At 72.0% G+C, this 113228-nt stretch carries 112 protein-coding genes and 5 tRNA genes (2 of these 117 running past the window's edge); 50 read left to right on the top strand and 67 right to left on the bottom strand.

Features of this window, described 5'->3' with window-relative positions; all coding sequences use genetic code 11:
- The 9 genes from FS641_RS00765 to FS641_RS00805 all read left to right on the top strand — a co-directional run.
- Positions 1-272, top strand: partial view of an ABC transporter ATP-binding protein gene (locus FS641_RS00765; RefSeq protein ID WP_222122025.1) — the end only. Its footprint begins 742 nt before the window's first position; the window shows 272 of its 1014 coding nt (coding positions 743-1014); its start codon lies beyond the left edge, outside the window; the stop codon is at positions 270-272.
- A complete protein-coding gene (locus tag FS641_RS00770; RefSeq protein WP_222122026.1) occupies positions 269-1516 on the top strand; it encodes an oligopeptide/dipeptide ABC transporter ATP-binding protein in 1248 nt (415 codons plus the stop codon). Before FS641_RS00765 ends, FS641_RS00770 begins: the two co-directional genes overlap by 4 nt.
- Complete coding sequence (locus FS641_RS00775; protein WP_144758477.1) at positions 1513-2346, top strand: M55 family metallopeptidase; 834 nt, start codon at positions 1513-1515, stop codon at positions 2344-2346. The genes FS641_RS00770 and FS641_RS00775 overlap by 4 nt, the downstream gene beginning before the upstream one ends.
- The gene (locus FS641_RS00780; protein ID WP_144758480.1) at positions 2346-3296 is read left to right on the top strand and encodes an isoaspartyl peptidase/L-asparaginase family protein; all 951 of its coding nucleotides are present in this window, start codon (positions 2346-2348) and stop codon (positions 3294-3296) included. Before FS641_RS00775 ends, FS641_RS00780 begins: the two co-directional genes overlap by 1 nt.
- A 92-nt stretch (positions 3297-3388) precedes the next feature.
- Positions 3389-4333 (top strand): MurR/RpiR family transcriptional regulator, encoded by a 945-nt coding sequence (locus tag FS641_RS00785; RefSeq protein WP_144758483.1) that lies wholly within the window; start codon positions 3389-3391, stop codon positions 4331-4333.
- Positions 4330-5064, top strand: a complete 735-nt coding sequence (locus FS641_RS00790) for an SDR family NAD(P)-dependent oxidoreductase (protein ID WP_144758486.1) — start codon at positions 4330-4332, stop codon at positions 5062-5064. Before FS641_RS00785 ends, FS641_RS00790 begins: the two co-directional genes overlap by 4 nt.
- A 63-nt stretch (positions 5065-5127) precedes the next feature.
- Positions 5128-6831 (top strand): DUF885 family protein, encoded by a 1704-nt coding sequence (locus FS641_RS00795; RefSeq protein ID WP_186317514.1) that lies wholly within the window; start codon positions 5128-5130, stop codon positions 6829-6831.
- A gap of 39 nt (positions 6832-6870) precedes the next feature.
- Entirely contained in the window at positions 6871-7845 is a 975-nt protein-coding gene (locus tag FS641_RS00800; protein ID WP_144758492.1) for a ketopantoate reductase family protein, read from the top strand.
- Between the two features lie 14 nt (positions 7846-7859).
- Entirely contained in the window at positions 7860-8906 is a 1047-nt protein-coding gene (locus FS641_RS00805) for a zinc-binding dehydrogenase (RefSeq protein WP_144758495.1), read from the top strand.
- 135 nt (positions 8907-9041) lie between these two features.
- Here the strand turns inward: FS641_RS00805 and FS641_RS00810 are convergent, their stop codons facing one another.
- Together FS641_RS00810 and FS641_RS00815 are read right to left on the bottom strand one after the other, a co-directional pair.
- Positions 9042-9659, bottom strand: coding sequence for a hypothetical protein (locus FS641_RS00810; protein WP_144758498.1), 618 nt, complete (start codon positions 9657-9659; stop codon positions 9042-9044).
- Between the two features lie 222 nt (positions 9660-9881).
- Complete coding sequence (locus tag FS641_RS00815; protein ID WP_144758501.1) at positions 9882-10913, bottom strand: alcohol dehydrogenase catalytic domain-containing protein; 1032 nt, start codon at positions 10911-10913, stop codon at positions 9882-9884.
- Between the two features lie 71 nt (positions 10914-10984).
- On the opposite strand from FS641_RS00815, the gene FS641_RS00820 reads away from it, so the two are divergent.
- A complete protein-coding gene (locus FS641_RS00820; protein WP_144758504.1) occupies positions 10985-11605 on the top strand; it encodes a copper resistance protein CopC in 621 nt (206 codons plus the stop codon).
- A gap of 105 nt (positions 11606-11710) precedes the next feature.
- Here FS641_RS00820 and FS641_RS00825 read toward each other — a convergent pair whose 3' ends face one another.
- A complete protein-coding gene (locus FS641_RS00825; protein ID WP_144758507.1) occupies positions 11711-12391 on the bottom strand; it encodes an SDR family NAD(P)-dependent oxidoreductase in 681 nt (226 codons plus the stop codon).
- Between the two features lie 101 nt (positions 12392-12492).
- Here FS641_RS00825 and FS641_RS00830 point away from each other — a divergent pair, with 101 nt between their 5' ends.
- Positions 12493-13326 (top strand): helix-turn-helix domain-containing protein, encoded by an 834-nt coding sequence (locus tag FS641_RS00830; protein ID WP_144758510.1) that lies wholly within the window; start codon positions 12493-12495, stop codon positions 13324-13326.
- Here the strand turns inward: FS641_RS00830 and FS641_RS00835 are convergent.
- Positions 13313-14557, bottom strand: coding sequence for a beta-ketoacyl synthase (locus FS641_RS00835; protein ID WP_222122027.1), 1245 nt, complete (start codon positions 14555-14557; stop codon positions 13313-13315). The two genes, FS641_RS00830 and FS641_RS00835, sit on opposite strands and share 14 nt — an antisense overlap.
- Before the next feature lie 30 nt (positions 14558-14587).
- On the opposite strand from FS641_RS00835, the gene FS641_RS00840 reads away from it, so the two are divergent.
- On the top strand, positions 14588-15178 hold the full coding sequence (locus tag FS641_RS00840) for a TetR/AcrR family transcriptional regulator C-terminal domain-containing protein (protein WP_260855567.1): 591 nt from the start codon (positions 14588-14590) through the stop codon (positions 15176-15178).
- A gap of 43 nt (positions 15179-15221) precedes the next feature.
- On the opposite strand, the gene dhaM is transcribed toward FS641_RS00840, so the two are convergent.
- The 3 genes from dhaM to dhaK are packed head-to-tail and all read right to left on the bottom strand — an operon-like array spanning position 15222 to position 17596.
- Positions 15222-15941, bottom strand: a complete 720-nt coding sequence (dhaM, locus tag FS641_RS00845) for a dihydroxyacetone kinase phosphoryl donor subunit DhaM (protein WP_144758517.1) — start codon at positions 15939-15941, stop codon at positions 15222-15224.
- The gene (gene dhaL / locus FS641_RS00850; RefSeq protein WP_144758520.1) at positions 15938-16564 is read right to left on the bottom strand and encodes a dihydroxyacetone kinase subunit DhaL; all 627 of its coding nucleotides are present in this window, start codon (positions 16562-16564) and stop codon (positions 15938-15940) included. The genes dhaM and dhaL overlap by 4 nt, the downstream gene beginning before the upstream one ends.
- A 30-nt stretch (positions 16565-16594) precedes the next feature.
- The gene (dhaK, locus tag FS641_RS00855; protein ID WP_144758523.1) at positions 16595-17596 is read right to left on the bottom strand and encodes a dihydroxyacetone kinase subunit DhaK; all 1002 of its coding nucleotides are present in this window, start codon (positions 17594-17596) and stop codon (positions 16595-16597) included.
- A 307-nt stretch (positions 17597-17903) separates the two neighbouring features.
- Here dhaK and FS641_RS00860 point away from each other — a divergent pair, with 307 nt between their 5' ends.
- A complete protein-coding gene (locus FS641_RS00860; RefSeq protein WP_144758526.1) occupies positions 17904-18626 on the top strand; it encodes an MIP/aquaporin family protein in 723 nt (240 codons plus the stop codon).
- A gap of 94 nt (positions 18627-18720) precedes the next feature.
- Positions 18721-20232 carry a glycerol kinase GlpK gene (gene glpK, locus FS641_RS00865; RefSeq protein ID WP_144758529.1) on the top strand — a complete coding sequence of 504 codons (1512 nt, stop codon included), beginning with the start codon at positions 18721-18723 and terminating at the stop codon, positions 20230-20232.
- A gap of 113 nt (positions 20233-20345) precedes the next feature.
- Here the strand turns inward: glpK and trpD are convergent, their stop codons facing one another.
- The gene (gene trpD / locus FS641_RS00870) at positions 20346-21392 is read right to left on the bottom strand and encodes an anthranilate phosphoribosyltransferase (RefSeq protein ID WP_144758532.1); all 1047 of its coding nucleotides are present in this window, start codon (positions 21390-21392) and stop codon (positions 20346-20348) included.
- A 71-nt stretch (positions 21393-21463) separates the two neighbouring features.
- Here trpD and FS641_RS00875 point away from each other — a divergent pair, with 71 nt between their 5' ends.
- The 5 genes from FS641_RS00875 to FS641_RS00895 all read left to right on the top strand — a co-directional run bounded on the left by FS641_RS00875 (position 21464) and on the right by FS641_RS00895 (position 26880).
- Complete coding sequence (locus FS641_RS00875) at positions 21464-22102, top strand: heme-copper oxidase subunit III (protein WP_144758535.1); 639 nt, start codon at positions 21464-21466, stop codon at positions 22100-22102.
- Between the two features lie 21 nt (positions 22103-22123).
- Positions 22124-22933 (top strand): cytochrome c, encoded by an 810-nt coding sequence (locus FS641_RS00880; RefSeq protein ID WP_144758538.1) that lies wholly within the window; start codon positions 22124-22126, stop codon positions 22931-22933.
- Between the two features lie 33 nt (positions 22934-22966).
- Entirely contained in the window at positions 22967-24034 is a 1068-nt protein-coding gene (locus FS641_RS00885) for a ubiquinol-cytochrome c reductase iron-sulfur subunit (protein ID WP_144758541.1), read from the top strand.
- Complete coding sequence (locus FS641_RS00890; RefSeq protein ID WP_144758544.1) at positions 24034-25719, top strand: ubiquinol-cytochrome c reductase cytochrome b subunit; 1686 nt, start codon at positions 24034-24036, stop codon at positions 25717-25719. The genes FS641_RS00885 and FS641_RS00890 overlap by 1 nt, the downstream gene beginning before the upstream one ends.
- A 201-nt stretch (positions 25720-25920) precedes the next feature.
- A complete protein-coding gene (locus FS641_RS00895) occupies positions 25921-26880 on the top strand; it encodes a phosphodiesterase (RefSeq protein WP_144758547.1) in 960 nt (319 codons plus the stop codon).
- A 351-nt stretch (positions 26881-27231) separates the two neighbouring features.
- Here FS641_RS00895 and FS641_RS00900 read toward each other — a convergent pair whose 3' ends face one another.
- The 4 genes from FS641_RS00900 to FS641_RS00915 are packed head-to-tail and all read right to left on the bottom strand — an operon-like array spanning position 27232 to position 31413.
- A complete protein-coding gene (locus FS641_RS00900; RefSeq protein WP_144758550.1) occupies positions 27232-28785 on the bottom strand; it encodes a stealth conserved region 3 domain-containing protein in 1554 nt (517 codons plus the stop codon).
- Positions 28786-28835: 50 nt separating this feature from the next.
- Entirely contained in the window at positions 28836-29270 is a 435-nt protein-coding gene (locus FS641_RS00905) for a DUF6804 family protein (RefSeq protein ID WP_260855568.1), read from the bottom strand.
- 26 nt (positions 29271-29296) lie between these two features.
- Positions 29297-29884 carry a GDSL-type esterase/lipase family protein gene (locus FS641_RS00910; protein ID WP_144758553.1) on the bottom strand — a complete coding sequence of 196 codons (588 nt, stop codon included), beginning with the start codon at positions 29882-29884 and terminating at the stop codon, positions 29297-29299.
- A complete protein-coding gene (locus tag FS641_RS00915; RefSeq protein WP_144758555.1) occupies positions 29881-31413 on the bottom strand; it encodes an SDR family oxidoreductase in 1533 nt (510 codons plus the stop codon). The genes FS641_RS00910 and FS641_RS00915 overlap by 4 nt, the downstream gene beginning before the upstream one ends.
- Positions 31414-31456: 43 nt before the next feature.
- Between FS641_RS00915 and deoC the strand changes: the two genes are divergently transcribed.
- From deoC to FS641_RS00930, 3 genes are all read left to right on the top strand, one after another.
- The gene (gene deoC, locus FS641_RS00920) at positions 31457-32188 is read left to right on the top strand and encodes a deoxyribose-phosphate aldolase (protein WP_144758558.1); all 732 of its coding nucleotides are present in this window, start codon (positions 31457-31459) and stop codon (positions 32186-32188) included.
- A gap of 119 nt (positions 32189-32307) precedes the next feature.
- Positions 32308-33270 carry an ROK family protein gene (locus FS641_RS00925; RefSeq protein ID WP_144758561.1) on the top strand — a complete coding sequence of 321 codons (963 nt, stop codon included), beginning with the start codon at positions 32308-32310 and terminating at the stop codon, positions 33268-33270.
- Positions 33271-33339: 69 nt separating this feature from the next.
- Positions 33340-33927, top strand: coding sequence for a hypothetical protein (locus FS641_RS00930; RefSeq protein ID WP_144758564.1), 588 nt, complete (start codon positions 33340-33342; stop codon positions 33925-33927).
- Here the strand turns inward: FS641_RS00930 and FS641_RS00935 are convergent.
- The 18 genes from FS641_RS00935 to FS641_RS01020 form a co-directional block, all read right to left on the bottom strand.
- Positions 33914-36250 (bottom strand): bifunctional (p)ppGpp synthetase/guanosine-3',5'-bis(diphosphate) 3'-pyrophosphohydrolase, encoded by a 2337-nt coding sequence (locus FS641_RS00935; RefSeq protein ID WP_260855569.1) that lies wholly within the window; start codon positions 36248-36250, stop codon positions 33914-33916. The genes FS641_RS00930 and FS641_RS00935 overlap by 14 nt on opposite strands.
- Before the next feature lie 148 nt (positions 36251-36398).
- Entirely contained in the window at positions 36399-36740 is a 342-nt protein-coding gene (locus FS641_RS00940) for a rhodanese-like domain-containing protein (protein ID WP_144758566.1), read from the bottom strand.
- Positions 36737-37735 (bottom strand): protein translocase subunit SecF, encoded by a 999-nt coding sequence (gene secF / locus FS641_RS00945; protein WP_144758569.1) that lies wholly within the window; start codon positions 37733-37735, stop codon positions 36737-36739. Before secF ends, FS641_RS00940 begins: the two co-directional genes overlap by 4 nt.
- The gene (secD, locus tag FS641_RS00950) at positions 37735-39480 is read right to left on the bottom strand and encodes a protein translocase subunit SecD (RefSeq protein ID WP_144758572.1); all 1746 of its coding nucleotides are present in this window, start codon (positions 39478-39480) and stop codon (positions 37735-37737) included. The genes secF and secD overlap by 1 nt, the downstream gene beginning before the upstream one ends.
- A gap of 96 nt (positions 39481-39576) precedes the next feature.
- On the bottom strand, positions 39577-40014 hold the full coding sequence (gene yajC / locus FS641_RS00955; RefSeq protein WP_144758575.1) for a preprotein translocase subunit YajC: 438 nt from the start codon (positions 40012-40014) through the stop codon (positions 39577-39579).
- An 86-nt stretch (positions 40015-40100) separates the two neighbouring features.
- Positions 40101-41147 carry a Holliday junction branch migration DNA helicase RuvB gene (ruvB, locus tag FS641_RS00960; protein WP_144758578.1) on the bottom strand — a complete coding sequence of 349 codons (1047 nt, stop codon included), beginning with the start codon at positions 41145-41147 and terminating at the stop codon, positions 40101-40103.
- The gene (ruvA, locus tag FS641_RS00965; RefSeq protein ID WP_144758581.1) at positions 41144-41767 is read right to left on the bottom strand and encodes a Holliday junction branch migration protein RuvA; all 624 of its coding nucleotides are present in this window, start codon (positions 41765-41767) and stop codon (positions 41144-41146) included. Before ruvA ends, ruvB begins: the two co-directional genes overlap by 4 nt.
- Positions 41764-42447, bottom strand: coding sequence for a crossover junction endodeoxyribonuclease RuvC (ruvC, locus tag FS641_RS00970; protein WP_144758584.1), 684 nt, complete (start codon positions 42445-42447; stop codon positions 41764-41766). The genes ruvA and ruvC overlap by 4 nt, the downstream gene beginning before the upstream one ends.
- A 5-nt stretch (positions 42448-42452) precedes the next feature.
- The gene (locus tag FS641_RS00975) at positions 42453-43217 is read right to left on the bottom strand and encodes a YebC/PmpR family DNA-binding transcriptional regulator (protein WP_144758587.1); all 765 of its coding nucleotides are present in this window, start codon (positions 43215-43217) and stop codon (positions 42453-42455) included.
- A gap of 214 nt (positions 43218-43431) precedes the next feature.
- A complete protein-coding gene (gene pdxT, locus FS641_RS00980; RefSeq protein WP_144758590.1) occupies positions 43432-44043 on the bottom strand; it encodes a pyridoxal 5'-phosphate synthase glutaminase subunit PdxT in 612 nt (203 codons plus the stop codon).
- On the bottom strand, positions 44033-44959 hold the full coding sequence (pdxS, locus tag FS641_RS00985) for a pyridoxal 5'-phosphate synthase lyase subunit PdxS (protein ID WP_186317516.1): 927 nt from the start codon (positions 44957-44959) through the stop codon (positions 44033-44035). The genes pdxT and pdxS overlap by 11 nt, the downstream gene beginning before the upstream one ends.
- Before the next feature lie 13 nt (positions 44960-44972).
- Entirely contained in the window at positions 44973-45626 is a 654-nt protein-coding gene (locus FS641_RS00990) for an HIT domain-containing protein (RefSeq protein ID WP_144758593.1), read from the bottom strand.
- Positions 45626-47593 carry a threonine--tRNA ligase gene (gene thrS, locus FS641_RS00995; protein ID WP_144759803.1) on the bottom strand — a complete coding sequence of 656 codons (1968 nt, stop codon included), beginning with the start codon at positions 47591-47593 and terminating at the stop codon, positions 45626-45628. Before thrS ends, FS641_RS00990 begins: the two co-directional genes overlap by 1 nt.
- 156 nt (positions 47594-47749) lie before the next feature.
- A complete protein-coding gene (locus FS641_RS01000; RefSeq protein WP_144758596.1) occupies positions 47750-48292 on the bottom strand; it encodes an adenine phosphoribosyltransferase in 543 nt (180 codons plus the stop codon).
- A 442-nt stretch (positions 48293-48734) separates the two neighbouring features.
- The gene (locus FS641_RS01005) at positions 48735-48962 is read right to left on the bottom strand and encodes a hypothetical protein (RefSeq protein ID WP_144758599.1); all 228 of its coding nucleotides are present in this window, start codon (positions 48960-48962) and stop codon (positions 48735-48737) included.
- A gap of 557 nt (positions 48963-49519) precedes the next feature.
- Positions 49520-52168: an ATP-dependent Clp protease ATP-binding subunit gene (locus tag FS641_RS01010; protein ID WP_144758602.1), complete on the bottom strand. Its 2649-nt coding sequence runs from the start codon at positions 52166-52168 to the stop codon at positions 49520-49522.
- A 138-nt stretch (positions 52169-52306) separates the two neighbouring features.
- On the bottom strand, positions 52307-52792 hold the full coding sequence (gene ybaK / locus FS641_RS01015) for a Cys-tRNA(Pro) deacylase (RefSeq protein ID WP_144758605.1): 486 nt from the start codon (positions 52790-52792) through the stop codon (positions 52307-52309).
- A 91-nt stretch (positions 52793-52883) separates the two neighbouring features.
- Positions 52884-53078, bottom strand: a complete 195-nt coding sequence (locus FS641_RS01020) for a hypothetical protein (protein ID WP_144758608.1) — start codon at positions 53076-53078, stop codon at positions 52884-52886.
- Between the two features lie 110 nt (positions 53079-53188).
- Between FS641_RS01020 and FS641_RS01025 the strand changes: the two genes are divergently transcribed.
- Complete coding sequence (locus FS641_RS01025) at positions 53189-54085, top strand: hypothetical protein (RefSeq protein WP_144758611.1); 897 nt, start codon at positions 53189-53191, stop codon at positions 54083-54085.
- Between the two features lie 231 nt (positions 54086-54316).
- Positions 54317-55687 (top strand): MFS transporter, encoded by a 1371-nt coding sequence (locus FS641_RS01030; protein WP_144758613.1) that lies wholly within the window; start codon positions 54317-54319, stop codon positions 55685-55687.
- Between the two features lie 83 nt (positions 55688-55770).
- Here the strand turns inward: FS641_RS01030 and FS641_RS01035 are convergent, their stop codons facing one another.
- Complete coding sequence (locus FS641_RS01035) at positions 55771-58056, bottom strand: carboxypeptidase-like regulatory domain-containing protein (protein WP_144758616.1); 2286 nt, start codon at positions 58054-58056, stop codon at positions 55771-55773.
- A 104-nt stretch (positions 58057-58160) separates the two neighbouring features.
- Positions 58161-58634 (bottom strand): NUDIX domain-containing protein, encoded by a 474-nt coding sequence (locus tag FS641_RS01040; RefSeq protein WP_260855576.1) that lies wholly within the window; start codon positions 58632-58634, stop codon positions 58161-58163.
- Between the two features lie 138 nt (positions 58635-58772).
- Between FS641_RS01040 and FS641_RS01045 the strand changes: the two genes are divergently transcribed.
- The gene (locus tag FS641_RS01045) at positions 58773-59660 is read left to right on the top strand and encodes a universal stress protein (protein ID WP_144758619.1); all 888 of its coding nucleotides are present in this window, start codon (positions 58773-58775) and stop codon (positions 59658-59660) included.
- 30 nt (positions 59661-59690) lie between these two features.
- Here FS641_RS01045 and FS641_RS01050 read toward each other — a convergent pair whose 3' ends face one another.
- From FS641_RS01050 to FS641_RS01060, 3 genes are read right to left on the bottom strand one after another with little or no spacing between them, the layout of a single operon-like run.
- On the bottom strand, positions 59691-60764 hold the full coding sequence (locus FS641_RS01050; RefSeq protein WP_144758621.1) for an SGNH/GDSL hydrolase family protein: 1074 nt from the start codon (positions 60762-60764) through the stop codon (positions 59691-59693).
- A gap of 35 nt (positions 60765-60799) precedes the next feature.
- The gene (locus tag FS641_RS01055) at positions 60800-61156 is read right to left on the bottom strand and encodes a PRC-barrel domain-containing protein (protein WP_144758624.1); all 357 of its coding nucleotides are present in this window, start codon (positions 61154-61156) and stop codon (positions 60800-60802) included.
- A gap of 46 nt (positions 61157-61202) precedes the next feature.
- A complete protein-coding gene (locus FS641_RS01060; protein WP_260855577.1) occupies positions 61203-62195 on the bottom strand; it encodes a glycosyltransferase family 9 protein in 993 nt (330 codons plus the stop codon).
- A gap of 97 nt (positions 62196-62292) precedes the next feature.
- Here FS641_RS01060 and FS641_RS01065 point away from each other — a divergent pair, with 97 nt between their 5' ends.
- The 7 genes from FS641_RS01065 (at position 62293) to FS641_RS01095 (ending at position 69143) form a co-directional block, all read left to right on the top strand.
- Positions 62293-62844: an HAD-IIIA family hydrolase gene (locus tag FS641_RS01065; protein WP_144758630.1), complete on the top strand. Its 552-nt coding sequence runs from the start codon at positions 62293-62295 to the stop codon at positions 62842-62844.
- Complete coding sequence (locus FS641_RS01070) at positions 62841-63947, top strand: glycosyltransferase family 9 protein (protein WP_144758634.1); 1107 nt, start codon at positions 62841-62843, stop codon at positions 63945-63947. Before FS641_RS01065 ends, FS641_RS01070 begins: the two co-directional genes overlap by 4 nt.
- A 119-nt stretch (positions 63948-64066) precedes the next feature.
- The gene (locus FS641_RS01075; protein ID WP_313957781.1) at positions 64067-65029 is read left to right on the top strand and encodes a glycosyltransferase; all 963 of its coding nucleotides are present in this window, start codon (positions 64067-64069) and stop codon (positions 65027-65029) included.
- Positions 65026-66354 (top strand): glycosyltransferase, encoded by a 1329-nt coding sequence (locus tag FS641_RS01080; RefSeq protein WP_144758639.1) that lies wholly within the window; start codon positions 65026-65028, stop codon positions 66352-66354. Before FS641_RS01075 ends, FS641_RS01080 begins: the two co-directional genes overlap by 4 nt.
- A complete protein-coding gene (locus FS641_RS01085) occupies positions 66351-66974 on the top strand; it encodes an SIS domain-containing protein (protein WP_144758641.1) in 624 nt (207 codons plus the stop codon). Before FS641_RS01080 ends, FS641_RS01085 begins: the two co-directional genes overlap by 4 nt.
- Positions 66971-68380 carry a PfkB family carbohydrate kinase gene (locus FS641_RS01090; RefSeq protein WP_144758644.1) on the top strand — a complete coding sequence of 470 codons (1410 nt, stop codon included), beginning with the start codon at positions 66971-66973 and terminating at the stop codon, positions 68378-68380. The genes FS641_RS01085 and FS641_RS01090 overlap by 4 nt, the downstream gene beginning before the upstream one ends.
- A 58-nt stretch (positions 68381-68438) precedes the next feature.
- Positions 68439-69143, top strand: coding sequence for an SDR family oxidoreductase (locus FS641_RS01095; protein WP_144758647.1), 705 nt, complete (start codon positions 68439-68441; stop codon positions 69141-69143).
- Positions 69144-69528: 385 nt separating this feature from the next.
- Here FS641_RS01095 and FS641_RS01100 read toward each other — a convergent pair whose 3' ends face one another.
- Positions 69529-70629: a glycosyltransferase family 9 protein gene (locus FS641_RS01100; protein ID WP_144758650.1), complete on the bottom strand. Its 1101-nt coding sequence runs from the start codon at positions 70627-70629 to the stop codon at positions 69529-69531.
- A 209-nt stretch (positions 70630-70838) separates the two neighbouring features.
- Here FS641_RS01100 and FS641_RS01105 point away from each other — a divergent pair, with 209 nt between their 5' ends.
- From FS641_RS01105 to FS641_RS01115, 3 genes are read left to right on the top strand one after another with little or no spacing between them, the layout of a single operon-like run.
- Entirely contained in the window at positions 70839-72359 is a 1521-nt protein-coding gene (locus tag FS641_RS01105; RefSeq protein WP_144758653.1) for an aldehyde dehydrogenase, read from the top strand.
- Positions 72356-73837, top strand: a complete 1482-nt coding sequence (gene rfaE2 / locus FS641_RS01110) for a D-glycero-beta-D-manno-heptose 1-phosphate adenylyltransferase (protein ID WP_144758656.1) — start codon at positions 72356-72358, stop codon at positions 73835-73837. The genes FS641_RS01105 and rfaE2 overlap by 4 nt, the downstream gene beginning before the upstream one ends.
- A gap of 17 nt (positions 73838-73854) precedes the next feature.
- Positions 73855-74721, top strand: a complete 867-nt coding sequence (locus FS641_RS01115; protein ID WP_222122028.1) for a glycosyltransferase family 2 protein — start codon at positions 73855-73857, stop codon at positions 74719-74721.
- 19 nt (positions 74722-74740) lie between these two features.
- Here the strand turns inward: FS641_RS01115 and FS641_RS01120 are convergent, their stop codons facing one another.
- Positions 74741-75163: an SIP domain-containing protein gene (locus FS641_RS01120; RefSeq protein WP_186317517.1), complete on the bottom strand. Its 423-nt coding sequence runs from the start codon at positions 75161-75163 to the stop codon at positions 74741-74743.
- A 128-nt stretch (positions 75164-75291) separates the two neighbouring features.
- Between FS641_RS01120 and FS641_RS01125 the strand changes: the two genes are divergently transcribed.
- A complete protein-coding gene (locus FS641_RS01125) occupies positions 75292-75885 on the top strand; it encodes a molybdopterin-dependent oxidoreductase (protein ID WP_144758662.1) in 594 nt (197 codons plus the stop codon).
- Positions 75882-76688 (top strand): FAD-binding oxidoreductase, encoded by an 807-nt coding sequence (locus FS641_RS01130; RefSeq protein WP_260855578.1) that lies wholly within the window; start codon positions 75882-75884, stop codon positions 76686-76688. Before FS641_RS01125 ends, FS641_RS01130 begins: the two co-directional genes overlap by 4 nt.
- Positions 76689-76789: 101 nt before the next feature.
- On the opposite strand, the gene FS641_RS01135 is transcribed toward FS641_RS01130, so the two are convergent.
- Both FS641_RS01135 and FS641_RS01140 read right to left on the bottom strand, forming a co-directional pair.
- Positions 76790-76861: transfer RNA gene (locus tag FS641_RS01135), tRNA-Gly, on the bottom strand.
- Between the two features lie 96 nt (positions 76862-76957).
- The gene (locus tag FS641_RS01140) at positions 76958-77644 is read right to left on the bottom strand and encodes a hypothetical protein (RefSeq protein ID WP_144758665.1); all 687 of its coding nucleotides are present in this window, start codon (positions 77642-77644) and stop codon (positions 76958-76960) included.
- 103 nt (positions 77645-77747) lie between these two features.
- Between FS641_RS01140 and FS641_RS01145 the strand changes: the two genes are divergently transcribed.
- Positions 77748-77966, top strand: a complete 219-nt coding sequence (locus tag FS641_RS01145) for a hypothetical protein (RefSeq protein ID WP_144758668.1) — start codon at positions 77748-77750, stop codon at positions 77964-77966.
- Between the two features lie 95 nt (positions 77967-78061).
- Here FS641_RS01145 and FS641_RS01150 read toward each other — a convergent pair whose 3' ends face one another.
- From FS641_RS01150 to FS641_RS01160, 3 genes are all read right to left on the bottom strand, one after another.
- Positions 78062-78313, bottom strand: coding sequence for a DUF6458 family protein (locus FS641_RS01150; protein ID WP_144758671.1), 252 nt, complete (start codon positions 78311-78313; stop codon positions 78062-78064).
- Between the two features lie 69 nt (positions 78314-78382).
- Positions 78383-79093 (bottom strand): 5'-methylthioadenosine/S-adenosylhomocysteine nucleosidase, encoded by a 711-nt coding sequence (gene mtnN / locus FS641_RS01155; RefSeq protein WP_260855579.1) that lies wholly within the window; start codon positions 79091-79093, stop codon positions 78383-78385.
- Between the two features lie 50 nt (positions 79094-79143).
- Positions 79144-79521: a hypothetical protein gene (locus FS641_RS01160; protein WP_144758673.1), complete on the bottom strand. Its 378-nt coding sequence runs from the start codon at positions 79519-79521 to the stop codon at positions 79144-79146.
- Between the two features lie 121 nt (positions 79522-79642).
- Here FS641_RS01160 and FS641_RS01165 point away from each other — a divergent pair, with 121 nt between their 5' ends.
- Genes FS641_RS01165 through FS641_RS01175 form a run of 3 tightly spaced genes read left to right on the top strand, consistent with a single transcriptional unit; the run spans position 79643 to position 81207 of the window.
- Positions 79643-80200: an RNA polymerase sigma factor gene (locus FS641_RS01165; protein WP_144758677.1), complete on the top strand. Its 558-nt coding sequence runs from the start codon at positions 79643-79645 to the stop codon at positions 80198-80200.
- Entirely contained in the window at positions 80197-80778 is a 582-nt protein-coding gene (locus tag FS641_RS01170; RefSeq protein WP_144758680.1) for an Asp23/Gls24 family envelope stress response protein, read from the top strand. The genes FS641_RS01165 and FS641_RS01170 overlap by 4 nt, the downstream gene beginning before the upstream one ends.
- 9 nt (positions 80779-80787) lie before the next feature.
- Complete coding sequence (locus tag FS641_RS01175; protein ID WP_144758683.1) at positions 80788-81207, top strand: hypothetical protein; 420 nt, start codon at positions 80788-80790, stop codon at positions 81205-81207.
- Positions 81208-81310: 103 nt separating this feature from the next.
- On the opposite strand, the gene FS641_RS01180 is transcribed toward FS641_RS01175, so the two are convergent.
- Together FS641_RS01180 and FS641_RS01185 are read right to left on the bottom strand one after the other, a co-directional pair.
- Positions 81311-81634, bottom strand: a complete 324-nt coding sequence (locus tag FS641_RS01180; RefSeq protein WP_144758686.1) for a hypothetical protein — start codon at positions 81632-81634, stop codon at positions 81311-81313.
- A gap of 69 nt (positions 81635-81703) precedes the next feature.
- Positions 81704-82288: a hypothetical protein gene (locus FS641_RS01185; protein WP_144758689.1), complete on the bottom strand. Its 585-nt coding sequence runs from the start codon at positions 82286-82288 to the stop codon at positions 81704-81706.
- 160 nt (positions 82289-82448) lie between these two features.
- Between FS641_RS01185 and FS641_RS01190 the strand changes: the two genes are divergently transcribed.
- On the top strand, positions 82449-83348 hold the full coding sequence (locus FS641_RS01190; protein WP_144758692.1) for a hypothetical protein: 900 nt from the start codon (positions 82449-82451) through the stop codon (positions 83346-83348).
- A 446-nt stretch (positions 83349-83794) separates the two neighbouring features.
- Here FS641_RS01190 and FS641_RS01195 read toward each other — a convergent pair whose 3' ends face one another.
- Both FS641_RS01195 and FS641_RS01200 read right to left on the bottom strand, forming a co-directional pair.
- Positions 83795-84202 carry an ester cyclase gene (locus FS641_RS01195; protein ID WP_144758695.1) on the bottom strand — a complete coding sequence of 136 codons (408 nt, stop codon included), beginning with the start codon at positions 84200-84202 and terminating at the stop codon, positions 83795-83797.
- Positions 84203-84456: 254 nt separating this feature from the next.
- On the bottom strand, positions 84457-85197 hold the full coding sequence (locus FS641_RS01200; protein ID WP_144758698.1) for an SDR family oxidoreductase: 741 nt from the start codon (positions 85195-85197) through the stop codon (positions 84457-84459).
- Here FS641_RS01200 and FS641_RS01205 point away from each other — a divergent pair.
- Positions 85190-86167 carry a helix-turn-helix domain-containing protein gene (locus tag FS641_RS01205; RefSeq protein WP_260855648.1) on the top strand — a complete coding sequence of 326 codons (978 nt, stop codon included), beginning with the start codon at positions 85190-85192 and terminating at the stop codon, positions 86165-86167. The two genes, FS641_RS01200 and FS641_RS01205, sit on opposite strands and share 8 nt — an antisense overlap.
- 235 nt (positions 86168-86402) lie before the next feature.
- Here FS641_RS01205 and FS641_RS01210 read toward each other — a convergent pair.
- The 3 genes from FS641_RS01210 to FS641_RS01220 all read right to left on the bottom strand — a co-directional run bounded on the left by FS641_RS01210 (position 86403) and on the right by FS641_RS01220 (position 86729).
- Positions 86403-86477, bottom strand: a tRNA-Val gene (locus FS641_RS01210).
- A 24-nt stretch (positions 86478-86501) separates the two neighbouring features.
- A tRNA-Cys gene (locus FS641_RS01215) sits at positions 86502-86575 on the bottom strand.
- 82 nt (positions 86576-86657) lie between these two features.
- Positions 86658-86729 (bottom strand) — tRNA-Gly (locus FS641_RS01220).
- A gap of 640 nt (positions 86730-87369) precedes the next feature.
- Here FS641_RS01220 and FS641_RS01225 point away from each other — a divergent pair.
- The 5 genes from FS641_RS01225 (at position 87370) to FS641_RS01245 (ending at position 93689) form a co-directional block, all read left to right on the top strand.
- A tRNA-Val gene (locus tag FS641_RS01225) sits at positions 87370-87442 on the top strand.
- A gap of 109 nt (positions 87443-87551) precedes the next feature.
- The gene (locus FS641_RS01230; protein WP_186317518.1) at positions 87552-89054 is read left to right on the top strand and encodes a DUF3375 family protein; all 1503 of its coding nucleotides are present in this window, start codon (positions 87552-87554) and stop codon (positions 89052-89054) included.
- On the top strand, positions 89051-89812 hold the full coding sequence (locus tag FS641_RS01235; protein ID WP_144758706.1) for a DUF4194 domain-containing protein: 762 nt from the start codon (positions 89051-89053) through the stop codon (positions 89810-89812). Before FS641_RS01230 ends, FS641_RS01235 begins: the two co-directional genes overlap by 4 nt.
- On the top strand, positions 89809-93240 hold the full coding sequence (locus tag FS641_RS01240; protein WP_144758708.1) for an ATP-binding protein: 3432 nt from the start codon (positions 89809-89811) through the stop codon (positions 93238-93240). The genes FS641_RS01235 and FS641_RS01240 overlap by 4 nt, the downstream gene beginning before the upstream one ends.
- Positions 93241-93383: 143 nt before the next feature.
- On the top strand, positions 93384-93689 hold the full coding sequence (locus tag FS641_RS01245) for a hypothetical protein (RefSeq protein ID WP_144758711.1): 306 nt from the start codon (positions 93384-93386) through the stop codon (positions 93687-93689).
- 171 nt (positions 93690-93860) lie between these two features.
- Here FS641_RS01245 and FS641_RS01250 read toward each other — a convergent pair whose 3' ends face one another.
- Positions 93861-95330, bottom strand: coding sequence for a peptide MFS transporter (locus FS641_RS01250; RefSeq protein ID WP_144758714.1), 1470 nt, complete (start codon positions 95328-95330; stop codon positions 93861-93863).
- 299 nt (positions 95331-95629) lie between these two features.
- On the opposite strand from FS641_RS01250, the gene FS641_RS01255 reads away from it, so the two are divergent.
- On the top strand, positions 95630-97747 hold the full coding sequence (locus FS641_RS01255) for an acyl-CoA dehydrogenase (protein WP_144758717.1): 2118 nt from the start codon (positions 95630-95632) through the stop codon (positions 97745-97747).
- A 12-nt stretch (positions 97748-97759) separates the two neighbouring features.
- Here the strand turns inward: FS641_RS01255 and csrA are convergent, their stop codons facing one another.
- The 17 genes from csrA to FS641_RS01340 form a co-directional block, all read right to left on the bottom strand.
- Complete coding sequence (gene csrA / locus FS641_RS01260) at positions 97760-98017, bottom strand: carbon storage regulator CsrA (RefSeq protein ID WP_144758720.1); 258 nt, start codon at positions 98015-98017, stop codon at positions 97760-97762.
- 36 nt (positions 98018-98053) lie between these two features.
- Entirely contained in the window at positions 98054-99001 is a 948-nt protein-coding gene (locus tag FS641_RS01265) for a hypothetical protein (protein ID WP_144758723.1), read from the bottom strand.
- A complete protein-coding gene (locus tag FS641_RS01270; protein ID WP_144758725.1) occupies positions 98976-101030 on the bottom strand; it encodes a flagellar biosynthesis protein FlhA in 2055 nt (684 codons plus the stop codon). The genes FS641_RS01265 and FS641_RS01270 overlap by 26 nt, the downstream gene beginning before the upstream one ends.
- Complete coding sequence (locus FS641_RS01275) at positions 101027-102220, bottom strand: flagellar biosynthesis protein FlhB (protein WP_144759819.1); 1194 nt, start codon at positions 102218-102220, stop codon at positions 101027-101029. The genes FS641_RS01270 and FS641_RS01275 overlap by 4 nt, the downstream gene beginning before the upstream one ends.
- 2 nt (positions 102221-102222) lie before the next feature.
- Positions 102223-102984, bottom strand: a complete 762-nt coding sequence (locus FS641_RS01280; RefSeq protein ID WP_144758728.1) for a flagellar biosynthetic protein FliR — start codon at positions 102982-102984, stop codon at positions 102223-102225.
- Positions 102984-103259, bottom strand: a complete 276-nt coding sequence (gene fliQ / locus FS641_RS01285; protein WP_144758731.1) for a flagellar biosynthesis protein FliQ — start codon at positions 103257-103259, stop codon at positions 102984-102986. Before fliQ ends, FS641_RS01280 begins: the two co-directional genes overlap by 1 nt.
- A gap of 1 nt (position 103260) precedes the next feature.
- Positions 103261-104037: a flagellar type III secretion system pore protein FliP gene (gene fliP, locus FS641_RS01290; protein ID WP_260855650.1), complete on the bottom strand. Its 777-nt coding sequence runs from the start codon at positions 104035-104037 to the stop codon at positions 103261-103263.
- 50 nt (positions 104038-104087) lie between these two features.
- On the bottom strand, positions 104088-104621 hold the full coding sequence (locus FS641_RS01295; protein WP_186317556.1) for a flagellar biosynthetic protein FliO: 534 nt from the start codon (positions 104619-104621) through the stop codon (positions 104088-104090).
- A 14-nt stretch (positions 104622-104635) separates the two neighbouring features.
- Positions 104636-105343 (bottom strand): flagellar motor switch protein FliN, encoded by a 708-nt coding sequence (gene fliN, locus FS641_RS01300; RefSeq protein WP_144758740.1) that lies wholly within the window; start codon positions 105341-105343, stop codon positions 104636-104638.
- Positions 105340-106218, bottom strand: a complete 879-nt coding sequence (locus tag FS641_RS01305; RefSeq protein ID WP_144758742.1) for a flagellar motor switch protein FliM — start codon at positions 106216-106218, stop codon at positions 105340-105342. The genes fliN and FS641_RS01305 overlap by 4 nt, the downstream gene beginning before the upstream one ends.
- Before the next feature lie 68 nt (positions 106219-106286).
- Positions 106287-107234: a flagellar motor protein MotB gene (locus FS641_RS01310; RefSeq protein ID WP_144758745.1), complete on the bottom strand. Its 948-nt coding sequence runs from the start codon at positions 107232-107234 to the stop codon at positions 106287-106289.
- 2 nt (positions 107235-107236) lie between these two features.
- On the bottom strand, positions 107237-108067 hold the full coding sequence (locus FS641_RS01315) for a motility protein A (RefSeq protein ID WP_144758748.1): 831 nt from the start codon (positions 108065-108067) through the stop codon (positions 107237-107239).
- Between the two features lies 1 nt (position 108068).
- Positions 108069-108332, bottom strand: a complete 264-nt coding sequence (locus FS641_RS01320; protein ID WP_144758751.1) for a flagellar FlbD family protein — start codon at positions 108330-108332, stop codon at positions 108069-108071.
- 420 nt (positions 108333-108752) lie between these two features.
- Complete coding sequence (locus FS641_RS01325) at positions 108753-110342, bottom strand: Na+/H+ antiporter (protein WP_144758753.1); 1590 nt, start codon at positions 110340-110342, stop codon at positions 108753-108755.
- Positions 110343-110423: 81 nt separating this feature from the next.
- A complete protein-coding gene (locus FS641_RS01330; protein ID WP_144758756.1) occupies positions 110424-111173 on the bottom strand; it encodes an ABC transporter permease in 750 nt (249 codons plus the stop codon).
- 45 nt (positions 111174-111218) lie between these two features.
- Entirely contained in the window at positions 111219-111881 is a 663-nt protein-coding gene (locus FS641_RS01335; protein WP_144758759.1) for a dihydrofolate reductase family protein, read from the bottom strand.
- A gap of 147 nt (positions 111882-112028) precedes the next feature.
- Positions 112029-112622: a tetratricopeptide repeat protein gene (locus FS641_RS01340; protein WP_260855580.1), complete on the bottom strand. Its 594-nt coding sequence runs from the start codon at positions 112620-112622 to the stop codon at positions 112029-112031.
- Positions 112623-112691: 69 nt separating this feature from the next.
- On the opposite strand from FS641_RS01340, the gene FS641_RS01345 reads away from it, so the two are divergent.
- Positions 112692-113228, top strand: partial view of a DUF664 domain-containing protein gene (locus FS641_RS01345; protein WP_144758762.1) — the 5' portion only. The gene runs 45 nt beyond the window's last position; only the first 537 of its 582 coding nucleotides appear in the window; the start codon lies at positions 112692-112694; its stop codon lies off the right edge, out of view.

The following is a 113228-nucleotide window of genomic DNA, read 5'->3' on the forward strand; positions in this document are numbered from 1 at the left end:
CGCGGCACCCGTACACGCGCGGTCTGCTCGAGTCCGCGCCGGACTTCGACGACCCCGACCGTGCCCTGATCCCGATCCCCGGGTTCCCGCCGAACGTCGCCGCTCGCCCCGACGGCTGCCCGTTCGCCCCGCGCTGCCGGTTCGCGATCGAAGCCTGCACGAAGGGCATGCCCGCGCAGGAGGACGTCGGCCCCGGCCGCACCGCCGCCTGCATCCGCACCCACGAGATCGGCTCCGCCGCCCCCGGCGAACCCATGGAGGTCCCGGCATGAGCACCAGCACCAGCACCAGCATCAGCACCAGCACGGCCCCCGTCCTCCGCGCCGACGCCGTGACCAAGCGCTACCAGCTGCCCGTGACCGTCATCGACCGGATGCGCCGGTCCGCTCCCACTGCCCTGACCGCGCTCGACGGCATCGACCTGGAGCTCCGCCGCGGCGAGGTCCTCGCCCTGGTGGGAGAGTCCGGCTCCGGCAAGTCGACCCTGGCGAAGATCCTGGTCGGCAGCGTCACCGCGACCACCGGGACCCTCGACGCGGACGGCGAGCGCGTGCCCGTCCACCGCGACAAGGACGCCTCGCGCCGGATCCAGATGGTGTTCCAAGACCCGTACTCGTCCCTGAACCCACGGATCTCGGTCGGCTCGATGCTCCGGGAGCTCCTGCTGCTGCACCGCATCGTGCCGCGGGCCGAGGTCCGCGCGGAGAGCATCCGGATCCTCAACCTCGTGGGCCTCGAGGAGGACGCGCTCGACGCCTACCCGAGCCAGTTCTCCGGCGGGCAGCGGCAGCGCATCGCGATCGCCCGGGCCATCGCGGTCCGTCCTGACGTGCTCATCGCCGACGAGCCGGTGTCGGCCCTCGACGTGTCGGTGCAGGCGACGATCCTGGAGCTCTTCGCCCGCCTGCAGCGCGAGCTCGGCCTGAGCATCCTGTTCGTGGCGCACAACCTGGCCGTCGTGCAGCACCTCAGCCAGCGGGTCGCCGTGATGTACCTCGGCCGGATCGTCGAGGTCGCCGACACCGACGAGCTGTTCCGGAACCCGCGGCACCCCTACACACGGGCACTCATCGACTCGATCCCGCGGATGGGCGCCGAGAGCGTCACGGACCGGCTCGCCCTGCAGGGCGACCCGCCGAGCCCGTTCGCCATCCCGACGGGCTGCCGGTTCCACCCGCGCTGCCCCTACGCCGTCGACGCGTGCCGCACGACGGACCCCCCGCTCGCGCCGGTGCCGCTGGTGTTCGGCACCCGGTCTGGAGGCACGTCCACGGTCCAGACGTCGGCTCCCGACGCGCAGGCGCAGGCTCCCCACGTCGCCGCCTGCATCCGCTCGGCGGACCTCGGTGACGTGGACCCGCTCCACGAACCCGCGATCGAAGCCGCCGACCCCGCACTCACCCGTCCCGACGTGCTCCTCGACCCAGAGCGGGTCGTCGAGGTCGACCTCGAAGAAGTCGCACCAGCCGCACCGGCCGCCTCGGCCGCGCACCACCAGGAGGAACCGTCCGCATGAAGATCTGGATCTCGTACGACATGGAAGGCGTCGCGGGCATCGTCGACTGGGACCAGTGCCGCCCGGGCAGCGACGGCTACGCCCAGGGGTGCGCACTGCTCCTCGACGAGGTGAACGCGGCCATCGAGGGCGCGGTCGCCGGCGGTGCCACCGAGGTGCTGCTCAACGACTCGCACAGCCGGATGTCAAACCTCGATCCGCGTGCCGTCGTGCACCCGGACAAGGTGCGGTTCATCACCGGTCGCCACAAGCCGATGTACATGATGCAGGGGCTCGACGCCTCGGTCGACGGAGCGTTCCTGGTCGGCTACCACGGCTCGATCTCGGGGGCTCCGTCAGTCCTGTCCCACACGTACAACCCCGAGGTGTTCACCGGTGCCCGCGTGGACGGCACCTGGGTGGGGGAGAGCGGCATCAACGCCCTCGTCACGTCCCACCACGGGGTGCCGATCGCCCTGGTCACCGGCGACGAGGTCACCTGGGACGAGACCGAGCCCTTCGCACCGGACGCCGAGCACGTCGTCACGAAGACCTCGATCACCCGGGCCAGTGCCGACGCCCTGCACCCGACCGAGTCGTGCCGTCGCATCCGCGAGGCAGCGAAGCTGGCCGTCGAGCGGATCCCGCAGATGCAGAACCGGCCGATCACCGGCCGGGCCACCCTCGAGCTCGACGTCGCCACGGCCGACATGGCCGACGTCGCGACCTGGGTCGGCGGCGTCGACCGGGTCACCACCAGGACGGTCGCGATCAGCGGGGACGACCTGCTCTCGGTGTTCACCCGCTTCGTCGCCGTGAACTACATCACCCGCCAGGCGGGAGGCCGCTGATGCCCGCCGAGGAGTCCATCGCCCCGCCGCGCGACACCGTCCTGTTCGACGTGCCGGCCGTTCGCGGCTGGTCGCTCGCGCTGCACGGCGGTGCCGGCGGTCGCATCCAGGAGCTCGCCGCCGAGGAGCGCGAGCGCTTCGAGGCGGGCCTGACCCGCGCCTACCGGGCCGGCGAAGCGGTCCTCGACCAGGACGGCACCGCGCTCGACGCGGTCTGCGCGACCGTCGAGCAGCTCGAGGACGACCCGCTCTTCAACGCCGGGCGGGGCGCTGCCCTGACCACCGACGGCGAGGTGGAACTGGACGCGGCCGTGATGGACGGCCGCACCGGCCTGGCGGGGGCGATCGCAGCCTCCCGGCACGCACGCAATCCCGTGCACCTGGCGCGCGCCGTCATGGAACGGTCTGCCCACCTGCTCCTGGTCCACCCGACCCGCGCGCTCGTCGAGTCCTGGGGGCTCACGACCGCGGAACAGGACTACTTCGTGACCGAGGCGCGGCAGGCGCAGCTGGCCCGCATCCTGGCGGACCGGCTCGTCGCTCCACGGCACGGGACCGTCGGGGCCGTGGCCCGCGACCGGACCGGCTCCATCGCGGCGGCGACGTCGACCGGGGGCATGGCGAACCAGGAGGACGGCCGCGTCGGCGACTCGCCCATCATCGGTGCGGGCACGTACGCGCTCGACGGGTTCGCCGCGATCTCCTGCACGGGCGAGGGTGAGGCGTTCATCCGTGGGGTGGTGTCGTACGACATCGTCGCGCGGATGCGGTACGGCGGCAGCGTGCTGCCCGACGCCGTGGCCGCGACCATCCAGCAGGAGCTGACCCAGGAACACGCCAGCGGCGGGCTCGTCGCCGTCGGTGCGGACGGCCGCGTCGTCGTGGCGCACAACTCGCCGACGATGTTCGCGGCGTTCGACGACGGCAGCGGGTTGGTGCTCCGGACCTGAGCCGGGGCGGGCGCCCGTTCGGGCGTCCGCCCGGTCGGACCTGCCAGGCTCGCGACGACGATTACCACCACCACCGACGACGAGGAGATGGGATGCCCATCAACGACGAGGTCTTCGCCCGCATGGACGAACTGAGCCCGGCGGAGCGCAAGGTCGCCCGCGCACTGCTGGCAGCCTGGCCCACCTCCGGGACGGAGAGCGCAGCGAGCCTCGCCCGCACCGCCGGGACGAGCACGCCGACGGTCCTGCGGCTCGCGAGCCGCCTCGGCTTCGGCAGCTGGCCGGACTTCCAGGCGCGCGTCCGCGACGAGATCGCCGACCACCTCAACAGCCCGCTCCGCCGGTCGCAGGAGGGCATCGCGCTCGGCGACGGCGGGACGCTCGGTCGCGCCATCACCGACCGTGTCGCGCTCGTGGAGTCGCTCGGCACGAGCGTCCCGCCGAGCGAGTTCGACCGGGCGGTCGCCGTGCTCGCCGATCGTCCCAAGCAGGTCGCGCTGCTGGGCGGCTACTTCAGCCGGTACTTCGCGATGGTGCTCGCGGCGCAGCTCGACCAGATCCTGCCGAACGTCGACTTCGTGGCCGAGCCGCTCGGGCACGACGTCGGCCGGTTCCTGCAGCTCGGCAAGGGCGGGGTCGTCGTCGTCATGGACTTCCGCCGGCACGAGCTCGTCGCTCAGCAGGCGGCGGCCGCCGCGAAACGCCAGGGCGCCACGGTGCTGCTCATCACCGACACGTCGCTGTCGCCCGTGGTCGAGAGCGCCGACATCGTGCTCCCGGTCACCGTCGACGGCATCCCGTTCGACTCCATGACCCCGCTGCTCGTGCTCATCGAGGCCCTGGTCGAGGGCGTCCTGCGCGCTGCCGGACCCCGCGGGCTGGAGCGGATGCGGCAGTGGGAGGAGTCGGTGCGGATCACCCGCGCCTCCCGTGCGGCGCACGCCGAAGGGGACGTCCGCGACGACACCGGGCCCCGCGAGGTCGGGGCCGGCAACGTCGAGGCGCTCACCCTGCCGGGGACGGGGGGCGCGCTGTGAGCGCCGGGAGGCCCGGGAGGCCCGGGAGGCCCGGGGAGACGCTCGTCGGTCGGGTCGCGGTGGTCACCGGTGCGGCCCAGGGCATCGGGTCCGGCATCGCGGACCGGCTCGCCGCCGACGGTGCCGTCGTGCACCGCGTGGACCGGGACGACGTCGACCTCAGCGACACCGCGGCGACCGAGGCCTGGTTCGCCGCGCTGGGTCCCGTCGACGTCCTGGTGAACGTGGCCGGGGGCGTGGTCGGCCAGAGGCACACCCCGATCGAGGAGCTCTCGGACGAGGCCTGGAACGCCGTCCTGCACGCCAACCTCACGACCACGCGGAACTGCACCCGCGCCGCCGTCCGGAGCATGAAACCGCGCGGGTGGGGCCGGATCGTGATGATCGCGTCCGGCGCCGGGCGCAGCGTCAGCCTGACCGGCATCCAGGCCTACACCGCGGCGAAGGCAGCGCAGATCGGCTTCACGCGGCAGATGGCGCACGAGCTCGGCCAGTACGGCATCACCGCGAACTGCATCGCTCCCGGCTTCGTGCTGTCGAACCCGACGACGCAGGCGCAGTGGGACTCCTACGGGCCCGAGGGGCAGCGTGCCCTGGTCGAGCGGATCGCGGTGCGTCGGACCGGCACGCCTGAGGACATCGCCCGTGCCGTGTCCTTCTTCGTCGCCCCGGACGCCGGATGGGTGAGTGGGCAGACGCTCTCCGTCGACGGTGGCCACTCGCTCTTCTGACCATCGTTCCCGCTCCCGTTCGTCCTGTTCCTGCTGTCCCTGCTCCTGTCCTCTGGAGGACCCTTGGCCACCGAGACCGCCACTCGACTGCACGCCCTCGGCGAGCGGTACTTCGTCGCACAGCACACGTACGACCCGTACAACGCGACCCTGCTCGGGATCACCGAGTTCGACCACCTGCCAGGGGACCCGTCGCGGGCGGCGAGTGACCGCGCAGCCGACCTGCTCGACGCCGTGGCGGAAGAGGCCGCGTCGCTGCCGACGGAGGACCTCGACGACGCCGGCCGCGTCGACCGGGACGTGCTCGTCGCCCTGGCCCGCGGTGCCGCGGCGGACGCTCGGCACGCGCTCTGGGCGGCGAACGCCTCGGCGAAGGGCTACGTCAGCCGGCAGGGCCTGGTGTTCCAGGCCGTGCCCGCGATGACGGTCCCGGATCGCGCCGCAGCCGCCCGGTACACGTCCCGGCTCGCCGGGCTCGGCGTGATGTTCGTCGCGCTGGGGGAGCGGTACGCCGACGAGGCCGCCGCAGGCCGTGTCCCGACGCGGATGGGTGTCCTGCACGCCATCGAGCAGCTCGAGGGGTACCTGGGGCTGCCGCTCGCCGAGGACCCGCTGCTGGAGCCCGCCCGCACCGCGACGGTCGCCGAGGCGGCTTCGCTGGTCGCGCAGTCGGAGGACCTCGTCGCGCAGTCCGTGCGCCCCGGGATGGCCGCGCTGGCCGAGGCGCTCCGCGCACTGCTGCCGGTGGCCCGTGACGACGAGCACGTCGGCATCAGCGAGGTGCCCGGCGGGACCGAGGGCTACGTCGCCGCGGTCGCCCGGCACACCACGACCGACCTGACCCCGGACGAGGTGCACCGGATCGGGCTCGAGGAGCTCGAGGGCATCCGTACCGAGGCCGCCGAGATCGGGGACCGGCTGTTCGGGCTGCGCGACTTCACCGCCATCGCCACGCGGCTCCGCGACGACCCGGCGCTCCGGTTCGGCTCGAGCGAGGAGATCATGGCCGTCGCGCACGACGCCCTCGCCCGTGCGGAGGCCGTGCGCGACCGGTACTTCCCCGCGGACGACATCACCGACTGCGCGATCGAACCGATCAACGAGGTCGACGCCGCGTCGAGTGCGCTCGGGTTCTACCGTCCGCCCGCCGTCGACGGCAGCCGCCCGGGGACCTTCTGCATCAACGCCAGCGCACCTGAGACCCACTACCGCTACGAGTACGAGGCACTGACGTTCCACGAGTCGGTCCCCGGTCACCACATGCAGCTCGCGATGGCGCAACGGCTCGACATCCCGCGGTACCGGCGACACCTCGATGTCGAGGCCTGCAGCTTCAACGAGGGCTGGGGACTGTACTCCGAGCAGTTCGCCGACGACGCCGGCCTGTACTCCGACGACCTCTCGCGGCTCGGGATGCTCTCCATGCGAGCGGTCCGCGCCTGCCGGCTGGTGGTCGACACCGGCATGCACGCGTTCGGCTGGTCGCGTGAGCGTGCGGTGCAGTTCATGCTCGACAACACCGCGACCACGGACGAGCACGTCAGGAGCGAGGTCGACCGCTACATCGCCTGGCCCGGTCAAGCGCTGGCGTACATGATCGGCCGCCGTGAGATCCTCCGGCTCCGCACCGGCGCGCAGGCGGCCCTCGGCGACGGGTTCTCGATCCGGGACTTCCACGCGACCGTGCTCGGCAACGGCGCGGTCCCGCTGACCGTCCTCGCCGACGCCGTGACCCGCTGGCAGCAGCGGAACAGCGCCGTCGTCTGACCTGCACCACCCACGTCCGTACGACCCTGGAGGACCCCCGTGGACATCACGATCATCGGCGCCGGCGCGATCGGCGGCACCATCGGCGCGCACATGGCCCGCGCCGGGCACGGCGTGCTGCTGTGTGACGCGGACGCCGACCACGTCGCCGCGATCAACGCCCACGGGCTGCACATCGAGGGGCCCGTCGAGGACTTCACGGTGCGCGTGGACGCCGTCACCCCGGAGGAGCTGCCGTCGCGGGTCGGCGCGGGCGGGGTCGGCGCAGCGGTCGTCGCGGTGAAGAGCCTGCACACCGCGTCCGCTGCCGGGGTACTGGCTGAGGTGCTCGCCCCCGACGGGTACGTGCTCACCACCCAGAACGGGCTGACCGCCGACACCCTGTCCGCGGCCGTCGGAGCCGAGCGCGTGGTGTCGAGCTTCATCAACGTCGGCGCCGACTACCTCGAGCCGGGGCGGATCCTGCAGGGCAACATCGCCGCGTTCCGGATCGGCGAGCTCGCCGGGGGAGCGATCACCCCACGTGTCGGTCTGCTCGCGGACGCGATGCCGTACGCACTGCCGACGGAGAACGTCCTCGGGTACCTGTGGGGCAAGGAGGCGTACGGCGCGATGCTCTGGGCAGGGGCGGTCTCGGACCTGACGATCGCCGACTCGCTGTCGCTGCCCGCCTACCGGGAGCTGATGATCGCCGTCGCACAGGAGGCCATCGACCAGGCACCCGTCCGGGTCGAGTCCTTCGACGGTTTCGTGCCCGACGACCTGCCCGGCTCCCTCGACCGTCTCGCCGCGTTCAACCGCCGCAGCGCGAAGGCCCGGTCCGGGATCTGGCGCGACCTCATGGTGCGCAAGCGCAAGACCGAGGTCGACGAGGTGCACAAGGACATCCAGGGCCCGGTGTTCGACCGGATCGTCGCCATGGTCCGCGACATCGAGGAGGGCCGCCGCACGTGCGAGCGCGCGAACCTCGACGAGCTCGCCGCCTTCGTCCGCGAGCTCCACACCCACGCCTGAACTGGAGCAACCTCATGCGTGCAGCCCTCTACCAGGCCGCAGGCCACGTCACCGTCGAGGACGTTCCAGACGCCGCCCTGCACGAGCCCACGGACGCGGTCGTCCGCGTCGTCCGGTCCTGCGTCTGCGGGTCCGACCTCTGGTCCTGGCGCGGGGTGACCCAGCGCGAGCCCGGCTCGCGCCTCGGGCACGAGTTCATCGGCGTCGTCGAGGAGATCGGCCAGGACGTCCACACCCTCGCGGTCGGGGACCTCGTCGTCGCCCCGTTCCAGTGGTCCGACGGCACCTGCCCGGCCTGCCTGGACGGCATCAACACTCGATGTGAACACGGCGGGACGTTCGGCGCGCCCGGCGCCGACGGGGGACAGGGCGAAGCCGTCCGGGTACCCCTGGCCGACGGCACGCTCGTCGTCGTGCCCGGCGGCCTCGCGGGTGTCGACGAGCACCTGCTGCCGTCCCTGCTCGCGCTGAGCGACGTCGCAGGCACGGGCCTGCACGGGGCCGTCCTCGCCGACGTCTCCGAGGGCTCGACCGTCGCGGTCATCGGTGACGGCGCCGTCGGGCTCGCCGCGGTGCTCGGTGCCCGGTCCGTCCTCGGCGCCGAGCGGGTCATCCTGATGAGCAGCCACGAGGACCGCACGGCCATCGGACGCTCGTACGGCGCCACCGACGTCGTGAGCGTCCGCGGGGACGAGGCCGTCGCCGCCGTCCGCGAGATGACCGGGGGACTCGGGGTCCGACACGTCGTCGAGGCCGTCGGGACGCCGGAGTCCTGGGCGACGGCGATCGGCATGGCCCGGGTCGGCGGAACCATCGGCGCGATCGGCGTCCCGCACACCAGCCCGCAGCTGGGGATCTTCCAGCCGTTCGTGCAGCACCTGACGCTGCGCTTCGGTCTGGCGCCGGTGCGCCGGTACCTGCCCGACCTCGTCGCGCGCACGATGGCCGGCACCTACGACGCCGGCGCGGTGTTCGACCTGACCCTGCCGTTGGCGGACGTCGCGGAGGGGTACCGCGCGATGGACGAACGACGCAGCATCAAGGCGATGCTCGCGGGCTGACGGTCCATCCCGGTTCGCGCTGCTTGCGGTCGGGACCTCGCAGCGGCGGTCGCTCCGGGCTCGCTCGTCTCGGTCAACATGCGCCGATAATGCATATTATGTCAGTTCGTTCTCGTCAGCCCGTCCCTGCGCTGGTCACCGCAGCAGGGTCGTCCGGACCGCGATCGCGATGGTCGCTCCCGGAACGCCCGCTTCGAGAGCGGGCGGCGCCGTTGCCCCGTCGATCAGTCCGTGGTCGATGTCGACGACGAACGGCGCCGGATCGAACCGTGCGCCGTCGTCGAACACGAGCCGCCGGTCGCCCGACCACCGCACGGACCTGACGGCCCGGGTGAAGCTCTCCGACGTGGTCCAGCCGAGCAGGTCGCGGGCCACGACTTCGTGTGGTCCCCGGTCGACCTCGACCGTGATCCTGCCGAACCCGTCGTCGTGGAGCGCGAACAGCAGCCGCGCCTTCGCACGACGGCTCTGGTTGCTCTTCCACGCGCCCTGATCCGTGTACGTCCAGTCGCTCGCACGGAGCGCTTCGACCACGCGGGGCAGTGCCATCGTGTCGACCTCGCGGAGTTCCAGGAGCGTTCGGACCGCTGCCACGAGTGTCTCGCCGGCGAGCTGCCGTCTGGCTGCCGAGCGCAGTTCCTCGACACCGGCGGGGAGATGGATCCGGCCGAACTCCGCTCCTTCCCAGTAGCGCTCCCCGATCTCGATCAGCAGGTCCTCGTCGTCGGTCTCCCGCGTGTACAGGGCGAGCATCGATGAGGTGGGGACGTGCAGACCTTCGGTCCGGAGCAGACGAGACAGTGCATCCGCGGGCGCTCGGGCGGAGCGGAGGAACAGATCGGTCCGCGGTCCTTCATCGTGCCCGGGTTCTCCCCACGGAGCCGTCCGGTGTCCCGCCGTCGGCCAGACGTGGACCGTCCTGAGCTTCGGCACGATCAGGCGCCGTTCGTTTCTCGGTCCGATGGCACGCACACGTCAGAGCACCGCCACGGTCATCCCGGCCGACGCACTCGGCCCGTCCATCGCGACGAGCGCTGCGGGCAGTTCGTCGAAGGTGATCGTCCGGCCGACCGAGGCGTCCGGTCGCAGCCGACCGGCCACGACGTCGTCGAGCATCGCCGCGTACTCCCCCACGGAGATGCCGTGGCTGCCGAGCAGCTCGAGTTCCTCGGCGATCACGCGGCCCATCGGGAGGGCCGGCGCGGCTTCGTCGCCGAGCAGCAGTCCGACCTGGACGTGGCGCCCGCGGGGCCGGAGGGACGCGACGGCGTCGACCGACGTCGCCCGACTGCCGTAGGCGTCGATGGCGACGTGCGCGCCGCCGTCCGTGAGTCCTCGGACGCGTTCGACCGCCCGCTTCCCGGCCGGTACCACCCGCGCACCGAGTGCCTCGGCCCGCGCGAGTCCCGCCGGTGACACATCGACGGCGACCACGTGGGCGCCGGCCGCAACGGCGACGATCACCGCGGACAGGCCGACGCCGCCGCACCCGACGACCAGGACGTGCTCACCAGCACGTACCCGGCCCCGGGCGTGGAGCGCGTGGTAAGCGGTCCCGAAGCGGCACCCGAGCCCGGCCGCCTCCACGAACGCGACCGCGTCCGGGAGCGGCACCAGGTTGACGTCCGCGTGCGGGACGACGAGTTCCTCGGCGAAGGACCCCGGCACCGTGAAGCCCGGCTGCTGCTGGTGCGGACAGACCTGGGTGGCCCCGGCGAGGCACTCCGAGCAGCGCCCACAGGCGAAGACGAAGGGAGCGGTGACGCGGTCCCCCACGCGGTGGTCCCGCACGTCCGCACCGATCTCGGTGACGACGCCGGCGAACTCGTGTCCGGGGACGTGCGGCAGCCGCACGGAGTCGTCGTGCCCCTGCCACGCGTGCCAGTCGCTCCGGCAGACGCCGGTGGCGGCGACCCGGACGACCACGCCGTCGCTCGGACACGTCGGGCGGTCGATCTCGACGACGGAGGGGACGCCGGCGAACTCCTCGTACATGACTGCGCGCACGGCCCCATCCTGACAGGCGCAGGCCGCGCCGGCCGGGCCGACCAGACGCGACCGCTCGGTAGGCTCGTGGCATGTCCCCCACCGCGGTCCGCCGCAGCGCCCGGATGTCCCTCCTCGCGGTCCTCGTTGCCCTCACCAGCGTCGTCGTCGCCGACCGGGCCGACGCCCACTCGGCCCTCGTGACGAGCACGCCCATCGACGGACAGACCGTCACCGACCCGATCGAACGGGTCGACCTCACCTTCTCCGAAGCACCCCTCGCCGGCCTCGACGCCGGCCTCCGCATCGAGGTCCGCGACGCCGCAGGGCAGGACGTCTCCACGGGAGAAGTCCTCGTCGACGGCACCACGATGTCCAAGGCGGTCGAGCCCGAGGACGGTGCCTACACGGTCCTCTGGCGGTACGTCTCCCCCGACGGGCACCCGATCACCGGTGAACTCGGCTTCACGGTCGACCTCCCGGAGGCGGCGGCGAGCACCCCGCCGAGCGCCGCGAGCGGACCGCTGCAGCCGGGCGACGAGCCGACCGAGATCGTCGCGACGCTCGAGGCCACCCCGGTGGCGTCGGCCACGGACGACGATCCGCCGGTCGTGCCGACCCTGGTCCTCGGCGGGATCGGCGTCCTCGTGGTCGCCGCGGTCGTCCTCCTCGCCACACGTCGCCGACGAGCGCACGACACCGAGACGGACTGACTGGCGCACCGGCCGTCCGGCGGACCAGCCGCGGCTGCGTGACCGCGCCGAGCCGGACGGGAGGCCCGTGACGACGCCGCCACGAGCCTCCCGTCCGTCGCGTCGTCAGTAGGCGATGCGACCGGTCCGGTCGTGGAACTCCCCCGTGGGCCCGTCCGCGCCGAGCGTCGCGAGCGCGACGGTCGCGTCGGTCCCCTCCGTCACCGTCTGGTGCCCGGTGTTCCCGTTGAACGCGGTCGCCGTGTAGCCGGGGTCGCTCGCGTTCACCCGGAACGTCGGCAGGTTCTTCGCGTACTGCACCGTGAGCGCGATGACCGCCGCCTTCGACGCCGCGTACGGGATCGACGGCACCGGGTACTCGTCGTGTCCGGGGGTCGTGAGCCATCGCGTGAACCCGACGCCGGAGGCGACGTTGACGATGACGGGTGCAGCCGAGGCGCGGAGCTTCGGCAGTGCTGCCTGGGTCACGCGGACGATGCCCGTCACGTTGGTGTCGAGGACGGACGCCATCGCGGCCGCGTCGAGGTCGTCGACGCCGTGCGCGGATCCGAGGATGCCGGCGTTGTTCACCAGCACGTCGAGTTCGGGGACGGACGCGACGGCGGCGTCGATGCTGTCCTGGTCGGTCACGTCGAGCCGGACGGGGTGCGCGCCGAGTGCCCGGGCTTCCTCCCCTGCCGCGGTGTCACGCATGCCGGCGTACACGGTGTGCCCGGCCTCGATCAGGCGGCGGGCGGTCTCGAGGCCCAGGCTGCGGTTGGCTCCGGTGATGAGTGTCGTGGTCATGGGTCCACCCTGCACGCCGGCGTCCGTGCGTCCCAGGTGCCGGTCGACGGTGGGACCACGAGTACCACCCGGGCTGGCCCGACCGGCGGCAGGATGGAGCGATGAGTGAGTTCGCGACCGTGCTGCGTGCCTGGCGTGACCGCGTCACGCCCGAGGCGGTCGGGCTGCCGGCCGGTCCCGGACGGCGCACGCCGGGACTCCGCCGCGAGGAGCTCGCGGCGCTCGCCGGCGTCAGCGTGGACTACGTCGTCCGGCTCGAGCAGGGCCGGTCGGTGAACCCGTCGCCACAGCTGCTCGGGGCCCTCGCGACCGCCCTGCGGCTCGACGTCGCCGAACGTGACCACCTGTTCCGCGTGGCCGGAGCGGCGCCGCCGTCGCGCGGGCTCGTCCCCCGCCACGTCACGCCGGGCGTGCAGCGGCTCATCGACCGACTGGGCGACGTGCCCCTCGCGGTGTTCACCGCGACGCACGACATCCTGCTGTGGAACGACCTCTGGGCCGCGATGAACGGGGACCCCGAGCAGCTCGTGGGCATCGAGCGCAACCTGGTGTGGCGACACTTCATGGTCGGCCACGACGGCGTCGAGTACGACGACGAACACCAGGAGGAGTTCTCCAGCGACCTCGTCGCCGACCTGCGGACCGCGTTCGGGCGCTACCCGGGTGACCGAGCCCTCACGGACCTCGTCGCGCGGCTCCGGCGGGAGTCCCCCGAGTTCGAGCGTCGGTGGGCCGTCGCGCGGGTCGCCGAGCACCGTGCGAGCCGGAAGACCCTGCGGACGACGGTCGGCAGCATCGAGGTCGACTGTGACACCCTGAGCGTCCCGGGCGGGGACCTGCGGATCGTCGTCTACACGGTGGTGCCCGGGTCCACGGACGCGGCGAAGCTCGACCTGCTCCGGGTGACGGGGCTCCAGGCACTCACGCCCGGGTGAGCAGCAGCGACGCGTTCTGGCCGCCGAACCCGAACGAGTTGTTCAGCGCTGCCCGGACGCCCCCGTGCCGCGCCGCCCCGGCGACCACGTCGAGGTCGATCGCCGGGTCCCGGTGGTCGAGGTTCAGCGTCGGCGGCACGATCCCCGTCTCCAGGGTGCGCACGGTGAGGATGGTCTCGACCGCCCCGGCCGCGCCGAACATGTGGCCGATCGCGCTCTTCGGCGCCGTCACGCTCGCGCCCTGTCCGACGACGTCCGCGATCGCGGCGGCCTCGCTCGCGTCGCCGACCGGGGTGCCCGTGGCGTGGGCGTCGACGTGGTCCACGTCCGTCCCGGTCAGTCCGGCCATCCGGAGCGCGGCGGTCATGGCCCGCGCCTGACCGGAGCCGTCGGTCCGCGGGGCCGTGACGTGGAACGCGTCCGAGGTGATCCCCCAGCCCGCCAGCACGGCGTGCACCCGTGCGCGCCGGGCGGCGGCGTGGTCCGCGCGCTCGAGCACGACGATGCCGGAGCCCTCCCCCAGCACGAAGCCGCGTCGGTCCGCGTCGAAGGGGCGGGACAGCGTCGTCGGGTCCTGCCCCTCCGGCTTCGCGAGCGCCTGTGCCTGCGCGAACGACGCCATGGTCACGGGGGTCACCGCCGCCTCGAACCCGCCGGCCACGACGACGTCGGCCTCGCCGGTGCGGATGAGTCGGGCCGCCATGGCGATCGCCTCCGCCCCCGATGCGCACGCCGACACCGTCGTGTACGCCCCGGCCCGGGCATCGAGGTCGATGCTGACCTGCGCGGCGGCGCCGTTCGCCATGAGCATCGGGACCGTCCGCGGCGAGACGCGTCGGGCGCCGCTCCGGCCGAGCAGGTCGTGCGCGTCGAGCAGCGTGCCGATGCCGCCGATCCCGGTGCCGAGCACGACGGCCAGGCGGTCCGGATCGACGGTCGGTCCCCCGGCGTCCGCCCAGGCCTCCGCCGACGCGACGAGGGCGAGCTGCTGGCTCCGGTCGAGCCGCTGGGCCCGCACGCGACCGAGTGCAGCGTCCGCATCGAGTGCCGCCTCCGCGCCCACCCGGATCGGCACCGCTGCCCAGAGGTCCCCGTCGCGCTCGAGCTCGTGCACGCCGGACCGGCCGGCCACGAGCGCTTCCCACAGGGGCGCGACGCCGTGTCCGAACGGGGAGACGGCGCCCATGCCGGTGATGACGACGTCCGCTGCTTGCTGAGTTGTATGCTGCACAAGTCGAGTTGTACCACGTACAATCCGAGCATGGCAAGCACACGGGGTTCGGCGACACGGGCACGCATCCTCGCGGCGGCGGCGGACCTGCTCGGCGACCGCAGCGTCCGGACCCTGACCGTGAGCGACGTGGCACGGGCGGCCGGTGTCTACCCGAACCAGATCACCCACCACTTCGGCTCGAAGGACCGTCTGGTCGTCGATGCCGCCTTCGTCCGGTTCCTCCGCGACACCACACGACTGCAGGCAGCCGGACGCCGTGCCACCAGCGCTGTGGGCCTCCGGACGGTGCTCGCACGGACGGCGCTCGCGATGCCGTCCACGGCGCTGCTCGTCGGCGCACTCGAGAGCGCCCAGCACGACCCGCGCGTCCGCGAGCGGACGGCCACGCTGCTGGCGGTGCTGTTCCGGCAGTCCGAGCGCTACCTCGAGCGGGTCACCACCGATCGCGGATGGCGGAGCGAGCACGGTGTCGGCCGGGACGCCAGGACGTTCTGGAGTGCCGTCTTCGGTGCGGTGCTGTTCGCCACGGCTGGTGCCGTCGGCGGCCCGTCCGACGTCGACGTGGCCGCGACGATCAGCATCACCGACCGACCCGATCGACCCGACGCAGCCGACTGAACGCCGCGCCGCCGGCACCGACGGTCAGCCGGTCGAGCGCGCGCTACTCCCCGAAGCCGGAGCGGACGAGCTCCGCGAGGGCGTCGACCGCGTCCTGCGCGTCGTCCCCCGTCGCCTCGATGGTCACGGACGCCCCCTTGGGCAGCGCGAGCGCCATGATCCCGAGCAGGCTCTTCGCGTCGACGCCGTTCACGCGGACCGCGGCGTCGTACCGCGCGGCCGTCTTCACGAAGTCGGCGGCCGGACGGGCGTGCAGGCCCGTCTCGTTGACCAGCTCCACGGTGGTGGACGCGGCCACGTCGTGCGCCGCGCCGGCACCGTCGGCCGGCTCCGTGCCTCCAGGCTGGTCGTCCGGACGGGAGGCACTGCTCACTCCCGCCTCGTCCGCTGCGGCGGACGCCGCAGCAGCAAGCACCGCGCCCACGTCACCGCCGGTCTGCGCTGCGACCGCCGCGGCGACGGTGCCCTCCACGATCGGCGCGTCGGACACGTGCACGCGCGCACGGACCTCGTCGTCGAGGAAGTCGAGGGCCGTGTCGGTGGTCAGGTAAGCGGACCCGAGGTCGCACAGGACGACCACGTCGTCCACGGCGGCGAGCTCGTCGATGCCGGCCGTGATGGCCTCGAACGACGTGCCGATGCCGCCGTCGTCGGTCCCGCCGGCGGCGACGAGCCGGACGTCGGCGGCCATCTGCCGGGCGAGTTCGACGGTCCCGGTCGCGATCGCCGCACTGTGCGAGACGACCAGGATCCCGACGGTCACGCTGCGTCCACCGCGGCGCGGAGGATGTAGGCGGTCGACTGGGCCCCCGGGTCACGGTGCCCGACGGCGCGCTCCCCGAGGTAGCTGGCACGGCCCTTGTGCGCGACGAGGGGTTCGGTCGACTCTGCGCCGGTGACGGCAGCGTCGGCGGCGGCCTCGAGCACGCGTTCGGGCGACTCGCCGGCCTGCGCGGCCGTGGTCGCCGCGTCCACCGCCGGGCTCCAGGCGTCGATCATGGTCTTGTCGCCGACGGCGGCCTTGCCGCGGGACACGACACCGTCACGTGCCGCCGCGAGGACGGCGACCAGGGTGTCGGCGTCGAGCTCGGTGGCGTCACCGGCGGCCTGCGAGGCCTTCAGGTACGCGGTGCCGTACAGCGGTCCTGCTGCGCCGCCGACGGTGGAGATGAGCTTCGTCGCGACGGTCGTGAAGACCGCACCCGGCGTGTCGAAGGAGCCGGCGTCGATCGCCTCGACGACGGCCCGGAAGCCCCGGTCGAGGTTCTCGCCGTGGTCCCCGTCACCGATCTCCCGGTCGAGTGTGACGAGCTCTGCCCGGTGCTCGTCGATCGTCGCGGCGGTGCGGCGTACCCAGTCGATGGCCCATGCGGTGTCGAGCGCCAATTCTCGTTCCTTCCTGCGGTCGGTCGGTGGTCACCGACCCCAGCGCAGTGCCGGGGTCTCCACCGGAGCGTCCCAGAGCGTGATCAGGTCGTCGTCGAGCACCGTGACGGTGATCGAGAAGCCCTGCATCTCGAGGGACGTGACGTAGTCGCCGACCAGGCTACGCGCGACCTCGTGGCCGCGGTCGGACAGCACCTCGGCGGCGCGTCGGTACGCGATGTACAGCTCGGACAGGGGGGTGCCGCCCATGCCGTTCACGAACAGCAGGAGCCGGGACCCCGCCGGGGCGTCGAGGTCGGTGAGGATCGGCTCGAGGACCCGGTCGACGAGCGCGTCCGCCGGAGCCATGGGGATCCGCTCGCGGCCCGGTTCGCCGTGGATGCCGATGCCGAGCTCAGCCTCGTCCTCGGGCAGGGTGAACGAGGGCTCCCCCGCGTGCGGGACGGTGCCGGAGGCCAGCGCGAGCCCCATCGACCGCGTGACGTCGTTCACGTGGCGGGCGACAGCGGCCACCGCGTCGAGGTCGTCCCCGCGCTCGGCCGCGGCGCCCGCGCACTTCTCCACGACGACGGTGCCGGCGACCCCGCGACGGCCGGCCGTGTACAGGGAGTCCTGCACGGCGACGTCATCGTCGACCACGACCGTCTCGACGCGGATGTCGTCCATGCCCGCGAGTTCCGCCGCGGTCTCGAAGTTCAGCACGTCGCCGGTGTAATTCTTCACGATGTGCAGGACGCCGGCGCCGGCGTCGACGGCCTTCGTCGCGGCGACGATCGGATCCGGGGTCGGACTCGTGAACACCGGTCCCGGCACGGCCGCGTCGAGCATGCCGTGGCCGATGAAGCCCGCGTGCAGGGGCTCGTGCCCGCTGCCGCCGCCGCTGACCAGGCCGACCTTGCCGGACACCGGCGCGTCGACACGGTGCAGGTGGATCGGGTCCTCCACCAGGACGACGTGTCCGGCGTGTGCCCCGGCGAACCCGCGGACGGTCTCGAGGACGACGTCCTGCGGGTCGTTGATGAGCTTCTTCATGTGTGCCTCCACGGGTGTCGACGCCGGGACGAGGCCTGCACACCGCCGACGCCGTCCGGAGTGGGGCCAACCTACCGCGGTCGTGCGTTCCCTTCCACTGCACGTTCGTGCAGAGCGGTGCCGCCGGACCACGGCCGCGGAGGTCTCGGACGCACAGTGCCCGTGCACGTTCGTGCACTTTCACGCAGATCGCTCACGTGTCCATCGCCCCCGGTGAAAACCCGGCAGTATGCTCGCCACATTCACTCGACGGGGAGTGTCGGACCAGCGCCGGGACCCCCGAACTACAGCGCAATGGAGGTCACCGATGGACGGCATCGGAGTCAAGTTCCTGTCCGAACTCGTCGGCACGGCGATGCTCATCATCCTGGGTGGCGGTGTCGTCGCCGCCGTGTCGCTCAAGAAGTCGAAGGGCTTCGGCGCCGGCTTCCTGATGGTCACGATCGGCTGGGGCTTCGCCGTCTTCGCCGGTGTCACCGTGTCCTACAAGTCCGGCGGCCAGCTCAACCCCGCCGTGAGCCTCGCCCAGGCGATCCTCGGAAACATCTCCGTCGGCACGATGCTCCTGTTCTGGCTCGCGCAGCTCATCGGCGCGGTCATCGGCGCCGTGATCGTCTGGCTCGCCTACAAGCAGCACTTCGACGAAGAGCCCGACCCCGCCGCCAAGCTCGGCGTGTTCTCCACCGGACCGGCGATCCGCTCGTACGGGTGGAACCTCGTGACCGAGATCATCGGCACGTTCGTGCTCGTCTTCGTGGTCATCGCGTTCACGAACGGCAAGACCCCCGCCGAACTCGGCGCGATCCCCGTCGCCTTCCTCGTCATCGCGATCGGTGTCAGCCTCGGTGGCCCGACCGGGTACGCCATCAACCCGGCACGTGACCTCGGCCCGCGCATCGCGCACGCCTTCCTGCCGATCAAGGGCAAGGGCTCCAGCGACTGGGCCTACGCCTGGGTCCCGGTCGTCGGGCCCCTCATCGGTGGAGCGATCGCCGCCGGCCTGTCGGCTGCGCTGCTCCCCCTCGCCTGACACTCGACTTCCTCTCTCCTCCCCTCTCCCTCCACTGGGGCCGACGCCAGTGACGGCGTCGTCCGCAGCACCGAACCCTCACGAAGGAGCACCAATGGCCGACTACATCGTCGCCATCGACCAGGGCACGACCAGCACCCGAGCCATCGTCTTCGACCACTCCGGTTCGATCGTCTCGACCGGACAGAAGGAGCACGAGCAGATCTTCCCGCGCGCCGGTTGGGTCGAGCACGACCCGACGGAGATCTGGGACAACACCCGTGAGGTGATCGGTCAGGCCCTCTCCCGCGCCGACATCACCCGCCACGACGTCGCCGCCGTGGGCATCACGAACCAGCGCGAGACCGCCGTGGTGTGGGACAAGACCACCGGCAAGCCCGTCTACAACGCCATCGTGTGGCAGGACACCCGCACCCAGGCGCTCGTCGACAAGCTCGCCGACGGTGACACCGACCGGTACAAGTCGATCGTCGGCCTGCCGCTGGCCACGTACTTCGCCGGCACCAAGATCATGTGGATCCTCGAGAACGTCGAGGGTGCACGCGAGAAGGCGGAGGCGGGCGACCTGCTCTTCGGCACCACCGACACCTGGGTCCTCTGGAACCTGACCGGTGGCGTCGACGGCGGCGTCCACAAGACCGACGTCACGAACGCGTCCCGCACGCTCTTCATGGACCTCGAGACGCTCCAGTGGCGCGACGACATCCTCGCCGACTTCGGCGTGCCGAAGTCGATGCTCCCCGAGATCGTCAGCTCCTCCGAGGTCTACGGGCACGTCGAGTCGTCGAACCTGCTCCGCGAGGTCCCGATCGCCGGCATCCTCGGTGACCAGCAGGCCGCGACGTTCGGTCAGGCCGCGTTCGACAAGGGCGAGTCGAAGAACACCTACGGCACCGGCAACTTCCTCATCTTCAACACGGGCACCGACATCGTCCGTTCCGAGAACGGGCTGCTCACCACCGTCGGCTACAAGCTCGGCGACCAGGAGACGCACTACGCCCTCGAGGGTTCGATCGCCGTCACCGGGTCGCTCATCCAGTGGCTCCGCGACAACCTCGGCCTGATCCAGAGCGCCCCGGAGGTCGAGGCGCTCGCCAAGACCGTCGAGGACAACGGCGGGGTGTACTTCGTCCCGGCGTTCTCCGGTCTGTTCGCGCCGTACTGGCGTCCGGACGCCCGCGGTGCGATCGTCGGCCTGACGCGGTACGTCAACAAGGGCCACATCGCCCGGGCGGCGCTCGAGGCGACGGCGCTGCAGACCCGCGAGGTCCTCGACGCGGTGAACGCCGACTCCGGCGTGGACCTCACCGAGCTCAAGGTCGACGGCGGCATGACCGCGAACAACGAGCTCATGCAGTTCCAGGCCGACATCCTCGACGTCCCGGTCGTCCGACCCGTCGTCGCGGAGACCACGGCGCTCGGCGCCGCCTACGCGGCCGGCCTCGCCGTCGGCTTCTGGGCGAACCTCGACGAGCTCCGCGCGAACTGGCAGGAGGACCAGCGCTGGGAGCCGTCGCTCGACCCGGCCGAGCGCGACCGCACCCTCCGCCTCTGGAAGAAGGCCGTCACGAAGACCTTCGACTGGGTCGACGAGGACGTCCAGTAACACCAGGCACCACCGCATGCACTGGAGGCCCGGTGCCGGTCCACGGGACCGGCACCGGGCCTCCAGTCGGTTGCGCTGCCCGCCGGCGCCGATTCCGCCGGACGCGACCCCGGCTACGCCGCGCCGACCCAGTCGGCGAGCTTCCGCTCGGCGGCGCCGGAGTCGATCGCGTCGGCAGCGACGACCAGCTGTTCGCGGAAGCGGTGCAGGATCGGCCGGTCCCACTCGGTGGGGTCCTGGGCGAGCCGGAACGACACCAGGCCGGCGGCGGCGTTGAGCAGCACGACGTCGCGCACCGGACCGGTCTCCCCGGCCAGGACGCGTCGCACGATCGCGGCGTTGACCTCGGGCTCGCCGCCGAGGAGGTCCTCGATGCGGGCGCGGGCGATGCCGAGGTCGCGGGGATCGAGGTCGTGCTCGGTGACGCGACCGCCGGTGACCTCCCAGATGTGGCTGTGGCCGGTGGTGGTGAGTTCGTCGAGACCGTCGTCGCCGCGGAACACGAGCGCGGTCGCGCCGCGCGTCTGGAACACGCCGGTGATGATCGGCACGAGCTCGAGCTGGGCGACTCCGACGGCGTTCGCCTCGCACCGTGCGGGGTTCACCAGCGGGCCGAGGAAGTTGAACACGGTCGGCACGCCGATCTCCCGGCGCACGCCGGCCGCATGGCGGAACCCCGGGTGGAACGCGCTCGCGAACGCGAACGTCAGACCGACACGCCGGAAGGTGTCCGCTACGCGCTGTGCGTCCATCGTCAGGTCGAGGCCGAGGGCCGCGAGCACGTCGCTCGAGCCGGACTTCGACGAACTCGCGCGGTTGCCGTGCTTGACGACGGGGACGCCGGCCGCGGCGATCACGATCGCGGCCATCGTCGAGACGTTCACGGTGCCCACGACGTCGCCGCCGGTGCCGACGATGTCGAGCGCCATCGGGTCCACGTCCAGCGGAACAGCGGCATCGAGGATCGCGTCGCGGAAGCCGACGACCTCGTCGACGGTCTCGCCCTTCGCGCGGAGGGCCACGGCGAAGGCCGCGATCTGCGCGTCGGTGGCGCGACCACCCACGATGTCCTCCATGGCCCATGTGGACTGCCTGATCGTCAGGTCCTCGCGCGCCATGAGCGCGCTGATGACGGCAGGCCAGGTCAGGAGGTCAGACATACCCAGGATCGTACTGTTTTCGAACGACCCGCCAGTTGCCTGGCAAAACACTGTCGGTGGTTTCGGCCATAATGGACGCTGTGACAAGCACCCCTCTCTCCAGACCAGCCAGCGGTACGGTCCTCAACAGGCCGAACCCCGTTGCCGTGGGGACGATCGTGTGGCTGGGCAGCGAGGTCATGTTCTTCGCCGGCCTGTTCGCGATCTACTTCACGCTGCGCAGCACGTCCCCTCAGCTGTGGGCGGCCGAGACCGCCCACCTCGAGGTGCCGTTCGCGTCCGTGAACACCATCGTCCTGGTGCTGTCCAGCTTCGCGTGCCAGTTCGCCGTCTTCGCCGCTGAGCGCTTCCAGGTGCACCGCACCAGCTGGAACCCGCGCGACTGGGGCATGACCGAGTGGTTCTTCGTCACCTACTGCATGGGCGCCCTCTTCGTCTGCGGGCAGATCTTCGAGTACGCCAACCTCTGGCACGAGGGCATCACGCTCTCCTCGAGCGCCTACGGCTCGGCCTTCTACTTCACGACCGGGTTCCACGGCCTCCACGTCACCGGCGGCCTGATCGCCTTCCTGCTGACGCTCGGCCGCGGCTTCGCCGCCAAGAACTTCGGCCACAAGGAGGCCACCACGGCCATCGTCGTGTCGTACTACTGGCACTTCGTCGACGTGGTCTGGATCGGCCTCTTCGCAGTCATTTACCTTCTCAAGTAGGAATCGGACAGCACCCACCGCATGTTCAACAGCACCAAGTCCAAGAAGGGCCGCCGCTCCCCGCTGGCGACCGTGTCGCTCATCGTCGTCGGTCTCATGACCACCGGCGGTGCGTACGCGCTGTTCAGCTCCACGGCCAGCGCCGACGACAACGTCAGCACGGTCGCGTCGACGAGCCAGTCGCAGGTGAACGAGGGCCAGAAGCTCTTCGCGTCCAACTGCGCCACGTGCCACGGTCTGTCCGCCCAGGGCACCAGCCAGGGTCCGTCGCTCATCGGCGTCGGCGCCGCGTCGGTCGACTTCCAGGTCGGCACCGGCCGTATGCCGATGGCGGCGCAGGGTCCCCAGGCCGAAGAGAAGCCGACGCAGTTCACCAACGACCAGATCGACGCGATGGCCGCCTACGTGGCCTCGCTCGGCCCTGGCCCCGCGGTCCCGTCGTCCTCCCTCACCGACGGCAAGGACGCTGACACCGCGGCCGGTGCAGAGCTCTTCCGCATCAACTGCGCCATGTGCCACAACGTGGCCGGTGCCGGTGGCGCCCTGACCGAGGGCAAGTACGCCCCGAAGCTCACGGACGTCTCGGGCAAGCACATCTACGAGGCCATGCTCACGGGCCCGCAGAACATGCCGGTGTTCAACGACCTGAACATCACGCCGCAGCAGAAGGCGGACATCATCTCGTACCTCAAGTACGTGCAGGACAACGCCTCGCCGGGTGGGTTCGGCCTCGGCGCCCTCGGCCCGGTGGCAGAGGGTCTGTTCATCTGGATCTTCGGTCTCGGAGCGGTCGTCGCGATGACCGTCTGGCTGACCGCGAAGTCCAACTGATCGTCCGTGTCGAACGACACTGAAGGGAACACCATGGCAGAGCACGACGACGAGGCACTGAACTCGTCCTCGGCTGTCGAGAAGCACGGCGCGAACACGACCTCGGCCGGCACCGCGGTCCTGCCCGCTGAGCCGTTCGAGAACCCGGGCGAGCCGCCGCACCGCCCGCGCCGCACCGACGTCGACCCGAAGAAGCAGCGCCTGGCCGAGCGTCAGGTCGCCACGTTCTTCTACCTGTCGATCGTCGGCAGCGTCCTGTCGATCGCGGCCTACGTCGCCTTCCCGATCCAGGAAGACGACTTCGGATCGGTCCGCTTCGCGAACCTGTTCCTCGGGCTCTCCATCACCCTCGCGCTGCTGTCCCTCGGGCTCGGCGCCGTGTACTGGTCGAAGTCGCTCGTCACCGACCGTGAGATCTCCGAGCTCCGCCACCCCACGCGTGGCTCCGACGCGACGCGCGCCAAGGCGGTCGAGGCCTTCCAGCTGGCCGACAAGGAGTCCGGCTTCAGCCGTCGCAAGCTGATCCGCAACTCGATGATCGGCGCCCTCGTGGCGTTCCCGCTGCCCGGCATCGTCCTGGTGCGTGACCTCGCGCCGAAGGCCGACCCGAACGAGCTCCTCCGCCACACCATGTGGGCGAAGGGCACGCGGCTCACGAAGGACCCGACGGGCCTGCCGATCAAGGCGTCCGACGTCACCATCGGCTCCGTGTTCCACGTCATCCCCGACGGTCTCCTCGACAAGGAAGACATGCTCGAGGAGAAGGCCAAGGCCGCGGTGCTGCTCATGCGCCTCGACCCGAAGGACCTCCACCCCGCGAAGGGGCACGAGAACTGGGGTTACGACGGCATCGTCGCCTACTCCAAGATCTGCACCCACGTCGGATGCCCGGTCGCGCTCTACGAGCAGCAGACGCACCACCTGCTGTGCCCCTGCCACCAGTCGACGTTCGATGTCTCGAACAACTGCGAGGTCATCTTCGGACCGGCGGCCCGTCCCCTCCCCCAACTTCCGATCGCGATCGACGACGACGGCTACCTGGTTGCGCAGAGCGACTTCCACGAGCCCGTCGGACCGTCCTTCTGGGAGCGTGCACGCTGATGACCACCACAACCACACGGCCGTCCGCCACCGGCACCAAGCCGGCTCCGGACCGCGGGTCCCGCCTCATCGGCGGGCTCTCCAACTACATCGACGAGCGCACGAGCATCTCGGGTCTGGTGAAGGAGGTCGGTCGCAAGATCTTCCCCGACCACTGGAGCTTCATGCTCGGTGAGGTCGCGCTCTACAGCTTCGTCGTGATCCTGCTCTCCGGGACCTTCCTGACGTTCTTCTTCCAGGCGTCGATGGCGGAGGTCGTCTACGACGGCTCCTACATCCCGCTCAAGGGCGTCGAGATGTCCACGGCGCTGCAGTCCACGCTGAACATCTCGTTCGACATCCGCGGTGGGCTCTTCGTCCGCCAGATCCACCACTGGGCTGCCCTGCTCTTCGTGGCGTCGGTGATGCTGCACATGGCCCGCGTGTTCTTCACGGGTGCCTTCCGCAAGCCGCGCGAGCTCAACTGGGTCTTCGGCTTCCTGCTCTGGGTCCTGGCCATGGCCGAGGGCTTCACGGGCTACTCGCTCCCCGACGACCTGCTCTCCGGCAACGGTCTGCGCATCATCGTCGGCATGATCGAGGGCGTCCCGGTGATCGGCGTCTGGATCGGCTACCTGCTGTTCGGCGGGGAGTTCCCCGGCACCGCCATCGTCGGTCGTCTCTACACGCTGCACATCCTGCTGCTGCCGGCGATCCTCGTCGCGGTGCTCGGCATCCACCTCGTGCTCGTCGTGATCAACAAGCACACGCAGTACGCGGGCCCTGGCAAGACGAACGACAACGTCGTGGGCGTCCCGATCCTCCCGGCGTTCGCCGCGAAGGCCGGTGGCTTCTTCTTCATCGTCGCGGGCATCCTCGCCCTCATCGCGTCGCTGTTCACGATCAATCCGATCTGGAACTACGGCCCGTACGACCCGTCCCCCGTCTCGGCCGGTACCCAGCCCGACTGGTACATCGGCTTCGCGGACGGCGCGCTCCGTCTGGTGCCGCCGCACTGGGAGGTCCTGTGGTTCGGTTACACGGTGTCCTTCAACATCCTCGTGCCGATCGCGGTGCTCGTCGGGCTCATCCTCGCGATCTTCGTGTACCCGTTCATCGAGGGCTGGGTCACGGGCGACAAGCGTGAGCACCACATCGCCGACCGTCCGCGCAACGCCCCGACCCGCACCGCGCTCGGTGCCGCCGGTGTCACGCTCTACGCCAGCCTCTGGGCCGCGGCGAGTTCGGACATCATCGCGACGCACTTCCTGGTGTCGGTCGACTCGGTGATCCACGTGATCCAGGCGACGACGATCCTCGGTCCGTTCGTGGCCTTCTGGATCACCAAGCGCGTCTGCCTCGCACTGCAGAAGAAGGACCGCGAGATCGTCCTCCACGGCTACGAGTCGGGCCGCATCGTCCGTCTCCCGCACGGTGAGTACATCGAGGTCCACGAGCAGCTCGACGAGTACGAGCGCTGGCGTCTCCTGCAGTTCAACGAGTACAAGCCGCTCATGATCCGCCCGAACGCCAAGGGTCAGATCACCCCGGTGGAGAAGATCCGCGCGAACATGTCCCGCTTCTTCTTCGAGGACCGCATCGCGCCGGTCTCGAAGGCCGAGCTGGACGCGGCACACGCCGCGCACCACGGTCACGGGCTCGAGGGCTCGCACCAGGCACCGCAGGTGGGACCCGGCGACCACTGAGCCGCTCCCCCACGAACGACCCCCGTCCACGATGTGGACGGGGGTCGTTCTCGTTTCCCCGGGTGTCCAGACCCGCCGCCTCCGGTTCACCTGCTCGTCACGAACGTGTGCTGGACTCTCTCAGGACGGTGTGGCAACGTGTTGCACCACGCATCTGGAACGGGTGGCCCTCGCGGAGCCCGCCAACGGAATGAGAACCCGATGGAACCCCGGACGGCCGAACACCCCAGGCCGAACCACTTCCTGCTCCACCTCAGTGACACGCACCTCATCGCGTCGGACGGTGATCTCTACGGTGACGTCGACTCGGCCGCACGGCTGACCCAGATCGTCGCGGAGATCGAGGCCTCGGGCACGCGGCCCGAGGCGATCGTCGTGACCGGTGACGTCGCCGACAAGGGTGAACCCGGCGCGTACGCCCGGGTGCGGGAGATCGTCGAGCCCGCCGCGCGGCGCATCGGCGCGCAGGTCATCTGGGCGATGGGGAACCACGACGAGCGCGGCGCCTTCCGCCAGGAGCTCTTCGGCCTCCAGCCCACCGAGCGCCCCGTCGACTTCGTCTACGACGTCAACGGTCTCCGGGTCATCACCCTCGACACGAGCGTCCCGGGTGAGCACTACGGCATCGTCACGCCCGAGCAGCTCGACTGGCTCGCCGAGGTGCTCTCCGAGCCGGCCCCGCACGGAACCGTCCTGGCGATGCACCACCCGCCGGTGCCGAGCGTGCAGGACCTCACCGTGCTCGTGGAGCTGCGCGACCAGCGTGCCCTCGCCGAGGTCGTCGAGGGCAGTGACGTCCTCACGATCATCGCGGGCCACCTGCACTACTCGACGAGTGCCGTCTTCGCCGGCATCCCGGTGTCGGTCGCCAGCGCCACCTGCTACACGCAGGACCTCATGGAGTTCCAGGGCGGGACGCGCGGCCGCGACGGTGCGCAGTCGTTCAACCTCGTCCACGTGTACGGCCACGACGTCGTCCACTCCGTCGTGCCGATCGGGCACTACGCCACGGTCGGGGAGCCGGTGTCCGCGGCCGAGACCGAGGCCCGTCTGGCAGCGGCCGGCGTGGTCATCCCGCCGGCGGTGGAGCCGGCACCCGTCACCGCGAGCATCCCGGTGTTCACGCTCGACTCGGTGCCCCTCTCCCCCGTCCACCGCTGAGCCTGGCCGGACACTCGTCCTCGTGCCTGCGTGTACCGACCTGAGTGGTCACGACACCCCGTGTGTCGTCGCCGAGCGGTCGGAGACCGTCGTTCAACGTGTCGGCGGCCGACGCTCCTTGACCGTTCGCCAGAGCTGAGCGGGATGTCGTGACCGGTCGGCACCGGCTCCGGCACCGGCTCGGGGAGCACGGTGCGGAGACGGCCGGTCCCTCCTCGGCTCCGGGGAGCACGGCGCGGGGATGGCCGATCGCGTCGAAGTTCCAGGACTCGCCGCTCACGTTCGACGAGGTCCCGGGACTCACCGTCGCAGCACGTCGAGATGCCGTCATTGCGGAACCTCGACGGGGGGTCAGGACTCCGGGCGCTCCCAGGGGGCGGGGAACGGGAAGTACCGCTCGAGGAAGTCGGTGACGCGGGTGGTGCGCTCGTCGTCGGAGACCTCGGGGAAGCTGCCGTCGTTGAGGCAGAAGAAGTCCACGTTCCGCTTCTTGAGCAGGTCCTCGAGCGCGCGGAGGCCGGACTGCATCGTCGTGTCGATGTACCGCACCGGCGCGTTCTCCTGCACGATCGCCCGACCGGTGAGCAGCGCGTAGTAGTGGTAGAGCGAGTTGGTCACCGAGATGTTCTCTGCGGCGCGGAAGCGTGACGCTGCCGTCGCACGGAACTCGTCGGCGAACTCGTGCTCCATCTCGGTCATGATGCTCGCGCGGAGCGGCGTCGGCGCGTGTTCGAGGTGGCGGGTGGTCACGGCGCCGAAGCGCTGCTGCAGCAGACGCCGGTTCACACGAGCGGAGTTCTCGAACCCGCTGCGCCGGGGGTTGTTGACGCCGAGGCCGATCCGGGTGTCCGCGAGGATGAACTTCGTCACCGAACCCGGGCTGAAGAACACCGACGGGTCGACCTGGCGGCCGAAGAACATGTCGTCGTTCGAGTAGATGAAGTGCTCGCTGATCCCGGGGATGTGGTGCAGCTGCGACTCGACGGCCTGGGAGTTGTGCGTCGGCAGCACGGAGGGGTCGGCGAAGAACTCCTCGCTCCGGACGATGCGGACCCGCGGGTGGTCGGCGAGCCAGGCCGGCGCGGGCGAGTCGGTCGCGATGTAGATCGTCCGGATCCAGGGCGCGTACGTGTAGACGGACCGGAGTGCGTACTTGAGCTCGTTGATCTGGCGGAAGCGCGCGGGGGCGTCGTCGCCCTCGCCGAGCACGGCCGACGACTGCGCGGCCTGACGGGCACGCTGGTACTCGATCGCGTTGCCGTCGACCCACGAGAAGACGATGTCGATGGGGAAGCGGATGTCGGAGACGTGGTCGTCGAACATGTGCTCGACGGTGCGCCAGGTCCGCCCGTACCGCTCGATGTCGGTGAGGACGAACTCGTCGATCGGCAGGCTCCGGCGCATCAGCGCGTTCTCGACGGGCGCGAGCACCTCGATGTCGGTGACCCGCCAGAACTCGAGCTGCACGCTCGTCTCGGCGCCGTAGCGGAGCCGTCCGAGGGGCTCCAGCCGCGGCCGGAAGACGCGGAGGACCGGGTGGTCGACCGGGCCGAGACCGTCGTCGACGACGAGCACGGCCGGCTCTCCCGGCGGCTTGGCGTAGAACGGCTCCCCCACCGCGGCGTCCATCACGGCGGACTCGGCGCGCTGCCGGTCCCGCTCGTCGATCGCGATGACCGGACGCTGGTCGTTGCCGCGGATGAGCAGGTGGTCGACGTCGCCGGCGGTGAGCGCGTCGTCGAGGAAGAGCAGGTCCTCGATCATCGACTGCTGCGGCGTCAGGTGGCCGTTCAGCAGGGTGAACCGCCCCTTGCGCAGGACGACGTCGGGACGGTCGAGACCGCCGGAGGACGGGCGAGGGTTCAGCAGAGGACTCTCGGTCTCCGGCTCGGTCTCGTGGCTCATCCATGCCCTTCTGATCAGGTGGTGGGGTGGTGTCCCCGCCGCCAGCGATCCTACCGGGCGGGCGCGTCCTCCGTCGTCCGCGGCACCTTGACCGCGATCCCGACGACGATGAAGAGCGCCGCCGCCACGACCTGCAGCGCGGCCCAGACCTGGCCGGGGATCGGCACGACCACGAGGGGGTTCCAGCACACCGCGACGGCCGCCATGAGCACGGCGGCCCACCAGGCACGACCGCGGGCGGCGAACACGAGCACGATGAGGGCGAGGACCGTCACGCCCCAGCGGGCGAACACGAACGCCGGCTGGTCGAGGAACGCCACGCAGGCCAGCAGGACGATCGCCGCGATGAGCGACGGGGCGAGCGCGGGACGCGTGAACGGCGGCACGGAACCCGCGTCGGGACGGCCCCGTCCGCGACCCGATCCGGTGGTGCCGGCGGCGCCGGACCCCTCCGACGTCACACCGGAGCGGAGTGACGACCCCATCGCGGGTCGTCCCCTGCGCTGCGCCATCAGGCGGATGCCTCGTCGAGTTCGATGGCGGTGATCGGTCGGGACATCGGCGGCAGCCCGCGGAGCCGTTCGAGTGCCGGTGCGAGCTCGCCGACGTACGCGCGGTAGCCGTCGTCGGTCAGGTGCAGACCGTCGTCGGTGAACTGCTCGGCGAGGTGGTCGCCGTCAGCCAGCGCCGGCCACGCGTCGAGGTACTGGGCGTGACACGTCGCGACGAACTGCCGGAGGTGCCGGTTCGCCTCCTCGATGCGCGGCGCGTACTCCGCCTGCCGCGGCAGGATCGACACGAGCAGCAGCCGGACGCCGGGGAGCTCGCGGCGGAGCGTGACGAGGATGGTCTCGACGTTCCGCACGACGTGCTCGGCGCTCTTGCGGTGGTTGCCGAAGTCGTTCGTCCCGATGAGCAGGACGATCGCCTCGGGTGCGGCGGCGACGACGGCGTCGAGTCGCTCGAGCACGCCGTCCGTGGTGTCCCCGTTGATGCCGAGGTTCAGTGTGCGTTCCTCGGGGAAGTGGTCGGCCCACGCCCCGCCTGCGGTGATGCTGTCCCCCAGGAACAGGACCAGCCCGCGGTCGTCCTCGCTCATGATGCCTCCTCGTGCGCCGGTGCGCGGGACCCATTCTGCTGCGTGCTGTTGGTCTGCGTCGAGTCGGTGCGGTGCGCCTCCCGCTCGGCGCGGGCCGTGATGCGCTCGACCATGCCGGGGAAGATCACGCCGTGGAACGGGAGGATCGAGTACCAGTACAGCCGACCTGCCAGCCCCTGCGGGAAGTACAGGGCGCGCTGGTGGTAGTCGCAACCGCCGTCGTCCGTCGGGGTGACGGTCATCTCGAGCCAGGCGCGCCCAGGGGACTTGAACTCGGCACGCAGCCGCAGGTAGTGGCCACGGTCGAGGCGTTCGACACGCCACCAGTCGAGCGCGTCGCCCTGCTCGAGCCGCTTCGGGTCGCGACGACCTCGGTTGAGTCCGACGCCCCCGGCGATCTTGTCCATCCACCCGCGGGCGACCCAGGCGAGCGGGAACGAGTACCAGCCGTTCTCGCCGCCGATCGACTCGACGACGCTCCATACGGCCTCCGGCGGGGCCGCCGTGTGCCGGGTGCGGTCGTCGACGTAGACGGTGTGGCCGGCCCACTCGGGGTCGCTCGGCAGCGGATCGGCCGGCGTGTTGGAGAGCGTGGCGCTCCGCCAGCTCGTCTCCACCTCGGCCGAGCGCATGCGCGACAGCGCGAGCCGCACCGCCCGGCGGTACGAGGTGAGGCCGCCCTCGGGCTTCGGGACGTACTCGTCGATGTCGTGCTCGCGCTGCACGCACTCGAACTGCAGCGACTCGATGATCGGCGTCGCGAGCTTGCGCGGGATCGGGGTGACCAGGTTGAACCAGTGCGCGGCGAGCCCGGGGGTCATCACCGGCAGCGCGGTGATGGGCCGCTGCGGCAGCTTCGCCTCGACCGCGTAGCCGTTGAGCATCTGCCCGTACCGGAGCACGTCCGGACCACCGATGTCGAACGTGCGGTTGACGTCGGCGGGGATGTCGAGCGCGGCCACGAGGTAGTGCAGGACGTCCCGGACGGCGATCGGCTGGATCCGGTTGCGGACCCACCCGGGCGCCGGCATCCAGGGAAGCACGTCGGTCACGTGACGGATCATCTCGAAGGACGTGCTGCCGGAACCGATGACGACACCGGCCTGGTAGGCGATGGTCGGGACACCCGAGCCGAGCAGGACGTCACCGACCTCCTTCCGGCTCCTGAGGTGCTTGGAGAGCTCACCGTCGGGGTGCAGGCCGCCGAGGTACACGAAGCGGCGAACGCCGGCGTCCTTGGCCGCGGTGGCCATCGTCTGGGCGGCACGGCGCTCCGACTCCTCGAAGTCGCCGTCGGCTCCCATGGCGTGTGCCAGGTAGTAGACGGCCTCGATGCCGTCCACCGCTGCCGCGACGGCATCGGCGTCCTGGAGGTCCCCCTGGACCACGTCGATCTGCGACCGCCAGGGGACGTCGTCGAGCTTCTGCGGGGTGCGGACGAGGGCCCGGACCGAGTGGCCGGCTTCGAGGAGCCGAGGGACGAGGCGACCGCCGATGTAGCCGGTGGCCCCGGTGACGAGGACGCGCATGCACCGGACGGTACGCCGTACGCCTGGAGGGTAGGCTTCCGGGGTGTCCACAGCAGCGTTCTCCGTCTCCGCCGACGCGGTGCGTCGGCTCATCGACCACGCGATCCTGAAGCCGGAGCTCTCACGCGCCGACGTCGACGCCCAGCTCGACGAGGCAGCGACGCACCGTGTCTTCAGCGTCTGCGTCCGCCCGAGCGACGTCCGGCACGCCGTCGAGCGGCTCCGGGGCACCGGCGTCGGTGTCGGGACCGTGATCGGCTTCCCCCACGGCACCACCTCGACCGAGGCGAAGGTCGCCGAGTCGCTGCAGGCCCTCGCCGACGGCGCGTTCGAGCTCGACATGGTCCAGAACATCGGGGCCGCGAAGTCCGGGGACTGGGACCGCGTCCGCCAGGACGTCCGCGCCGTCGTGGACGCGGCGGGTGACACCGTGGTGAAGGTCATCCTCGAGACCGCCTACCTGACCGACGACGAGATCGTCGCCGCCAGCCGTGCCGCCATCGCCGGCGGTGCCGCGTTCGTGAAGACCTCCACCGGGTTCGCCGGCGGTGGGGCGACGACGGAGCACATCGCCCTCATGCGCCGGACGGTCGGCCCGGACACCGGTGTGAAGGCCTCCGGCGGCGTCCGCGGCCTCGACACGCTCGTCGCCATGGTGGACGCCGGCGCCGACCGCATCGGGACGAGCGCCTCCGCCCGCATCCTCGACGAAGTGGCGCACCGCGCCGCGACCGGCGTCGCCTCCGACGTCGGCGACGACACCACCTCCTACTGATCCGCGCCCGGCCGGAGACGGCCGGGCCACACCACCACCAGCACCGAGCCGGTGCAGGACCGACGCACGGTGCGCGTCGGGAGCTGCCCGAGCCTCCCGACCGTCGCATCGGAGCGTCCATGTCGAACACCGCACCCACCACCACCTCGTCGGGAGGGCTCGCCCTCGCCGTGGACCTCGGCGGCACGAAGGTGGAGGCCGCCCTGGTCAGCGACCAGGGCGTCGTGCTGCCGGGCAGTCGGTTCCGGAGCCCCACCGGGCCGGAGCGGTCCTCGGAACAGCTGCAGGCGGCCGTCGACGAGGCCGTGCGCGGAGCGCTCGCTGCGCTGCCGGCCGACGCGGCCCTGGCCGGCGTCGGGATCGGCTCGGCCGGACCCGTGGACGAGGAACACGGCCTCGTCTCGCCGCTGAACATGCCCGTCTGGCGCGGCTACCCGCTCCGCGACCGCATCGCGGCGCTGGTGCCCGCCGGGACGCCGGTCACGCTGCGCATGGACGGGCTCGCGATCACGCTCGCCGAGCACTGGCTCGGAGCGGCACAGGGGTCCGACCATGTGATGGGCATGATCGTCTCGACGGGTGTCGGCGGCGGGCTCATCCTGCACGGCCGGACCGTCAGCGGCCCCACCGGCAACGCCGGGCACATCGGACACGTCGAGTGCGGCGGGTTCGACGACGCGTGCGCCTGCGGCGGCACCGGCTGCCTGGAGGCCGTGGCCAGTGGTCCGAAGACCGTCGCCTGGGCGAGACGGCACGGCTTCACCGGGACGACGGGCGAGGAACTGGCAGCCGCCTACGCGGCCGACGACGAGGTCGCCGTGGCGGCGGTCCGGCGCAGCGGCCGGGCGCTCGGTCAGGCGATCGCCGCCGCGACGTCGCTGGTGGACCTCGAGGTGGTCGCGATCGGCGGCGGGTTCTCGCACGTCACGCCCGACCTGTTCGAGTACGCCAGGCAGGCGGTCGCCGAACGGGTCGAGTTCGGGTTCGTCACGAAGGTGCGGATCGTGCCGACCGGACTGTCCCAGGACGGGCCGCTCATCGGGGCGGCGGCACTGGTGCACCGGGCGCACGTCCTGCGCTGACCCTGCCGGGCGGTGTCCGGCTGTCCACAGCGGGGGCACGGTCGCGGGCACGTGCGGGAGGATGGCCGAGTGCGCGTCCCCCGAATCGTCACGACCGACGACTGGCCCGAGGCCGAGCTGCGGGGCGCGGTGCTCGCCGGTGAACTCGTCGCCGTCGGCGAGTGTTGGGCGTCCGTCGCAGAACCCCAGGACCCCGGGCTCCGCGCGGCGTCGTTCCGGTGGAGCGTCGGTGACCCGCGGATCATCGCCTGCGGGCTGAGCGCCACCTGGATCTGGGGCGGATCCTCACGACCACCACTCCCCCACGACGCCTGCGTCGAGGACGGACTCCGCGTCCGTCGCCGCGGAGCAGGACGGGTGCGGGAGATCGCGCTCCACCCGGCCGACGTCGTCCTGGTCGGCGGGCCCGTCGAGGGCGCCCGGGTGACCACGCCGGTGCGCACGGCCGTCGACCTGCTGCGGACGGTCGACCCCGACGACTGGGCAGACCGCGCCGAGCCCGTCCACGGGCTCCTCGTCGCCACCGGCACGGCGCCGACCGCTGTCCGTGCACGGCTCCGGGCACTCGGCACGGTGCCCATGGTGCGGCAGGCGGAACGGCGGCTCGCGGGGCTGGAGCTCCGCGCTGCGGACGGCTCCGGGGTCAGCCGGCGCTGACGCGGTACACGTCGTAGACCGCGTCGATCCGGCGCACGGCGTTCAGGACCCGGTCGAGGTGCGTGGTGTCGCCCATCTCGAACACGAACCGGCTCAGCGCCAGCCGATCGGAGGACGTGGACACCGTCGCGGACAGGATGTTCACGTGGTGGTCGGTCAACACGCGGGTGACGTCGCTGAGCAGCCCCGACCGATCGAGGGCCTCGATCTGGATCTGGACGAGGAACACCGACTTGGACGACGGCGCCCACTCCACCTCGATCATGCGGTCGGGCTCGTTCATGAGCGACTTCACGTTCGTGCACGACGCCTGGTGGACCGAGACGCCCTGCCCGCGGGTGATGAACCCGACGATCTGGTCCCCGGGGACCGGCGTGCAGCACTTCGCGAGCTTGACGAGGATGTCCGGCGCCCCACGGACGAGCACGCCGCTGTCGCTGTTGCGCAGCTGCCGGCTCGTCACCTGCCGGGGGAAGGCGAGCTCCGGCTCGTCGGTCTCCGTCTCCGACTGGACGCCGGCGAGGACCTTCTCGATCACCGACTGGGTGGACACGTGTCCCTCGCCGATCGCCGCGTACAGCGCGGAGACGTCGTCGTACCGCATCGCCGACGCCACCTCGGAGATGGAGTCCTGGCTCATGATGCGCTGGAGCGGCAGGTTCTGCTTGCGCATCGCCCGCGCGATGGCGTCGCGGCCCTGCTCGATCGCCTCCTCGCGGCGCTCCTTCGTGAACCACTGCTTGATCTTGTTGCGGGCGCGGGGGCTGCGGACGAACGTCAGCCAGTCCTGACTGGGTCCGGAGTCGGGGTTCTTCGACGTGAAGATCTCGACGACGTCGCCGCTGGACAGCGCGCTCTCGAGCGGCACCAGCCGCCCGTTGACCTTCGCGCCCATCGTGCGGTGGCCGATCTCGGTGTGCACGGCGTACGCGAAGTCCACCGGTGTCGCACCCGCGGGCAGGCCGATGACCTTGCCCTGCGGTGTGAAGACGTAGGTCTCCTTCGCGCCGATCTCGTACCGCAGCGAGTCGAGGAACTCGCCGGGGTCGCTCGTCTCCGCCTGCCAGTCCGTGATGTGGGCGAGCCACGCCATGTCCTGGTCGGTGGCACTCGAGGTGTCGACGTCCCTGCCGGCGGCACGCTGCTTGTACTTCCAGTGCGCGGCGACACCGAACTCGGCGCGCTGGTGCATCTCGTGCGTGCGGATCTGGATCTCGACCGGCCGGCCCTGCGGCCCGAGGACCGTCGTGTGCAGCGACTGGTACAGGTTGAACTTCGGCGTCGCGATGTAGTCCTTGAAGCGGCCGGGCAGCGGAGTCCACCTGGCGTGCACGGAGCCGAGCATCGCGTAACAGTCGCGGACCGTCGGGACGAGCACGCGGATGCCCACGAGGTCGTAGATCTCGTCGAACTCGCGACCCCGCACGATCATCTTCTGGTAGATCGAGTAGTACTGCTTCGGCCGGCCCATCACGTCGCCGCGGACCTTGGCGGCTTTGAGGTCCTTCTTCAGCGTGCCGATGACGTTCTGGACGAACTGCTCGCGCTTGGGCTGCCGTTCCTTGACCAGGCTGTCGATCTCGACGTAGAGCTTCGGGTGCAGGACCGCGAACGACAGGTCCTCGAGCTCGAGCTTGATCATCTGGATGCCGAGACGGTGCGCGAGCGGCGCGTAGATCTCGAGGGTCTCCTTGGCCTTCCGCGTGGCGGAGGCGGACTCGACGAAGCCCCAGGTGCGCGCGTTGTGCAGGCGATCCGCGAGCTTGATCACGAGGACACGGATGTCCTTCGACATGGCGATGACCATCTTGCGGACGGTCTCGGCCTGCGCGCTGTCGCCGTACTTGACCTTGTCGAGCTTCGTGACGCCGTCGACGAGCATCGCGATCTCGTCGCCGAAGTCCTGGCGGAGCTGGTCGAGCTGGTAGTCGGTGTCCTCGACGGTGTCGTGGAGGAGGGCAGCGGCGATGGTGATCGGCCCGATCCCGAGGTCGGCGAGGATCTGCGCGACCGCCACGGGGTGCGTGATGTACGGCTCCCCCGACTTCCGCTTCTGCCCGTCGTGGGCGCGCTCCGCGACCGAGTACGCCCGCTCGATGAGCGTGACGTCGGCCTTCGGGTGGTGCGAGCGCACCGTGCGGATCAGCGTGTCGACGGCGCCGGCCGGCTGGGCGCGGGAGAACAGGCGCGGCAGCAGCGAACGGAGGGACCCGAGGTTCCCGGTGGTGTTCGGACCGAGCGGCGGGCTCGCGGGGAGCGGCGATGCGCCGGGGCGGCTCGGCGTGGCGTCGTCGTGCTTCGACGACTCACGGATGTCCGTCATGCTGCGTCTCCCGGAACTCGAACGGGCCGAACTCGATCTCGCAAGCCTACGCGCGTCGGGTCGGTGCCCGTGACCACGTTCGCGACGAGCGTCCGGGCGTCGGGTCGGTGCCCGTCGTCACACCTGCGCTCAGCGCCGGGGCGTCGGCTCAGTGCTCGTGGCCGCCGTCGGCGGCGCCGCGCTCCACCGGGCCGCCGCCCGCTTCCCACTCCACCATCCCACCGGCGAGGCTCACCGCGGGCACCCCCGCCTGCTCGAGCGCCGCGGCGACGCGGGCCGAGCGCATCCCCGAGTGGCACACGATGATCGCCGGTTCGTCGGTGGGCTGGATCTCGGTCCACCGTTCCTGGAAGGCGGACATCGGCACGAGGGTGGCCTGCGGCGCGTGCACCTCGTCCCACTCCCCCTGCTCCCGCACGTCGTAGAGCCGCGCACCGGCCGCGACCCGCTGCATGGCCTGGTCGGCGGAGATCTCCTCGATGTCGGTCATGCGTCCACCGCCGCCGCTGCGTCGGCGCGCTTCTTCGCCGCCGCGGTCTTCTTCGCGTCGGCCTGCTTGACCTTCGGCTCGTTCTCCCGCAGGTGCGCGTACATCGGCGACGCGATGAAGATCGTCGAGTAGGTGCCGACGATGATGCCGATGAAGAGGGCGAGCGAGATGTCGCGGAGCGTCCCGGCGCCGAGGACGTACGACCCGATGAAGAGGATCGCCGCGACGGGGAGCAGGGCCACGACGGACGTGTTGATCGAGCGGACGAGCGTCTGGTTCACCGCGAGGTTCACCGACTGCACGAAGGTGCGGTGCGACTCCTGCGCCGTGTTCTCGCGGACCTTGTCGAACACCACGACCGTGTCGTACAGCGAGTACCCGAGGATGGTCAGGAAGCCGATGACGGCGGCCGGGGTGACCTCGAGACCGACGATGCCGTACACGCCGGCGGTGATCAGGAGGTCGTGGAGCAGCGCGACCATCGCCGAGAGGGACATCTTCCAGGTGCGGAAGTACAGCGCCATGAACACGGCGGCCAACGCCAGGAAGATGACCAGACCCCGGATCGCCTGGGCGAGGACGTCAGCACCCCACGTCGCTCCGATGAAGGTCGACGCGACCTTGCTCGTGTCGACGTCGTACGCGTCGGCCAGCGACCGCTGGATCTGCGTCGTCTCGGCGTCGGTGAGCTGGCCGACCTGCACACGCAGCCCGTGCTGTCCGAGCTGGGACACCCGGGGGATCTCGTCCGAGACGACCTTCTCGACGGCGTTCGTCGCGAGGTTCTGGTTCGTGGTCGAGACGTCCGAGATCGTGAACTCGGAGCCTCCGGTGAACTCGATGCCGAGCTGGTAGCCGCCGCGGAGCCACGGAACGGCCAGGGAGACCACGATCGCGATGATCGCGATGAGGTACCAGGTGCGACGGCGCCCGACGATGTCGTACGAGCGCTTGCCCGTGTAGAGGTCGTTGCCGAACTGGCTGAAGCTCGCCATCAGCTGTCCTTCCCGTTCGGCTTGCCGCCGTCGTCGCCGTTGCCGGCCTTGCGTTCCGCGATGGTCTGTCGACGCTGCGCCTCACCGGCACTGCGCTGCCGCTTGCCGTCCACGACCGGCGCACGGAACTGTGCGCGGCCCCGGTAGACGGCGCCGAGTGCCGAGGCGTCCAGCCCGCTGAACCGGTGCCCCTCGTTGAAGAAGCGACGGCGCGCGACGAGCTGCAGCATCGGGTGGGTGAACAGGATCACGACCACGACGTCGATCAGGGTCGTGAGCAGGAGCGTGAACGCGAAGCCCTTCACGTCGCTGACCGCGAGGATGTAGAGCACGATCGCCGCGAGGAAGTTGATCGAGTCCGATGCGAGGATCGTGCGGATCGCTCGACGCCAGCCGCCCTCGACCGCACCCTCGAGCGCCTTGCCGTCGCGGAGCTCGTCGCGGATGCGCTCGAAGTACACGATGAACGAGTCGGCCGTGATGCCGATCGCCACGATCAACCCCGCGACACCGGCCAACGACAGTCGGTAGTCGACCCGCCAGGACATGATCGCGATGACGAGGTACGTCAGCGCGGCGGCCACCCCGAGCGACAGGACCGTCACGAACGCGAGGGCGCGGTACTGGATGACCGAGTAGATGATCACGAGGATCAACCCGATCAGACCGGCGATGAGGCCGCCGATCAGCTGTGCGGACCCGAGGGTCGCGGAGATGTTCTCGTTGGACTGGACCTTGAAGTTGATCGGCAGCGCGCCGTACTTCAGCTGGTCGGCGAGGGTCTTCGCGGACTCGGCGGTGAACGACCCGCTGATCTGCGCCTTCCCGTTGGTGATCGCGCTGTTCGTGGTCGGCGCCGTGATGACGTTGCCGTCGAGGACGATGGCGAACTGGTTCTGCGGCTGCTGCAGCTTGACGAGGCGGTTCGTGACCGTGGCGAAGTCCTTGGTGCCGGCGCCGTTGAACGTCAGGTTCACGGCCCACTCACCCGTGGTGGTGCCCTGCGACGACGTCGCGAGGCCCGAGGTGGCGTTGCTGATGTCGGCGCCGGAGACCTCGACCGGACCGAGGATGTACTTCGCGGCACCGTCCTGGTCGCAGGTGACGAGCGGCTGGTCGTCCGGCGCTGCCGACACGTCGTCGGGGGCCTTGCAGTCGTAGTTCGTGTAGAGGTCCTGCAGCTTCGGCGTGGCCCAGCTGAGGTCGCTCGCGTTCGACGGCTTCGCGCTCGGTGTCGCCTGGAGCGACGCGGGCGGTGAGTACGGCGTCGGGGACGCGGTGGAGTTCTTGCCGTCGCCGACCGCCGTGTTCGTGGCGGCCTCGGTGTAGAGCACCGGTCGGAACGTCAGCTTCGCGGCCGCCTCGATGCGGTTGATCGTCTGCTGGTCGGGCTTGCCCGGGATCGACACCACGATGTTGTTCGCACCCTGGGTGTTGATCTCGGTCTCCGAGACGCCGGTGGCGTTGACACGCTGCCGGATGATGTCCACCGCCTGCCGCAGCTGGTCCGCGGTCACCAGGTCGCCGCCGGTGGTCTGCGCGGCCAGGGTCAACTGCGTGCCGCCCTGCAGGTCCAGGGCGAGCTCGGGGACCCAGCTCGCGCCGGCGAACCACTTGCCCGTGTCGTCCTTGGTGGTGCTGGCGAGGATCGACGCGGCCGTGTTCAGGCCCGCGAGGATCGCCATCAGGATCACCAACCAGGTGAGCGAGCGCAGCGCTTTCTTGACGGGTGTCGATCGTGCCACCGGTCGTCTCGTCTTTCTGTCAGGACCGTCGACGGGTGACGTCGGCGGACGGAGTGATGCCGCCGGGTCACGAGCGTGTCCCGACGGCCGAGCGGATCAGTCCTCGGACTTGCGCTTCGTCTGTTCGGCCTCGTCGGCACGTTCGCCGTAGATCGGCTCGCCGTTCAGCTCGGCGACGGGCCCTCGTGTGCTGCGCTCGTCGTAGGCGGCCGCCGCGTTCTGCTGGACGGCCTTCGGCTCGTCCTCCGGCGTCGCGGTGGTCTCGATGTCGGATGCGCTGTCGTCGACGACGCGGGACAGCGTCTGACGGTGCACGGTGACGACGGTGCCGGGAGCGATCTCGACGTCGGCGGTGACCTTCTCGTCGTCGACGGAGAGGAGGGTGCCGTAGAGGCCGAAGGAGAGCATCACGCGGGCACCGGGAACCATCTTGGTCGCGAGGTCCGACTGCTGCTTCTTGCGCTTCCGGCTGTTGTAGAACATGAAGGCCGCGAACGCCACGACGATGACGATGAGGATGACTTCTTGACCCATGATTGCGATGCCTTCTCTGGTATTTCGGTTTCGGGCCGTAGCAGTCTAGGGCACGCGGCTGTGGCTTCCGACCCGGTCGGGCCGGGTCAGTCGGGCTGGTCGTCGTCGAAGAGCCCGGGCTGCGGTCCGACGCCGCCGGCGCCTGGCGTCAGCCCGAGGTGCCGCCACGCCGCCGGGGTCGCGATGCGCCCACGCGGGGTCCGGGTGACCAGGCCGATGCGGACGAGGAACGGCTCCACGACGGACTCGATCGTCTCGGACTCCTCACCGACCGACACCGCGAGCGTGTTCAGCCCGACCGGTCCCCCGTCGAAGCGGGTCAGCATGGTGTCGAGCACGGCACGGTCGAGACGGTCCAGGCCGTACTCGTCGACGTCGTACAGCTCGAGAGCGCCCTGCACCGCGGCCATGCCGTCCCGCGTGCCGTGCACGAGCGCGTAGTCCCGCACGCGGCGCAGCAGGCGGTTCGCGATGCGCGGTGTCCCCCGCGACCGCCCGGCGATCTCCCGCAGGGCGAATCGGTCGAAGTCGAGTTCGAGCAGGTGTGCGGCGCGGATGAGGACCTGCTCGAGCTCGTCGCGCTCGTAGAACTCGAGGTGCGCGGTGAAGCCGAAGCGGTCGCGCAGGGGGTTCGGCAGGAGCCCGGCGCGGGTGGTCGCCCCGACCAGGGTGAACGGCGCCAGGTCGAGCGGGATGCTCGTCGCGCCGGCGCCCTTGCCGACCATGACGTCGATCCGGAAGTCCTCCATCGCGAGGTACAGCATCTCCTCCGCCGAGCGCGCCATCCGGTGGATCTCGTCGATGAAGAGGACCTCGCCGGGCATGAGCGACGAGAGCACGGCCGCGAGGTCACCGGCGTGCTGGATCGCCGGTCCGCTCGACATCCGCAGCGGGCGACCGGACTCGTGCGCGACGATCATCGCGAGCGTGGTCTTGCCGAGGCCGGGAGGGCCGGCCATGAGGATGTGGTCGGGCGTGCGGTCCTGCATCGCGGCCGCCTTGAGCAGGAGGTCGAGCTGCCCACGGACCTTGCGCTGCCCGACGAACTCGGCCAGGGACCTCGGCCGGAGCGCACCCTCGAACGCGAGTTCCTCCGGCGACTGGGCGTCGGCGGCGGTGATCCCGCCGCTCATCGCCCGGCCCCGGTCGGACGGAGGGCACCGAGCGCGGCGCGGAGCAGCGCCTGCGTGCCCATCGCCGCCACACCCGGTTCGTTCGCGATGGTGTCGTCGACGGCGCTCCGCGCGTGGTCCTCGCGCCAGCCGAGACCGACGAGCGCCGTGACGACGTCCTCGGCGGCGGGGTGTGCGGTGGCGGACGACGCGGCGGACCCGGCCGCGACTGCAGACTCGAACGCGGTGAGCTTGCCGGAGAGCGCCACGATGATGAGCTTGGCGGTCTTCGGACCGATGCCGGAGACCTTGCGGAAGGCACCGTCGTCGTCGTGCGCGACGGCGTTCGCGATCTGTGCGGGGTCCATGTGGGCGAGGACCCCGAGCGCCGACTTCGGGCCGACGCCGGAGACGCTGCGGAGCAGGTCGAAGACCCGGAGCGCGTCGGTCGACTCGAACCCGAACAGCTGCTGCTCGTCCTCGCGGACGATCATGGCGGTGCGGACGAAGACCTCGGCCCCGTGGCGCATCGTCAACGCGTGTGCCGGGGTCACGGTGACGGCGTAGCCGACGCCCCCCACCTCGATCACGACGGCGGATCCGGCGACGTCGATGCAGGTGCCCCGGAGACTCGCGATCATGCCCCGAGCCTAGGGGCAGCCGCCGACCTCGCCGACGCGGCACGCTGCGCGCCGGTCCCCCGACCCGCGGCCGCCGCCGCCCGTGCGAGCGGCGACGCGGCGGTGCGCCCGCCGGTGCCGGCCTGCGCGTCCCGCCACGCGCGCTGGGCCGGCGTCAGGGTGCCGGACGGTGCGCCGACCTGGTCGGGTGCACCGAGCCTCCAGGCATGGCAGACCGCGAGCGCGAGCGCGTCGGCGGCGTCGGCCGGCTTCGGTGCCTCCGCCAGCCCGAGCACGCGCGCGATCATCGCCTGCACCTGCTTCTTGTCGGCGTTGCCGTAGCCGGTGACGGCGGCCTTCACCTCGGACGGAGTGTGCAGGCCCACGGGGATGCCCCGGACCGCCGCGGCGTGCAGCGCGAGCCCGGAGGCCTGCGCAGTCCCCATCACGGTGCGGACGTTCGCCTGGGCGAAGACCCGCTCGACCGCGACGGCGTCGGGACGGTGCTCCTCGATCTGCTCCGCGATGCCGGCGGCGATCAGCACCAGGCGCTGTTCGAGCGCCATGTCGGAGGGCGTCCTGACCACCGTGACCGCCACCATGCGGGCACGTCGGTCAGGGGTGACCTCGACCACCCCGACCCCGCACCGGGTGAGCCCGGGGTCCACCCCGAGCACGCGGAGCACGGGGCCGGAGGGCATGGACGTCAGTCCTCGTCCTCGTCGAGCTCGGCCTGGACGTCGGCGGGGATGTCGAAGTTCGCGTAGACGTTCTGGACGTCGTCCGAGTCCTCGAGCGCGTCGATGAGGCGGAACACCTTGCGGGCCGTCTCGGCGTCGACCGGGACCTTGAGGCCGGGGACGAACTCGGCGTCGGCGGAGTCGTAGTCGATGCCGGCGTCCTGCAGCGCGGTGCGCGCCGCGACGAGGTCGGACGCCTCGGTGATGACCTCGAAGCCGCCACCCTGGTCGATGACGTCCTCGACGCCGGCGTCGAGGACCGCGGTCATGACGTCGTCCTCGGACAGTCCGTCGACCTTCGTCACCGAGATGACGCCCTTGCGGGAGAAGTTGTAGGCGACGCTGCCCGGGTCGGCCATGGTGCCGCCGTTGCGGGACATCGCGGTGCGGACCTCGGCGGCGGCACGGTTCTTGTTGTCCGTGAGGCACTCGATGAGCATCGCGACGCCGTTCGGGGCGTAGCCCTCGTACATGATCGTCGTGTACTCGATGGTCTCACCGGTGAGACCGGCGCCACGCTTGATCGCGCGGTCGATGTTGTCGTTGGGGACCGAGGTCTTCTTCGCCTTCTGCACGGCGTCGACCAGCGTCGGGTTGCCGGAGAGGTCGGCTCCGCCCATCTTCGCGGCGACCTCGATGTTCTTGATGAGCTTCGCGAACGACTTGGCGCGTCGCTGGTCGATGACGGCCTTCTTGTGCTTCGTCGTTGCCCACTTGGAATGCCCGGACACGGTTCTCCTTGCGTCGTGCGGAAAGTCTCCGACAGTTTAGCGGTCCGCCGCGCAGGCATCGGCCTGGAGGCCCGGCGCGGCCCCGTCGCGCTGGTCGCGTCGGGTGGGTGGTCGCGGCGGCGGGTGGTCGCGTCGCGTGTACCGGCGAACCGCGATCCGGACACAGCACCGGGGATCTTCGCGGTGCTGTGTCCGGAACGGAGTGCGGCGCGGGTCAGGCGCTGCGGACGAGATCGAGGAAGCGGCGGTGGAAGCGGTCCTCGCCGGCGACCTCGGGATGGAACGCACTGGCGATGACGTTCCCCTGCTGCACGGCGACGACCTGGCCGTCGGGGAGTGCACCGAGGACGTGGACGTCGGCGCCGCGGTCCTCGACGACGGGCGCGCGGATGAACACCGCGTGCACCGGGGCCTCGCCGAGGTCGGGCATCGGGATGTCGATCTCGAACGAGTCGTTCTGGTTGCCGAACGCGTTCCGGCGGACGGTGGTGTCGAGGATCCCGAGCGTCCGCTGCCCGGCGATGGCACTGGTGAGACGCTGGCTGAGCATGATCATCCCGGCGCAGGTGCCGTACGTGGGCAGTCCCCCGCGGATCGCCTCGCTCAGGGGCTCGGCGACACCGAACGCCCGCGACAGTTTGTCCATCACGCTGGACTCACCGCCCGGGACGACGACGCCGTGGAGCGCCTGGATCTCCTCGGGACGGCGGAGCGGCACGACGTCGGCGCCGAGCTCGGTCAGCGAGACGATGTGCTCGCGGAAGTCGCCCTGCAGCGCGAGCACCCCGATGCGGGGTGCCGCACCACCGATCGGACTACCAGCCACGCTCGGCGAGGCGGTGCGGCGCGGGGACGTCGGCCACGTTGATGCCGACCATCGCCTCGCCCAGGCCGCGGGAGACCTCGGCGATGACCTTCGGGTCGTCGTGGAACGTCGTCGCCTTGACGATCGCCGCGGCGCGCTTGGCCGGGTCGCCGGACTTGAAGATGCCGGAGCCGACGAACACGCCGTCCGCGCCGAGCTGCATCATCATCGCGGCGTCGGCCGGGGTGGCGACACCGCCGGCGGTGAAGAGCACGACGGGGAGCTTGCCGGTCGCCGCGACCTCCTTGACGACGTCGTACGGCGCCTGCAGCTCCTTGGCGGCGACGTAGAGCTCGTCCTCCTTGAGGTACCGGAGCGCCGCGATCTCCTTCGAGATCGTGCGGATGTGCTTCGTCGCCTCGGAGACGTCGCCCGTGCCGGCCTCGCCCTTGGAGCGGATCATCGCCGCGCCCTCGGTGATGCGGCGGAGGGCCTCGCCGAGGTTCGTGGCACCGCAGACGAAGGGCGTCGTGAAGTTCCACTTGTCGATGTGGTTGACGTAGTCCGCCGGGGACAGCACCTCGGACTCGTCGATGTAGTCGACACCGAGCTCCTGCAGCACCTGCGCCTCGACGAAGTGGCCGATGCGGGCTTTCGCCATGACGGGGATCGACACCGCGGCGATGATCTCCTCGATCATCGACGGGTCGGACATGCGAGCGACGCCGCCCTGCGCGCGGATGTCGGCGGGGACACGCTCGAGGGCCATGACCGCCGTCGCGCCGGCCTCTTCCGCGATGCGGGCCTGCTCGGCGTCCACGACGTCCATGATGACGCCGCCCTTCAGCATCTCCGCGAGGCCGCGCTTGACCCGGGACGAGCCGGTGATCGACGTGCCGATGGGGTCCTGTCCGGGGGTGCTGGTGCTGTCGCTCATGATGGCGACCAGTCTAGTGCTGCGCCGGCCACGCTTCCGCGACGAGTCTGCGGGTGTCCCCGAGCATCTGGGAGAGCGACTTCGTCCTGGCGATGATCGGGAAGAAGTTCGAGTCGGACTCCCACCGGGGCACGACGTGCTGGTGCAGGTGCGCGGCCACACCGGCGCCGGCGACCTCGCCCTGGTTCATCCCGATGTTGAAGCCGTCGCAGTGCGCGACCTGCCGCAGGACCCGCATGGCGGTCTGCGTGAGCTCGCCGACCTCACGGATCTCCTCGGCGGTGGCGTCGTCGTAGAGCGCGACGTGTCGGTACGGGCAGACGAGCACGTGGCCGTTGTTGTACGGGTACAGGTTCAGCAGCACGTAGGCGTGCTCGCCCCTGGCGACGATGAGGGCGTCCTCGTCGGTCTTCCGCGGGGCTTCGCAGAACGGGCAGTCGTCGTTGTGCCCACGACCCTCGCCCTCGCGTCCGGCGTCGATGTAGGCCATCCGGTGCGGGTTCCACAGGCGCTGGAACGCGTCCGGCACGGCGGCGGCGGTGGCGGCGTCGCGGATCACCAACGGATCCGGACTGAAGGCCGCGGCCACCGTGTCGGGGCCGGCCACGTCGTCGACGTGGCCGGCCTCCGGAACCTGCTCCGGGCCTCCCGGCTGGCTGGCGTCCATCAGACCTGCGCGCGCTCGCGGATCGCGGTGAGGATGCGCTCGACCGCCTCGTCCACGGGCACGCCGTTGTCCTGCCGGCCGTCGCGGAAGCGGAAGCTGACCGCGCCGGCGTCACGGTCGTCGCCGCCGGCGATGAGCTGGAACGGGACCTTCTGCTTGGTGTGCGTGCGGATCTTCTTCTGCATGCGGTCGTCGGAGTGGTCGACCTCGGCGCGGACGCCGTGCGCGCGGAGCTTCGCGATCACCTGGTCGAGGTAGTCGCCGTACTCCTCGGCCACGGGGATGCCGACGACCTGCACGGGAGCGAGCCACGCCGGGAACACCCCCGCGTAGTGCTCGGTGAGCACACCGAAGAAGCGCTCGATCGAGCCGAACAGGGCGCGGTGGATCATCACGGGGCGCTGCCGGGTGCCGTCGGCGGCGGCGTACTCCAGCTCGAAGCGCTCCGGGAGGTTGAAGTCGAGCTGCACGGTCGACATCTGCCACGTGCGACCGATGGCGTCGCGTGCCTGCACCGAGATCTTCGGGCCGTAGAACGCGGCACCTGCCGGGTCCGGCACGAGTTCGAGGCCGGACTCCTCGGCGACCTCGCGCAACGTGTTCGTCGCGACCTCCCACACGTCGTCGTCGCCGACGTACTTCTCCGGGTCCTTCGTGGAGAGCTCGAGGTAGAAGTCGTTCAGGCCGTAGTCGCGGAGGAGCGAGAGCACGAACTGCAGCGTCGTGGTGAGCTCCTCCTTCATCTTCTCCTGGGTGGTGAAGATGTGCGCGTCGTCCTGGGTCAGGCCACGCACGCGGGTGAGGCCGTGGATGACGCCGGACTTCTCGTTGCGGTAGACCGTGCCGAACTCGAACAGCCGCAGGGGCAGGTCGCGGTACGAACGGGCCTGCGAGCGGTACGCCAGGATGTGCATCGGGCAGTTCATCGGCTTGAGGTAGTAGTCCGCGCCCTGCCGGGTGACGTTGCCCTCCTCGTCACGGGCCTCGTCCATGTGCATGGCCGGGAACATGCCGTCCTTGTACCAGCCGAGGTGTCCGGACTGCTCGAACAGGTCGCCCTTGGTGATGTGCGGCGTGTAGACGAAGGAGTAGCCCTCCTGCTCGTGCCGACGGCGCGAGTAGTCCTCCATCTCGCGGCGGATGATGCCGCCCTTGGGGTGGAAGATCGCCAGGCCCGAGCCGATCTCGTCCGGGAACGAGAACAGGTCGAGCTCGGCGCCGAGCTTGCGGTGGTCGCGCTTGGCGGCTTCCTCGAGTCGGACGAGGTAGGCCTTCAGCTGGTCCTTGTCCGGCCAGGCGGTGCCGTAGATGCGCTGCAGCTGCGGGTTCTTCTCCGAGCCACGCCAGTACGCGGCGGCGACGCGCATGAGCTTCGCGGCGTTGCCGATCCAGCGGGTGTGCGGGACGTGCGGGCCGCGGCAGAGGTCCTGCCAGACGACGTCGCCGGACTTCGGGTCGACGTTCTCGTAGACCGTGAGCTCGCCGGCTCCGACCTCGACGCTCTCGCCGGAGTCACCCTCGGACGCGGCGCCCTTCAGGCCGATGAGCTCCTGCTTGTAGGGCTCCCCCGCCATCAGGTCGCGGGCCTCGTCGTCGGTGACGACCCGGCGGCGGAAGCGCTGGGCCTGCTTGACGATGCGGTCCATGCCCTTCTCGATGGCCTTGAGGTCCTCGGGCGTGAACGGCTCGGCGACGTCGAAGTCGTAGTAGAAGCCGTCGGTGACGGGTGGGCCGATGCCGAGCTTGGCGTCGGGGTTGATCTGCTGGACCGCCTGCGCGAGCACGTGCGCGGCGGAGTGGCGGAGGATGTCCAGGCCGTCCTGCTCGTCGAGGGTGACGGGCTCGGCGGTCTCCCCCGCCTGCACCTCGGCGGCGAGGTCCTTGAGCACGCCGGCGACGCGGATCGCGACGACGCCGCGGACGCCGTCGAAGAGCTCGGTGCCGGTCGTCGTCGTCTCCGCGGTCACGGGCTGGGGCGCCGGGGGCGCGTCGACGGGTACGGGGGCGACTGACTCGGTCACGTGGGGGGACTCCTCGTTCTGGTGGTGCAGCAATGCTAGTCGTCGGGCGTGGCCCGGGCAGCGATCGGGCGCCGCGTGGGGAGCCCGGGATGTCGGGTCGGGTCAGGCCGGGACGACGCCGAGTGTGGCGACGGTGAGCCGCGGCTCGAGCCGCTCACGCCCCTGCAGTCCGTCGAGCTCGAGGAGGGCGGCGAACCCGACGGCCTCGTAGCCGGCGCGTTCGAGCAGCGTGATGGTCGCGGCGCCGGTGCCCCCGGTCGCGAGGACGTCGTCGACCACGAGCACCCGGGTTCCGGCCGGGAGCTGCCCCGGGCGGAGCTCGAGCTCGGCCTCGCCGTACTCGAGGGCGTACTGCTCGCTGAGCACCTCACCGGGGAGCTTGCCCGCCTTGCGCACGGTCAGGACGCCGACCTGGTGCTGCGCGGCGATCCCGCCTGCGAGGGCGAAGCCGCGCGCCTCGATGCCGGCGACCGCGTCGAAGCCGGCGCCCACCGCGAAGGGTGCTGCGAGGGCCTCGCACACACGGCCGAACGCCACCGCGTCCGAGAACACCGGCGTGACGTCGCGGAAGAGGATCCCCGGCTTCGGGAAGTCCGGGACGATGGCGGTCAGGCGTTCGACGAGGGCTGCTGCGGTTTCGGTCACCCGACAACGGTACGGGCTCGGGTGGGGCGTCGCGTGCCGTGCGGGCATGGTGCGGCGTTTGCGGCTCCGTGCGGCACGGTGCCGCGTTCGTGGCCCACACGCGGCACGGTGCGCCGTTCGCAGCTCCGCACGGTGCGCCGTTCGCGGTCCGTGCGCGGTTGATCGCCCCGTGCGGGGAATCGACCTCGCACGGATCAACCAACACGGCACCGGGGCGGGCGCCGGTGGCCGGGCTGCCGTATCCGGCACGGTGCGCCCTTCGTAGCTCGGCACGGTGCGCTGTTCGCGTCTCCGCACGGTGCGGAGTTCGCGGCCCGTGCGTGGTTGGTCGCCCCGTGCGAGGCATCGACCTCGCACGGGGCGATCAACGCCGCACCGGAGTGGGCGGCGCGGCACGGTGCGGCGTTCGCAACCCGGCACGGTGCGGAGTTCGCGCCCGGGATCAGCGCCACATGCGCAGGCCGACGCCGAGCATGAGCCACTCGGCTTCGCGGCGCTCCCGCTCGCGGACGAGCTCGGCGCGCAACGCGGGGTCGATCGGGGGCCGACGGGTGCGCCGGCTCCAGATGATGAGCGACATCCCGATGCGGAGCGCGATGCGGTCGGGCAGCGAGACCCTGCCGCGCGCGACACCGGTGTCGGGAGGACGGAGGACGGACTTGGTTGACATGGTGGTGACCGTTCAGGAGAAGGAGAAGGAGAGAAAGTGTTGGCGGGCAGCACGGATCGCATTCACCGCATCGTCGTGAACGACGTGTGAATGTGGATCGGAACGGCCGCGGAATGCATGACGCGGTCGATTCCCCGAGATCGTCGGGAATGCCGTGAGACGGCGCGCGGAATGACACACCGAGGCCAGGACGGCCTCGACGATCCGCGAGCGGACAGCAGCGCGAGCACGATGCTCAGCGCGGAACGTCAGGCTGGTGACAGCCCGACTACTCCTGGGAATCCCGCGTCAGCAGGTACCGGGGAACGGGGCGCCGAACGCGCCACGGACTGCACGGAACGGCGTCTGCGTGGTGGTGATGATGATCATGGTCGGCCCCCTTTCGGTACGGATTGACGAGCTGCTCTGCACACTACTGTGCATTCCCGGTCCTCCGCAAGGCCGTGCGGCAGGAATTCTCGGGTGCATTCCTCGCCAGGACATGACACGACACGACACGACAGAACGCCCCGGGACCGATGTGGTCCCGGGGCGTTCTGTCCGATGTGTCCGAGCCCCTACGCTACGACCGCCGCGGTGACCCGGGCGACGAGCGCATCACCGTCGACGTCGATCGCCACCGTGTCGCCGGCACGGGCGGCACCGTCGACCACGAGCGTGGCGATCCGGTCGTCGACCTCACGCTGGATGAGGCGACGCAGCGGCCTGGCGCCGTACTCCGGCTCGTAGCCGTGCTCGGCGAGCCAGGCGACGGCCTCGTCGGACACCGACAGGACCATGTCCTGCGCGATGAGCCGCAGTGAGGTCTCGGCGAGCAGCAGGGACACGATCGCGTGCAGCTGCGACGGGTCGAGCTTGCGGAAGAGCACGATGTCGTCGATCCGGTTGATGAACTCCGGCCGCATCGACTCGCGGAGCTTGCCCATGACGCGCTGCCGCAGGTCCTCCTCCGCGTACCCGCCGTCCGCCGACGCCGAGAACCCGAGTGCGCCGGAGCGCGATGCGAGGAACTCGGAGCCGATGTTCGACGTCATGATGACGACCGTGTTCCGGAAGTCGACCGTGCGCCCCTGCCCGTCGGTCAGGCGCCCGTCGTCGAGCACCTGGAGGAGCAGGTTGAACACGTCCGGGTGCGCCTTCTCGACCTCGTCGAGCAGCACGACCGAGTACGGATTGCGCCGCACCCGCTCGGTGAGCTGACCGGCCTCGTCGTAGCCGACGTACCCGGGAGGGGCACCGACCAGCCGCGACACGGTGTGCCGCTCGCCGAACTCGCTCATGTCGAACCGGAGCATCGCCGACTCGTCGCCGAACAGCGACGCCGCGAGCGACTTCGCCAGCTCGGTCTTGCCGACACCCGTCGGGCCGAGGAACAGGAAGCTCCCCACCGGCCGACGCGGGTCACCCATGCCGGTCCGGTTGCGCCGGACGGCGGTCGCGATGGCGCGCACCGCGTCCTCCTGTCCGACGACCCGCTCGTGCAGTTCGGACTCGAGCGCGGCGAGCCGCGTCCGGTCGCCCTGCGTGAGCCGGGTGGCCGGGATCCCGGTGGCGCGGCTCACCACGGCAGCGACGTCCGCTTCCGTGATCTCGCTGGTCGCCGACTCCGGACTGGGCCCCCGCCGCCGGTTCCCGGCCGACGCACCAGCGGCGGACGGGCCGTGCCGGCGGGGAGAGGGTCGGGACGCGTCCGCCGACGAGGCGGCGGCGATCCGTGCCTCCAGTTCGGTCGTGGCGTCGCGGAGGCGCGACGCCTCCTCGTAGAGCTCCTCGGCCACGGCGCGGTCCTTCTCCGCCTGCAGCTCGGCGAGCTCGTCACGGAGCGCCTCGACGTCGACGTCCCCGGAACGGGCGAGTCGCCGTCGCGCGCCCGCCTGGTCGATGAGGTCGATGGCCTTGTCCGGCAGGTGCCGGTCCGTCACGTACCGGTGGGACAGCTCGACGGCGGCGCGGAGTGCGTCGTCCGTGTAGGTGACGCCGTGGTGCTCGGCGTAGCGCGGAGCGAGACCGTGCAGGATCGCGACGGCGTCCTCGACACTCGGCTCGCCGACCGTCACCGGCTGGAAGCGGCGCTCGAGCGCAGCGTCCTTCTCGATGCGGCGGTACTCGTTGAGCGTGGTCGCGCCGACCATGTGCAGGTCACCGCGCGCCAGGCGTGGCTTGAGGATGTTGCCGGCGTCCATCGAGCCGCCCTCGCCACCACCGCCGGCACCGACGACCGTGTGGAGCTCGTCGACGAAGACGATGAGCTCGTCGGCGTGCGCCGCGATCTCGTCCATGGCCTTCGTCAGGCGCTCCTCGAAGTCGCCGCGGTACCGCGTGCCGGAGAGCATCCCGGCCAGGTCGAGGGCGACGACGCGCTTGCCCTGCAGCAGCGCCGGGACGTCGCCGTCGGCGATGCGCTGCGCGAGTCCCTCGACGATGGCCGTCTTGCCCACGCCGGGTTCGCCGATGAGGACGGGGTTGTTCTTCGTCCGACGCAGCAGGATCTCGACGGTCTGTTCGATCTCGTCGGCACGACCGACCACCGGGTCGATGCGTCCGTCGCGGGCCCGTTCCGTGAGGTCCGTGCCGAACTGGTCGAGCGTGGGGGTCTCCGACTGGGTCTGCTGGTCGGTGTCGTTCGTTCCGGGCATGGGGCGCCCCTCTCGAGCCGCCGCTGCGGCCTCCTGTGCGTAGGACTGCACGACCGCCGGGGTGACGCCCGCGTTCGCGAGCAGCTGCCCGGTGACGGTCTCCTGGTCCATGACGAGCGCGAAGAACACGTGCTCGGGGTCGGTGTAGGTGCTCCCGAACCCGCGCGCCGCCTGCGTCGCCTCGACGAGGATGCGCTGCGCGGACGGTGTCAGCGCCGGACGACCCTCGACCGGCGCGTCGGACGGCGACGGCAGGCGCTGCTCGATCTCCTCGGCGAGGCGCTCGGGGTCGACGCCCCCGGAACGTACGACGGCGTCGAAGGGCTGGGTCCGGACGAGGACGTGGAGGATGTGCAGCGCGTCGATCTCGCGCTGCCCCTGTTCCACTGCGAACTCGGCGGTGTGTTGGAGCACCTCGTGGGTGCGGCGGCTGAGCAGCCGCGTGATGTCGACCGGGCGTCCCAGCGATCGGTAGCGCTGGGTCTCGCCGTTGGTCTGTGCTGCGAGCAGGCGGGCGAGGAACTCGTCGAACGAGTCACTGCCGCCGGTCGAGCCGAACGTTGCTGGCAACGGGACCTCCTGGGAACTTGAGTGCCTTCGACTCAATGCAACGCAGGAGGAACGGGGGCATTCCCGGTCCGGAAGAGAACTTGCGGCGACCCGACTCAGGTCTGGCCGGTGTGCTTCCGTGCGTCCGGCCCGCGATGCTCAGGCCCGGGCGATCGACGCCGTCGTGGCCTCGGTGACCCGGAGCAGATCGGCCGGAGCGATCTCGATGTCGAAGCCGCGGCGTCCACCGGACACGAAGATCGTCGGGTGGTCGCTCGCCGAGGTGTCGAGCACGGTGCGGATCCGGGAGCGCTGTCCGACGGGGCTGATGCCACCGACGACGTACCCGGTGCGCCGTTCGGCGAGGGCGGGGTCGGCGAGGGTGGCCTTCTTGCCGCCGACCGCCGCCGCGATGGCCTTGAGGTCGAGGCGGTTCGCCACCGGGACGATCGCCACCGCGAGTGCGCCGTCGACCGAGACGACGAGGGTCTTGAACACCTGCTCCTCGCGGAGGCCGAGCTCGGTGGCCGCCTCCTCGCCGAAGTTGGTCGCGCTGTCGTGGTGCTCGTACACGTGGGGCGTGAAGGGCACCCCGGCGCGCTCCAACGCGATGGTCGCGGGGGTGCTCGGGGCGGCTGCGGTCATGTCGGCGATCCTCTCCCGCGGGTCCCTCCCACGATCGGCGGCACGCGGGGGTCGCGCCGATCGGACGAGGTCCGTAGCGGCCCCCGCCCGCTCAGCCCTCCTGTTCCGGCCCCTGGGTCGTGGGGTCGTACTCGGTGTCACGACCCTGTTCCTCCTCGGGGAGCGGGACGTGACGCTCGGTGCCGCTGCCGCCGGGGTTGGTGGCGACGTAGTCGGCCTCGCCGGACTGGGTGTCGTGGCTGACCGGCTCGACGATCTCGGGATCGGGTTCTCCTGTGGCGCTCATGCCTCACGCCTACACCCCGCGGACTGGGCACCCCGCGAACTGGGTGCGCGCGACGGGCCGCCGAGTGCGACGATGAGCACGAGGGCAGTGGCCGGACACCGGGAGCACGCATGGCCGACGACGGCGACGACACCAGGGACGAACGCGCGCGTCTCGAGCGCATCGCCTGGGGAGCCGGCTCCTCGGAGGCCGAGGCCGCGCGCGCCCGGATCGCACTCGGCGACCTCCAGCGGCGAGCAGGTCGGTCGAGGCCGCCGGCTCCCGTGATCTCCGCACCGGAGGTGCCGAAGGCGGCAGGGGCCACGGCGGAGCCGGTGCCGGGGTCGCCCGTGACGACAGCTCCGGCGGCCTCCGCCACGCGTCCGAGCACGAGCGCGATCTCGAGCACGAGCGAAGGGGCGGCTCCCGGACCGGACCACGAGCGCACCGCAGCGGTCGTCGACGGGGGCGAGCCGGGCCTCCAGTCCGGTCCCCCGGCGACGGATCCGAGCGCACGCTGGGACCGGGTGCGGCGGGTCTTGCTCCGTCCGCGGGCGCTCCCCTGGCTCGCCGGCGGTGCAGCGGCGGCGGTCGTCGTCGCGTTCGGGTCGGGCCTGGTGCTCGGCACCGCGCAGCAGCCGATGCCGTCCACCCCGTCCGTCACCCCGACCGCCGGCACGGTGACGCTCGAGCAGATCCTCGACTCGCCGCAGGAGTTCGCCGACCGCCTGCCGGACTCGTTCGCGGTCCCGGTGCGCCTGCACACCACCCGACTGGTGTTCACGAACCGGTCACTCAGCGGCGATGACGCGGCGACGCCCTGGAACGTGTGGGCCGGGGTCGGCAGCGACCGCTCGACGATCTGCCTGGTCGCGTCGGCCGACCAGGTGCAGCAGACCACCGCGTGCTACCCGCGGGCGGAGGCGCTGCACGGCTCCGTCTCGCTGTCCGCGTCGTCGCGGAGCGGCACGCTCACGGTGCGCCTCTCCGGCGGTGGCGTCCGGGGCAGCGTCAGCAACGACTCCTGACCGATCGGGAATGGGTCGAGCCGCCACGCGTTGGAGCGCTCCTAAGAAATTGCGCCGAGTCCCTCGCCACGGCTGCTCCATCGTGCAACACTGGATGGACCGCACTCGCCGTGGAGTGATCACCACACCCGAACAACCCGCGAGCGCGCACCACCCGACCACCCCGGTCGTGCTGTCGCCGACGTGACACATCCGTCGCGCGCTCGTCCACGCCCCGAGGAGGTCCGCACCGTGTCACCCAGCACCGCATCGATCCGCACGACCACGTCCGCGGTCCCGTCCGTGCTGACCTCGAAGTCGATCGTCGGCATCGCGGTCCTCGGCCTGGCGACGTTCTTCGCGATCACGACCGAGCTGATGCCCGTCGGCCTGCTCGGCACGATGGCGCCGGACCTCGGCGTGAGCGAGTCCACGATGGGCATCGTCGTGACGGTCTACGCCGCTGCCGTGGCGATCCTGGCGCTCCCGCTCACGTCGCTGACGGCACGGCTCCCCCGGAAGGCGGTGCTCGTCGCCACGTTGGTCGGCTACACCGTGTCGAACGTGATGGTCGCGCTCGCGCCGGACTTCGCCGTCGTCTGCGCCGGACGGGTCGTCGGCGGTGTCGCTCACGCGCTGTTCTTCTCCGTCGCGTCGGCGTACGCGACGCGCATCGTGCCGCCGCGGCTCGCCGGCCGTGCCATCGCGTTCGTCTACTCCGGCAGCTCGCTCGGGTTCGTCATCGGCGTGCCGCTCGCGACCGGGGTCGGCGAGTCCATCGGTTGGCGTCCCGCGGTCGGTGCTGTCGCCGTGTGCGCGGCGGTCCTCGCCGTCGTCGCCCTGCTCTTCCTGCCGGCAGTGCGCGGCACCTCGTCGCCCCACATCGGCTCCCCGAAGGCCTGGGCGCGCACGGGCCTCCTCGCCGTCGTCGTCGCGGACCTGCTCCTCTTCGCCGGGCACTACGTCGTCTACACCTACATCGGGCCGTACGCGATCGACGCCGGGCTCGACGCCGGGCTCGTCAGCGGCGCCCTGCTGGTCCTCGGTGGCACGGGCGTGATCGGGCTCTGGCTCGCCGGGACGTTCGTCGATCGTGCACCGCGACAGACCCTCATCGCGGCGGTCGCCACGATGGCGGCGGCGTTCATCGCGCTGCCGTTCGTGCACGGCTCCCTGATCGGCACCATGGTCGTCGCCGGCGTGTGGATGGCCGCGAACGGCACGACGGGGACGCTCTTCATGGCGGCGGCGATCCGGACCGGCGGCGTCTCCCCCGACATCGCCGGCGCCCTGGTCAACGGCGCGTCGAACATCGGGATCGCCGCGGGGGCCGCGATCGGCGGTCAGGTGCTCGGCATGACGGGCATGCAGACGATGCCGTTCGCCGGCGCGGCCGTGCTGCTGGGGTCCCTCGGCGTGGTGGTCGCGGCTCGGCGGGGCTTCCCGGTGCACTCGACGCACCAGGAGCACCTGTCCACGTCCTCGATCGCGGCGATCACCTCGTCGCTCGCCGTGGTCACCGCGTCCGTCCCGACGATCAGCCGGGCGATCCAGACCGTCACCGGGTCGGTCGCGACGATGACCGGCTCGGTCCGCACCGAGCGGACCGACGGGGCGCGCTGAGGCGCTCCCCACCGCACCGCGAACCGGACACAGCACCACGGAGATCCGCGGTGCTGTGTCCGTCGCCGAGTTCGGTGCGCCCGTCAGTACGCCGACGGAGCGCGGCGCCGTCCGTCAGTACGCCGACGGCGTGCGGAACGGAAGGTCAGCAGCCCGCCGCCGAGGAGGACGAGGACGCCCGCAGCGATCGCCGCTGGCGCGACGTCCGCGCCGGTGAAGGCCAGCGGCCCCGTGGAGGACGAGCCTCCCCCGGTGGAGCCGGGAGCGCTCCCGGAGGACACCGGCGGCACCGAAGACCCCGGCGGAACCGTCGGCGTCCCCGTGGGCGGCGCCACCACGGCGGCACGGAGGACGATCGCGAGCGGAGTCGGTGTCCCACCGACGGCCGCGGTCGTGACCGTCCGCGGCGCACTCGCCGTGTCGCCGGTCCCTGCGACGACGGAGTACTCGGTGGACGGTGCCAGCCCGGTGAGGTCGAAGGACCCGTCTGCGGCCGTGGTCGCCGTCACGGCCGCTCCCCCGGCCGGGGTCGCGACGACCGGGACCCCGGTGGCCGGAGCGCCGTCGGACGTCGTCACCGTGCCGGGTTGATCGACGGTGGGCAGCGGGAGCACGAAGTCGACGGGCGTCGGTGCTGCTCCGGTGGCGACCGTGGTGACCGTCTGGTCGTCGGCGCCGGCGGTGCTCAGCACGTAGACCGTCCCGGGGGTCAGTCCGGTCAGGTCGTACGACCCGTCCGCCCCCGTCGTGACCGTGACCACGGCGCCCGACCCGGCCTCGGCTGGCTGTGCGGTGACCGTGGCGCCGGCGATCGCGGTGCCGTCGCCGTACCGGACGGAGCCGGCCTGCGACACCGTGACCGGGACCGGGGTGACGAACCGGAAGTCCACGGTCGACGCCCCACCCGCCGTGGTGGTCACGGTCTGGTCGGTCTCCCCCGAGGCCCCGGTCGACGGCGCCGTCGTCCGGACCGTGTAGGTACCCGCGACCACGGTGAACGCATAGGAGCCGTCGGCCGCGGTGTCGGTCGTCGCGACGACCTGGTCGCCCTGCAGGAGCTCGACGAGGACCGGCGCACTCGGTGCGGCTCCGTCCACCAGGACCTGTCCGGCGATCGTCGACGCGGGCGCCGGGAGCACGAGCGGCGGCACCACGACGTCGGCTGCGCCGACGGCACCCGTCGTCACGCGCTCGGTCTGGGTGTCCGTCGCGCTGACGTCGACCGCCCTGCCGGACGGGAGGCCCGGGGCCGCGTACGTCCCGTCGGCGTCCGTCGTCGTCTGCAGCAGCACGGCTCCCGTGGTGGCGTCCTGGACGGTCACGGTGGCGTCCGCGACGGGGCGGCCACCGGAGTCGACCACGGTCCCGGTGAGCGCGACCGTCGCGGGTGGCGTGGCGAAGGCGAAGTCGACGCCGGTCACGTCGCGGCGGAGGTCCACCGGTCCCGGCGCCGTCTGCGCGGTCGCCCCGGCCGGTGTGGCGATCGTGACCCGGTAGCCGTCCGCCTGGGTGAGCTCCGGGAAGCTGTAGCGTCCGTCGCCGTCGGTCGTGGTGGTGAACTCCGCCCCACCGGGGGCCGTCGCGGTCACCAGGGTGTCCGGCAGCGCGGCGCCGTCGAGCGTCGCGGCGCCGGAGAGCGCGGAGGTCCGGTTGGCGAACCAGGTCTGGTAGACGGGGAAGCCGCTGCGCCACTGGTAGCTGATGGTCAAGGACTCGAGTGGGACGGTCGGGGTGAACCACGCGCTGGCACCGTCGGTGTCCGCGGCCGCCGCGTTGCCGGTGAGGGTCCGGGTCCCCTCGTTCCAGTTCGGCACGTCCCGGCCGGTGGTGCCGTCCGGGTCCGGGTCACACGACGGTCCGCCGGCAGACTCCACGGAGCACGAGTTGTACGACGACTGGTAGCCCAGCTGGGCACCGGTCGCGGCTCCGCCACCCTGGACGACCGCGGAGATCGTCGCCTGGTCGGCATCGACGTCACCGAGGACGAAGGACCACCCGCCGGCCGGTGTCGGCGCGGCGAAGGAGTACGTCGTCACGGACGGGCTCGTCGCGTTGTTCGCGGCCGGGCGGAGGTTGATGTACGAGTTGCCCCGGCTCGAGCCGTAGATCGCCCCGGGTCCGGTCGCGGCGGACTGCCACGTGGACGCTCCGCCGATCACGTTCGCGCTGGACGCGGTCGACGTGAAGGTCGTCGCCGGGAACCCCGGCAGCGCCACACTGCCCGTGAAGGCCTTGCTGGCACCGCTCACCGCGAAGGCTCCCCAGTGCCCGGTGGTCTCAGCGGAAGCACTGACCACCCCGCCGAGCGCGAGCCCCGCTCCGAGTGCGATGCCGGTCACCCCGGCCGTGATCATCCGCCATCGGCGCATGTGTTCTCCCCTGTCGGTGCGCCGGCCTGCCTCGACGCTTCCTCAGGATAGAGGGACGCGCCACCCCCGTCCGGGGGCCTGGTCGAGAAGCGCACTCGGCGCGCTCAGGCCCCGGCCCCGGACGTCTGCGCCTCCAGGGCGTCGAGTGCGCCGACCTGCCCGGCGACGAGCAGCTCCCGTGCGTCGCCGATCGATACCCAGCGGGCGTCGTCGACCTCTGGGACGTCGACGAACCGTCCGGATCCGCGCGGGAGCTCGAGCCGGACCGTGGTGCTCCGGACCTGCTCGACGGAGAAGTCGGGCGCGGACCCCGCGAACACGGTGACGCGCTTGCTGGATGCCTGCCGGAAGGTCCCGAGCAGCACCGGGGTGACGTCGGGAGCGGGGACACCGATCTCCTCCCGGAACTCCCGGAGCGCGGCGTCGAGCGGGGTCTCGCCGTCGTCGTACTCGCCCTTCGGGATCGACCACGCGCGCGGACGGCGACGCCAGAACGGACCGCCCATGTGCGCGATGAAGACCTCGAGCCCGCCCGACGGCGCGGCCCGCCAGAGCAGGAGCCCAGCACTCGTCACCACGACCTGAGTGTACGGACGCACACCTCGCAGGCGTCCCACAGCGCACGACCCGTTCGCGGTGGCCGACCGGGCGTACGGTCGCCCGCAGGAGCGCCGGGTGACGCCCCGTCGGATCGCACCACGAGGAGGTCGGTCGAGATGGACGAGCACTGGACCTCGATCACGCTGGCATCGGACAGCGAGCGAGCCCACGACGAGGCACTGCACTGGGTCCTGACGCACGCGGACGCCGGCACCGAACGACTGCGGGTGGTCGAGGTGCGCCCGGCGAGCCGGGGCCGGTCCGACGCCGACCCGTCGACGCCCGCTGACCAGGTGGCGAGGGCGGTCCGCGGAGCCCTGCCACACGTCGACGTCGAGCTCGCGCACCACGCCGGACCGCTCGCCTCCGCACTCGTCGACCTGTCCGGTGACGGCGACGTCCTCGTGATCGGGACGTTCCGGAGTCGCCGTGGGTCGACCGCAGGCCGGGCGCCGTCCCGCACCGCCGAACGCGCCACCGTGCCGACGGTGCTGGTGCCGGACGTCGCGCACCCGGTCGACGGCGACGTGGTCCTGGCGGTCGACGAGCCCGTGGACGAGCGAGCGGTGGCGATCGCGGTCGCGGAAGCACGACGGCGACACCGGCGGTTGACGCTGCTCCGGGCGTGGGAGATGCCGGTCCTGACCCGCACCGGCCTGACCGACTTCGCCGAGGACCCCCTCCGCTGGCGTCGGGAGAACGACGCTCTGCTCGAACGGGTGACCGCCGAGCTCGTCGCCCGGTTCCCGGACGTCCGGATCCGCCGACTCCTGGTCGAGGGGCACCCGGGACGTGCGATCGCCGCGCACACCAGGACCGCGTCGCTCGTCGTGCTCGGGCAGGGGCACGTGCACGTGCTGTCCGGTTCGGTGCTGCACGACGTCCTGCGCGACACGGTGTCCCCGGTCTGCGTGGTCCCGGCAGGGGCGCAGCGTCCGCTCGCGGCCGACACGGTGGCCGCCACCGGATCGGAGGCCCGGCCCGAGTCCGTCCCGTCGGCCTGAGTCCCGAGAGCGTCGCCCGGGGACGCGCGTTCAGCCGGCGAAGCCCCGCACGACGCTCTCGACGCGGCGCGCCAGGTAGGCGACGCCCTTCGTGTTCGGGTGCAGCGCCCCCGGTTCGAGGTCGATCCGTCGGAGCCCGTTCGTCGAGTCGAGCGTGACGCCGGACACGAGCGCGCCGGAGCGGTCGCACGCGGAGCGGGACTGGGTCGAGTCGAAGACGTCGACGTACCGGACGTCTGCTGCCGCCGCGGCAGCAGCGGCCACCTCGTCGAGGTCCTCCTGCACGCCGTGCAGGTAGACGACGTCGGTGTCCGTGAAGGGGTAGGAGTTCGCCGGGAACGCACCGGTCAGCGTCCCGATGTCGAGTGCGGAGCGGAAGCAGCCCTTCGCGGGTGTGTGCTCGGCGTCCGGGAAGATCGCCGGGTACCCGAGGAACACGACCTCGGCGTTCGGTGCCGCATCGCGCACCGCCCCCAGCGTCTGGGCGATCCCGAGCGCCACCCGGGAGCGGATCTTCGTGCCGAGCTGGTCGACGCCGTTCCGCACGAGCGTGCTGCGACAGGACGGTGCGTCACGACCCGAGAACACCGGCCCCTTCCGCGAGAGCGCCAGGCACGAGGCCGCCGTGCCGAACAGGTCGGCGTCGTTCCCGCCGATCGTGATCGTGACGAGCCGGGTGTCCGCAGAGAGCGCCTCGATCTGCGGCGGCACGCCGGCGAACTGGTGTCGGCTCGTGACGTCGGCGCTGGTGGCCCCGCCGCAGGTGACGTCCTGCAGCGCCAGGCCGAAGCGGGCGGCGATGCGGTGCGGGTAGTCCTGGGCGGACTGCCCACACGCGCTGACCGGCAGCCCGGTCTGGTCCCCGAGGCCGTAGCCCGCCGAGTAGGAGTCGCCGAGTGCGACGTACTCGCTCCCCGGGGGCAGCCCGGGGAGCGACTCGACCGGCTCCGTCCCCACCCGGAACGGTTGCGGGACCGGCCAGAGCGGCGCCGCCGAGGCGGAGGCCGTCGGCACGGTCCCGGTGACGAGCGCGCCGATCACGACCGCTGCGGCGAGCAGCGCGGCACGGGCGGGGCGGAGCAGGACGGGCCTCCCAGGCGGCACGGCGGACGGAAGCGATCAGGCTACCGTCCCGCTGCTCAGCGTCGGCCGAGTCGACGCTCTCCCCCGCTGCCCGTGCGGTACTCCAGACCGAAGTGCTGGTAGAGCACGGGTTCGGTGTCCGCCTCGAGTTCGCCGTCGGTGGGAATCGACGGCGCGTCCTTGATGAGCTTCTTCGGGAACGGCACGCGCAGGTGCTTCGGCGCGACGGTGGCTCCGACGAGCGGCACGAAGACGAGCTTCTGGAACCCGACGACGCCGGTCGTGACGGACCCGAACGCGGGCTCCGACGTCGCGGTGTCGTAGTAGATGCTCTCCAGGTTGCCGACCTTGTCGTCGCTCTCGTCGACGACCGGCAGACCGATCCAGTCCCGGATGTTGGCCGCTTCGAACACGGTGCTCCCTCCACGGCGCCGGTCGTTCCGGCCCGTCGTGCCGACGCTACAGACCGCCACCCGACCGCGCCCGCGCGCCGGGGGCGACGACACCGAGCCCGTCCACCGCGCCGAGCACGTCCGCCGCGTGCACCGCGAGGATCGCCGGGTCCGGTTCCTCGGAGAAGACGTCGCCCCGACGCACCGACGCGTCCGTCAGCACGACGTGCGGACCCGATGCCGGCGGACCCCACGACTCCGGCGGTGCCGGGCCGAACAGGACGACCGACGGGATGGCGTACGCCGACGCCAGGTGCGCGGCGCCGGTGTCCACCGTCACGACGAGCCGCGCCGCTGCGACCACCGCCGCGAACGGCTGCAGCTCGAGCACTCCGGCGAGCACGGCCTCCGGTGCCAGGCCGGCCGCCTCGGCGACGGCGGTGGCGCGCTCGACGTCGGCCGAGCCTCCCGTCAGGACGACGTGGTGACCGCGCTCCTGCAGACCGCGCACCACCTCGGCGAACCGGTCGACCGGCCAGTGCCGGGCGCCGTGGAAGGCACCGACGTGCACGACCGCGGCGCCGTCCACCACCGGTGGCTCCGCGGGCCGGTCGATCGCGACGTCGTCGGGGTCGCCGGGGATGCCGTGGGCCTCGAGGAGCCGCACCCACCGCTCGCGCTCGTTGACCGGTCCGTCGATCCACGCCGGCCCGTCCGGACCGTTGTGGCCGATCACGCGACGGGCTCCGAGCGCGGCGACGAGCCCCTCGGACTCCTGGCCGGCCCCGTGCAGGTTGATCGCCACGTCGGTGACGCCGGTGGGGACGTGGATCGGGTGGTCGAAGCCCTGCTGCGCGAGGTGCACGTCGACGGCGGGCACCAGGTCGACGACGGGTGCGAGCCACGCGGTCGTCGCGAGGCTGATGCGGTGGTCGGGGAAGGCGCGGCGGATCGCGCGGAGCGCCGGGACCGCCACGAGCAGGTCGCCGAGCTTGATGGCGCGCAGCACCACGAGCTCGGGCCGGCCGTCGGACGGGGGCAGGGTGTCGAGAGCGGTCACGGCATCGACGCTAGCGGTCGGAGCCCGCCGGGGGCCGCGATCGCGATCGTCGGCGATCCTGGTGCCCTGTGGGGTCGACTTCCGGTATGTCGGACACATGGCTCTCTCCGTGGACCGCGCTGTCAGCGGCCTCCTCTTCGACCGCGACGACACCCTGGTGATCGACGTCCCCTACAACGCCGACCCGCACAAGGTGGTGCCGGTCCCCGGCGCGAAGCGGGCCGTGCAGGCGGCACGGGACGCTGGCCTGCCCGTCGGGGTGGTCACGAACCAGTCCGTCATCGCGCGCGGGACAGCGACCCGCGAGCAGGTCGACGCGACGAACGCCCGGGTCGACGAACTCGTCGGACCGTTCGACGTCTGGTGCGTCTGCCCGCACGGCCCGGAGGACGACTGCGCGTGCCGGAAGCCCCGGCCGGGTCTGGTGCTCGACGCCGCCGCGCGACTCGGCGTGCCGGTGTCGGAGTGCGTCGTCATCGGCGACATCGGCGCCGACGTCGGAGCCGCCGCAGCAGCCGGTGCGCAGGCGATCCTGGTGCCGACGCCGCGGACCCGACCCGAGGAGGTCGCAGCCGCGACGACCGTCGCCGACTCGATCGAGGAGGCCGTCGCCCTGGCCCTCCGGCACGTGCGCGCGGTCACCGCGTGAGCGCCGACCGACCCCGCGTCCTCGTCGCACGGCTCGACTCGTTCGGCGACGTCCTGGTCACCGGCCCCGCCGTCCGTGCCGTCGCCGCAGGCGCGTCGCACGTCACCATGCTCTGCGGTCCCCAGGGCGCCCCGGCAGCCGACCTGCTGCCCGGTATCGACCGGGTCCGCGTCTGGGCGGCACCGTGGGTCACCGAGACTGCACGACCGCTCGACGACGCCGTCCTCGACGAGTTCCGGGCGATCGTCGCCGAGGAGCGCATCGACGAGGCCGTCGTCCTGACCTCGTTCCACCAGTCGCCGCTGCCCCTGGCGATGCTCCTGCGTCTCGCCGGCGTCCCCCGCGTGTCGGGGGCGTCCGTCGACCACCCCGGCTCGCTCCTCGACGTCCGGCTCCGGCCCGGTGAGGACCTGCCCGAGGACCTCCCGGAGCCCGAACGCGCGCTGCGCATCGCGGAGGCCGCCGGGTTCGCCCTGCCGGACGGGGACGACGCCAGGCTCGCGGTGCGCCTCGACGCCGCCGCGCCGCCCGAGGTGGTCGCCCTGGAGCGCTACGTGGTCGTCCACCCCGGCGCGAGCGTCCCGGCGCGCTCCTGGCCGCCGACGCACCACCGGGAGCTCGTCGCCGCGTACCGCGCGCTCGGGCTCCCCGTCGTCGTCACCGGTTCCCCCGGCGAGCGTGCGCTCACCGCGTCCGTCGCGGCCGGCGGCGGGGCAGGCCCGGACGACGCAGCCGTGCTCGACCTCGGCGGCCGCACCACGCCGGCGGAGCTCGCCGCCGTCCTCGCCGGGGCCGAGGTCGTCGTGGTCGGCAACACGGGCCCGGCACACCTGGCGGCCGCGGTCGGTGCCCGCATCGTCAGCCTCTTCTCCCCCGTCGTGCCGGCGGTCAAGTGGGCGCCGTACGCCGAGCACGTCGAGCTGCTCGGCGACCAGGGTGCGGCATGCCGCCTCAGCCGTGCCCGCGAGTGCCCCGTCCCCGGACACCCGTGCCTGTCGTCCGTGACGCCCGACGACGTCCTCGCAGCGCACGAACGGCTCGTTCATCGCGCTCTCCGGATGAACACACTCCCGCAGCGAACCAGAGCCGCGGACGGTGAGTAGCGTCCGGAACTGCCCCTCCTGCTCCTGCTGCTGACGGTCCGGCGCCCTGCCGGTCCGCGATGGGCTCGACCGAAAGGGAGTGCATGCGGATCCTCGTCTGGCATGTCCACGGTGGCTGGATGGACGCGTTCGTCCGCGGCCAGCACGAGTACGTCGTCCCGACGACACCGGAGCGCGGCGGCTGGGGCCTCGGCGCCGGCGGCCGCGACTGGCCGAACGTCGTCGAGATCGCCCCGGAGGACGTGGCTGACGCCGACGTCGACCTGGTCGTGCTGCAGCGCACCGAGGAGGCCGAGGCCGCCGCGCGGCTGCTCGGCGGCCGCGAGGTCCCGACGGTGTTCGTCGAGCACAACGCACCCCGTGTCGACGTCCCGAACAGCCTGCACCCGTTCCGCGACCACCCGACGATGACGATCGCGCACGTGACGCACTGGAACGCGCTCATGTGGGACTGCGGCTCCGCACGGACCGCCGTCGTCGAGCACGGGGTCGTCGACCCCGGTCCGCTGTACACCGGCACGCTCGAGCGATTCGGCGCCGTGATCAACGAGCCCGTCCGCCGGGGTCGTGTGGTCGGCACCGACCTGCTCCCCCGCTTCGCCGAGGTCGCCCCTGTCGACGTCTTCGGCATGGGCACCGAGCACCTCGCAGACCTCGGCCACGGCGACCGCCTGGTCGGCCTCGGCGACGTCAAGCCGGACCCGATGCACGCGGCGCTCGCCGAACGACGCGCCTACGTCCACGCGAACCGGTGGACGTCCCTCGGGCTCTCGCTGATCGAGGCGATGCACATGGCGATGCCGGTCCTCGTGCTGGCGACCACCGACGCGTCGCGCACCGTGCCCGCCGAGGCCGGCGCGATCGCGACGGACGTGGCGGAGCTGACCCGGGCCTCCCGGCTGCTCCTCGACGACCCCGACGAGGCGCGCCGACGCGGTGCCGTCGCTCGCGAAGCCGCGCTCGCCCGTCACTCGCTCGCCCGGTTCCTGACGGACTGGGACGAGCTGCTGGACGACGTCCTGACGCGCCACGGGCGCGCAGGACGGTCCCCGAGTCCCGCTCTCGAAGGGAGCACCCGATGAAGATCGCGATGGTCTCCGAACACGCCAGCCCGCTCGCCGTCCTCGGCGGCGTCGACGCCGGCGGACAGAACGTGCACGTCGCCGCCCTCTCCGGAGCGCTCGCGGACCGCGGCCACCAGGTGACCGTGTACACCCGTCGGGACGACGCCGAGCTGCCCGCTCGCGTCCAGCTGCGCCCGGGCGTCGAGGTCGTGCACGTCGACGCCGGCCCGGCCCGGACGGTGCCGAAGGACGAGCTCTTCCCCTTCATGTCGACCTTCGCGCAGGTCCTCGCCGCGGAGTGGTTCCTCGACCGGCCCGACGTCGTGCACGGGCACTTCTGGATGTCCGGTCACGCCGCGCTCGACGCCGTCACGCAGGTGCAGGGCCGCACCGGGGGCGTCCGGATCCCGATCGTGCAGACGTTCCACGCGCTCGGCGTCGTCAAGCGCCGGAACCAGGGGCCCGCCGACACGAGCCCCGAGGAGCGGACGTGGATCGAGCCGGCCGTGGGGCGCGGTGTCGACCAGGTCGTCGCGACGTGCTCGGACGAGGCGTTCGAGCTCAAGGCGCTCGGTGTCCCGCTGCAGGCGATCTCGGTCGTGCCGTGCGGGGTGGACGTCGACCGGTTCCAGCCGACCGGTCCCGTGGAGGAACGCGGACGGACGCACCGGGTGCTCACCGCGTCGCGACTCGTGCAGCGGAAGGGCGTCGGCACCACCATCGCGGCGCTCGCGAAGCTCGTCGAGGCGGGGCGCGACGTCGAACTCGTCGTGGTGGGCGGTGCCGGCACCGCCGGTTCCGACCTGGCGGACGACCCGGAGTACCAGCGCCTCGACGCCCTGGCCCGCTCGCTCGGCGTCCGTGACCACGTGTCCTTCCGCGGGCAACTCGGACAGGACGCGATGCCGACGGTGTACCGGAGCGCCGACGTCGTCGTGTGCGCGCCCTGGTACGAGCCCTTCGGCATCGTCCCGCTCGAGGCGATGGCCTGTGGACGACCCGTCGTGGCGTCGCAGGTCGGGGGCCTCATCGACACGGTCGTCGAGGACGCCACCGGGCTGCACGTGCCGCCCCGCGACGAGGACGCGGTCGCCGCGGCCGTCGCGGGCCTCCTCGACGACCCGGAGCGTGCCGAGGTGTACGGCGCCGCCGGACGGGAGCGCGTCGAGTCGCGGTACGCCTGGACCCGCATCGCCGCCGACACCGAGCGCGTGTACGACCGGCTCATCGCGAGCGGCGCGGGCACCGGCGTCGCTGCCGCCCCCGCCACGATCCCCACGTTGACCACGACGACGGGTCGCGCCCCGCGCACCGCCCGCGCCACCGAGAGGACAGCACGATGACCATCGAACAGACCGGCGTCGGCACGACGGAGCAGCTGAGCGACAGCGCCCGCGCCGTGCTCGACCACGTGGCCGCATCGGTGCCCGTGATCGCCTCGCTCGTGGACCACCGCGACCACATCGCCGCGTGGGCGGACGACGTCGCCGGCCGGCTCGTCGCCGGACGACGCCTGCTCGCCGCGGGCAACGGCGGGTCCGCTGCCGAGGCGCAGCACCTCACCTCCGAGCTCACCGGCCGCTTCGACGGGGACCGCCCCGCGTACTCGGCGATCTCGCTGCACGCCGAGACCTCGGCGGTGACGGCCATCGGCAACGACTACGGCTTCGACGAGGTGTTCGCCCGCCAGGTGCGTGCACACGCCCGCGCCGGGGACGTCGTCGTGCTGCTGAGCACCAGCGGCCGGAGCCCGAACCTGCTGCGCGCGGCCGAGGCCGCCCGGACGGTCGGTGCCCGGACACTCGCGATGACCGGCTCACGCCCGAACCCCCTCGCCGACGCCGTCGACGACGCGATCTGCATCGACGGTCCGTCCGCGAACGTGCAGGAGGCGCAGCTCGTCCTCGTGCACGCGCTCTGCAAGGCGATGGAACCGGCGCTCCGGCGCGGGGGCCGTCGATGAGCGCGGGCGGCACCGCGTCCACCAGGCGCCTCCGCATCGCGGTCGTCGGTGACACCCTGCTCGACGTCGACGTCAGCGGCACCAGCGAACGCCTGAGCCCGGACGCACCCGTCCCCGTCGTCGACGTGCGGACCGACGACCGTCGAGCCGGCGGCGCCGGACTGGTGGCGACGATGCTCGCGAAGGACGGCCACGACGTCACGCTCGTCACCGTGCTCGGCGACGACGTCCACGCCGAGGAACTCCGTGCCCTGCTGCCCGACGTGCGGATCGTGGCCGGGCCCTCCGGCGTGGCGACGCCCACCAAGACCCGCGTCCGGGTCGGCGAGCACGCCCTCGTCCGCATCGACGAGGGCTGCGACACGCCGCCGGTCCCCGACGTCACCGACGCGATGACCGCCGCACTGGCCGACGTCGACGCCGTCGTCGTGGCGGACTACGGCCGCGGCGTCGCCGCAGCACCCGTGCTCCGCGACGCGATCGCCGCCGTCACCGCGACCACCCCCGTCGTGTGGGACCCGCACCCGAAGGGCGCCAGCCCCGTCGCCGGCATCACCGTCGCGACGCCGAACGCCTCCGAGGCCCGGCGCTTCACCGACCTGCGCGGCGAGGGCGTCCCCTTCGCCACCGACGCCGCCGCCGCCCTCGTCGACGCGTGGGACGTCGTCGCCGTCGCCGTCACGCTCGGCGACCGCGGTGCCCTCGTCGGCCGACGCACCACGCGAGGACTCGACAGCCGCTTCGTCCCGGCACCGCACGTCACCGCCGGCGATCCCTGCGGTGCGGGTGACCGGCTCGCCGCCGGGGTCGCCGTGGCCCTGGCCGGAGGCGCCGACGTGCCGGACGCCGTCGCCGAGGGCGTACAGGCCGCGTCGGAGTACCTCGCCGCCGGCGGGGTCGCCTCCCTGCTCGCCGACGCGGCCCCGGTCGTCGTGGCCGTGCCCGGCGCCGACCGCGACGCCCTGCGGGTCGTGCACGAGGTCCGTGCGAGCGGCGGCACCGTCGTCGCCACCGGCGGCTGCTTCGACCTGCTGCACGCCGGACACGCCCGCACGCTCTCGGCGGCGAGGGCCCTCGGCGACTGCCTGGTCGTGTGCCTCAACTCGGACGACTCGGTCCGTGCCCTCAAGGGCCCGGAGCGACCGATCATGACCCAGGACGACCGGGTCGAGCTGTTGCTCGCGCTGGACTGCGTCGACGCCGTCGTGGTGTTCGACGAGACCACGCCGGACGAGGCGCTCCGCCGCTTCCGTCCCGACGTCTGGGCGAAGGGCGGCGACTACACCGCCGACGAACTCCCGGAGGCCGTGACGCTCGCCGAGTGGGGCGGGCGGGTCGTGACCGTGCCGTTCCACCCCGGCCGCTCGACCACCCGACTGGCGTCCGCGCTCGCTGCCGTCGGCTGACGACCGCGCCGTCCCCGCCGCGTCGGACCCCCACAGACCACCCCACGGAAGGAACCACATGCCCGTCCCCACCACCCCCATCGGCCGCGTCCTCGTCACCGGCGGCGCCAGCGGACTCGGAGCGGCCGTCGTCGACGCCGTCCTCGAGGCCGGCGGCACGCCGATCGTCCTCGACCTCCGCGTCGAGGGCGTCGCCGACGGTGTCGACGCAGTCGCGGTCGACGTGACGGACACCGCGGCGACCGAGCAGGCCGTCCGCGACGCCGCCGAGCGCCACGGGGGTCTGGACGCCGTCGTCACCGCGGCCGGCATCGACAAGCCCGCCCCGATCGGCGGCCTGTCCGCGACCGACTGGGAGCAGATCGTCGGCGTGAACCTGCTCGGCACCGCGGCGGTCGTCCGCGCGGCCCTGCCGACGCTCGAGGAGAACCACGGGCGCGTCGTCACGATCGCGTCGTCGCTCGCCCTCCGCGGCGTCGGCGACGGCACCGCGTACTCGGCCTCGAAGTTCGGCGTGCGCGGGTTCTCGCAGGCCCTCGCCGCCGAGACCGCCGGCAAGGTGGGCGTCACGAACGTCATCCCGGCCGGGATGCGGACGAACTTCTTCGCCGACCGCACCGAGCAGTACAAGCCGGGCCCCGACGCGCTCCTCATCGAGCCGTCCTACGTCGCGAACGTGGTCCTCTTCGCCCTCGCGCAGCCGGCCGGCTGCGAGATCCGCGAGGTCTCGGTCATGCCGGCGACGGAGCCCAGCTGGCCGTGACCGGCGTCGCCACCCGATGACGGACGGGAGGCCCGGTGCCAGTCGGCACCGGGCCTCCCGTCCGTCCCGTGGTCGGTCGTGCCCCGCCGCGCCGCCCCGCCCCGCCCCGCCGAGGTTCCGTAATTCGCGCACCTCGGCCGGCCGGAACGGCGTGTCATGGAACCGCGCCGGACCCCACGCGGCGAGTTGTGGAACCTCGGCAGCGGCGAGGGACGACGGCGCTGCCCCGGCCGGGGTTCCGTGATTCGCGCACCTCGGCCGGCCGGAACGGCATGTCGTGGAACCGGGCCGGACCACATGCGGCGAGTCGTGGAACCTCCTCATCTCGGGCCCAGGCGGGCGGAGCCAGCAAGAGCCCGGCCGAGCTGAGTCGGGCCGCCGGGCGTCAGCGGGTCCGGAGCAGGTCCTCCACGTCGGCGAGGACCCGATCGGGCTTGACCTCATCGACGTAGGACGGGTCGTGCTCGCAGCGCTCGGCGGTCCACCCCACCTGGGTGACGTCCACGCCGCAGACCGGGCACCGGGTGACGAAGGACATGTGCACCCGGTGCCGACCGCGGTCGAGCGGGCCGGCGTTGATGACGTTGCCGAACCAGAACACCCCGACCGTGCGCGTCCCGACGGCCACGGCGAGGTGCCGCGGTCCGGAGTCGTCGCCGACCATCACGTCGGCGGCGCCGAGCACGGCGGGGAGCTCCGCGAGCGGCAGGCTCCCGACCAGGTCGTGCAGCCGTGCGGCGTGTTCAGGGCCCGACTGGTCCCGGACCGTGGCGACGATCGCGTCGGCGGCCGGGCGGTCCGAGTCGTCGCCGACCAGGACCACGTCGTCCCCGACGGCCAGACGGGCGACGGCGACGGCCGCGAACCGCTCGGGACTCCACCGGCGTCGCGGGTCCGTGGCACCGGGGTGCATCGCGACGAGGGTGTGGTCGACACCGAGGCGCTCCCGGACGGCGGCACGTTCGGCGTCCGTGACCGCGATCCGGGGGTCGAGCGTCACGGGCTCGGCCCCGGCCAGCGCCGCGACCTCGAGCCCGCGCAGGACCTCGTGCTGGTAGTAGACGTAGCGGACCCACCGCTCGAGGACCTCGGCGTCCTCGGTCGCGGTGCCCACGGTGTGCGGAGCCCCGAGTCGGAGCAGGAACGGGTTCGAGTTCCGACCGCCGCCGTGCAGCTGGACGGCGAGGTCGAACCGACCGCGGAGGCGCTGCTCGAAGTCCTCGAGGGTCGGGGCGCCCTCGCCGGAGTCCCGGACACCCGGGTGCACCGGGAGCTCCTCGAACGCGTGCACGGCTCCGGTGCGCCCGTCGAGCAGGGCCCGGGCCGCCGGGGTACCGAGCAGGGTCACCCTGGCCTCGGGGTACGCGCTCGCGAGGGCGTCGATCGCCGGCATGGCGAACATCAGGTCCCCGAGCCCGCCGCCCCGGAGCACCGCGATCTCGCGGACCCCCTCGAACCGTTCGCCGCCCTGCCCGATGCGCACCACGCTCGTTGTCTCCTCGTGCTCGTCCGTCCACCGCCGGTCGTCGACGGTCGTTCCTGTCTACCGATGACCGGCCGGGAACGCGCCGGAGCACCCACGGACCCGGCGCGCCCACGGCTGCGTCAGCCGGAGAACGCGGTCCCGTGACCGACACCACCGCCCGAGAGCAGCATGGGGACTCTCCCGCTGCCTGTTGTCCCGGAAGGACGCGCATGACGCTCGAAGCACCCACCACGACCAGCGAGATCGTCGTCACCGACCCGGTTTCCGGATCGGTCGCCTCGACGACCTCGGTCGCGACGCCCGAGCAGGTGCACGACGCCGTGTCTCGCGCCCGTGCGGCGTTCCCGACCTGGTCGAGGACGGCTCCGGCCGACCGTGGTGCCCTGCTCCGGACCGCCGCCGAACACCTGCGCGCGCACGCCGACGAGCTGGCGGAACTGAACACACGCGAGACGGGCAAGGTCCCCGGAGACGCCCTCGGCGGCGTGGAGGCCGGCATCGGGACGCTCCTGCAGTACGCCGAGCTCGGCCCGGTCCACCGTGGCGAGGCCCTCCGCGGCCAGCACGGTGCCGCGGACTGGACGATCCCGCACCCGCGCGGCGTGGTCCTCGCGCTCACCCCGTGGAACGACCCGGTGGCCGTCGCGCTCGGCATCGTCGGCGCGGCCGTCGTGACCGGCAACACCGTGGTCCACAAGGGCAGCGAGCGCTGCCCGGCCACCATCGCCCGGCTCAACGAGCTCCTCGCCGAGGTCCTGCCCGACGGCGTGCTCGTCGGGGTCGACGGTGACGCCGCCACGGGTGAGGCGCTCCTCGCCGAGGACGGCATCGCCGTGTACGCGCACGTCGGCTCGACCGCGACCGGGGACCGCCTGGCCGAGGTGGCCACCGCGACGCGCGCGCACGTCATCCGCGAGAACGGCGGCAACGACGCGATCGTCGTCGATGCCGACGTCGACCCGACCTGGGCCGCCGGACAGGCAGCGCTCGGCGCCTTCGCGAACACCGGCCAGATCTGCACGAGCGTCGAACGCGTCTACGTCCACCGGGCGGTCGCCGCGGAGTTCGTCGAGGCCCTCGTCGCCGAGGCCGAGCGCCGCACCGCGCTGCCCGCCGCCGAGTACGGCCCCCTCGTGGACGACCGTCTCCGCCGCCTCGTGCAGCAGCACGTCGACGACGCCGTCACCCGCGGAGCAACCGTGCGCACGGGCGGCACGGTGCCCGAGGGCGCCGGCACCTTCTACCCCGCGACCGTGCTGACCGACGTGTCCGACGACGCGCTCGTGCTCGTCGAGGAGACCTTCGGTCCGATCGCGCCGGTCCGCGTGGTCGACTCCTTCGACGAGGGCCTCCGCCTCGCCGCTGCCGACCGGTACGGGCTCGCCGCCACCGTGCTCACGAACGACACCGCTGCAGCGCTCCGTGCCGCGGCGACCCTGCCCGTCGGCACGGTGAAGGTGAACGCCGTGTTCGGCGGGGCACCCGGCGGCAGCGCCGAACCGCGCGGGGCATCGGGCTCCGGGTTCGGGTACGGACCGCACCTGCTCGACGAGATGACGACCACGACGGTGGTGCACCTGGAACCGGCCACCCCGCGCACGACCGCCGCGGCCGGCACGACCGACGCCGCGCGCAGCACCGCCGAGCCTGGCACGACCGACACCGCGCCCGGCACCGCCGCCACCGACGCGGCCCCGGGTACCGCCGCCGCCGAGGGGTTCGACCGGTGACCGCCGACGTCCGCCTGGTGCGTCAGGTCGCCGGCCGCATCGGCGACCGCGAACCCCTCGTCGTCGTCATCGGCGACCCGATCCTGGACCGCTGGACCATCGGCGAGGCCGAGCGCGTGTCCCGCGAGGCTCCGGCCCCCGTCGTCCGCGTGACGGAGACCATCGCCGTCCCCGGCGGTGCCGCGAACACCGCCGTGAACGCCCGCGCCCTCGGTGCCCGCGTCCGCATGGTCGGCCTCATCGGCGACGACGAGGCCGGCGCCGTCCTCCGCGAACGGCTGACTGCCGCCGGTGTCGACGCGGACTTCCTGGTGGCCGTCCCCGGCGCCACGACGACCACGAAGACCCGGATCGTCGGCGGCGACCGGATCGTCGTCCGCGTCGACGACCTGGCCGCGACGCCGACCGACGACCACACCGACGAGCTCGCCGCCGCCGTGGCACGTGCGCTCGAGGGCGCCGACGCCGCCGTGGTGTGCGACTACGGCCTCGGCGTCACCCCGGAGTCGGTCCTGCCCGTCCTCGAGCGGGACCGCCCGGAGGTCGTCGTCGTCGACGCGCACGACCTGCGCGGCTGGAAGGACCTGCGTCCCGACCTCGTCACCCCGAACGCCGGCGAGGCCGTCGCCCTGCTCGGCACCGACCTCGGGCTGGGGTCCGCCCGCGCTGAGGCCGTCCTGGCGCACCGCGACGCGGTGTTCCGCGAGTCCGGCGCACGCGCGGCGGTCGTCACCCTCGACCGGAACGGCACCGTGCTCCTCGAACCCGGTGACGACCGCGGGTTCCGCACCCGCGCCACCCCGGCCTCCGAGCAGCAGGCGTCCGGCGCCGGCGACACGTTCTGCGCCGCGGCGAGCGTCGCCCTGGCGGTCGGGTGCGCTCCGCGTGAAGCCGTGCAGTTCGCGCAGGCGGCGGCCGACGTCGTCGTCCGGGAGGCCGGCACGTCCGTCTGCGACACCGCCGCGCTCCTCCGTTCGGTCGAGGCGCCGGCCGAGACGGTCGTCGACCACGACGACCTGGCCGCCGCCGTGGACGCTGCCCGTGCGGACGGCCGCCGCGTCGTCTTCACGAACGGCTGCTTCGACGTCGTGCACCGCGGTCACACCTCGTACCTGCGCCAGGCGAAGGAGCTCGGCGACCTGCTCGTCGTCGCGCTCAACGACGACGACTCCGTGCGTCGGCTCAAGGGCCCGGAGCGGCCGATCAACACCGCCGAGGACCGTGCCGGCGTGCTCGCGGCGCTGGCGTGCGTGGACCTGGTCACGGTGTTCGCGACCGACACGCCGATCCCGCTGCTCGAGCGCGTCCGTCCCGACGTCTACGTCAAGGGCGGCGACTACTCCCCCGAGATGCTCCGCGAGACCTCGGTCGTCGAGGCCTACGGCGGCGAGGTCGTGATGGTCGACTACGTCCCGGAGCACTCCACGAGCGCGGTCGTCCGACGCATCCGCGAGACCTCGGGCGGCGACGGGGCGTGATCGGGACGGTGACCCCGGTGGCCCGATGGTCCGGCGCCTGGGCATTGCCCGGAGGTCCGGACGGTGCGCCGGACGTCGACGTCCTGATCCCGACGGTCGGCCGCACCGCCGAGCTGGCCACGACCCTCGCCGGGCTCGCCGCGCAGACGGACGCCGCGTTCCGCGTCGTCCTGAGCGACCAGTCCGAACAGGGGGACGTGGCCGCCCGGCCGGCGGTCGCCGCCATGCTCCGCGTCCTGGAGGCGCAGGGCAGGTCCGTCACGCTCCTCGCGCACCCGGAGCGGCGGGGACTCGCCGAGCACCGGCAGTTCCTCCTGGAGCACGCGTCCGCCCCGGCGGTCCTCTACCTCGACGACGACGTGTGGCTGGAGCCCGGCACGGTGACCCGCATGCTCGACGCCCTCCGGACGCTCGGCTGCGGCTTCGTCGGCAGCGCGGTCCAGGGGCTGTCGTACCTGGACGACCGGCGTCCGCACGAGACGGCGCCGTTCCGGCCCTGGGAGGGACCGGTCGAACCCGAGGTCATCCGTCGCGGCCTCCCGGGCTTCGAGCGCTGGTCGCTGCACAACGCCGCGAACCTCGCGCACGTCGCCGCCGAGCTCGACGTGCGGCCCGGCGACTGGGTGCCGTACCACGTCGCATGGGTCGGTGCCTGCGTGCTCTACGACCGGCGGACCCTCGTCGAGGCGGGCGGGTTCGACTTCTGGCGCGACCTGCCGACGGGGCATGCCGGCGAGGACGTCGTCGCACAGTGGCGGGTGATGGAACGGGTCGGAGGCGCCGGCATCGTGCCCTCCGGTGCCGTCCACCTCGAGGCGCCGACCACCGTCACGGACCGGTCGGTCGACGCCCCCGACGTGGTGTTCGCGGACCCGACGGCCTGACCGGCGGGCGGGCCCTGCGCTACTCGCCGAACTCGACCTGCAGGGACTGCCCGGCGTCCGACAGCTCCAGCTGCACCGCCGCCCGGGCCTGTTCGACCCAGACGCTGTCCGAGCAACCGATCCACACGCTCGACAGCGGTTCGGCATCGGGACGGCACCACTCGCTGGCCCAGCCGATCAGCGCCGCGGCCAGCGCTTCGCCGTGGTCGGCGAAGCAGAGCGGTGCGACCGCCGACGGACGGTCGGTCCGCACGAGCCAGCTGACGGTGACCCGCGGCGGCGCCGGCAGGATGCGGACCTGTTCGGTGACCGCGACCTCGACGAAGACCTGACCGTAGGCGGTCTCGGGGAGTTCGGCGAGGCGGCGGTGGACCTCGTCGAGGTCCTCGACGGCGCCGGCGAGCATCACGTGGTGGTCGGGGCGTGGATCCGTGGTCGCCATGCAGCAAACGCTAGGGCGCTGCGGGCGCGCAGACAAGCCGCGACGCCCGATCCGCAGCCAGCACACACCGAACGGACGCGGGTGGGGCATGATCGAGGGACGCCTCCCCGACCGAGCAGGAGACCACGATGGCGACCTTCACACGCGGGTTCGGCGGACGCCGCCGCGATCGCGACGAATCGCGGCTCCCACCGGGCCAGACCCTCGTGCAGGACTGGCCGGTCCTCTCCGCCGGGGCGACCCCGCGGATCGCGCCCTCCGACTGGAGCTTCTCGATCCGGACCGAGCACGGGCTGACCGAGTGGACGTGGGACGACGTCGTGGCGCTCGGGGTGCAGGACGTCACGGTCGACATCCACTGCGTCACGCACTGGACGAAGCTCGACATGGCCTGGCGCGGCGTCCCGCTCGACGCGCTCTTCGCCCAGGTGGAGACGACGCAGACGTCCTGCATGGTGCACAGCTTCGGCGGCTACACGACGAACGTGCGGCTCGACGAGCTGCTCGGCGGGAAGGCGTGGATCGCGTTCGAGGCCGACGGCGCTCCGCTCACGCCGGAGCACGGCGGCCCGGCCCGGCTGCTCGTGCCGCACCTCTACTTCTGGAAGAGCGCCAAGTGGGTCCGCGGCATCGTCATGCAGGCCGATGACGAGCCGGGCTTCTGGGAGGCGAACGGCTACCACCTGCACGGGGACCCGTGGAAGGAGGAACGGTACTGGTGAACCCCGGACGACCGACCGGCCTGGAGGCACGGGGCGCCGCCGCCGCGTCCGTCCCGACGAGCAGACGGCCGGCCTGGCACGGCGCGACGGTCGCCGCCGTCGCCGCCGAGACCCCGTCGGCCCGACGCCTGGTCCTCGACGTCCCGACCTGGCCGGGCAACGACGCCGGGCAGCACCTCGACCTCCGCCTCACGGCCGAGGACGGCTACCAGGCCACGCGCTCCTACTCGATCGCGTCGAGCGGTCCCGGCACGCGCGTCGTGCTCGCGATCGACCGCGTCGACGACGGCGAGGTCTCCCCGTTCCTCGTCGACGACGTCGAGGTCGGCGATGCACTCGAGGTGCACGGCCCCCTCGGCGGCTGGTTCGTCTGGCGGCCGGAGCCGGCCTCGGAACGGGCACCGCGGCCCGTCCAGCTCATCGCCGGCGGGTCCGGCATCGTGCCGCTCGTCGCGATGGTCACGGCGCACCGGGAGGCGGCGGACCCGGCCCCGTTCCGGCTGCTCTACGGCGTCCGGACCCCGGACGACGTCTTCTTCCGCTCGGAGCTCGCCGCGGCGGTCGCCGGCCCCGCTCCGCTCGACCTGTCGATCGTGTTCAGCCGCCGAGCACCGGACGGATCGACGATGCCCGCGGGGCGCCTGACCCGGGACTCCCTCGCGGCGGCGGTGTTCCCACCCGACGCGGGAGCACTCGTGTACGTGTGCGGGTCGACCCCGTTCGTCGAGCAGGTGCTGCGCTGGCTCGGCGAGCTCGGACACGACACCGCTGACGTCCGGGCGGAGCGGTTCGGCGGCAGCTGACGACTGCACACGGCTGCGATCCGCTTTCCGGTCCTCGGAAACCACGAAACCCCGACCGGAGTCGGGGTTCGTGGGGGGCCGGGTGGAGCCGGCGGTTCCCGAGCGGATGACGAGATTCGAACTCGCGACCCTCACCTTGGCAAGGTGATGCGCTACCACTGCGCCACATCCGCATCGCGCGACCTGTCGGACGCGCAGGTCGAGCATACCCGTCCCCGGGCGCGGAACCGACTCGTCCGACCGGACCGGGCGTGTCCGCCGGGCACGTGTCAGCCGGCGGCGCCCGGCTGGGGCAGTTCCTGTCGGACGCCGGCGGCGACCGCGATCGAACGGACCTGCGCCGCGAGCTGGTCGCCCTGCAGGTGTTTGGCGAACCCGACGACGGTCCGGTACAGGGGCAGGTCCACCTCGGTCCACTGTCCGTTGTCCACGATCACCCGGAGCGCGTCCACCGACCCGAACGTGTACCGGCCTGCCGCCGCGGTCTCTCCGTTCGCGACGGCCCGGATGACGGCCCGCGGGATGCCGAGCACCAGGCGCGGGCTGCTGCCCCCGACGTAGACGCCGATCCCGTTGTGGTCGGCGACCACGGTCGCCTGCCCCCGGCGGGGCACGTCGCCCTCCGGTGTCGAGCCGAGCATCGCCGCCGTCCGCCGGACGTCGACGGCGACGTCCTTCGAGAACAGCGCCCGGGCGAGGAGCGCGCCGGGATGCCGTTCGGCGAGCGCTCGCTCGCGACGAGCGGTGTTCGCGTTCTGGACGGCGAGCACGATCTCGAGGACGGCGAAGATGCCGACGGCGTACAGCAGCAGCGTGCCGACGACCGCACCGGTCGACATGCCGTCCTCGTGCTCGCGCCAGGCCAGGAAGCCGAACCGCAGCACCAGGTAGCCCGCCACGACGACGATGCCGATCAGTCCGCCACGCCGTCGGCTCGTTCCCTTGTCGTTCCCCACGCCGACACCCTAGGACGTGGCGGCACCGGCCCGCGCGGACCTGCGCGGTCCCTCAGGCGTGGCTGCTCGGGCGGAGCGGGGCGTCACCGTGTTCACTGGTGGCATGAGCGACTTCGTGAAGGACGTGCGCGACGAGGGCCCCGTCGAACCCGAGGCGCACGGGGTGGACCTGGTCGAGGGCGACGAGCCGGCGGTGCGCATCCTCGTGCGTGGCGAGCTCGAGGAGACGCTCCAGCACGACGGTCGGACCTGGCGGATCACCGACGAGACCCACGACGCCGGTGACGCTCCCGCGATCCGGGTGTTCCGTCCGGCCGACTGACCGAATGCACGGCTGGCCAGCCGGTCGCACCGTCGGTCACGGACGTGACGCTGCGGTCGCGTCCGTGACCGGCGGCGCTCAGTGGGTGCTGTCGCTCAGTAGGTACCGTCGCGACGCTCTTGGCGGGTGACCTGCTCGCCCGACGCCGGGTCCACGCCGGCGCGGGTCGTGGTGGTCGTGCGTCGACCGCCGAACGCGACGGCGAGGCTGATGATCAGCAGGACGACGCCGGCTGCCATGAGGATGTAGCCGATGAGGTTGAGGTTGAGGCCTGCCACCTGGTAGTCGACCGCGAAGGCGACGATGGCGCCGATCACGATGAGGGCGATGCTCGTTCCGATGCGCATGGGGTGCTTCCTTCTCCGGGGACCCCGACAGTACCCATCAGCGGGGCAGCGTGACCGGAACGACGGACGTCAGGCGGCGAGACCCACCACGACGTCGTGCACGACCGTCGCCGCCCGCGCCGCCGCGTCGTCGAGGTGCAGCCGGAACTCGTCGCCGTCGGGCGCGCAGAGGTCGCTGATGCCCCGCACGGACAGGAAGGGCATCGCGTGCACGTGCGCGAACTGGGCGATCGCCGCCGACTCCATGTCGACCGCGGCGACCGCGGGGAACGCCTCGCGGAGCACGCGGGCCCGTTCCTCGGTCACGAACACCTCGCTCGACCCGATCGTCCCCGCCCGGAGCGGATGCGGGACGTCCGCTGCCAACGCGAGCGCCACGAGACGGTCGTCGGGGGCGTACCCGGTCGGCATGCCTGGTACCTGCCCGAGGGCGTAGCCGAACGCCGTCGCGTCCGCGTTGAGGTTGACGTAGCGGTCCCCCATGACGACGTCGCCGATCGCCACGCCGTGCATGAGTCCGCCGGCGGTGCCGACGCTGATCACCGGGACCGGGCCGAAGTCGTGGTAGCAGTGCGCCACCGCGGCCGTGGCGTTCGTGAAGCCGATGCCGCTCCGCTGGACGGCCACCGTCCGACCCGCGACGTCGAGCAACCGGTGGCCGTCGTGTCCACCGACGGGTCCGTAGGCAGCGCTCACGCCGCCCACGAGGTCCGCGAACGCGGCGACCTCTTCGCTCATCGCCGCGATCACCACGGCGACCGGTGCTGCCCGTTCGTCCACCGCACGATCCTGCCACACGGCCGCTGGCGACCGGGACACGGACGCCGCGGTCAGCTGCGGCCGGTCAGCGCGCCCCACGCCCGGCTGAACGGGTTCTTCCGGCGCTGCCACCCGTGCTCCGCCAGGACCCGCTTCATCGGACCGCTCACCCAGCTGCTGCTGAAGGTGAAGAAGCCGCCGTCCTCTGGCCAGTTCCGGGAGCTCATCGACGCCTTGTAGAGCCCACTGTCGAGGAGCGTGACGTGCCAGTTCCACGTCGCGCCGCCGAGCAGGGTGAGGCCGCCGTCGCCGGCCGGCTGCCCGGACAGGTCCACACGCCAGGTCCCGGTGATCCGGTCGCCGTCGGCGGTGACGACGATGGGGTGCTCGCCCTGCCCGGTGAGGGCGAGGAGCGCGGCGGTGACGTCGGACTTCGGCGCTGGCTGCATGGGGACCAGTCTGGACGAAGAACGCACGTCCCGGGCCGCTCCGGGCGTTTCCCGGGAGTCGGGTGCATGGTGGGGCGAGAACCGCCGGCACTCCGGCTCGACGCCGAACCGGAAGGTGGGGATGGACCACGACGATCCCCTCGCGGGCGCTGCGGACGCGACCCTCGTGGTGCGCGCCGCCGACGGCGACGTCCGCGCGTTCGAGGTGCTGGCACGCCGCCACGGCCCGGTGGCGCGGCTCTACGCCGAGCAGGTGCTCGGGTCGAACCTCGAGTCGGACGACGTCGTGCAGGACGCGTTCCTCACCGGCTGGCGGCGATTGTCGGACCTCAACGACCCGGGGCGCTTCCGTTCGTGGATGATGCAGATCGTCACGAGGAAGGCGCTCGACCGGCTGCGACGCCGTCGGCACCACGACGACGTCGACGCGGTGGACCAACCGAGCTCGAGCGCCCGGCAACCGGAGCGTATCGTCGAGGCGCGGATGCAGCTCGACGCGATGTGGGTTGCGCTCGACGGACTGCCCGCCGACCAACGGCGGTGCTGGCTCCTCCGGGAGACCGCCGGGTACAGCTACCAGCAGATCGCCGAGGAGCTCGAACTGCCGGTGTCGACGGTCCGCGGGCTCCTCGCCCGCGCGCGTCGCACCCTGACCGCGGAGATGGAGGCGTGGCGATGAGCGACATCGACGACGCCGCCGTGCCCGAGGACGACCTCGACGGCCACACCATCGAGGAGCTCGCGGACTACCTCGACCGCGACCGGACGCCCAGGGACCCGAGCATCGAGGACTCCGCGACGTGCCGCCTCGCCCTCGACAACATGGCGCGACTCCGCGAGCTGTCCCGCGGCGCCCTCCAGCGCCGGGCCGAGTCGCAGCCCGACCCCGACACGTCGTGGATCGACCGCCTGCTCGAGACGATCCGGTCCGAGGTCCGGCCCGGACGGGACGTCCCGATCGCGCACCCCGACCCGCGGCTCCGCCTGGCGATGACGGAGGCGGCCGTCCGCGGACTCGTCCGTCGGACCGGCGACACGACGGGCGACGTGGTGATGGGCTCGTGCACCCTCGAGGGCGACGTGGGCGAACCGGGGGCGCCGGTGCACGTCCGCGTCACCGCCGGACTCGTCTACGGAGCACCCGCCGTCGAGGTCGCCGATCGCCTCCGCGCGAGGATCGTCGCCGCGCTCGAGCGACACACCGACCTGACCGTGGCGTCCGTCGACGTCGTCTTCGACGACGTCACCCTGCCGTAGGAGCACCAGATGCGCGACGAAGCCCTCTCCCGGGCGCTGACGAGCCGGATCCGCAGCGTGGACGGCGTCGTGGCCGTCCACCCGCCGAGAGCGATCGTGCAGGCGGCGGCGGAGGTGGTCGCCGGCACGCTGGCCCTCCGAGCGCCGGACGTGCTGGTCGACGTGCACCGCGACGGGTCGTCGCTCCGGGTCGTGACCGGCATCGCGGTGGACGACGCCCGTCCCGCGAAGGACACCGTCCGCGAGGTCGGCGAACGCATCCGCGACCTGGTCGACGAGCACGAGGGCGTCCCCGCCGGCCTCGTCGACGTCACCGTCCGTCTCGTCGAGGGTGTCGGCGGCGCGGCCGCGGAGCGGACGGCGTCCGAAGCCGACGGGTCGGACGCCGACGGGTCGGTCGCTGACGGCTCGGTCGCCACGGCGGGCTGACCGCGCGCGGCCCTGGACCGGAGCAGGCACCCGACGCCAGGCACGGGTCGGGCCTGCACCGTGCCTCCCGTCCGGCGGTCCGCCGCGCGCCGTCCGGAACCGGTCAGAGCTGATTGAGCAGCGACAGGACGTACCCGGCAGCGAGGAGTTCGACGACGCAGAGGAGCGCGCCGACCCCGCCGACGACGGCACCGGCCGCGGAGGACCGGCGCCCGAGCCGCGCGTCGCGGGCCCCGACGACGACGGCGGCGATGCCGAGGACGACGCTGGCGAGCACCCAGAACTGCAGCAGCATCGTCGCGACGTAGATCTGGACGTTCTGGAGCGCGAGCGTCACGACCACGCTGAGCACGACGGCCGGTGGACCCGAGACGGCCAGCCACGCCATCGTCCAGGCCCGCGACCGGTGCTGCACGACGTCGGTCATCGGATCCCCCTTCGTCCCCGGCTGGCAGTGTAGCCGCGACGGGCCGTCCGGCCGGCCGCGCGTGGGTGCTCAGGGGTGGTGGTGCACCCAGGTCCACCGTCCGCCGAAGTCGGCGCGGAGGGCCCCGAGGAGCTCCGGTACGAGGTCCCAGCCGTCGTCGGAGGTGACGATCCCGAGCGGGCTGACGACGATGCTGCCCGAGGTGTCCTGGTCCCCCATGAGCGCGGTCCCGCCACAGTCCGCGCAGGTCAGGGTCGGCTCCGGTCCCTCGAGCCAGGCGTTGAACGCGGCCCAGAACGGCTCGTCGGCGAACGGCGTCCCGCAGTACCGGCAGTCGGAGGGACCGGTGCTGTCTCCGAGGTACCAGATGCGGTGGTCCTCGTCGTGGGGTACGTGGACGTAGATGAACGACCACCGCGGGTCGTGGCGCGGGTCGTCCCACTCGGTCGGGCGCACGGTGAACCCCGGACCCAACCTGTCGGCGGGGAGGGACAGCACGCCCCGGCGGCTGTTGGGCGGGAAGTCGTCGACGGCGTCGGGGTCCGGCACCGCGAACCGACGGTCGCGCAACCAGGTACGGAGGCGCTCGGCGACCGCTTCGGCGTCCTCGGGGGCGACGTCGAGGGCGAGGATCTGCTGGTGGGACTCACTCATCGGACACCACCCGCTGTGGACGTCGAGCGGGTGGTGTCCATCGTGGCGTTCATCGTCGAGACCCTACCGGGAGCCGTCCCGCTCCCCGTCGTGTGTCTTCCGGAACAGATCCCCCTCGCGACGGACGTGCCGACCGGGGTGATCGGGCAGAGTGGTGCTCGTGTGGGGAGTCCGGTGGATCGCGGCCGCGGTCGTGGGGGCCGCGGTCGTGTCCACCGCCGCCGGGTGTTCGTCGTCCGGCTGGTGCCGACCGCTGGAGCCCGGACCGACGGTGACCGCCTCGTACGCGCCGACGGCCGACCGGCTCGCCACGCTGCCCGGTGTGACGGACGTCGACGCGACGTACCGACAGCCGGACGACTCGCACTGCGTGTCCCGGAAGTCGCTGCAGAACGCGCCCTGGTCCGCGGACTTCACGGTGCACGTCCGCTCCGGGTTCACGCTCGAGCAGGTGGACCAGGTGCGGGCAGCGCTCGGGTCCTCCACGGCGACCGTGCACGCTGCCCGGGGAGACGGTGTCGCCGCCTGGGAGCTCGCACTGCCGGCGTCCCGGTCGCTCGGGTCCACCCCGTCGCCGGGCGACCCTCCGCTGGTGACCGACGCGGACGGGTACCGGCTGGTGACCGAGGCGGCGCTGCTGCCGGGCGTGACCGTCGCCCAGCAGGGCGCGACGGCCATCACGATCCGGGTCCGGACACCCGCGTCCGTCGCGGCCGCCGTTGCCTGGCTCCGCGCCCACGTCACCGATCCGACCGACTCGTGGGTGTACGTCGGGACGTCGACGTCGTGGACGTTGTCCACCGGGGTCACCGGGCTGTTCGGTGTCGCGGACACCACCATCGCCACGGCGACCGGCGTCCTCGAAGCCCACCCGGGGATCACCCGACTCAACGTCGGAGGGACGCTGGTGACCGCTGTCGCACCCACCGAGGCCGATGCGGAGGACGTCGTCGCCGCGTTCGAGCGGACCGCGCCCGACCGTGCCGGGCAGACGGTCGCGGCGTGGTGGCCGGACGGGAACGGCACGAAGGTGTCGGGCGTGGTCGGGTCCGCGCGGTAGACGTCGGGTTCGCCCGATGTCGCCGGGTCCGCCCGATGTCGCCGGGTCCGCCCAGTCAGGTCGGGTCCGCTCGATGTCGTCGGGTCCGCCCAGGAGACCGGGGACTTCCGTGGTGGGCGGCTGACCGGTCCCGTGTCGGGGAACGACGCCTCCGCCCCCGCCCCTCGTGCCCGCTCAGGTCCGCGCGCAGGGACTCGGCCGCGCTCGGCGCGGGCCTCCCGCCACCGGTCCGGAGCTTCCAACGCCCGTCCGGCGTAACCACGCCACTCGGACCCGGTCGAGCGATCTCGTGGCCGTGCGCTGTTCGACTGGAGGACCGCCCCAGCCGAGGCATCCGGTGTTCGTCTGGCGAGCTGTCCCGGCAGATCCCGTGCGCACGCTTGCAGCGCTCGGAGACGAGGCCCACCGGCGCCGATCCTCGACCACGGGAGCCTCGACGTGCTCCCTCACACCTGACCGACCGTGAGGAGGTCACGCAACCTGGCATCGAGGTCGCCGCGGCAGGTCCGCAACCTCCCTTCCACGACTTCGTAGAACACCAGTTCCTGCACTGACACGGAACGCCCGGTGGCGGGGATGCCGTGGAACTCGTGGCGATGTGTCCCAGATCCGTGGACGATCGCGCCGATCCACTGCCCGTCGATCACGAGTCGTTCCATGCGCCATCGGTAGTCCGGGAAGGCATCGGTGATCGCTACAACGCCCGCCACGTACTCGTCCAGCCCTGACGCCGACCCGTCGGCCGCTCCGTCGACATCCTGGTGCACGTAGTGACGGAGGTCGTCGAAGCGCCGGTCGTTGCACGCGGCAAGATAGGGCTCGTACCACTCGCGTCGCATCTCGTCATGAGTCACGGGCTCACCTTAGGCGTCGGCTGCCGAGGCGGACCCGATCGTCGCTCGTGGACGATCGACCTCCCGGACGTGATGACCGCGAGGTCGGTGCCCGACCTCGCCTCTTTCCGAGGCGCCGGGGCACATCGCCGAGTTCGCCCGCTCGGCGAGCGGGAGCATCTCCTCGTCCGTTGCGACGCGGACCGCGCGGACGCAGCCGCGGTCGCCGGGTGGGCCGGGCCCGCACGGCGACACCGCACGGGCTCCGGATGACCTCAGCGACCAGGGAGGGTGTTCAACGACTGCGACCGCTGTTCGAGGAGCTGGGCGTAGGTTCCGTCGCGCTCCGCCCACCGCAGCGCCTGAGCACGTTCAACGACGATCTCGTTCGGCGTCGGCGTCTGGGCCAGGAGCCCGAGGACCTCGTCCAGGAACGCGTCGAGCGGGAGCGCGTTCGGGTTGACCTTCTCCTGCCCCGCGGTTGCGACCGCCGGCGGTACCAGTTCGGTGACACCGACGCCGGTGCCGGCGAGGTGCGCGCGAAGGGACACCGAGTAGGCGTGCACGGCGGCCTTGGAGGCCCCGTACGTCGCCATGAGGGGGAAGGGCATGAACGCGATGCCGGAGGTGACCGTGATGAAGTCGCCGCGACGTTGATCGATGAGATGGGGCGTGAATGCATCGAGGACGCGGATGGTGCCGAGCAGGTTGACGGTGATCGTGGTCTCCGCCTGCTCGATGTGGGCCGGGTCACGGAGGTCCTCGAGGATCATCACGCCGGACATCGTCACGACGAGGTCGAGGTCCGGGTGCGCGGCGAGGACCTCGTCGCGGGCACGATCGATCGACGCGGGGTCCGCCACGTCGATGGCGACGGTTTCCAGCCCCTCGACGCGTTCCGTGTTGCGACCGCCGACGATGACGGTGGAGCCGGCGTCGGCGAAGCGGCGTGCGAGGCCGTGGCCGATGCCCGAGGTTCCTCCGACGATGAGGACGGTTCGCTTGGTGATGTCCATGTCAGTCTTCTTCCTGTCTGATGACCGGTACGACACTGATCCTCCGGATCGTCACCGGTACCGAGAAGGCCCCCGTGATCCGGGGTGTGCCAGGACCCCCTCAAGTGGCCGCATCGTCGTTAGCGTGAAGTCCATGGACGAACGAGCCGACGAGAACCGCCTCGGTCAGTACCTGATGGCGCGCCGCGCGCTCATCGCGCCCGAGCAGGTCGGGATGCCCGCCGGATCGAAGCGGCGCGTCCCGGGTCTGCGCCGTGAAGAGGTCGCGTTGCTGTCCGGGATCAGCGCTGACTACTACCTCCGCCTCGAGCGGGGCCGCGACGACAACCCGTCGTCGCAGGTCCTCCAGGCCCTTGCCAGAGCCCTCCTGTTGGACGAGGTCGAGACCGACTACCTGCTCGGCCTCGCGACCAAACGACCACGCAGTCGACGTCCGCGGCGCATGGAGCGAGTCCCCCAGCGGCTGCAGCATCTGCTCTCCGCGCTCGACATGCCCGCGTTCGTCGAAGGGCGCTACTTCGACGTCCTCGCTGCCAACAGGTCGGCAACGGACCTGTCCCCACGCCTCGCGCCCGGACACAACCGGCTCCGATCGCTGTTCCTGGACCCGGAAGAGCGCGAGTTCCACACTGACTGGGGCCGGGCAGTGACCGATGCGGTGGCGGCGTTCCGGCACACCGTCGGCGACGACATCGCTGACCCTCGGGCGGTCGAACTCGTCGGGGAGCTCTCCCTCGCCAGCGCTCGATTCCGAGCCGTCTGGGCACGGCAGGACGTGCGTCCACTCGAAGGGAACACGACGGAGGTGCACCACCCCGTCCTCGGCGCCCTCAGGCTCAACCGAGAGAAGCTTCCCGTCAGTGGGCTCGTCCTCGTCGTGTACTACCCGGATCAGGACAGTGACACTGCCGAGAAGCTGCGCATGCTCGCTTCCCTCGGCCAGACCGAGCGCAACCTGTCGACGCCCTGAGGGTCACCACGCCGCATCACCGACGTCCAGCCGGTGTTGCCGTTCCCCGACGGACCGGTGATCCGTTGCCGCCGACAGGCGTGGAGCTCGGTCGTCGCGGCGGGTGCCCCGGGCCCGTCGAACACGCGCCGACGCGTTGATCGAACCACCGGAGCAGCCGTGCCGAGTCGGCGGATCGGTCCGTCCAGCCGGCTTCCGGAACGGCGAAAGCCCCCGGACATCCGGGGGCTTTCTGTGGTGGGCGATACTGGGATCGAACCAGTGACCTCTTCCGTGTCAGGGAAGCGCGCTACCGCTGCGCCAATCGCCCAGAAGTCTCCGCCGAGGCAGAGTCTGGAGGTGGGGACGGGATTCGAACCCGCGTGGACGGCTTTGCAGGCCGCTGCCTAGCCTCTCGGCCACCCCACCATCGAGGTTCACGTCTCCGTGAGTACCCGAACGGTGGGATACCCTCTGGTGAGAAACCGGGACCCGAGGGAACCGGTACTCGAGCGGATGACGAGATTCGAACTCGCGACCCTCACCTTGGCAAGGTGATGCGCTACCACTGCGCCACATCCGCATGTCGTGTCCGCTCTCGCGGCGACTCGTAAACTGTATCCGACTCCGGGGCGATTCTCCAAAATCGTTCCTGTTCACCGGGCGTGTCCCCCGAGTTCACGCGGAAGTAGGCCCCTTCGCACCGTGCTCGTCCGCGGCGGCGGCGGCGACGGCGGCGTTCCACGCACCGTACTCGTGCGTGGTGGCGGCGTTCCTGGCACCGTGCTCGGTCGTGGCGGCGGCACTCCACGCACCGTGCTCGTCCGCTCAACCGGTGCACCCCTGCCAGCCCCGTGCGCCGCCCTTGCCGCGCACCGGCCGGCGAACGCCGCACCAGGGGCAGCGGCTGCGGCGAACCCCGCACCGTGCTCAGCGGCGGCGGCGAGCCCGCACCGTGCTCGCCCGCGCAACCGGTGCGCCCCTGCCAGCCCCGTGCGCCGTCCTTGCCGCGCACCAGCCGGCCAACGCCGCACCACGGGCAGCGGCCACGGCGAGCGGCGTCGACAAATGCCGCACCGCGCGCAGCAGGACGGGGCAGGGCCCAGCAGGAACGGGCAGGCCGGAACGACCCCCTACCCACTACCCACGACGCGCGCGAGCACGAGGCTCGGTTCGGCAGGGCGGCCGACATCCGCTACTATCGATCCGCACGCAAGTGCAGGGGGCGATTGGCGCAGTTGGTAGCGCGCTTCGTTCACACCGAAGAGGTCATCAGTTCGAGTCTGGTATCGCCCACCCCAAGAGCCCGACGCACACCGCGTCGGGCTCTTCTCGTCCCGCGACGATGACCGGACACGACCACCAGCCACGAGAACCTCGACACGAGACACAGAGCAAGGGCAGCATGACCGACGTCGACCTCGAGTACGCCCGCGTGCGCGCCGTGCTCGACCGCCCGACGCTGCGCCTGATGTCCCGCCCGACGAGTGCCGTCGTGCTCGCGGTCTTCCGGACGGTGTTCGACCGCGACGTGCAGTACGTCCCCGCCGACCGGATGCACCTGCAGGTCGAGGAGCACGTCATCCGGCTGCAGGCGACCGGCGCCAGGGTCCCGGCGAGCGAGAACCCGCAGGACGACGACAAGCGCCCGAACGGCCGCGCCCTCTGCCGCGAGTGGGTCGCCGCCCAGTGGCTCGTCCGCTCCAACTCCCCCGACGGCGACGAGCAGTACTCGCTGACGAGCCACGCGCTCGAGGCGTTGAGCCTCGTCGACGCCCTCTCCGCCGACCGCGCCCTGATCAGCGAGAGCCGCCTGGCGATGATCGTCGACGCCGTGCACCGGTGGGCGGCCCGCGCGGAGCCGGACCCCGACGTGCAGATCCGCCGGATCGACGCGCAGATCGCCGAGCTGCAGGCCGAGCGCGACCGCCTGGCGACCGGCGACGCCCCGACGACGGTCGACGACGACCGGATGCGCGACGGCTACACGAACATCACCGACCTGATCCGGCAGCTCCCGAGCGACTTCAAGCGCGTGGAGGAGGCGGTCGCGTCGATGCACCGCGCCATCGTCGAGGACTTCCGGAACGAGGTCCGCCCGATCGGCGAGATCCTCGACGACTACCTCGCCCGTACCGACACGCTGATGGAGTCGACGCCGGAGGGCCGCGCGTTCGAGGGCGCCTTCGAGCTCCTCCGCGACGACGCCCTGCTGCTCCGTCTCCGCGACGACATCACGACGATCCTCGAGCACCCCTTCGCCACGTCGCTGAGCGCGGCGGAACGACGGACCTTCCGCAACACGGTGAGCATCCTCCGGCAGGGCATCGAGGACGTCCTCGCCCAGCGCCGACTGCTCACCGGCACGCTCCGCGACCAGATCGTCGCGCACGACGTCGTCCGCGACCGCGAGCTCGACGCCGTCCTGCGCAGCGTCAACCGCCGGCTCGCGACGCTCATGGAAGACGGGAGCGCGCGTGGAACCCTTCCGCTCGAGCTCCTGCCGCCGGTCGCCGAGGTCGGCACCTTCCGCGAGCGGTTCTACGACCCGGACACCGAGGCCGTCCCACCGCCGATCGAGGAGCCGGACGACGACGTCTTCGATGACATCGACGTCGCCTCGCTCCGACGGCACGGCGGACCGCTCCTCACCGAGCTCCGCGCCGCACTGCGGTTCAGCACCGCCCCGACGAGCGACGGCGCGTTCCACGAGCTCCCGGCGGAGCAACGCCGCCCCGTCGAGCTGTTCGGCCTCGCGCACCTGCTCACCGGACGCGACGACTTCGAGGCGGCAGCCACCGCAGTCCGCCACCACACGGTGCGCCCGGACGGCACGACGATCGCGTTCACCATGCCCACGGCCGCGCTCGGCCCGTCGGCAGACGACACCACCCTGGAGGCTCGGTGACCGACACGACGACCGGTCCCGTCGACGAGACGGACCGCTTCGACGACCCCGCCGACGTCGAGCAGGACGTCGACCGTGACGAGTCCAGCTTCGCCCTCTTCGAGGGCGACGAGGGGCGGCTCGACGAGCCGCAGCGACGCGCCCTCGTCGCACTCCTGCGGCACTCGTACATCAGCGCCCGCACGCACGCCGACGAGTGGCGCGCGGTGCTCGACGCGGAGTTCCAGCTCCGGTCGCGGCTGAACGACCTGTTCCTCGAGCTGCACGTGGACCGCGACCGCGAGGTGGCGTGGAAGCGCCAGGCGCGCTCGGAGAGCCAGCGCCGCGGGTTCCCGACGCTGCTCCGCGACGTGCCGTACACGCGCGAGGAGACGATCGTCCTCGTCTACCTGCGGATGCGACTCCGCGCCGACGCCCGGCCCGGCCCGGACCAGGTCGTCGTCGACCGGTCGGAGATCCTCGGACACGTCGCCGGCTTCCGTCCGGCCACGGCCACCGACCGGACGCGTGACGAGGCCCGCGTCGCCAAGGCGGTCGACCGCCTCGTCACGGCGCGGGTCCTGCTGCGGACGAGCGACCCGGACCGCTTCCGGATCGCGAGCGTCGTCGAGGTCCTGCTCCCGCTCGAGCGGCTGCTGGAACTGGACCGATGGCTCTCCGAGGTGACCACCGCGAGCGGTGACGGGTCCGACGGGGCCGGGCCGAGCCTCCCGTCCGACCTGGACGGCGACGAGACCGACGAGGAGGAGTCCGCGTGACCGACTTCCGGACCGACACCGCCGGCATGCCGGCGCTCTTCGACACCGTCGCCCAGTGGCGCGCGGAGTCCATGCAGGTCGTCAACTGGGGCGGGTTCCACGGCCACCGCCAGGTCGAGCTGTCCGGCACCGCGACGCTCATCTCCGGCGCCTCCGGGACGGGCAAGTCGACGCTGATGGACGCCTACCTGGCCGTGATGATGCCGTCCGACGTGCCGTTCAACGGCGCCTCGAACGACGCGACCACCGGTCGGGCGCGCAGTGCCGACCAGCGCAACCTGCTCACCTACCTGCGGGGCAAGGTCGACACCCGACGTGACCCCGAGTCCGGGGCCCTGCGTGACGTGAACCTCCGCGGCGACGACACCGCGACGTGGGGCGCGGTCGGGGTCACGTTCCGGAACGACGACGAGCGGCGCTTCACGGTGCTCCGCGCCTACATCGTGCCGAAGCGTGCACGAGGGGTGGGCGACATCCAGATGACGATGGCGACGGTCGACGACGACTTCGACCTGCGGCGCCTCGAGGACTTCGTGCCGTCGCGCTTCAGCCACCTCGAGCTGACCGGACGTGTCCCGGGGCTCGTGATCCGGGACACCTACCAGGAGCTGGCGTACACGCTGCAGACCCGGCTCGGCATCGGCGACTCCGGCGGCGGGAACCGGGCGATGCGCCTGCTCGCGCGCATCCAGGCCGGGCAGCACATGCCGACGGTCGACTCGCTGTACAAGTCACTCGTGCTCGAGACACCGGGTACGTACGAGGCCGCCGACCGGGCGCTCGCCCACTTCGCCGCGCTCGACGAGGCGTACGAGGCGATGGACACCGAGGAACGCAAGGTCGCGATCCTCTCCCCCATCACCGAGCTGCACCTCGAGATCGAACGGTCCCGCGCGGCCGCGGCGGCGCTCGACGGGATCGCCACCGGGTCCGAGGTGTCGCCGTTCGCGCACTGGACCGCGACCAGGAAGCGGGCGCTGCTCGACGACGAGGTCGACCGGAACGCGCGTGAGCGCACCGTGGCACGAGCCGAGGTCGAGGCCGCGTCCGCGCGGCACGGTGCCGTCGAGATCGAGCTACGCGAGGCCGAGGCACGGCTCCGTGACTCCGGCGGCAACGCGCTGGCGCAGCTCGAGGACCGCATCGACCGTCGGACCCGGGAGCGCGAGTCCGTGCTCCACGCCCGCGAGGCCTTCGAAGCGAGGACGGCGCTGCTCGGGCCCGTCCCGACGACCGAGTCCGCGTTCGGCGCCGCGCAGCGCGAGTCGCACGAGTTCCTCGGGACCTTCGGTGCCGCGCGCACCGCACTGGACGAGCGTCGCGACGCGCTGACCCGCGAGGAGTACCCGCTCCTGGACCGCGAGCGGTCGCTCCGACAGGAGCGTCAGTCACTCGAGCACCGGCAGGGCGCGATGCCGCTGCCGATGCACGAGGCCCGGGTCGCGATGGCGAACGCCGCGGGGATGGACCCGGCGTCGCTGCCGTTCGTCGCGGAGCTCCTCGACGTCCTGCCGGGCGAGGAGCGGTGGCGCACCGCGATCGAGTCGGTGCTCGCGCCCGTCGCCCGCACGCTGCTCGTCGACCAGGACCGGCTCGACGACTTCAGCGCCGCGATCGACGCGCTGCGCCTCGGCGTCCGCGTGCAGTTCGAGGGCGTGCCGGCAGGACCGCACCTCGACCTGGACGGCGACCCGGCGATGGTGTCCGGCAAGCTCGCGATCAAGGACTCCCCGTTCAGCACGTGGGTGCGCTCCCGGATCGAGTCCGACCGCATCGACGCCCGGTGCGTCGAGTCGGCCGCTGAACTCGGCGGCGGCGGTCGGCGCGTGACGGAGTCCGGCCAGCTCCGCGACGGCCGTCGGGGCGCGCACGGCGACCGGCGTCAGGCGAACGTCATCGGCTTCACGAACGAGGCCAGGGTCGTCGCCGTGGAGACCGAACTCGCGTCGATCGCCCAGGACCTCGCGACGCTGGAGGCACGCCGCACCGACGTGGCGCAGGACATCGCCGCGCTCGACACGCTCCGTGCCGCGCACCAGCACCGGGTCGACACGACGTGGGAGCGCATCGACGTCACCGGTGTCGACGAGGCACTCGCCCGGCTCGGCGCCGAGCGCGACGCCGTCCTCGCCGCCGACGACGGGCTCCGCACCCTGCGGGCATCGGTCGCCCGGCTGCGTGCATCGCTCGACGAGGCCTCCGACCGCCGCTCGGCCGCACGGCTCACGGTGCAGCGGCTCGAGGAACGCCACGCGGTGCTGGTCGACGGGCAGGACGCCGCGGCCGAGATCCTCGCGCGCTTCGACGACGCCCCGGCAGCACTGCCGGACGACGAGCAGGCGCGGCTCCTCGCCGAGACCTTCGAGGAGGTCGGCGTCCCCGACGGCGTCGACGGCTTCGACGACGCCACCAGGCGCCTCCGTCGCCGACTCGAGGAACGGCTGTCCCAGGCCCTCGACGGCGCAGCGGCCGCATCGAACGCGCTCACCCTGACGTTCCAGCGGTACCAGGACGCGTGGCCCGACCCGAACACGGGCACCGGCGTCGCGTCGTACCCGGACTACCGCGCGATCCTCGACCAGATCGTCGCGACCGGGCTGCACGCACGCCGCAGCGAGTGGCGTCGTCGCCTGTCGCAGTGGAGCGGCGAGGACCTCGTGCCGCTCGCCGGGGCCTTCGACCGTGCGGTCGTCGAGATCGAGGAGCGCCTCGAGCCGGTCAACGAGATCCTCCGCGACCTGCCCTTCGGCGCGAACCGCGACCGCCTGAAGATCGTCATCCGCCGGGTCACGCGCGAGGACGTCGTGCAGTTCCGCCGCGAGCTCCGTGCGCTGTCGGCCTCCGTCGACGCCGAGCTGACCGACGACGTGCTCGAGACCCGCTTCCGCCGACTCCGTCGGTTCATGGCGGTCATCCGTGCCGACGGCGACGCCCCCCGAGGGCGGACCACGCAGCGTGACGCCGTGCTCGACGTCCGGCGGCACATGGAGATCACGGCCGTCCGCTACGACACGGACGGCAACGACCTCGGTGTGTACTCGTCGCTCGGCGACAAGTCCGGCGGCGAGACGCAGGAGCTCGTGGCCTTCATCGTCGGTGCCGCACTGCGCTACCAGCTCGGCGACGAGACGCGGCCGCGACCCCGGTTCGCGCCGGTGTTCCTCGACGAGGCGTTCATCAAGGCGGACTCGGAGTTCGCCGGGCGTGCCGTGACGGCGTGGCTCCGGCTCGGGTTCCAGCTCGTGGTGAGTGCGCCGCTCGACAAGGTCACGGCGCTCGAGCCCTCGATGGAGCGACTGCTGTCGATGCGGAAGCACCCCGACACGGGGCACTCGGCGATCACCGAGATCCGGCGGGTGCCGGACGCTGCGCCGAACGCCGGGGTGCGCGCCGAGGTGGGCGCCGAGGTGGGCGCCGAGGTTCCGTAATTACGGAACCTCGATGCGGGCGCGCGGCGGGTCGTGGAACCCCGGCGGAACTGAGCGGCGAGTCGTGGAACCTCCGTGCGGGGCACTCGCGGCAGGGACACGCGCTACGCCGACCCGGAGCACCGGCACGGTACGGTGACGGCGTGATCTGGAACCGGAAGCGCCGCCCCATGCCCGCGCAGCCCCGAGGAGCGCTCGGCATCGGGGCCCTCGTCCGCGTGGTGGACGTCACCGACGGCGGCGAACAGTGGGTCGAGGCCGACGGCAGCCCTGAGCCGATCGGCCTCATCGTCGCACCCGGCGGCAACCAGATCGTCGGGTACCCCGGGGTCGGTGAGCCCCTGTCGTGGACGGTCGCGTTCGACGAGCCCGTGTACACGAAGGACGGCCGCGGCCCCTTCGAGCGCGCGACCGTCCTGAGTCGTCAGCTGGTGCCGGTGGAGGGCTAGTACTCCTCGGAACCGCTCTTCATCATGGCCGAGAGCGCCATGCACGTGAAGACGCCACCGACGACGCCGATGCCGATGATGACGGCTCCGATGAGCTCCAGCATGTGATATCTCCTCGTTCTGACGGCCGGCGGGATGCGGTGCCCGCCTGCCGATGTGGCTGGTCCCAGGCTATCGGATCCCGCGCATCAGGCGGAGCACCGGTCGGGTCGTGGCCAGCAGGACCACGCCGACCGCGACGGCGACGAGGCCGAGGACCGCGAAGTACGGTGCCTCGTGCCGCGGGTCGTAGTACTTCGACAGCACGCCGGTGACCGCGGTGCCGAGCGACACCGAGAGGAAGAACAGCGCCACCATCTGGGTCTGGAACTTCGGCGGGGCGAGCTTCGTCGCGACGGACTGCCCGATCGGCGACAGCAGGAGCTCGGCGATCGTGAAGACGAGCAGGATCCCGACGAGGACGAGCACGGGCGTGCCGTTCCGGCCGGTGCCGACGAACGGCAGGAACAGCAGGAACGCGATGCCCATGATCCCCGTGCCGAGCGCGAACTTCGTCGGGGTGGACGGCTGCCGGTCGCCGAGCTTGGTCCAGATCGCGGCGAACACACCGGACAGCACGATGATCATGATCGGGTTGATCGACTGCACCCACGACACCGGCATCTCGAAGCCGAAGAGGCTCCGGTCGAGGCGCTGGTCGGCGTAGATCGTCACGACGGTGAACTGCTGCTGGTACAGCGACCAGAACACGGCACTGCCGATGAACAGCGGGATGAAGGCGAACACCCGCGATCGTTCGTCCTGGGTGAGTCCGCTCGACAGGATGACGACGAAGTACGCGATCGCGGCGACGACCACGATGGCGACGACGACCACGGGCAGGTTGCCCACGTTGAGCAGACCCGTCAGGACGGCGGCGACCACGATCACGAGTGCGACCGCCACGAGCACGCCGACCAGCGGCCGCCGGCGGCGCTCGAGCGGGTTGGTGACGCGCCGGACGACGTCAGGGAGCTTCCGGCGGCGGATGCCGTACTGCACGAGCCCGGCGGCCATCCCGACCGCGGCGAGCCCGAACCCGAAGTGGAAGCCGAGGGACGACTGCAGCAGACCGGTCAGGATCGGACCGAAGAACGCGCCGATGTTCACGCCGAGGTAGTAGAGCGAGAACCCGGCGTCCCGGCGCGGGTCCTCCTTCGTGTACAGGCCACCGACGATCGTCGTCGCGGTCGCCTTGAGGCCGCCCGACCCGAGCGCGATGAGCACGAGGCCGACACCGACGCCGACCGCCCCCGGCAGGAGCGCGAGTGCGACGTGGCCGCCCATCACGACGATCGCGCTGGCGAACAGGGTCCGGTCGGCACCGATCAGCCGGTCGGAGATCCACGCCCCGATGATCGTGAACAGGTACACCGCGCCGCCGTACGCCCCCATGATCCCGGTCGCGGTGTGCTCGTCGATGCCCAGGCCGCCCCGGGCGACGGAGTAGTACATGTACAGCAGGACGATGCCCTGCATGCCGTAGAACGAGAACCGCTCCCAGAGTTCCACCGCGAAGGGTGTCGAGAGTTCGAACGGCTGCCCGAAGAAGGTGCGCTCGCGCCGCTGGGTGTCTGGCCCGGAGGCCGTGGTGCGTGACATGCCAGCCAGTCTGCCCGGCGTCCGGACGCGGTGCCCAGTCGCCGAGGGATCCTCGCCCGCGACACCATCGCCGCGTCCGGCGACCATCGCCGCGCCCAGCGACCACAACGGCACCCGACGGCCATCGCGGCGCCCGGCACGACCCCGATGGCGGTTGGAGGGTTCCCACGACCGTCCCGGAGCGCGACGCCGTCGCCGTTGTCGGCCCCGCACCGCGCCTGTGCGCACCCCGGCCCCGGTGCCTAGGTTGGGTGGGTACGGCAGCAGCACGAGGACTGAGCAGTTCAGGAGAGCGAACGATGGTCGACACCGCACCCGTCACGAGCACCGGCACCGCGACCGGCGACACCGCGAGCAGCGCCCCGAAGGCGGACGCGAGCGGTGACCCGGCGGCGGGTACCCCGTCTGCCGGGACGGACACGGACGTCCGCATCGACGTCGACCTCCTCGCCGAGCACCTGCTCGGACGCTGGGCGGAGGACCGTCGGATCTCCCGTCGACTGGTGCGGGACCCGGCGCTGCACAAGGTCGAGGGCCTCTCCATCGTCGAGCACCGCGCCCGCGCCTTCGACCAGCTGCGCATCCTGCAGGAGAACGGCGCGATCCAGCGCCCGTACCCGCCGGAGCTCGGCGGTCAGGACAACCACGGCGGCAACCTCGCCGCGTTCGAGGAGCTGACCACCGCCGACCCGTCCCTGCAGATCAAGGCGGGCGTCCAGTGGGGCCTGTTCGGCTCGGCCGTGCACCACCTCGGCACCGAGCGCAACCACCGCGAGTTCCTCCCCGGCATCATCGCGTTCGACGTCCCCGGCTGCTTCGCGATGACCGAGACCGGGCACGGTTCCGACGTGCAGAGCATCGCGACGACGGCGACCTACGACCCGGCGACGCAGGAGTTCGTCGTGCACACGCCGTTCCGCGGCGCGTGGAAGGACTACATCGGCAACGCCGCACTGCACGGCAAGGCGGCGGTCGTGTTCGCGAAGCTCGTCACGCAGGGCGTCGACCACGGCGTGCACGCGTTCTACGTCCCCCTCCGCGACGACGACGGTGCGTTCCTGCCCGGCGTCGGCGGTGAGGACGACGGCGTCAAGGGCGGCCTGAACGGCATCGACAACGGTCGGCTGCACTTCGACCACGTCCGCGTCCCCCGCACGAACCTGCTGAACCGGTACGGGGACGTGGCCGAGGACGGCACGTACACGTCGCCGATCGCGTCGCCAGGACGCCGGTTCTTCACCATGCTCGGCACGCTCGTGCAGGGGCGTGTGTCGCTCGACGGCGCCGCCGTCGTCGCGCAGAAGATCGGGCTGCAGATCGCCCTGACCTACGCGATGGAGCGCCGGCAGTTCCCGACGAACGGCGGCGAGGAGGGCGTCCTGCTCGACTACGGGCAGCACCAGCGACGGCTGATCCCCCGCCTGGCGACGGTGTTCGCGCAGTCGTTCGCACACGAGAAGCTCCTCCGCACCTTCGACGACGTCTTCAGCGGCCGACTCGACACCCCGGAGCGCCGCGAGGACCTGGAGACCGAGGCCGCGGCGTTCAAGTCGATGTCCACCTGGTACGCCCTCGACACCCTGCAGGAGTGCCGCGAGGCGTGCGGCGGTGCCGGCTTCCTCGCCGAGAACCGCCTGACGAGTCTCCGCGCCGACCTCGACGTCTACGTGACGTTCGAGGGCGACAACACGGTGCTGCTCCAGCTCGTCGGCAAGCGACTGCTCACCGACTTCCGGAAGAAGGCTCCGCGCGACGCTGCCTCGACGGCGAAGTTCGTCGCGGCGCAGGTGGGCACGAAGCTCGCCGACGCGAGCGGGATCCGACGCCTCGGGCAGACCGTGAAGGACCGTGGTTCCCTCGCCGCGAGCGCCACCGACCTCCGGGACACCGAGACGCAGCGGGCACTGCTGAGCAGCCGGGTCGACGCGATGGTCGCCGAGATCGGCATGCGGCTGAACACCGCCGGCAAGGACCGCGCCCGGCAGGCGCAGCTGCTGAACCGGTCGCAGCACGAGCTCATCGAGGCGTCGAAGGCGCACGCGGAGCGCATGCAGTGGGAGGCGTTCACCGACGCGATCGACGAGGTCCCCGAGGGCGACACCCGGAAGGTGCTCGTCTGGCTGCGCGACCTGTTCGCACTCGGACTGCTCGAGCAGCACCTCGACTGGTACCTCGTCCACGGTCGGCTGTCGGCGCAGCGTGCCCGCGCGGTCTCGGCCTCGATCGACCGGCTGATCGCCCGTCTCCGACCGCTCGTGCCACAGCTCCTCGCGTCGTTCGGCTACGAGCCGGAGCACGTCCGTGCGCCGATCGCCCTCGGCGAGGAGCGTGCGCGCCAGGACGAGGCGCGCGCCTGGTTCGCCGCGGAACGCGCGGCGGGTCGGCTGCCGGAGCAGGAGAAGAAGCCCCGCCCCTGACGGAGCCGCGGGTCAGGCGGGCGACGAACCGTCCGTCTGACCGCCGCCGAGCGCCGCACGCAGTCGTGCCTCGGCGTCGTCGGAGGCGGTCTGCGTCGCCTCGACGTTCGCCTCGGCCACGGCGCGGACCACTTCCTCGCGCTGGATCTTCACGCCGCGCGGGGCGTCGATGCCGATGCGCACGCCGTCGCCGCGTGCGTCGAGCACCGTGATGACGATGTCGTCGCCGATGAGGATCCGCTCGCCGACCTTCCGCGTGAGTACCAGCACCCGGACAGCCTAGCCACAGCGCACGTCCCGGACGGGTCAGAGCGTCCGGACGGGCAGCCCCATGTCGTGGACCGACTCGGGTGTCGCCGTCTCCGACGCGCCGATCGCGACCACGCCGGCGACCGCGACGACCGCCGCCACGGAGGACACCATCGCCGCGCTGTCCTCGTGCTTCCGCCCCACGTCGACGACCACCCACACCTGGTCCGGCACGAGCTGCTGCAGCGTGCCGTGGTCGTCCCACGCGGCGACACCGAGGAGGGCGAAGCCCTCGCGGACCCCGTCGGCCCGTGCCAGGATCCCGGCACGGCGGTCCGCGGCGTCCGTCGGACGGAGACGGTGTCGCGTCGCGAAGACCCCGGCGGCGGCGTCGACGTCACCGGCGCGGCCGACGAGCACGACCAGGTCGCCGTCGGCCGACAGCACGGCCGGCACCGGCGGCCGCCCCGCGGCCAGGGTGGGCACCCGAACAGCGGGAGCGATGGGGACGACGCTGGTCGCGCCTCCCGGCAGGGCCGACGGACCGGACGGGAGGCCCGGGTCGGCTCCCCCGGGCCGGGCGCCGCCCGTCGCGGGCGCGGCGAGGGAGCTCGCGGACCCGACAGAGCCCGCCGCGGGTCCCGGCGCGATTCCGTCGGCGACGAAGCCGTCGAGGACCGACGCGAACGCGTCGGCACGCGCCGACGACGTGCCGTCTGCCGCGGCGATGCGAGCCTCGACGGCCTCCGCGTCGGCGAGGAGGGCCGCGATCCCGACCCGCGTGGCCGGTCCGTCCGCGATCGCCACACGGGCGACGGGCGGGTCGTCGGCGGACGGGACCTCGACGGTGGCCTCGACGTGCGCGCGGCGGAACAGGCCGCCGATGCCGCCACTGGTGACCTTCTCGGCGGCGACGATGCGCGCGGCCGGGCCGAACTCGGCGCGGACGGCCTCGCGGACGTCGTCGAGCGTCGCGGCGCTACGCTGCAATCGGGTCGGCGGCACGGACCACTCCCACGGTCTCGATGGTGGACCCGGCGGCGGTGGCCTCCTGGTACGACAGCACCGGCAGGCCGTTCGACTGCGCGGAGACCATCCGGTGCACGGCGGGTCGGAGCTGCGGTGCGCAGACGAGCACGGCGGACAGCCCCTGCTCCTCGACGTTCCGGACGGCGTCGCGCACGGAGGTCAGCACCTGCTCGATCCGGTGCGCGTCGAGCATGATCTGTGTGCCCTGCTCGGACGGTCGGAGCCCCTCGAGCATCGACTGTTCCAGGAGCGGGTCGATCATGATGACGCGGAGCACGCCCTCCTCGAGGTGCCGGGCGGGCAGCGCCGGACCGAGTGCCGCGCGCGCCGCCTCGACGAGTCCCTCGGGGTCGGTGGAGACCTTCGCGCGGAGCGTCAGCGCCTCGCAGATCCGACCGAGGTCGTTGATCGGGACGCGCTCGACGAGCAGGCCCTGCAGCACGCGCTGGAGCTCGGCCATCGACAGCATGCCGGGGACGAGTTCCTCGACGGCCGCGGGGTTGCCCTGCTTGACACCCTCGGTGAGGACACGGACGTCCTCACGGGTGAGCAGGCGTGCGGCGTTGTCGCCGATGATCGCCTGCAGGTGCGTGACGAGTACGGAGACTCGGTCGATCACGGTGGCGCCGGTCATCTCGGCCGCGTGCCGGAGCTCGGCCGGCACCCACTTGCCCGCCAGGCCGAACACCGGCTCGACGGTGGCGTCGCCGGGGAGTCCGTCGAGCTGGTCACCGAGGGCCAGGACGCTCCGCGCCGGTGCGGTGCCGCGCCCGGCCTCGACCCCGGCGATGCGGATCGCGTAGGTCGACGGTGGGAGCTCGATGCTGTCGCGGGTGCGGACGGGCGGTACGACGATGCCCATGTCCATCGCGATCTTCCGGCGGAGCGCCTTCACGCGGCCGAGCAGGTCGTCGGAGGAGCCCGACACCATGTCCACCAGGTCGGGGGCGAGCAGGATCTCGAGCGCGTGCACCCGCATCTGCTCGACGAGGTCCTCCGGGGTGTCCCCCGCCGGCGCGGCCGCGGCCAGGGCCTGCTGCTGCTCGGCGTCGGCCTCGGCGCGGGCGGCGTTCCGGCCGATGCGCCACCCGGTGATCAGCAGCGTCGCGCCGACGAGCAGGAACGGCAGGATCGGCATGCCGGGGATGAACCCCATCGCGATGGCCGCGACCCCGGCGATCATGAGGGCGTTCTTCGACTGTCCGAGCTGCGTCGCCGCGGACGACCCCATCTCCGACTCGGCTCCGGACCGGGTGACGATCATGCCCGTCGAGACGGCCATCAGGAGCGCCGGGATCTGCGTGACGAGGCCGTCGCCGATCGTCAGGATGCCGTACTTCGACAGCGCGTCCGTGATCGAGAGCCCGTTCTGCGCCATCCCGATCGCGATCCCGCCGATCAGGTTGATGACGATGATGAGGATGCCGGCGATCGCGTCGCCCTTGACGAACTTCGACGCGCCGTCCATCGCGCCGTAGAAGTCGGCCTCGGCGGAGACCGCCGCTCGGCGCTCCTTCGCCTGCGCGTCGGTGATGAGCCCGGCGTTGAGGTCCGCGTCGATCGCCATCTGCTTGCCCGGCATGGCGTCCAGGGTGAACCGGGCACCGACCTCGGCGACGCGCTCGGCGCCCTTCGTGACCACGACGAACTGGATGACGACGAGGATCAGGAAGATGACGGCGCCGATGATGATCGAGCCGGAGACCGCGACGTGCCCGAACGCCTGGATGACGTCGCCGGCGAAGCCCTCCCCGAGCACCAGGCGAGTGGACGCGACGTTGAGGCCGAGCCGGAACAGCGTCGCGACGAGGAGCAGCGACGGAAACACCGAGAAGTCGAGCGGCTTCTTCACGAACAGCGTCGTCAGCAGGATCACCAGCGCCAGCAGGATGTTGCAGATGATGAGGAAGTCGAGCAGGAACGACGGCACCGGCAGGATCAGCAGCAGGATGATGCCGACGATGAAGACCGGGACGGCGAGCTTCGGCAGGTCCTTGCGGTTCATGCGGGGACTCCCTGGGATTCGGGCGGAGCGGTGCGGGGCGTACGGAGTCGGCGGGGTCGGAGGTCGCCGTGGAGCGTCGTCGGGTCGAGCACGGTGGCGACCTCGTCCGGCGTGGTGGGTCGGGGTGGGGCGTGGGTCCCGGCCGCCGCTCCCCTGGCCTCGAGGGCCATGACGAAGGACAGCACCCGGGCGACCGGCGTGTAGAGGTCGACGGGGACCTCCTGCCCGAGTTCGCACGCGGCGTGCAGGGCCCGGGTGAGCGGGACGTCGCGGACGATCGGCACGCGGGCGTCCGTCGCCCGGTCGCGGATCATCACGGCCACGGGGCCAGCGCCCTTCGCGACGACCCGCGGCGCGGACTTGCCGGGTTCGTACCGCAGTGCGACGGCGTAGTGCGTCGGGTTCGTCATCACGACGTCGGCGGTCCCGATGGCCTGGATCATCCGGTTGCGGCTCATCGCCAGCTGCCGCGACCGGCGCTGCGACTTCACGAGCGGGTCGCCCTCGGCGTGCTTGTTCTCGTCCTTGACCTCGCGCTTGGTCATCATGGTCCGCTTGCGGTTGCGACGGATGACGACGAACACGTCGAGCGCGGCGAGCACGAGCCCGGCGGCGACCGCGGCGCGGAGGAGCGTCCCGGTGCCCTCACCGGCGGCGGCGAGCACCCCGCTCAGGGGCAGCGAGCCGCTCGTCATCAGGACCGGGACCAGTCCCTGCACGGCCATCCAGAGCACGAGTCCGACGACGGCGGTCTTCACGAGGGCCTTCACACCGTTCCAGAGTGCCTGGGTGCCGAACACCCGCTTGAGCCCCTGCACGGGGTCGAAGTGCTCCGGGGTCGGGGCGAGCGACCGGAAGTGCACGCCGCCCTGGGCGACGGCGGCGGCCGTGACGCCGACGAGCACCACGAGGAGCATCGGGCCGAGCGTCGCGCCGATCGAGCCCATCGCGTCGTCGAACGCCCCGCGCATGGTGCCGATCGTGGGGTCGGCGATGACGACACGGACGGCGTCGAGCTGCGACTGCCCGGCTGCTGCGGCGCGGCCGATCGTCGCCGGGATCATGAGCGCCGCGACGGCGATGCCGATCCAGGCACCGAGGTCCTGGGACCGACCGAGCTGGCCCTTCCGGTGGACCTCCTTCATCCGTTTCGCGGTCGCCCGCTCGGACTTCTCACCGCTGTCGGACATGCTCACCCCCGTCCCGTGATCGCGTGCACGGCGTCACCGGTCAGCGAGGACACGATCGACGGCAGTGCCATGAAGAGCGCGCCGGCGAAGACGACGGTCAGGCCGATCTTGATCGGGAAGCCCATCTGGAAGGCGTTCAGCGCCGGCGCGACACGGGTCAGGAGCCCGAGTCCGACGTCGGCGAGGAACAGCACGACCACGAGCGGACCGGCGATCTGCAGCGTGGCGAGGAACATCTGCGAGAGCGCGGTGACGAGCATCGACGCGACACCGCCGAGCGCGAACGACCCGCCGACGAGCGGGACGGCGTCGAAGGACCGGACCAGACCGGCGACGATGAGCTGGTAGCCGCCGGAGGCGAACAGCAGCGCGAGTGCGGCCATCTGGAACAGCCGGGTGAACTGCGCACCGTTGACCTGGGACTGCGGGTCGTACGCCTGGGCGAGGGTGAAGCCGCCGAACAGGTCGATGAGCGCGCCGGCGGACTGCACGGCCGCGAACACCAGGTACACCAGGAAGCCGAGCACCAGACCGACGACGAGCTGGGTGACGAGGGCGATCACGAACGCGCCGGTGTCGAGTGCCTCGTAGCCGGCGGTCACACGTGGTGCGACCCCGACGGCGAGCCCCATCGCCAGGATCACCTTCACCGTCGCGGGGAAGGCCCGGTACGAGAACGGGGGCGCGATGACGAAGAACGCCAGCATCCGCACGCCGGCGAGCATGGTCCCCTCGAGCGAGGCGAAGTCGATCGCGAGGTCCATCAGCCCGCCCCGAGGAGCTTCGGGATCTGGTCGAACGCGAAGTGCGTGAACGCGACCATCTCGGAGATCATCCAGTTGCCGCAGACGACCAGTGCGACGGCCACGGCCAGGGCCTTCGGCACGAACGACAGCGTCACCTCCTGGATCTGCGTCACCGACTGGAACAGCGAGATCGCGAAGCCGACGACGAGGGAGGTCACGAGCACGGGTGCGGCGAGCTTGCCGGCGACCATGAGGGCCTGCAGCACGAGGTCGATGACCGCTTGCTGGTCCATGTCAGTGCACCACCTGGTAGCTCTCGATGAGCGACTTGATGATGAGGCCCCAGCCGTCGACGAGCACGAACAGCAGGATCTTGAACGGCAGCGAGATCATCACGGGCGGGAGCATCATCATGCCCATCGACATCAGCGCCGCGGAGACGACGAGGTCGATCACGAGGAACGGGATGAAGATGACGAACCCGATGATGAACGCGCTCCGGAGCTCGGAGATGATGAACGCCGGGATCACCGTCGTCATCGGCACGTCCGCCATCGTCTTCGGGTTGTCCTGACCGGCCGCGCGGGTGATGAGCGCGACGTCCTCCTCGCGCGTCTGGTGCAGCATGAACGTGCGGAGCGGCTTGGTGCCGATGTCGACCGCCTGCTGGAAGTCGAGGTGGCCGGCGAGGTACGGCTGCAGTGCGTCGTCGTTGATGTGCCCGATCACCGGGGCCATCACGAACAGGGACAGGAAGAGCGCGAGCCCCGCGAGCACCTGGTTCGGCGGGATCGACTGGAGCGCGAGGGCGTTCCGGGTCATCGCGAGGACGACGAAGATCTTCGTGAACGACGTCATCATGAGCATGAGGGCGGGAGCGACGCTGAGGAGCGTGATCCCGATGAGCGTCACGACCGCCGAGGACGGCTGCCCGTCCGGCCCGTTCACGCTCACCGAGAACCCGCCGGAGGACGGTGACGCCGGAGCGGACGGCGTGGCGGGCGCGGTCGGCTGCACCACGCCGGCCGCGTGGGCGCCGGTCGTGGTGAGCATGAGGAACCCGGCGACCATCGCCAGCCCGAGGACGGCCAGCAGCAGGACCCGCCCGGTGCGGGCGGGCGTCACCCGGCCCGCCGGGACCGCAGGGCGGCGGCGGCCTGCCGCCAGGTGTCGGCGGACAGGATCGAACCCTGCAGCTGCGCGGACGTCGGGACGACCGTGCGCTGCGCGCGACGGTTGCGCGGACGCATGGGCAGCGGCTCCGCCGCCGGGTCGGTCGGGAGGCTCGGCACGGCTCGGTCCTGCTCGGCCAGTTCCTGACGGAACGCCTCGGCCGACGGGGTCGGCCGCACCGGCAGGACGACCGGTCCGGTCACGACGGTGAGCTCCGGGGCCGGGGCCGCACCGCTCGTGAGCAGGTTGACACCGTGCTCGGTCACCCCGAGGACCAGTCGCTCCCCCTCGACGTCGACCACGACGACGCTCGCCTTGCCGCCGATCCCCTGTCGCGCGACGACCTCGACCGCGGCGGACCGGCGTCCGCGCGGCTTCCGGCCCGCGCCGAACTGCCCCTTCGCCATGCGTCGGTGCAGCACCCACATCAGGGCGAGCACGACGCCGAGCGAGAGCGCGACGCGGAGGGTGATGACGAGCATGTCCACCGGCGGGCTCAGACGCTCTCGGCGACGTCGAGGATCTTCGTGATGCGGACGGCGTAGTCCTGGTCGACGACGACGACCTCGCCGTGCGCGATGAGGCGCCCGTTGAGCAGCACGTCGGCAGGGGCGCCGGCGGAACGGTCGAGTTCGACGACGGCGCCGGGCTCCAGGCCGAGCACGTCGCGGACGGACATCCGGGTGCGACCGATCTCGACGGTCAGGGTCATCTCGACGTTGTTGATGCGGCCGAGGTTGCCGGCTGGGATCGCCCCGTGCGAGGGGGCGCTGCCGACCGTGCCGTTCTCGCGGATCCGGATGCCGAACCAGCCGCCAGGGACCCCGCCGGCGGTGAGTGCGAACACCACCGTGTCGGGGTCGGCGAACAGGGACGCGGCGGACTCGCGCCGTGCCTCGCCGAGGACGCCGACGCCGAGGACCGATCCGGCGGCCTCGAGGGAGGGGCTGAGCACGTCGGTGACCGCCACGATGCCCTGGTCGGTGCCGCCGGCGGCGGCGATCGCGTCGAGGTCCGTCAGGACCACCGCGAGGTCCGCGGAGAGCCCGCCGACGAACGAGACGACCACGCCGTCGACCGCAGCCTCCAGGACGGCCGGGGTCGCGCCTCCCGGCAGTGCCTGCGCGGTGAGCGGCGCCGCCGTCGGGAGCTGCCGGGCGAGCGCCTCGGCCGCGCCGGTGTGGAGGGTGGTGGTGGCGGTCATGCGGGCTGCTCCGATGTGGTGGTGACGACGATGCCGGCGAGGCGCGAGCCGTTCGCGCCGACCGCGGCGGTGCCGACGGGTTCGCCGTCGACCGCGATGGTGAGGGGGCGGTGCTGCGGGTGCGGCAGCGGCAGCACGTCCCCGACGGCGAGGCGCAGGACCTGCGCGGGCAGGACCGCGGCGGGTGCGAAGCGGAGCGAGACGCCGAGCGGCACGCTCGCGAGCTGCGCGTCGAGCATCGCGCGGGCGTCGGCGGCGGACACCGTCGCGGCGGCCTCACCGAGCTGCGGCAGGATCGCCTCGGCCGGGAGTGCGAGCGTGCCGGGGGCGACGCGGTCGCCGACGCGGATCTCGAACGAGGCGACGATCATCAGGTCGCCCTTCTGGGCGGCCTGGGCGAACTGGCTGTTGTACTGGAACCCGCCGACGGCGACGTCGTGTGTGAGGAGACCGCCGAGCGAGTAGCGGAGGTCGTCGAGGGCGTCCTCGATGATCTTCCGGACCAGCGCCTGCTCGATGGGCGTGAACGTGCGCTCCGGCGTCGGCAGCGGCTTCGAGGCGCCGAGCGCGTGCGACACCCACGTCAGGGCGGCGTCGAGCGGCACCTGGAGCACGCCCTTCGGCGTCGTGTCGGCGATCGGGAGCAGCGCCATGCCGGTGAGGGCGGGCAGCGACGCGGCGTACTCGTCGTACGTCATGATCTGCACCTGCTCGCTCGTGACCTGGCTCACGACGCGGACCTTCGCGGTCAGCTGGGTGCCCCACTGCCGGGCGAAGGTCTCGAAGGCGAGTTCGAGGACCCGTGCGTGCTCGCGGGCGAGCGTCGACGGGCGCGCGAAGTCGTACACCTCGGGCGCTGGCAGGGTCTCGGTCACGGGTGCGTCTATCGGGCGGACCCGTCCCACCCGTCAGTCCTGTGCCCCGTTCTGGGGCGGTGGCGTCGCTACCCCGATCGGGCTCCGTCCTGCGCTGCCGCGAGGGCGGGCATCAGTGCGCTGACGTCCTGGTCGGCGTTCGACAGCACCACGATGTCGACCCGGCGGTTCAGCGCGAGGTCCTGGTCGGTGCTGCCCTGCGCGAGGGGCCGACTCGACCCGAACCCGACGCTCTGGATGTGCTCGGCCGGCATGCCGCCCCGCTCCACCATGTCCCGGAGCACGCCCGTCGCGCGCGCCGCGCTGAGCTCCCAGTTCGTCGCGTACGGCGCCGTCGAGTTCCGCTGGTCGGCGTGGCCCTCGACGCTGACGTCGTGGCCGGCGGTCTTCAGGACCGGGGCGATCGCGTCCATCACGGCACGGGCCTGGTCGGACAGGTCGGCACTGTTCGTGCCGAAGTAGGTCTCGCTCCCGACCAGGCGCACCGTGAGTCCGCGGGCGTCGACGGTGAACTGCACGTTGCTCGTCTGCCCGGCCGCGTCGAGGTTCGCCTTGATCGCGGCCTCGATCGCGGTGAGGTCGTCGAGCTCGTGCTTCGCGGCGTCCACGTCCTGCTTCGTGGCCGACGCGGGGACGGCGGGCACGGCGGTCGACGCGGGGTCCGTGTTGGTGTCCTTGCTGCCGGAGGCCGCGGTGGAGTGGTCGGCCTTCGCGTCGTCGACCGAGTACCCCTTGCCGTCGGTGACCTCGTTCTTCTTCACGACGGTGCCGCTCGCGGTGTCGATCTTCGCCGTCTTGACCTCGCCGAAGCCGGTCGCCAGGGACGTCTTCAGGGCGATGTACTTCTGCTGGTCGACCGTCGACATCGCGAAGAGCACCAGGAACATGCACATGAGCACCGTGATCATGTCCATGTACGACGCCATCCACCGCTCGTCGGGGTGCTCGGCCTCGTCGTGGCCGCCCCGCTTCCGGCCGCCGCGGCCCCGTCCGTGCCCGCGGGCGTTCGCGCTCACTGTCAGGCCGCCAGCTGCTGGTCGTCGACGTCGGCGTCGCTGCTGCCCTTGCCCTTGGCCTTGCCCTTGGCACCCGTGTCGTTCCGGGCCGCCGGGGGCACCATCGCCTTGAGCCGCTCGCCGAGCAGTCGGGGCTGGCTGCCGGCCTGCACGGCGAGCAGTCCCTCCATGAGGAGCGTCTGCCGGTCGGACTCGAGCTGTGCGAGCTTGCGGAGCTTGCCGCCGATCGGGAGCCAGAGGAAGTTGGCGGTGAGCAGGCCCCACAGGGTGGCGACGAACGCGCTCGCGATGAGCGGACCGAGCTCGTCGGGCTTGCCGAGGTTCGCCAGGACGTGGGTCAGGGACACCACGGTGCCGATGATCCCGACCGTCGGGGCGAAGCCGCCGAGGCCCATGAAGAACGCGCTCGCGCTCCGGGTCGGTGCCGCGTTCGACTCGATCTCGTCCTCGAGCAGGATCCGGAGTTCGTCCCCGTCGGTGCCGTCGGCGATGTTCTGCAGCGCCTTCTTCATGAACGGGTCGGCGTGCTTGTCCGCCTCCTGCTCGAGCGCGAGGAGCCCGTTGGCGCGGGCGACCTCGGCGAGCCCCACCACGTCGTCGATGACGGACGCGGGCGGGACGGCCTTGCCGGTGAACGCCTTGGGGACGGCCTTGAACGAGGCGATGGCGTCCTTCAGGGTGGTGCTCGCGATGCCGCAGCCGATGGTCGCGCCGAACACGAGCAGCATCGGGGCGGGCAGGAACAGCCCGGCGACCTCGACGTGCTCCATCTGGACCATGCCGAAGAGGGCGCCGAAGGCGAGGAGGATGCCGACGATCGTCGCGATGTCCACGTCAGCGCTCCCCGTGCAGCGGGGCCACCGGCGCGAGCGTCGGCTGGGGGCCGGTGGTCGCGAGGGGTTCGGTGCCGTACGCCATCGTCACGATCCGGGCACGGTAGGCCGCGATGCGGTCGATGACCTCGGCCATCGACTCCTGCACGATGTACTTCGCGCCGTCGACCATGATGAGCGTCGTGTCCGGCGTCTCCTGGATGCGCTCCACGAGATCGGGGTTGACGGCGAATCCGCTGCCGTTGAGTCGTGTGACGACGATCATGGTCCGTCCCTGGTGTCTTCCGTCCCCGCCGCCGTCCGTGGGGCAGGATGTGCGACCGCCCGTCCGTGGGTGGTCATCACGCCCTATCGGCTGCGGCTGCGGTGCCGTTAGCCGGGCGGGCTGCGGGGCGGGGGGCGGGATTCGGGCGGGGGCGCGGGCGCGGGCTTCGGGCGGGGGGCGGGCCGGCGGGCTTCGCACGGTGCGGAGTTCGCGGCCCGTGCGGGCTTGACCGCGTGGTGCCGCGCTACTCCCCCGCACCGAGCCACCAACGACGCACCGCGTGGGCGCCGCACACGGGCCGCTCAGCTGCGCACGGTGCGGAGTTCGCGGCCCGTGCGTGCTTGACCGCGTGGTGCCGCCCTACTCCCCCGCACCGGGCCACCAACCGCGTACGGGATGACGAACCGCGCGCGGTACGGGTCAGGCGCGGTCGTTCTGCCGGAGCAGGCGGGTCTCCTCGGCGTCGTACTCGGCGCGGACCTGGCGGAGCACGAGGTCGTCGATGTCGCCCTCGTCCCGCATCCGCAGCACGGTCGCGGACTTGTGCCGGACGAGCGCGAGTTCGAGCTCGACGGCGTCGCCGCGCTGTGCGAGGAGCGGATGGTCGGCCTCGTCGCTCTGCTCGGCACGGACCAGGGCCAGGTGCCCCTCGTAGTCCTCGCGGATACGCTGGACGATCTCGGCGTCCGCCCCGATCCGCTTCGCCAGCCGCGGCAGGGCGTCGAGCGCTTCCTCGATCGCGGTCCGTTCAGCGTCGCGGCGTTCGTCGACGACCTCGTCCCGGCCGTTGAAGTCCGCCCACCGGACGACCGCGGGCAGGACGAGCGACTGCCCGACGATGGTGACGACCACCACACCGGCGGTCACGAACACGATGAGGTCGCGCTGGGGGAAGCCGGCGCCGCTCTCGACCATGCGGGGCACGGCGACGGCCATCGCCAGCGACACCGCCCCGCGGAAGCCCGTGAAGCCGCTCACGACCCGGTCGCGGTGCCCCTCGCGGGGTGTGCCACCGGTCCGCAGCGTGACGAGCTTGATGGTGCCCCACGATGCGTTCAGGAACGCGAACCGGAGCACGACGAGGGTCACGGACACCAGCCCGATCAGCCCGAGGCCGAGCCAGAGCTCCCGGGCTCCGAGCGCTCGGACGGAGATGGTCGCCTCGATCCCCACCAGCACGAACAGTGCACCGTTGAGCAGGAAGGTCGCGAAGGACCAGAACGACCGGACCTGTTGCCGGGTCTCGGCACGGTCCAGCTTCGGCGCGACCTGGCTGACGACGAGGCCGGCGACGACGACCGCGAGCACGCCGGAGGCTCCGATCGCCTCCGCCACGAGGAACGCCCCGAAGGGCACGAGCAGCGTCAGGAGGTTCTCGAGCACCACCGCGTGGATCCGGCGGAGCACGAGCATGCCGAGCCACGACACCAGGAGACCGGCCGCGATCCCACCGACGTACGACAGCAGCAGCATGCCCGACACGTTCCAGGCGGTGAGGGTCTGCTCGCCGGCTGTGACGGCCACCGCGATCCCGTAGACGACGAGCGTCGTCCCGTCGTTCACGAGGCTCTCCGCACGCAGCACGGTGGTGTTCCGCCGCGGCAGCGACCGTGTCAGGGCGCCGACCGCGGTGGCGTCGGTCGGGGCGACGGCGGCGCCGAGCACCCACGCCGGGCCCCACGGCATGCCGAGCAGGTGCAGGAGCGTCGCCACGCCCCCGGCGGTCACGACGACGAGGAGCGTGCCCATCAGGACGATGCCGCGCAGGTTCGCGCGGATCTCCCGGAGCGAGATCGTCAGGCTCTCCCAGTACAGCAGCGCGGGCAGGAACAGCAGCAGCACGGCGTCGGCGGGGAGTTCGAGCTTCCCGAACACCGGGATGAACGCGATGCCCACACCGAAGGCGAGCAGGAGGACCGGGGGCGCGATGCGCAGGCGTCCGGAGACGGCCGTGGCGACCGCGATCGCCGTGGCGAGCACGACGACGAGCTCGGGTGCGATGAGTTCCATGGACCTCCGATCCTGGCCCGCGGCGGCTGAGCGTGTGCGACCGGGCTCCGGATCGGCCGGGCGGGAGCGGCGAGCCGGTGCTCAACCCATCGGTGTCGGCCGGGTCCTGATCGGCGCGAGGAACGCCGTCAGGACCGTCGCGACGATCGCTCCGGCCGCGATGATCGCCGCGAGGACCACGATCTGGAACCGCCCGGCGTCGAGCGGGGACACGCCGCCGAAGATCGCCCCGACGAACGCGCCGGGCAGGGTCACCAGACCCGTCGTCCTCGTCTGGTCCGTCGTCGGCACCATCGCCGCGTGCACCGCGCGCCGGACCAGGTCGGCGGTCGAACGGCGTGGGGTGGCGCCGAGCGCGAGCCAACCCTCCACCTCGTCCCACCGGTCGTCCGCCAGCTCGACGAACCGCCGGCCGGACAGCGTCGCGATCGTCATCGCGTTCCCGATGACGATCCCGCCGAGGGCCAAGACGTAGCGGGGCGTGAACGCGACCGCGCCGGTGGCGAACACGACGCCGAGCGCGACCACGACCCCGGCGCCCATCGCGAGCGCGACCGGCCCGATGCGCTGCCGGAAGGTCCCGAGCCGTCGCGCCGAGGTGGTCGCGGCGACGCTGAACATGATCAGGAGCGCCACCGCGATCCATGCCGGATCACGGATGACGCCGGCGAGGACCAGGCTGATCGCGGCGAGCTGCACCGTCCCCCGGAGGACCGCCCGTGCCGGCGCCCACGGCGACGGCGCCCGGGTCACGACGAGGACCGCCGTGGCGACGGCCACCAGCACGGCGACGCCGACGAGCGTCCAGACGATGGTGTCCCACGCGATCACGGGACGACCGTCCCAGGTGCCGAACCGCGACCGTGAGGTCGCCGCTCACGCGACAGGAGTCGCCTCGCGCCGGTCGAACTCCACGTGCACGACACCGGAGGGCGACGGAGTGCTGGTGATCCGGAAGCGGTCCTCGAGTCCCTCGAGACCGTCCCAGAGCCGTTCTCCGCGCCCCAGCACGACGGGGACCAGCACCACGTGCAGGTGGTCCACGAGGTCGGCGGCGAGGAACTGCCGCACCGTCGCGACGCCCCCGCCGATCCGTACGTCCGTCCCGGGTGCTGCGACGCGGGCTTGCCGGAGCGCGTCCTGCGGGGACGCGTCGATGAAGTGGAAGGTCGTCCCGCCGGCCATCGACAGCGACGCGCGCGGGTGGTGGGTCAGGACGAACACCGGCGTGTGGAACGGCGGCTCGTCACCCCACCAGCCCGTCCAGGTGTCGTCCGGCCACGGCCCGCGGACCGGTCCGAACTTGTTCCGACCCATGATCTCGACCCCGATGCCGTCGGCCCAGCGACGGGCGAACACGTCGTCGACGTCGGTCGTCCCACCGGGGGCGCCCTGCATGGACCGGAACGTCCGCGTGGGGAAGAACCACTGCATGAGGCGGCCGTCGGCATGACCGAACGGCTGCTCGAGGGACTGCCCCGCTCCGGCACCGTAGCCGTCGAGCGAGACCGCGAAGTTGTGCACCCTGACGATCGACACGAGGCAACCCTACGACGCCAGGAGAGAGGACGGCCCCCACCACGTGCGCGGTGAGGGCCGTCATCCGCGCCGACCTGTGGTCGTCAACGGGGCACGAGGAACGGTACGCCGCCCACGTCCGACGAGGGCGGTCGTGGCGGGGATCGGCTACCGGTCCGCTGCCGGCGCCTCGGTCAGGGCCGGCGCCTCGGTCAAAGCCGGCGCCTCGGTCAGGGCCGGCGCCTCGGTCAAAGCCGGCGCCTCGGTCAAGGCCGCCGCGTAGGCACGGACGGAGCGGTTGTACCGCGGCAGTGTCGGCTCGATCGTCTCGATCGCCACGCGCAGTGCTTCGTCGTGCTGCCCGGCACTGTGCAGCGCGAGCGCGAGGAAGACCCGCGGCGCACTCCCCGTGGACTCGTGTGTCGGCGCGTCCCGGAGCATGGCGATGGCCTCCTCGATCCGACCGAGGTTCCGCAGGGTCGACGCGTACTGCACCGTCATCCGCGCGGCACGCACCGGATCGACCGTGGCGAGACCGGCCTCCACGGCGGCGGCGTACTGGTCCCCCGCCTCGGCCTCGTGCCCGGAGGAGTCGAACGCACCACCGAGCTCGAACGCGCCGAGAGCCGGGTGCGGTGCCGACTCGGCGAGGGCGCGCATCCGTGTCAGGCGCATCTCCGGGTCGACGGTGTCGTCGTCCCAGAGCGCGGCGACCCGCTGCTCCCACGATGTGTCGGCGAGATCGGCTGCGGTGTCGGACATCCGCCCAGGCTAGCGGGAGCCCGCACGTGGGCATTGCGATCGTCCCCGGTCCCCGAGGATGCTGAGGAGGTGACCGAGTACACCGACGTCCTCCTCGCCACGCTCCGCGAGCAGCGAGCGCACGTGGTGCGCGCATGCAGCGGGCTCGACGACGACGTGCTCCGCCGCTCGTCCGTCCCGTCCGGATGGTCTCCGCTCGGGATGGTGCGCCACCTCACCTACGACGTCGAGCAGTTCTGGTTCGAGGGGGTCGTCCTGGGTCGGGCGCTCGACCTCCCCACGGACGACGAGGTGTGGCATCCCACCCCATGGCCCCCGTCGAGCCAGGTGATCGCCGACTACCGTCGAGCGGCCGACCGCAGCGACGAGGTCCTCGCGACCACACCGCTCACCGCTCTCCCGCCCGCAGCAGCGTTCGCCGCCCACCCGTGGGTGCCGAACCGTGACCTCCTCGCGACGACGCTCCACGTCATCACGGAGACCGCGGCGCACACCGGTCACCTCGACGTTGCCCGGGAGCTGATCGACGGCAGCCAACGCCTCGTGCTCACCGAGTTCACGGACCCCGGTGCGACGGGACCGTCGCAGGCCCGCGACGACCACGAC

The sequence above is a fragment of the Curtobacterium sp. 9128 genome (assembly GCF_007673775.1).
GTDB lineage: Bacteria > Actinomycetota > Actinomycetes > Actinomycetales > Microbacteriaceae > Curtobacterium.

What these genes read in the sequence shown, in the direction of transcription:
- FS641_RS01005 (WP_144758599.1), bottom strand. Translation starts at nt 48,962, where the DNA reads ATGTCAACCAAGTCCGTCCTCCGTCCTCCCGACACCGGTGTCGCGCGC.
- FS641_RS00940 (WP_144758566.1), bottom strand. Translation starts at nt 36,740, where the DNA reads ATGACCGACATCGAGGAGATCTCCGCCGACCAGGCCATGCAGCGGGTC.
- FS641_RS00780 (WP_144758480.1), top strand. Translation starts at nt 2,346, where the DNA reads ATGCCCGCCGAGGAGTCCATCGCCCCGCCGCGCGACACCGTCCTGTTC.
- fliQ (WP_144758731.1), bottom strand. Translation starts at nt 103,259, where the DNA reads ATGGACCAGCAAGCGGTCATCGACCTCGTGCTGCAGGCCCTCATGGTC.
- FS641_RS00820 (WP_144758504.1), top strand. Translation starts at nt 10,985, where the DNA reads ATGTCCCCCACCGCGGTCCGCCGCAGCGCCCGGATGTCCCTCCTCGCG.
- FS641_RS01230 (WP_186317518.1), top strand. Translation starts at nt 87,552, where the DNA reads ATGACCGACGTCGACCTCGAGTACGCCCGCGTGCGCGCCGTGCTCGAC.
- FS641_RS01145 (WP_144758668.1), top strand. Translation starts at nt 77,748, where the DNA reads ATGAGCGACTTCGTGAAGGACGTGCGCGACGAGGGCCCCGTCGAACCC.
- FS641_RS01250 (WP_144758714.1), bottom strand. Translation starts at nt 95,330, where the DNA reads ATGTCACGCACCACGGCCTCCGGGCCAGACACCCAGCGGCGCGAGCGC.
- FS641_RS00810 (WP_144758498.1), bottom strand. Translation starts at nt 9,659, where the DNA reads ATGCTCGCCCTGTACACGCGGGAGACCGACGACGAGGACCTGCTGATC.
- FS641_RS01065 (WP_144758630.1), top strand. Translation starts at nt 62,293, where the DNA reads ATGGCTCTCTCCGTGGACCGCGCTGTCAGCGGCCTCCTCTTCGACCGC.
- pdxS (WP_186317516.1), bottom strand. Translation starts at nt 44,959, where the DNA reads ATGAGCGACAGCACCAGCACCCCCGGACAGGACCCCATCGGCACGTCG.
- ybaK (WP_144758605.1), bottom strand. Translation starts at nt 52,792, where the DNA reads ATGACCGCAGCCGCCCCGAGCACCCCCGCGACCATCGCGTTGGAGCGC.
- FS641_RS01295 (WP_186317556.1), bottom strand. Translation starts at nt 104,621, where the DNA reads ATGCTCGTCATCACCCTCCGCGTCGCGCTCTCGCTCGGCGTCGTGCTC.
- FS641_RS00825 (WP_144758507.1), bottom strand. Translation starts at nt 12,391, where the DNA reads ATGACCACGACACTCATCACCGGAGCCAACCGCAGCCTGGGCCTCGAG.
- FS641_RS00880 (WP_144758538.1), top strand. Translation starts at nt 22,124, where the DNA reads ATGTTCAACAGCACCAAGTCCAAGAAGGGCCGCCGCTCCCCGCTGGCG.
- FS641_RS01035 (WP_144758616.1), bottom strand. Translation starts at nt 58,056, where the DNA reads ATGCGCCGATGGCGGATGATCACGGCCGGGGTGACCGGCATCGCACTC.
- FS641_RS00860 (WP_144758526.1), top strand. Translation starts at nt 17,904, where the DNA reads ATGGACGGCATCGGAGTCAAGTTCCTGTCCGAACTCGTCGGCACGGCG.
- FS641_RS01255 (WP_144758717.1), top strand. Translation starts at nt 95,630, where the DNA reads ATGGTCGACACCGCACCCGTCACGAGCACCGGCACCGCGACCGGCGAC.
- FS641_RS01120 (WP_186317517.1), bottom strand. Translation starts at nt 75,163, where the DNA reads ATGGCGACCACGGATCCACGCCCCGACCACCACGTGATGCTCGCCGGC.
- FS641_RS00775 (WP_144758477.1), top strand. Translation starts at nt 1,513, where the DNA reads ATGAAGATCTGGATCTCGTACGACATGGAAGGCGTCGCGGGCATCGTC.
- FS641_RS01090 (WP_144758644.1), top strand. Translation starts at nt 66,971, where the DNA reads ATGAGCGCGGGCGGCACCGCGTCCACCAGGCGCCTCCGCATCGCGGTC.
- FS641_RS01045 (WP_144758619.1), top strand. Translation starts at nt 58,773, where the DNA reads ATGGACGAGCACTGGACCTCGATCACGCTGGCATCGGACAGCGAGCGA.
- FS641_RS00875 (WP_144758535.1), top strand. Translation starts at nt 21,464, where the DNA reads ATGGACGCTGTGACAAGCACCCCTCTCTCCAGACCAGCCAGCGGTACG.
- FS641_RS01105 (WP_144758653.1), top strand. Translation starts at nt 70,839, where the DNA reads ATGACGCTCGAAGCACCCACCACGACCAGCGAGATCGTCGTCACCGAC.
- FS641_RS01325 (WP_144758753.1), bottom strand. Translation starts at nt 110,342, where the DNA reads ATGGAACTCATCGCACCCGAGCTCGTCGTCGTGCTCGCCACGGCGATC.
- FS641_RS00885 (WP_144758541.1), top strand. Translation starts at nt 22,967, where the DNA reads ATGGCAGAGCACGACGACGAGGCACTGAACTCGTCCTCGGCTGTCGAG.
- FS641_RS00925 (WP_144758561.1), top strand. Translation starts at nt 32,308, where the DNA reads ATGTCGAACACCGCACCCACCACCACCTCGTCGGGAGGGCTCGCCCTC.
- secF (WP_144758569.1), bottom strand. Translation starts at nt 37,735, where the DNA reads ATGGCGAGCTTCAGCCAGTTCGGCAACGACCTCTACACGGGCAAGCGC.
- FS641_RS01150 (WP_144758671.1), bottom strand. Translation starts at nt 78,313, where the DNA reads ATGCGCATCGGAACGAGCATCGCCCTCATCGTGATCGGCGCCATCGTC.
- FS641_RS01275 (WP_144759819.1), bottom strand. Translation starts at nt 102,220, where the DNA reads ATGTCCGACAGCGGTGAGAAGTCCGAGCGGGCGACCGCGAAACGGATG.
- FS641_RS01175 (WP_144758683.1), top strand. Translation starts at nt 80,788, where the DNA reads ATGCGCGACGAAGCCCTCTCCCGGGCGCTGACGAGCCGGATCCGCAGC.
- FS641_RS01125 (WP_144758662.1), top strand. Translation starts at nt 75,292, where the DNA reads ATGGCGACCTTCACACGCGGGTTCGGCGGACGCCGCCGCGATCGCGAC.
- fliN (WP_144758740.1), bottom strand. Translation starts at nt 105,343, where the DNA reads ATGACCGCCACCACCACCCTCCACACCGGCGCGGCCGAGGCGCTCGCC.
- ruvC (WP_144758584.1), bottom strand. Translation starts at nt 42,447, where the DNA reads ATGCCCTCCGGCCCCGTGCTCCGCGTGCTCGGGGTGGACCCCGGGCTC.
- yajC (WP_144758575.1), bottom strand. Translation starts at nt 40,014, where the DNA reads ATGGGTCAAGAAGTCATCCTCATCGTCATCGTCGTGGCGTTCGCGGCC.
- ruvA (WP_144758581.1), bottom strand. Translation starts at nt 41,767, where the DNA reads ATGATCGCGAGTCTCCGGGGCACCTGCATCGACGTCGCCGGATCCGCC.
- FS641_RS01200 (WP_144758698.1), bottom strand. Translation starts at nt 85,197, where the DNA reads ATGGACATCACCAAGCGAACCGTCCTCATCGTCGGAGGAACCTCGGGC.
- FS641_RS00805 (WP_144758495.1), top strand. Translation starts at nt 7,860, where the DNA reads ATGCGTGCAGCCCTCTACCAGGCCGCAGGCCACGTCACCGTCGAGGAC.
- FS641_RS00890 (WP_144758544.1), top strand. Translation starts at nt 24,034, where the DNA reads ATGACCACCACAACCACACGGCCGTCCGCCACCGGCACCAAGCCGGCT.
- FS641_RS01095 (WP_144758647.1), top strand. Translation starts at nt 68,439, where the DNA reads ATGCCCGTCCCCACCACCCCCATCGGCCGCGTCCTCGTCACCGGCGGC.
- FS641_RS01180 (WP_144758686.1), bottom strand. Translation starts at nt 81,634, where the DNA reads ATGACCGACGTCGTGCAGCACCGGTCGCGGGCCTGGACGATGGCGTGG.
- FS641_RS01205 (WP_260855648.1), top strand. Translation starts at nt 85,190, where the DNA reads ATGTCCATGTCAGTCTTCTTCCTGTCTGATGACCGGTACGACACTGAT.
- FS641_RS01170 (WP_144758680.1), top strand. Translation starts at nt 80,197, where the DNA reads ATGAGCGACATCGACGACGCCGCCGTGCCCGAGGACGACCTCGACGGC.
- FS641_RS01280 (WP_144758728.1), bottom strand. Translation starts at nt 102,984, where the DNA reads ATGGACCTCGCGATCGACTTCGCCTCGCTCGAGGGGACCATGCTCGCC.
- FS641_RS00840 (WP_260855567.1), top strand. Translation starts at nt 14,588, where the DNA reads ATGGCAAGCACACGGGGTTCGGCGACACGGGCACGCATCCTCGCGGCG.
- FS641_RS01080 (WP_144758639.1), top strand. Translation starts at nt 65,026, where the DNA reads ATGAAGATCGCGATGGTCTCCGAACACGCCAGCCCGCTCGCCGTCCTC.
- FS641_RS00935 (WP_260855569.1), bottom strand. Translation starts at nt 36,250, where the DNA reads ATGACGGACATCCGTGAGTCGTCGAAGCACGACGACGCCACGCCGAGC.
- FS641_RS01185 (WP_144758689.1), bottom strand. Translation starts at nt 82,288, where the DNA reads ATGAGTGAGTCCCACCAGCAGATCCTCGCCCTCGACGTCGCCCCCGAG.
- FS641_RS01270 (WP_144758725.1), bottom strand. Translation starts at nt 101,030, where the DNA reads ATGAACCGCAAGGACCTGCCGAAGCTCGCCGTCCCGGTCTTCATCGTC.
- FS641_RS01165 (WP_144758677.1), top strand. Translation starts at nt 79,643, where the DNA reads ATGGACCACGACGATCCCCTCGCGGGCGCTGCGGACGCGACCCTCGTG.
- glpK (WP_144758529.1), top strand. Translation starts at nt 18,721, where the DNA reads ATGGCCGACTACATCGTCGCCATCGACCAGGGCACGACCAGCACCCGA.
- FS641_RS01085 (WP_144758641.1), top strand. Translation starts at nt 66,351, where the DNA reads ATGACCATCGAACAGACCGGCGTCGGCACGACGGAGCAGCTGAGCGAC.
- FS641_RS00900 (WP_144758550.1), bottom strand. Translation starts at nt 28,785, where the DNA reads ATGAGCCACGAGACCGAGCCGGAGACCGAGAGTCCTCTGCTGAACCCT.
- ruvB (WP_144758578.1), bottom strand. Translation starts at nt 41,147, where the DNA reads ATGAGCGGCGGGATCACCGCCGCCGACGCCCAGTCGCCGGAGGAACTC.
- FS641_RS00990 (WP_144758593.1), bottom strand. Translation starts at nt 45,626, where the DNA reads ATGGACGCCAGCCAGCCGGGAGGCCCGGAGCAGGTTCCGGAGGCCGGC.
- FS641_RS00895 (WP_144758547.1), top strand. Translation starts at nt 25,921, where the DNA reads ATGGAACCCCGGACGGCCGAACACCCCAGGCCGAACCACTTCCTGCTC.
- trpD (WP_144758532.1), bottom strand. Translation starts at nt 21,392, where the DNA reads ATGTCTGACCTCCTGACCTGGCCTGCCGTCATCAGCGCGCTCATGGCG.
- FS641_RS00915 (WP_144758555.1), bottom strand. Translation starts at nt 31,413, where the DNA reads ATGCGCGTCCTCGTCACCGGGGCCACCGGCTACATCGGCGGTCGCCTC.
- FS641_RS01075 (WP_313957781.1), top strand. Translation starts at nt 64,067, where the DNA reads ATGGACGCGTTCGTCCGCGGCCAGCACGAGTACGTCGTCCCGACGACA.
- FS641_RS00910 (WP_144758553.1), bottom strand. Translation starts at nt 29,884, where the DNA reads ATGAGCGAGGACGACCGCGGGCTGGTCCTGTTCCTGGGGGACAGCATC.
- FS641_RS00905 (WP_260855568.1), bottom strand. Translation starts at nt 29,270, where the DNA reads ATGGGGTCGTCACTCCGCTCCGGTGTGACGTCGGAGGGGTCCGGCGCC.
- FS641_RS00785 (WP_144758483.1), top strand. Translation starts at nt 3,389, where the DNA reads ATGCCCATCAACGACGAGGTCTTCGCCCGCATGGACGAACTGAGCCCG.
- dhaK (WP_144758523.1), bottom strand. Translation starts at nt 17,596, where the DNA reads ATGAAGAAGCTCATCAACGACCCGCAGGACGTCGTCCTCGAGACCGTC.
- FS641_RS01320 (WP_144758751.1), bottom strand. Translation starts at nt 108,332, where the DNA reads ATGATCGTCGTCACACGACTCAACGGCAGCGGATTCGCCGTCAACCCC.
- FS641_RS01025 (WP_144758611.1), top strand. Translation starts at nt 53,189, where the DNA reads ATGGCCGACGACGGCGACGACACCAGGGACGAACGCGCGCGTCTCGAG.
- FS641_RS00770 (WP_222122026.1), top strand. Translation starts at nt 269, where the DNA reads ATGAGCACCAGCACCAGCACCAGCATCAGCACCAGCACGGCCCCCGTC.
- fliP (WP_260855650.1), bottom strand. Translation starts at nt 104,037, where the DNA reads ATGGTCGCCGGGTTCCTCATGCTCACCACGACCGGCGCCCACGCGGCC.
- FS641_RS01160 (WP_144758673.1), bottom strand. Translation starts at nt 79,521, where the DNA reads ATGCAGCCAGCGCCGAAGTCCGACGTCACCGCCGCGCTCCTCGCCCTC.
- FS641_RS01020 (WP_144758608.1), bottom strand. Translation starts at nt 53,078, where the DNA reads ATGAGCGCCACAGGAGAACCCGATCCCGAGATCGTCGAGCCGGTCAGC.
- FS641_RS01340 (WP_260855580.1), bottom strand. Translation starts at nt 112,622, where the DNA reads ATGTCCGACACCGCAGCCGATCTCGCCGACACATCGTGGGAGCAGCGG.
- FS641_RS00830 (WP_144758510.1), top strand. Translation starts at nt 12,493, where the DNA reads ATGAGTGAGTTCGCGACCGTGCTGCGTGCCTGGCGTGACCGCGTCACG.